The following is a 115,343-nucleotide window of genomic DNA, read 5'->3' as shown; positions in this document are numbered from 1 at the left end:
GCACCGACCTGGCCGGGCTGATCGCCGAGGTGGCGGACTACCCCACACCAGGGGTCAGATTCCGCGATATCACCCCACTGATCGCACACCCCGGCGGTCTGGCCGCGGCCGTCGAGCAGATGGTGGCGGCCGGCCCGCGGGATGTCGACATCGTGGTCGGCCTGGAGGCTCGTGGCTTCATTTTCGGCCCGGCGATCGCGTTGGCGCTGGGGGCCGGATTCGTGCCCGCGCGCAAGCCGGACAAGCTGCCGCGGCCGGTGGAGTCGGTCACCTATGACCTGGAGTACGGCAGCACGACCCTGGCCGTGCACGCCGACGCTTTCGGTCCCAGCGCCCGGGTGTTGATCGTCGATGACGTCCTGGCCACCGGCGGCACCGCTGCTGCCGCGGCCGAGCTGGTGGGCCGGCTCGGCGGGCAGTTGGTCGGCATCACCTTGCTGCTCGAGTTGAGCGAGCTCGGTGGGCGGGAGCGGCTGACCCGGCTGGGCTTCGGCCCGGTGACGTCGGTCCTCACCTTCGGCGCGTCATGATGACCCGGGCATGAGCATGTTGCGTGGCTTCGGGCGGTCCCGGAGTCGGGCTCACCCATCATGGACTCACCAGACCCTGGTGAGCCTGCCGTCGCGCTCCTCGACGCCGGCTCGCGAACTGGCTCGCCGAGGTGTGCTGGCGCTGAGTCTGTTGGTCTTCATCGTGGCGTTGGTCTATTTCGACCGCGGCTCCTACACCGACACCCATGACGGCGCGGTGTCCTTCGTGGACGCGATCTACTACGCGACCGTCACGATCACCACCACCGGATACGGCGACATCACCCCGGTCACGCCGCAGGCCCGGATCCTGAACGCGGTGCTGGTCACCCCGATGCGCATCCTGTTCCTGGTCCTGTTGGTCGGCACCACCTTGGAGGTGCTGGCCAACGAGGGCCGCCGGATCCTGCGCGACAGCTACTGGAGGAATCACATGCGCAACCACGTGGTCGTCGTCGGCTACGGCACCAAGGGCCGCAGCGCCGTCGACACGCTGCAGAGCAACGGCGCCAACCCGGCGCAGATCGTGGTCATCGATCCCAAGCCGAGCGCCGTCGTCGACGCCAACCTGCGTGGTTTCGCCGCCATCGAGGGCGACGCCACCCGCCGCGACGTGTTGCGTCGCGCCGAGATCATCAAGGCGCGCGAGGTGATCATCACGTTGGACCGCGACGACTCCGCGATCCTGGTGACTTTGACCGTACGCCAGCTCAATCCGAGCGCGCATGTGGTGGTCGCGGTCCGCGAGGACGACAACGCCTCGTTGGTGCGCCAGTCCGGCGCCAACGCCGTGGTGACCTCCTCCGAGGCCGTGGGACGTCTGCTGGGTCTCTCTGCGGTCAGCCCGAACCTGGGCACGGTGATCGAGGACCTGCTGTCCAGCAAGGAGGGCCTGGAGGTCGGGGAGCGCCAGGTGCGCCCCGATGAGGTCGGCCGGGCGCCGGACGACGTCAAAGGCGAGGCAGTCATCGCTGTCGTGCGCAACAAGACGCTGCGCCGGTTCTACGACCCGACCGTGGCCAAGCTGGAGACCGGCGACCAGGTCGTGGTGGTCCGGCATGCCGTCGCCGAGGTCGCCGGCTCGGAGCCGCAGCCCCCGAGCCGGCGCCGTTCGGGTCGCAGCAACTGGTGATCAGGACCGACCGGTAACCCGACTGCGAGGCGCTGTCCTAGACTTGCTGCACTTCGGCTGAAGGGTGCGCAGGGGTGACGATTGAGCCTGGGACCGTGACGCGACCGTCGAGCGGGACGACGGGGCGCGCTGGGGTGCGCCCTGAGCCGGCGGAGACTCTGTCACCGGGGTCGCCGGCGAGCGCCGCTCCGCCGCCCACTCCGGTGGTTCGAGTCGTCCCGGAATCGGAGCAGCCCCGGGTGCGGATGCGGCAGCGCATCGCCCGGTTCGGGGCCGGCAAGGCGCAGGCACCGGTGCTCGATCCGCTGTTCAAGGTGATCAGGGCCAACCATCCGAAGGCTGACCTGGCGCTGATCGAGCGGGCGTACCGGACCGCCGAGCGTTATCACCGTGGCCAGACCCGCAAGAGCGGTGATGCCTTCATCACCCATCCGCTGGCGGTGACCACGATCCTGGCCGAGCTCGGGATGACCGAGACGACACTGTGCGCCGCATTGCTGCACGACACTGTCGAGGACACCGCGTACACGCTGGAGGCCCTGACCCACGACTTCGGCGACAAGGTCGCTCTGCTGGTCGACGGCTGCACCAAGCTCGACAAGGTCAAGTACGGCGAGTCGGCCAAGTCCGAGACCATCCGCAAGATGATCATCGCGATGTCGCGCGACATCCGGGTGTTGGTGATCAAGCTGGCCGACCGGCTGCACAATATGCGCACCTTGCACTACCTGAGGCCGGACAAGCAATATCGGATCGCCTCGGAGACCCTGGAGATCTTCGCCCCGTTGGCTCACCGGCTGGGCATGAACGCGATCAAGTGGGAGTTGGAGGACCTGTCCTTCGCGACCATGCAGCCCAAGGTGTACGACGAGATCGTCCGGATGGTGGCTGAGGCCGCACCGCGCCGGGACGAGTTCCTCTCCCAGGTGATCGAGCAGGTCAACGCCGACCTGCGAGCGGCCAAGATCCGGGCGACCGTCACCGGGCGGCCGAAGCACTACTACTCGATCTATCAGAAGATGGTGGTCCGGCGCCGCGACTTCGCCGACATCTTCGACCTGGTGGGTCTGCGGATCCTGGTCGACAGCACCAGGGACTGCTATGCGGCGCTGGGGGTGATGCACGTCCGCTGGAACCCGCTGCCGGGCCGGTTCAAGGACTACATCGCCATGCCCAAGTTCAACATGTACCAGTCGTTGCACACGACCGTACTGGGCCCGCAGGGCAAGCCGGTGGAGTTGCAGATCCGCACCGAGGAGATGCACAAGCGCGCCGAGTTCGGCGTGGCGGCGCACTGGAAGTACAAGGAAGGCGGCAAGGCCTTGGCCGAGACCGCCACCGGCAGCAGCGACGACCTGACCTGGGTGCGCCTGCTGCTCGACTGGCAGCGAGAGACCACCGATCCGGGCGAGTTCCTCGACTCGCTGCGGTTCGAGATCAACTCTTCCCAGGTCTATACCTTCACGCCCAACGGCGATATCCACGCGCTGCCGCAGGGCGCGACCCCGGTCGACTTCGCGTACGCGATCCACACGGAAGTGGGACACCGGACCATCGGCGCCCGGGTGAACGGTCGGCTGGTCGCGTTGGAGTCGCAGCTCTCCAACGGCGATGTCGTCGAGATCCTCACCACCAAGAGCCCCGATGCCGGACCGAAGCGAGACTGGCTGGAGTTCGCCAAGAGCCCACGCGCGCGGAACAAGATCCGGCACTACTTCACCCGCACGCGCCGTGAGGAGTCGATCGAGAACGGCAAGGAAGCGATCGCCAAGCAGTTGCGGAAGGCCGGGCTGCCGCTGCAGCGGCTGCTCACCGTGGAGCACCTGACCGCGGTCGCGGACTACTTCAAGCTCCGCGACGTGCCGGGGCTCTACGCCGCGGTCGGCGAGGGCACCGTCGGCTCGCAGGCGGTGATCAACCGGCTGATCGAGGCCGAGGGCGGCCAGGACGCCACTGCCGACGAGATCAACGAAGACCAGGTCGTCACCGGCCGGCGGCGGCGCAAACGGTCGGCCTCGGACTCCGGGATCGAGATCGACGGCGACACCGATCTGCTGGTCAAGCTGGCCAAGTGCTGTACGCCGGTGCCCGGCGACGACATCATCGGCTTCATCACCCGGGGCGCAGGCGTGTCGGTGCACCGCAGCGATTGTGTCAATGCCGATCATCTGCGCACTGAGCACGCCGAGCGGATCATCGGCGTCGGCTGGGCGCCGCCGACCGCGCAGAGCTCCTTCTTGGTCGCGATCCAGGTCGAGGCGCTGGACCGCAACCGGCTGCTCTCCGACATCACCCGCGCGCTGTCGGATCAGCACGTCAACATCTTGTCCGCGGCGCTGAACACCACCAAGGACAAGATCTGCAAGGCCCGCTTCACCTTCGAGACCGCCGACCCGACCCACCTGGACCACGTGCTCCGCGGCGTTCGCCAGGTGCCGGGTGTCTTCGACGTCTACCGCATCCGGCAGTGAGGCTCAGCCGCTGAAGTCGTCGGCTGCCTTGAGGGCCTGCTCCAGCCACTGACGGTAGGTGTCCGCTGACGAATGGGCGTCGCGGGCGGCCTTGGCATCGCCTCGAGCTTCCGCCTTGGCGGCCTTCTCCTCGAGCTGGGCGATCTGGGCCTCGAGCTTGGCGGCGGTGTCCTCGGCCCGGGCGCGTGCCTCGGGGTTGGTCCGTCGCCATTGGTCGTCCTCGGCGTGCCGGATCGCGGTCTCGACGGCGCGCAGCCGGCTGTCGAGCGGCCGGATCATCTCGCGTGGCACCTTGCCGATCGCCGACCAGCGGTCGAGGATGTCCCGGTAGGCCGCCTTGGCTGCGGCCAGGTCGCGGACCGGCACCAGCGCCTCGGCCTCGCTGAGCAGTTCCTGCTTGGCGGCGCCATTGGCCCGAAACTCAGTGTCCTGCTCCGACTGCACGGCCTGCTTGGCGGCGAAGAACACATCCTGGGCGCCGCGGAATCGCTTCCACAGCTCGTCGTCGACACCCTTGGGTGCCGAGCCGGCAGCCCGCCAGCGGGACATCAGATCTCGGTACGCCGTCGTGGTCTGGGCCCAGTCGGTGGAGTTCTGCAGCGCCTCGGCCTCGGCGACCAGCTTCTCCTTGGCCCGGCGGGCGACGTCGCGCTGTTCAGCCTCCCGGGCGAACTGCGCCTTGCGCTGGCGAGTGTAGGTGGTGCGGGCGCTGGAGAATCGGTGCCACAGTTCGTCATCTGTCGCTCGATCGAGCCGGGGGAGCGCTTTCCAATCCTCCAGCAGGTCTCGGAACCGGTTGACCCCGCCGCGCCAGTCGTTGCTGAGAGCCAGCTTCTCGGCCTCGGCGACGAAACGCTCCTTGGCCTCTTTGGCCTGGGCCGTCGCCTTCGCCCGCTCGGCCTTGCGTGCGGCACGCTGCTCGGCGACTCTCGGCACCAGGGCGTCGAGGCGAGCGGAGAGGCCATCCAGGTCGCCGACGGCATGAGCGTCGGCGACGCTGCCCCGGACCGTCTTGATCGATGACATCGCGTCGTCGGGGGACAGCGCACCGGAGGCGACCCGGGTCTCCAGCAGGGAGACCTCCAAGTCCAACGCCTCGTAGCGGCGAGTGAAGAATGCCAGAGCTTCGTCGGGAGGCACATCGGGCACCTGGCCGACGGCACGTTCGCCGGCTTGGGTGCAGACGTACACCGTCCCGTCGGGGTCGACTCGGCCAAAGGAGGCGGGCCCTGGTGCGGGAGTGGCGGGGGCGCCTTCGTCACTCATGAGGTCCATCCTGCCCGATAGACATGAGCTTGGTCACATCTGTATCGCGAAGCCACTTCTTCCGGCGTTCGATCGGCGGTCGTTAGTCTCAGCCGTGTGTTCATCGCGTCCTTTCCGGCAGGCCCTTGGCAGACCAACTGTTACGTGGTCGCGACCCAGCCAGGGGCGGAGTGTCTGATCCTCGATCCGGGGGTCGGTGCGGCGGACGGCGTACGCGAGCTGGTCGCCGAGCATCGGCTCAAACCGGTCGCAGTGGTGCTCACCCATGGCCATCTCGACCACATGTTCGCCGTCGCGCCGGTGTGCGGGAGCTATGACGCGACCTGTTGGATCCACCCCGATGACCGCGCTCTGCTGACCGACCCGCTGCGCGCGATGGGCGCCGAGACTCATCACCTGCTCGCCCAGCTCACGGGCGGGACGTCAACCTTCGCCGAGCCGGACGACGTACGAGAACTCGTCGATGGATCGGTGCTGGAGATCGCCGGAGTCACTCTCGACGCGATTCATGCGCCGGGTCACACCGCCGGCTCGGTGATGTATCGCTCCGACTATCCCTTGACCTCGCTCGGTGCCGACACCGAGATCGACCAGGTCGTCTTCAGCGGTGATGTGCTCTTCGCAGGCTCGATCGGACGCACCGATCTGCCGGGTGGCGACCAAGTCGCGATGCTCCGGTCACTGAAGGACAAGGTGCTGCCGCTCCCGGACAGTGCGGCCGTGCTGCCCGGCCACGGTCCGCAGACCACGATGGCTCATGAGCGAGCCACCAACCCGTACTTGCGCGCCCGGCTTGGCTAGCGACCCGGAATCTCCGGGCACGAGACTCTCGTCAGGTGCCAGTTCGCGGCCGGGCTGCTTCTTGTGTCGCCGCCCAGGACATCAGCAAGAGCAGCCCATCCTCCGCGGAGCTTCCAGGGTCGGCGGTGTAGACGACCAGCGACAGGCCTGGATCGGCGGGCAGCTCCAACGCCTCGAAGCTCAGGTCCAGCTCGCCCACGATCGGGTGCTGGAATGACTTGCGTCCACTTCGGTGGAAGCGAACCTGCTGCGCCGCCCACAGCGTGGCGAACTCGTCGCTGCGCGTGCTCAGCTCACCGACGAGATCGCTCACCTCGCGGTCGTACGGGTTCTTGCCGGCTTCGATCCGCAGCGCTGCGACCATGTCTCGAGCGACGGTCGGCCAGTTCGGGAAGAAGGTGCGTGATCGCGCGTCGCAGAAGACGTAACGGCCCAGGTTGGGTGGTCTGCTCGGGTCGAGGAACAGGTCGGCATAGAGCGCCTGGCCGAGCTGGTTGGCGGCCAGGAGATCCCGGCGTCCGTTGCGCAGATAGGCGGGCGCCTCGGTCAGCGCCTCCAGAACGCGGCGGATCTCCGGACGGACCTCGGGGCGGGTGGCCGCGTTTCGGCCGGCTCGGCTGGCTCGGCGCGGGCCGGTCTGGGCGGTCCGCGCCAGATTGTGCAGGTGCGTGCGCTCGGCCTCGTCGAGCTGCAGCGCTCCGGCGATGGCGTCCAACACGGCCTCGGATACGCCGGCGAGGTCGCCGCGCTCCAGTCGGGTGTAGTAGTCGACGCTCACTCCGGCTAACAGCGCCACCTCCTCCCGGCGCAAGCCAGGCACCCGCCGAGTGCCACCCCAGGAAGGCAACCCGGCCTGCGCTGGGGTGATCCGGGCGCGCCGGGCGGCGAGGAACTCGCGCACCTCGCTGCGATTGCTCATGAACCGACGGTACGGGTAGCGGTCGAGGCGGAGGAAGGGCCTGCCAGTACCAGGCTCTGTCGCGATCTTCCCGAGACATTGGCCGTATGTATTGACAAACTCCGACGGCGGGTGTTGATTGTGTCTCATCACTGGTGAGCGCCAGTGATTCAAGACACAGCATGGCGGATGCGGAATCGGCCTGGTTGGCCCTGCAACTGCCGACCGGTTGTCACGAGCAGCGTGCTCGGACGTGAAAGGAATCGCTGATGATCCCTCGCAAACTCGGTGTGCTGGCGGTTGGCACTGCGGCCGCCTTGGCGCTGACCCTCGCTGCATGCAGTGGTGGCGGTGCTCCACAGACGGAATCGAATGATGGCAGTGGTGGTGGGGGCGGCAATTCCGGCTACACGATCGCCATGGTCACCCACGAGACCCCCGGCGACACGTTCTGGGACAAGATTCGAGCGGGTGCAGAGCAGGCGGCCAAGGACACGGGCTCCGAACTGAAGTACTCCAACGATCCGCAAGCCGACAAGCAGGCTCAGCTGATCCAGGCTGCGGTGGACTCGAAGGTCGACGGGATCGCCACCACGCTGGTCACCCCGGACGCACTGGCTGGTGCGGTGAAGTCGGCTACCAACGCGGGCATTCCGTTGGTGGGCTTCAACTCGGGCATCGACGACTACCAGAAGCTGGGTGCGTTGATGTACTTCGGCTCCGATGAGACGCTGGCCGGCCAGACCGCCGGCGAACGGATCGCCAAGGCCGGCGGCAAGCACCCGTTGTGCGTCATCCAAGCCGCCGGATCGGTCGCTCTGGAAGCACGCTGCGCTGGTGTGAAGGCCAAGGTGCCGGGCACCGAGAACATCCAGGTCAACGGCGCCGACGACTCCGCGGTGGTGGCCAGCCTGCAGGCGAAGCTGCAGCAGGATCCGTCGATCGACTACATCGTCACGCTGGGCGCGCCGATCGCTCTGGACGCACTCAAGTCGATGGAACAGTCCTCCAGCAAGGCGAAACTGATCACATTCGATCTGAATGTCGATGCGGCGCAGGCGATCAAGGATGGCAAGATCGAGTTCTCGATCGATCAGCAACCGTATCTGCAGGGCTATCTGGCCGTGTCGTCGCTCTACCTCTACATCAAGAACGGTAACGACATCGGTGGTGGCAAGGCGGTCCTGACCGGCCCGTCGTTCGTCGACAAGGACAACATCGACGCCATCCTGCCGTTCGCAAAGAACAACACTCGGTAGCCGGATCGTGGCCGGCCCCCGACGGGGGCCGGCCGCCTCTCTTGGTTCTTTCAATGGAGATTGGAGCGCTATGAGTCAGTCTGTGAAGTCGGCGCCGGTGGGTGCGCCGTCGGAGGCGTCGAACCGGGTGAAGTTGGGTTGGTCGAATCGTCTTCTTGCTCGTCCTGAGGTGGGTGCCGCGGTGGCTGCGGTGGTCATCTTGATCTTCTTTTTGGTGGTGGCGCCGTCGTTTCGGTCGGCGGAGTCGTTGTTCACGGTGTTGTATGCGGCGTCGACGATCGGGATTGTCGCGGTCGCGGTCGGCATGTTGATGATCGGTGGTGAGTTCGATCTGTCGGCGGGTGTGATCGTCACCTCGGCGGGCTTGTTCAACGCCTTGTTCTGTTACTACCTGGGCATCAATTTGATCGTGGGCGCGGTGGTGTCGTTGGTGTTCTGTCTGGGGATCGGGTTCTTCAACGGCTACATGGTGATGCGCACCGGCATCCCGAGCTTTTTGATCACCCTCGGTTCGTTCTTCGTGTTGCAGGGCGCGAACCTGGGTGTCACCAAACTCGTATCCGGCGCGGTGTCCAGCCCGAACATCTCCCAGATGGACGGCTACGCCGTCTTGTCGACGATTTTTGCGGGGTCGTTCAAGATCGGCCCGGTCACGGTGTGGAACACGGTGATCTGGTGGTTCTTGTTCGTCGCCTTGTCCTCCTGGATTTTGAACCGGACGAAGATCGGCAACTGGATCTACGCGGTCGGCGGGAACGCCGCGAGCGCGCGGGCGGTGGGTGTGCCGGTGATCCGGGTGAAGGTCGGCCTGTTCATGGCCGTCTCCTTCCTTGGCTGGTTCGTCGGCATGCACACCTTGTACCGGTTCAACACGTTGCAGGCCGGCAACGGGGTCGGCAACGAGTTCATCTACATCATCGCCGCCGTCGTCGGCGGCACCCTGCTCACCGGCGGCTACGGGAACGCGATCGGCGTCGCGATCGGCGCGTTCATCTTCGGCATGACCCAGTTGGGCATCGTGTACGCCGGGTGGGATCCGAACTGGTTCCGCGCGTTCCTCGGCGTGATGCTGCTGCTCGCGGTGATGGTGAACCTGTATGTGAAGAGACTCTCCACCACCCGAAAGGTCGGCTGACCCATGACCGATAGTTTGCGTGAGCATGCCGATCCGGAGCTGCACAAGGGTGAGGCGTTGGTGGAGATGGTTGATGTCGGGAAAACGTATGGGGCGATCCGGGCGTTGAAGGGCATCAACATGACCGTGAGGGCCGGGGAGGTGACCGGTGTGCTCGGTGACAACGGGGCCGGGAAATCGACGTTGATCAAGATCATCGCCGGGCTGCACCCGCACAACGAGGGCACCATGCTCGTGCACGGCAACCCGACCACCTTCGCCTCCCCCCGCGAAGCCCTCGGCCAAGGCATCGCCACCGTCTACCAAGACCTCGCCGTGGTCGGACTCATGGAGGTGTGGCGGAACTTCTTCCTCGGCTCCGAACTCGTCACCTCCAAGTTCCCGCTGGCCGGGATGCGGGTCAAGGAGATGAAACAGATCGCCGACCAAGAGCTCCGGAAGATGGGGATCGTGGTCAAAGACATCGACCAACCCATCGGCACCCTGTCCGGCGGCCAACGCCAATGCGTGGCCATCGCTAGGGCCGTCTACTTCGGCGCCCGCGTCCTGATCCTGGACGAGCCGACCGCCGCCCTCGGCGTGAAACAGTCCGGGGTCGTGCTGAAATACACGGCGGCCGCCCGGGATGCCGGGTTGGGGGTGGTATTCATCACCCACAACCCACACCACGCCTACCTGGTCAGTGACCACTTCATCATCTTGAAACTCGGCCAAGCCGTCCTCGACCGCAAACGCTCCGACGTCGGCCTCGACGAACTCACCCGCCAAATGGCCGGCGGCGACGAACTCACCGAACTCAGCCACGAACTCCAACGCTGAGATCCAGATCATTCTCAACAGAAAAGGAAGCTGTGAAATTGACTGACCTGCGTGTCGCCGTCTTGGGCCTCGGCCTGATGGGCTCGTTCCATACCGAGTTGTTGACCAGCCGCATCCGCGGCGTTCAAGTCACGGTCGTGAACGACTTCGTACAGGCCAAGGCCGAAGAGGTGGCCGCTCGGATCGGCGCTCGGGTGGTGGCCGATCCGATCGAGGCGATCAAGGACCCAGAGGTCGACGCGGTCTTGCTGGCCACGCCCGGCAACACCCATGCCGAGCAGGTGAACGCCTGCCTCGATGCGGGCAAGCCCGTGCTGTGCGAGAAGCCGTTGACCACCGATGTCGACTCCGCGTACGCGATCGTCGCCAAAGAGGCCGCACTCGGCAAGCAGCTGATCCAGGTCGGGTTCATGCGCCGGTTCGACGCGGAGTACGCCGCACTGCGGGAGCTGATCGTCGACGGTGGCCTCGGCAACCCGTTGATGGTGCACTGCACCCACCGCAACCCGGCCGTGCCGCCGCACTTCAACTCCGAGTTCATGATCAGGGACTCGGTGGTGCACGAGGTCGACGTCGCCAGATTCCTGCTGGGCGAGGAGATCGCCTCCGTGCAGGTGATCAAGGGCGTGGCCACGTCCACGGCTCCCGAGGGCACCAACGACCCGATGCTGGTGATCTTCGAGATGACCTCCGGACGGATCGTCACCGACGAGATCTACGTGCGCACCGGGGTCGCGTACGAGGTGCGTACCGAGGTGGTCGGCGAGTCCGGCAGCGCGCTGATCGGTCTGGACCAGAACCTGCAGGTCAAGTCGACCGACGGCCGCTGGGGAGGCCGGATCACCCCAGGCTTCGTCGAGCGGTTCGGGCAGGCGTACGCCGTCGAGCTGCAGCGCTGGGTGGACGCCGCCGGCCAGGGCACGATCGACGGACCCGGTGCCTGGGACGGCTACGCCGCGGTCGCGGTCTGCGAGGCCGGTGTCCAGGCCCTGACCGTCGACGGCAAAGTCGAAGTCCAACTCCAGACCCGCCCGGAGGCCGCCCGATGAAGCTCGCGCTCGATCCGCAGATGTACTACTCGACCAGCACCGTCTACGAGCTGCCCGATCACGTGGCCCGGATGGGCTACGAGTGGATGGAGATCTCGCCGAAGGCTGACTTCGTCCCGTTCTTCAAGCACCCGCGGATCGACGACGCAGGGGTGCGCAAACTCAAGAAGGTCGCCGCGGACGCCGGCGTCGGGATCGCGTCCGTGCTGCCGGTGCAGCGTTGGTCGGGGCCGGGGGAGGACGAACGCCAGGCCGCCGTACGCGCCTGGAAACGTGCCATCCAGATCACCGTGGACCTCGGCGTCAACGTGATGAACTCCGAGTTCAACGGGCGACCTGAGGCGGCCGAGCATGCCGAGGCGCAGTTCCTCAAGTCGATGGACGAGTTGCTGCCGATCTTCGAGCGGGAGGGAGTGGAGCTGATCCTGGAGCCGCACCCCGACGACTTCATCGAGGACGGCATCGAGGCGATCGAGCTGATCCGCGGTCTGAACAAGGACTGGATCGGCTTCCTCTACTGCACGCCGCACGCCTTCCATCAGGGACATTCGGCGACCGAGATCATCCAGTGCGCGGCGGAGAAGACCCGTTATGTGCACCTGGCCGACGCGTGGGACCACACCAGCAACAACGGTCTGCGCTACATCACCAACCCGCCGGGCAACCCGGTGCGGGTGCACCAGCACATGGAGATGGGGCGCGGCGAGGTGCCGTACGAGGAGGTCTTCGCGGCCTTGGCCTCGGTCGGCTTCGACGGGGTCATCTCCTCCTGTGTGTTCGGCTGGGAAGACGACCGCGACGGGGTCAACACCCGGCAGCGGGAGAAGGCTCAGGCACTGATCACCGAACATTTCACGCGCTGAGGGCACTTCCCGGGCTGACCCTGCAGACTGGTCAGGTGGCGGTGGCGAGACGCAGCGGGCGAGTCACGCTCGAGGACGTGGCGGCCGAGGCTGGGGTGTCACGCGCCCTGGCCTCGATCGTGATGCGCGACGCACCTGGGGCGAGCGCGGCGACCCGCGAGCGGGTGCTGGCCACCGCCCGGGAGCTCGGCTATCGACCAGACGTCCGCGCGCGGTCCCTGGGTGGTCAGAAGTCCAAGCTCATCGGGGTGATGTTCGGGGTCGGCGTGGGGACCTTCCACTTCGATCTGCTGGAGGGTCTGTACGCCGCCGCAGCCGAACACGATCACAACCTGATCTTGAGCGCCGTCACCCCTGGCCGTGATGAGGCCACCGCATTGGCGTCGCTGCAGGACTTCCGGTTCGACGGTCTGATCATGCTCGGGCCACCGACGGAGCAACCGCTGCTGGCCGGTGAACTGCCGGTGGTGGTCGTCGGCTGGCACGTCGATCACCCTCGGGTCGACATCGTCCGCACCTCCGATGAGACCGCAATGGCGATTGCCGTGGAGCATCTGGCATCCCTGGGACATCGGCGGATCGCTCATCTCGACGGCGGTGAGACGGTGATCGGTGTGGCCCGCCGGCAGGCGTTCGTGGCAGCAATGACCGAGCGGGGCCTGGCGGGCACGATGCGCCTCGTGCCCGGCGGACAGGCACAGCTCGATGGTCAACGCGCTGCGCTACGGCTGCTGGCCAACGAGGATGACCTCCCGACTGCACTGATCGCGTACAACGACGACACGGCGATCGCCGCCATGGGCGTACTCGCCCAACAAGGGATCTCCGTGCCTGGCGACATCTCAGTCATCGGTTGGGACGACAGTCAGCTGGCCATGCTGTCCCCGGTCGGGCTGACCAGTGTCCGCCAGGAGCCCGGAGAGCTGGCTCGTCTCGCAGTGGAGCGGACCATTGACCGGATCAAGCAACGCCGCATCGAGGATCGGGAGATCATCCTGGAGCCGGAGTTGCGGCTCCGGCAGAGCACCTGTCCGCCACCCCTTGGCATGTCTTGACATGGACGTCGCTTGATCCCTATCGTTTAAGACGCCTTCCTAGAACGCTCTAGTGAGTTCCATCACATCGCTTTGAAGTGAGAGGTTGCCCGATGACTCTGGGTGTCGCAGTCATTGGCGCTGGTATGGCGGGTCGGGCTCATGCCGCCGCCTATCGGATCGCCCCCACGCTTTATGCCTCGACGCTGCCGCCGCTGCGGTACGTCTCCATTGCCGATGCCAATGCCGAACTGGGCGACCTTGCGGCGCGTCGGTTCGGCTATGAGCGAGCAGTCACCAGCTGGCAGGCGGTCGCCGAGAACCCTGCTGTCGACGTGGTCAGCGTGGTCGTTGCCAACCGACTGCACCGCGAGATGGTCGAGGGGCTGCTGGCCGCCGGCAAGCATGTGCTCTGCGAGAAGCCGCTGAGCGACACGCTGGAGGACGCACGGGCGATGGTGGGCGCCGCGGACGCGGCCAGCACGGTGGCGCGGATCGGCTTCACCTACCGTCGGGCGCCGGGTGTGGCCGCATTGCGTGAGCTGATCCGGAACGGCACGCTCGGCAAGGTCTTGCACGTCGACGTCCGCTATTGGTGCGACTACGCCTGTGACCCGCAGGGGCCGATCAGCTGGCGGTTCAGAGGTCAGCCAGGGTCTGGGGCGCTGGCCGACATCGGGAGCCATGCTGCGTACCTGGCCGAGTTCTTGGCCGACGACATCGTCGAGGTCAGCGGGGGCCGGTTTGCCACCACGATCACCGAGCGTCCCGTCCCCTTGGAGGCAGTGGTCGGTCACGGCAAGGTCGCGGTGAGCGACACGTACGAGCCGGTGGAGAACGACGACTATGCCGCGTTCAGTGCCTCCTTCGCTAACGGCGCCGCCGGAGTGGTCCAGGCATCTCGAGTGGCAGCCGGACATCCGAACGGTCTGGTGCTCGAGGTCTTCGGCGATCGAGGCGCGGCCTCGTGGGCGCAGGAGCGCCCGGCCGAGTTCCAGCTGATGCTCGACGAGGGCAGCGCAGCCGGGACCAACGGCTATCGGACCGTGCTCATCGGCCCGGATCACCCCTACGTCGCGGGTGGGTTGCCGATGGACGCTCCAGGGGTCGGTCTCGGCCAGAACGACGGGTTCGCGTATCAGGCGCGGGCGTTCCTGGAGGAAGTGGCAGGGCTGCCCGAGGAGCAGTCCCTGCCGCGCTGCGCCTCGTTCGCCGAAGGTGTGCACAACATGGAAGTCCTCGCTGCCGTCGCCGAGTCTGCCGGTCGTGCCGGTGCCGCGGTCACCGTTTCCACTCAAGCTGAGGAGATCTCTCGATGAAGTTCGGCGTCTACAACGCAATCCTGCACGACCGTACGCTGCCCGAGGCGCTGAAGATCATCGGCGGCCTGGGACTGACCGGGATCGAGCTGAACTCCGGTGGCTTCCTGCCGGCCACGCACATCCCGACCTTTGACGACATCCTGTTCTCCGACGACGCGCGGGACGAGTTCCTGGGGCTGTTCGAGGGCACCGGGGTGGAGATCGCCGGGCTGAACTGCAACGGCAACCCGCTGCATCCCAACCCGACGGTGGGGGAGAAGCACGCCGAGGACGTACGCCGCTCGATCCGGCTGGCGGCCCGGCTAGGACAGACCCGCGTGGTCACCATGTCCGGGCTGCCAGGCGGTGAGCCGGGCGCGACCCGGCCGAACTGGATCGTCAATGCTTGGAACTCCGCTGCGCTGGACGTGCTGGACTATCAGTGGACGGTGGCCGAAGAGTTCTGGCGGGAGACCGACCGGCTTGCGGCCGATCACGGCGTCAAGGTCGCGTTGGAACTGCATCCGCAGAACATCGTGTTCAACCCCGCCGGGATCCGTGAGCTGGTGGAGCGCACCGGCGCCACCCATATCGGCGTCGAGCTGGATGCCTCACATCTGTTCTGGCAGTGGATGGACCCGGTCGCGGTGGTGCAGGACCTCGGTCCGCTGGTCTTCCACGCCGCCGCCAAGGACGTCAAGATCAACCCCGCGGCCGCCGTCTACGGCGTGCTGGACAACCGGTTCCGCCGGCTGTCGCCGGACGAGCCGCGTACCAACCTGGGTGGCGACGAGTGGGCCAACGAGTGGCCGAAGGAGGCCGCCTGGGACTTCGTGGCCCTGGGCCGCGGTCACGACGCCGTCTACTGGTCGACCTGGCTGTCGGCGCTGTATGCCGTCGACCGGGACATGTGGGTGAACATCGAGCACGAGGACGTCTCGCTGGGCCGGATCGAGGGCCTCGAGGTCGCCGCCGGCGTACTGCTCGATGCCGCCCGGCGAGCGGGAATCGCTTAGCGGGCCCTGGTCGTTAGTGTTGCGACCGTGAAGACTGTCGAACAGCGCATCGCCGTACCTGGACCGGACGGAGACATCCAGGCCATTGTCATCGAGCCGGTCGGTCCCCGACGCCGACAAGCCTTGCTCTACTACACCGACATCTTCCAGTTGACCGAATCAAGTCTGCGGACAGCCCGCCAGCTCGCTGCGGCCGGGTTCTTGGTGTGTTTGCCCGAGATCTATCCCCGCGAACTCGCCGGGGTCGCACTCGAGTTCGACGATGCCGGCAAGAAGGCTGGACTGGACGCGGCTGCGCACACCACCACGGCGCAGTTCGATGCTGACTGTCGTGCGATGCTGGACTATCTGGACGCCCGCCCGGACATCGACGAGATCGATGTCGTCGGGTTCTGCCTTGGCGGACATCTGGCGTTCCGGGCGGCGTTCGATGATCGGGTGGCGGCGACCGTCTGCTGCTATCCGACCGGCCTGCACAACGGATCGCTCGGCGCCGATGACCCCGGCTCGCTGGCTGCGGCCGGGGCGATCCGTGGGCGGATGCTGATCATCTTCGGCAGCAACGACCCTCACGTGCCCGCCCAGGCCCGTCTCGACACGATCAGCGGGCTGTACGCCGCCGGACTGGAGCACCTCGAACTGCACATCTATGCAGGTGGCGAGCACGCGTTCATGCGCGATATCGGACCGCGGCATGACCCGGCGCTGACCACACTCGGTCTCACCGAGGCGATCTCTTTCCTCACCGGTCGCTGATCGAGACCGCGACCCTGTGACCGAGTAGAGCTTCTCGCGGGCACCGTCACGACTGGCGTCCTCCACCGAGGAGTCGCTCCAGTTCCGTTCCGGCGTCCGGACTGCCGGCGTCGGAGAGCCGTTGCAGCTCACGCAGGTCGCGGTTCGCCACGGCGCGGCGGGTCAGCAGACGTCCGGCGTACTCGCTGCCTTCGTCGAGCAGCTCGGACAGTGCGGCTACGTCACTGCGGGCATCGGCGAGGTCCGCGAGCCGGTCCAGCGCTGTCTCGTTGCCCTCGTCGGAGAGCGCGCGAAGGGTGGCTTCATCGAAGTCGTGATCGGTCATGAAGTCAGCGTGCGACCTTGCCCCAGGGGCAAGGTCAAGTGCGACAATGAGGGATGTTGACGATCGGGCAGCTCGCCAACTACGTCGGCGTATCGACCAAGGCCGTTCGCGTCTACCATGCCAAGGGATTGCTGCCCGAACCAGTACGAGACGCCTCCGGATACCGGCGCTACGACGCGCAGGCGATCATCGACCTGACCCGCATCGTCACGCTTGCCCAGGCCGGGGTGCCGTTGGCCCGTATCAATGACGTACTGACCGCCGATGCCGGGACCGTTGCCGAACAGATCGACCGGATCGACACCGAACTGCGCGATCACATCCGCCAACTCCGACAACGCCGGACCCGGCTACGCCACCTCGACCAGCCCGATCGGCTCTGCCTTCCGCCCGAGGCGGTCGAGTACATGAATCGGCTCCGCGCCATCGGTCTGTCCGAACGCCACGAGGACACGATCCGCGACGGCTGGATCCTTGGTTACGCTGTCGTCCCGGACATCACTCGAGCCATCCTCCTTCCCGCACGCACGGCCCTGCTGGACGATGCCGAGTATGTCGCGGTGCTCCGCGGCTACGACGAAGCCATCGACTGGGAGCCCGATGATCCTCGACTCGATCAGCTCGCCGACGCGGCGGCACAGCTGGCACGGCGCATGACGCTCGTCTCCGACCTCCCCGACTTCGACAAGGTGCCGCCGGAGACGATCGACATCCTCATCGGACACCTGGGCATCGACAGCCCCGCCTGGCAACGCCTCGACCAGCTCATCACGAGGCGATTCGCATCCTCGACGCCGCCGTCCGATCAAGCGGGGCACGCGATGGCCGCGGACCAGTCAAAGTTGCGTCAAGACCCGTAAAGATCGCGTCAAGATCGGTGCTCGCCAGCCGGCGCGGCGGTTGCCTGGGTGGTGTGAGGACCAAGGAACGAGCCCTGACCACGACGGCACTGATCGCCATCGGGATCCTGGTGCCGCTGGCGGTGTGCCTGCTGTTGTCGTCGCTACGCGCGGAGCTGGCCAACACCAACGCCGCGCTGGTGTTGGTGCTGATCGTGGTCGCGGTCGCATCGCTGGGTTCGCGGGCTGCGGGTCTGTCGGCGGCGGTGGTGAGCGCGGCCGGCTTCGACGTCTTCTTGACCCAGCCGTACGGGACGTTCGCCATCCACAGTGCGGCCGATGTCCAGACCACCGTGCTGCTGCTGGTGATCGGTGCGGCGGTGACGGAGCTGGCCTTGTGGGGACGTCGCCAGCAGGCCCGCGCCAGCGAGCAGCACGGCTATCTCGACGGAATCGTGCAGACGACCGGCTCGTTGGTCGGGGCGGCGCCGTCCCGCACCGTGATCGAGCACGTCGAGAAGCAGTTGGTCGACCTGCTCGACCTGGACCAGGCCGACTACGCGCCACATGCGGACGTCGATGCTCCAGTGCTGCAGCCGGACGGATCGCTGACGCGTCGTGGCCAGCCGGTCGATGTCGACCGGTCCGGGTTGCCGACCGACACCGAGATCTGGCTCCCGGCCGGCGGCGGGCAGGGACAGACCGGGGGATTCCGGCTGGTCGCTGCGACGCATGTGGCACGTCCGACTCATCAGCAACGCCAAGTGGCCGCGGTGCTGGCCGATCATGTCGGGGCTGTCGTGCGTCAGGAGGCGATGGGGCGATGAGCGACACCGCTTCGGGGCTGTTGACCATCGCCGCCCTGATCGTGCTGCTCGCCCTGGCGTACGTGCCGTTGGGTGACTATCTGGCCGCGGTCTTGACCCCGACTCGGCATACCCGGCTCGAGCGCGGGCTCTATCGCCTCTTCGGAGTGAACCCGGACGGCGAGCAGAACGCCCGGAGCTACGCGACAGCCGTGCTGGCGTTCTCGCTCGTGTCGATCCTGCTGCTGGTCGCGATCTTGAGCTGGCAGCCGCTGCTGCCGTTCAGCCGCGGAATGGCGGGGATGTCGCTGCCGATGGCGATCAACACGGCAGTCAGTTTCGTGACCAACACGAACTGGCAGTCCTATGCCGGTGAGTCGACGCTCGGCTATACCGCGCAGGCAGCCGGGCTGACGGTGCAGAACTTCGTCTCGGCGGCGGTCGGCATCGCGGTGGCTGCGGCGCTGCTGCGTGGTCTCGCCGCTCGGCAGACCACCGCACTCGGCAACTTCTGGGTGGATCTGACCAGGATCGTGCTGCGACTGCTGCTGCCGCTGAGCGTTGTCGTGGCGATCTTGCTGCTGGTCTGCGGGGTGATCCAGAACCTGGATCCGGATCGGGTGATCAGCACGATCGCCGGTGGTAGGCAGGCGCTGCCGGGTGGTCCGGTGGCGAGCCAGGAATCGATCAAGCTGCTCGGCACCAACGGGGGAGGCTTCTTCAACGCCAACTCCGCTCACCCGTACGAGAACCCGACGCCGGTGTCGAACCTGATCGAGATCGCCGCGCTGATGGTCATTCCGGTGTCGTTGACCAGGACGGCCGGGACGATGCTCGGCGACCGGCGACAAGGGACCGCGTTGCTGGCGGCGATGGCGGTGCTCTGGGGATCCGCGCTGGCGCTCGCGACCTGGGCGGAGCTGACCGGATCGGGTTCGGTGCCCGCGGCGGCCGGAGCGGCGATGGAAGGCAAGGAGACCCAGTTCGGAATCTGGTCGAGCGCCTTGTTCGCGACCGCCACCACTGGAACCTCGACAGGTGCGGTGAACGCCATGCACGACTCGATGACCGCGGCCGGCGGCGGCATCGTCTTGCTGAACATGGTGCTCGGCGAGGTGTCTCCAGGGGGTGTGGGCTCCGGCCTGTACGGCATCCTGATCGCGGCCATCGTGGCGGTCTTCATCGCAGGACTGATGGTGGGTCGGACTCCTGAGTTGCTGGGCAAGAAGATCGGCGCGCGGGAGATGACCTGGGTCGCCGGGTACGTGCTCAGCTCGCCCGCCCTGGTGCTGCTCGGGCTCGGCATCGCGATGGCCGTGCCGAGCACCCTGGGCGCGATGGCCAACTCCGGCCCGCACGGCTTCTCCGAGGTGTTCTACGCCTACGCCTCGGCGGCCAACAACAACGGCAGCGCCTTCGCCGGACTCACGGTGACGTCGACCTTCTTCCAGCTCACCCTCGCCGCGGTGATGGCGCTGGGCCGTTTCGTACCGATGATCGCCGTCATCGCTCTCGCCGGTCGGCTCGCCGGCCCACCGTCGGTGGCCAGATCCGAGGGCACGCTGCCGACCCACACACCCCTGTTCGTCTCGCTGCTCGTGGGAGTGATCGTGCTCGTCTCCGGTCTGACCTTCTTCCCGGCGCTCGCGCTGGGACCCATTGCGGAGGCGTTGTCATGACGGCTGCCGTCGGCCGGGCACAGCCGTCCGCACTCACCGTGCCGCAGGTGCGTGCCGCACTGCCGGGCGCGCTGCGAAAGCTGGATCCTCGTCATCTGTGGCACAACCCGGTGATGTTCGTGGTCTGGGTCGGTGCCGTCGCCTGCACGATCGCCACGGTCGTACAGCCAGGTTCGTTGAGCGTCGCGGTGGCCTGCTGGTTGTGGCTGACGGTGCTGTTCGGCAACCTGGCCGAGTCGGTGGCCGAGGGCCGAGGCAAGGCGCAGGCGGACACCCTGCGGAAGGCGCGTACCGAGACCGAGGCCCGGCTGCTGACCTCCGCCGGTACCACGGTGGTGGTGCCCAGCAGCCACCTGCTGCCTGGGGACCGGGTGGTGGTCGCGGCAGGCCAGATCATTCCAGGCGACGGTGACGTGATCGAAGGCGTGGCCAGCGTCGATGAGTCTGCGATCACCGGCGAGTCGGCGCCGGTCATCCGCGAGGCCGGTGGCGACCGATCAGCCGTCACCGGCGGAACCACGGTGTTGTCCGACCAGATCACGGTCAAGATCACCGCTGCCCCGGGCGAGTCCTTCCTGGACAAGATGATCGCCCTGGTCGAGGGTTCGTCGCGACGCAAGACCCCCAACGAGGTGGCGCTGTCGATCCTGCTGTCGTCGTTGACGATCATCTTCCTGCTGGCCGTCGCGACCTTGGCCCCGATGGCGGCGTACGCGGGCGAGCGACTGTCGATGGTGGTGTTGATCGCGCTCCTGGTGTGTCTGATCCCCACCACGATCGGCGCCCTGCTCAGCGCCATCGGCATCGCCGGCATGGATCGACTGGTGCGGGCGAACGTGATCGCCCTGTCCGGCCGTGCCGTCGAGGCGGCCGGTGACATTGCCACGTTGCTGTTGGACAAGACCGGCACCATCACTCTGGGCAACCGGCGAGCGACCGAGTTCCTGCCCGCGCCCGGTGTCACGGCGGCGGAACTGCGGGACGCTGCTCGGCTGGCCAGTCTGGCCGATCTCACTCCGGAGGGACGCTCGATCGTCGCGTTGGCGCATGAGCGGGGAGCCGCGGACGACACCGAGCCCCCGGGCAGCGTGGCCGTCGAGTTCACCGCCCAGACCCGGATGTCCGGGGTCGACCTGGCCGACTCCCACCAGCTTCGCAAGGGCGCCGGCTCGGCGGTGGCTGCCTGGTCGGAGTCCGATGGGGCCGGGCCCATGACGGAGACGATCACCTCGATCGCTAGGTCAGGCGGTACGCCGTTGGTGGTCGCCGAACGGCGCGGCGGAGTCGGCCGGCTGCTGGGAGTCATCCAGCTCGAGGATGTGGTCAAACCGGGCATCGCGGAGCGGTTCGGACAGCTTCGGGCCATGGGGATCAAGACCGTGATGATCACCGGCGACAATCCGGCCACAGCCGAGGCGATCGCCACCGCGGCCGGGGTGGACGATTTCTTGGCGGAGGCGACCCCGGAGGACAAGCTGCGGTTGATCAGAGCCGAGCAGTCCGGTGGCCGGATGGTGGCGATGACCGGGGACGGCACCAACGATGCGCCGGCGTTGGCGGCGGCCGACGTCGGAGTGGCCATGAACACCGGGACCTCGGCGGCCAAGGAGGCCGGCAACATGGTCGATCTCGACTCCGATCCGACCAAGCTGATCGACGTGGTGCAGATCGGCAAACAGCTGTTGATCACCCGCGGGGCCTTGACGACCTTCTCGGTGGCCAACGACATCGCCAAGTACTTCGCCATCCTCCCCGCCCTCTTCGTCGCCACCTATCCCGGTCTGGCGGCGCTCGACATCATGCGGCTGCACTCACCGGAGTCGGCGATCTTGTCGGCGGTGATCTTCAACGCGCTGATCATCGTGGCACTGATCCCGCTTGCCATGCGTGGTGTGCGCTATCGACCGGCGAGCGCGTCGGCGCTGCTCCGTCGCAATCTGGTGATCTACGGACTCGGCGGGATCATCGCCCCGTTCCTCGGTATCAAGCTCATCGACCTGGTGCTCGTCGGCGTGGGATCACTCATCCCGGCGCTGGCGCTCTGAGATGGTGAGGAAGGTCGACATGCTTCAAGTCCTCCGTCAGCTCGGTACGGCGATGCGTTGCCTGCTGGTGCTCACCGTGCTGCTCGGCGTTGGCTACCCGCTGCTGATTCTCGCGATAGGCCAGCTCGGGCTGCAGCACCAGGCTCACGGCTCCCTGCTCACCGACAACGGTCAGGTGGTCGGATCCTCGTTGATTGCTCAGTCCTTCTCCGGTGACGGGTGGTTCCAACCCCGGCCCTCTGCCGGCGACCATGACCCGCTGGCCAGTGGCGGCAGCAACGCGGGTCCCAATGACGGTGAGCTGGCTGGGCTCATCGAGCAGCGTCGGCAACAGATCGCCGTACGGGACGGAGTCTCGCCGAGTGCGGTTCCCCCTGACGCGGTGACCAGCTCAGGGTCGGGACTGGACCCCTACATCTCACCGGCGTACGCGCGCCTCCAGGTCGACCGGGTCGCACGGGTCCGAGACCTGCCGGTCGATGAGGTACGTCAGCTGGTCGAACGACAGGTCCTCGGCCGGTCCCTGGGGTTCCTGGGAGAGCCTCGAGTCAATGTCGTCGAGCTCAACCTCGCGTTGCAGAGATCGGGCTGAGTGCAGGTGGCTGCGGTCGGGCACACTGGCGGCGTGGAGCGCGGCATTCTGCGGGTCTACCTCGGCGCGGCGCCGGGCGTCGGGAAGACCTTCGCCATGCTTCAGGAGGGTCAGCGGCGCGCCGAACGAGGCACGGATGTGGTGGTCGCCTTCGTCGAGACGCACAGTCGGGCCAAGACTGCGGCGGCATTGGACGGGTTGGAAGTGCTGCCGCGTCGACAGGTCGACCATGGCGGGTTGCTGGTCGACGAGCTCGACCTGGAGGCGGTCCTCGCTCGGCGGCCGAAGGTGGCGTTGGTGGACGAGCTCGCCCACACCAATGCTGTGGACGCGAGTTCGGAGCAGCGGAGGAACCCCAAGCGGTGGCAGGACGTCGAGACGATTCTGGCCGCGGGAATAGACGTGATCACGACCGTCAACATCCAGCATCTGGAGTCGCTGAACGACGTGGTCACCTCGATCACCGGAGTCCGGCAGCGCGAGACCGTACCCGACCGCGTGGTCCGGTCAGCCGACAGCATCGAGCTGGTCGACATGAGCCCCGAAGCCCTGCGACGACGGCTGGCCCATGGCAACGTCTACCCGGCGGACAAGATCGACGCGGCCTTGTCGAACTACTTTCGGGAGGGCAATCTCACCGCGCTCCGGGAACTGGCCCTGCTCTGGCTGGCCGACCGGGTCGATGCCGGTCTGGAGCGCTATCGCGGACGGCACCACATCACCGGCACCTGGCCGGCCCGCGAGCGGGTAGTGGTCGGGATCTCCGGCGGTCCCGAGTCCATCGCCTTGATGCGCCGGGCAGCGCGGATCGCGTCGCGCAGCGCGGGTGGCGAGTGGCTGGCGGTCTATGTCAGTCGTCAGGACGGATTGGCCGCGGTGTCTCCGGCCGCCTTGGAGCGGCTTCGGGTGGCCGCCGAGGAACTGGGCGGCGAGTTCCAGGCCGTGGTGGCGCACGACTCCGCCACCGGTCTGCTGGACGTGGCTCGGGGTGTGAACGCCACCCAGGTGCTGATCGGCGCGAGTCGACGCAGCCGGATCTCCGCTCTCCTGCAGCCTGGCGTGGGGGAGGAGGTGATCGCCGGTTCGGGGGAGATCGATGTGCACGTCGTCACCCACGACTACGCTCGCCGAGCCGGCCGGCAGCGACGCAGCCGACGCACACTCAGTCGCCGCCGGCAGGTCGCCGGCTATCTGCTGGCCGTCGTGGGCACCGTGGTCGTGTCTCTGGCGCTGCTGGCCACGTCTGATCTCCACGGGCTGCCGACCGAGTCGATGCTGCTGCTGACCCTCGTCGTCGGCACGGCCCTGCTGGGCGGGATGTGGCCGTCCGTGATCGCCGCGGTGCTGAGCAGTCTCGCGCTCAACTTCTTGTTCGTACCACCGACCCGTACGTTCACCATCGCCGATCCGGAGAACGCCTTCGCGATCGTGCTCTTCGTGCTGGTCGGGGTGGCGGTGGCATCGGTGGTCGACCGGTCGGCCCGACGCACTCAGGAGGCGCAGGAAGCCAGGATGGAGGCCAATACCCTGGCCGTCCTGGCCCACAGCCTGCTCCAATCCGGTGACGATCCGGAGGAACTGCTGCGACAGACCGGAGAGGCGCTCGGTATGACCGGCGCGCGGCTGATTCGCACGGCCGGTGACCCGTTGGTTGGGGAGAACGCGGTCGAGGAGAACGCAGTTGAGGAAACCGTGGCGGTCTGGGGCGAGCCGGGAAGCACTGTCGAGAGCAGTCGTGTCGCGGCAGGGCCGAACCTGCAACTCATGCTGCACGGCAGACCGCTGAATGCGACGGATCAACGGCTGCTGACCGCGTACGCCGCGCACTTCGCCGTGCTGGAGGAGCGCCGGCGGGCCGAGCAGGAGTCGGTGCGGGTCCGGCTGCTGGACGAGGGCAACCGCACCAAGACGGCACTGCTTGCCGCCGTCTCGCATGATCTGCGGAGCCCGCTGGCGGCCATCAAGGCGGCCACCTCCAGCCTTCGCAACACTGCGATCGCCTGGTCACCGCACGATCGCGAGGAGTTGCTGGCGACCGTGGAGGAGTCCGCCGACCGGCTCGATGCGCTGGTCGCCAACCTGCTCGACATGAGTCGCCTGCAGACCCAGTTGGTCACCGCGCTCACCACCGAGGTGGATCTGTTGTCGGCTGCCGAGTGGACCCTGGCCAACATCGCCGGTGCCGACGGCATTGCTGTCAGCGGTCCGGATGATCTCCCGCCGGCTCTCGCCGACCCCGGGCTGCTCGACCGGGTGATCGCCAACGTGGTCGAGAACGCCCTCAAGTACGGGCCCGCGTCCCCGATCACGATCACCGGCTCCAGTTGGACCACGCCCAGCGGGGAGCTGCGAGCGACGTTGCGGATCGTCGACCGTGGCCCCGGCGTGCCGGCGGAGGCGCTGGACGCGATCTTCGAGCCGTTCCAGCGCCTCGGGGACGTGCCCGCAGGTGGTGGGGTGGGGCTCGGCTTGGCCGTCGCCCGCGGTCTGGCCGAAGCCATGGGGGGCACCGTGACCGCGGAGGAGACTCCCGGCGGTGGGCTCACCGTGATCATCGACCTTCCCTCGGCTGGCCCCAACCCACCACCCGCCGAGGACAACCTATGACTCGAGTCTTGGTGGTCGATGACGATCCGGCGTTGGTCCGGACCTTGCGGATCAACCTGCGGGCCCGTGGCTACGAGGTGATTGTCGCGCGCGATGGCCGGACGGCGCTGCAGGTGGTAGCCGAGGACGAGCCGGACCTGCTCGTGCTGGATCTCGGTCTGCCTGATCTCGACGGAGTCAGTGTGCTGCGCCGACTTCGCGCCACCAACACCGTGCCGGTCATCGTGCTGTCGGCCAGGCACTCGTCGGAGGACAAGGTCGAAGCGCTGGATCTCGGCGCCGACGACTACGTCACGAAGCCTTTCGGCGTGGAGGAGTTGATGGCCAGGATCCGGGCCGCACTCCGGCACGCTGCCGTCGACCCCCAGACGGAGGACGAGGCTGTGATCGTCACGACGGACACGTTGCGCCTCGATCTGACCGAGCACATCGCCCTGCGCAATGGTGAGCCGATCCATCTCACGCCGACCGAATGGCGGCTGGTGGAGGCACTCACTCGGCGGCCAGGCTCACTCGTCCGGCAGCATCAGCTGTTGCGGGAGATCTGGGGACCCTCGTACGAGAATCAGAGTCACTATCTCCGGGTCTACATGGCCCAGTTGCGTCGCAAGCTCGAAACCGATCCGCAGCATCCTCGGCACTTCTTCACCGAGCCCGGGGTCGGCTACCGGTTCGTTCCCTGACTCTTTGGCTGGGATCAGTTCCCGCAGCCTCGGGGTCCAGCCGAGTGATCGAGCGACTCTGTGACCAAGGGGAGTCGGATCTCGAATCGGCACCAGTCGTCGGGGCTGTCCACGACGGACGCATCGCCGTCGTGAGCGCGCAGGGTCGTGCGGGTGATCGCCAGTCCGAGACCGCTGCCGCCCTGATCGCGGCTCCGGGCTTCGTCGAGGCGGACGAACCGATCGAAGATCCGATCACGGTCGGCGACAGGGATACCGGGTCCATCGTCGTCGACCCAGATGATCGCCTCGGTTGCGGTGGAGGTCAGGGTCAGCCGGACCGTGGTCGAGGCGTGCCGGGCCGCGTTGTCGATGAGGTTGCGGAGTGCCTGCTCGAGTCGTCGTTGGTCGCCGAGCACCCGGACAGGCTCGATCGCGGCGGTCACCACGACGCTGTTGGTGAGTCGTAGCCGTCGGGCCTCGTCGGCCACGAGATCGTCGAGGTCGACCTCGGCCCGGGGGATCCCGAGATCGCGGGCATCTGCCCGGGCCAAGGTCATCAGGTCCTCCACCAGACCACGCAGCCGGGCGATCTCGGTGTTCATGGTTGCCAGCAAGGCAGCTCTTCGGGCTGGATCTGCCGTCGCAGCGAGTTCCCCGGCCGTACTCAAGGTGGCCACCGGGCTTCTCAGCTCATGACTGGCATCGGAGACGAAGGCGCGTTGGGCCCGGTCGGAGGCTTCGAGCCGATCGAGCATCGTGTTCATGGTGGTGGCGAGGGCCGCGATCTCGTCGCGGGTCGGTGGTACGGTGACGCGCTGCGCGAGCCGCTGCGCATCGATCTCGGCAACCGTGCCACGGATCTGCTCCACCGAGCGCAGCGCACGACCGACGAGCAGCCAGACCGCGAGGGCGACGGCGCCGAGCAGCAGCGGGGTGCCGGCCAACAAGAACATGGCGACGATCTCGATGGTCTCGTGCTGTTCCCCGACCGGGACCGCGGACTGCACGTAGTAAAGGGTCGAATCGAGGCGGACCGCCGTCGTCACGACCTTCCACTCGCCGTCGCTCCCGGCGCTGAGGTGGTCGGTCTCGACCGACTCGTACGCGCCGGGCGCCGGACGCTGGGGCGACAGCGGTTGGCGTGAGACGTCCGCGCTGGAGGCGACGAGTACGTTTCCTCGGTCGTCGAGGATCTGGACCACCGAGTTGTGGCGGGTCCGGTCGGCGATCTCTTCCCGGGTCGCGGCGAGGCCGTCAGTGGTGAGCTGGGTGACGATCTCCGAGGCGCGGGCCTGGGCGTTGGCCTCGGCGGTCTGCTCCAAGTTCGACTGCAGCATCCAGACCAGAGCCGACTCGCCGATGAGGAGGGCCACGCACACCACGACGACAGCCACCAGCACTGATCGAGCCCGCACCCCGATGCGACTGCCGACAGCCACGATCCACCGTCGCAGCCTGCTCGAGGGTGTTGTGGTGGGACCGTGGGGACGGCTCACCGGGGCGCCCGCTGATACGCCACCCCAGCACCGTAGCCGACGGCGCGGTCGATCCGTTGAAGTCGACAAGCGACATAGGTGGCAGTCCCACAGACGGCGATTGCCAGCAGCCAGCCGCCCAGGACATCGGTCGCCCAGTGGTAGCCGAGATAGATCCGGCTGAGGCCGATCGCGATTCCGATCAGGATGCCGGCCGCAACCAGAAGCGCCCGAGACCAGCGGTGCGTCAGTGTGGTGGCCAGATAGATCGCGCTCAGGACGTAGACGACTGAGCCATTCGTCGTGTGGCCGGAGGGAAACGCGGGATCGCCGGCCGGTGCTCCGATCAACCAATCGGTGGGCGGACGGTCACGAGCGACCAGTTCCTTGGTCAAGAAGACGACGGCAGCTGTCTCCACGACAGTGATCGTCAAGATCAACGACAGCAGCAGCCGGCGGGTCCGCCACAGCAAAAGCAGTGCCGCCAGGATTGCAGCGATGATCACGCCAACGGTCGAGCCGAGACCGGTGCTGACGGTCGCCACGATTGTGAGCGGTCTCGTACGTCCTTGAACAGTTGCCGCGAGCACCGCCTCGTCGATACCTGCGGGTCCGTCGATGTGGTGCACCCACCAGGTCAGCAGGATGAACGCGGGAAACCCGAGCGCGGCTCCGTACAGCCAGCGGTGTCTGGTTGTCGAAGTGAGCCCTGCCATGATCGTTTCCTTCCACCCAGCTCAGCGGTTCAGGTCCATCGGGATGGGTCTGCGGACAGCGAGCCCGTCGGCCCTTGCCACCACCGGCCAGGACCTGACCCGGGCCGCGGTGGTCCTGCTGTAGCCATAGCCCTGGCGGAACCGAATGCCGAGGACGGTCGTATCTCCGCTGGTCAGGTAGTCCAGAGCCAGGTTCTGCCACTTCGGACTCTTGGCACGGCTGTGAAACCGCGGAGTGCCGACCTGAAGGGCGTAGTTGTAGCCGCCGAGGTCGACCATGAGCGGACAGTTGCGGCGCAGGTTGCGCCGGAGTACGTCGAGTTCGATCAAGCTGATCGGATCGTCGGTGGTCACGCAGGTCTTCGAGACGGCCACCGCCGGTTGCAATTGGGCCGCCGGAAACGGACGACCGAACGGGCGGGCGAGTACGAGGCTGCCGTAGGCAGCAATCAATCCGATGGCTACGGTCCCGGCGATGATCGCGGTGATTGGCCGCCTGATTCGCACGCTCAACCAGCCCGCGGCCGCGCCCAGGACGAGTGCTGTCGGTGCCGCGCTCAGGGCCGCGTAGTGGAGGAACCAGGAGGGAGTAGTGAGCAGCAGCGCCACTGTGACGCCGAACAACAGCACACCGACGCGGCCTTCCCGAGACTGCCAGGCCGCCAGGCTGCCGAACAGGAGGACAGCTCCGGCCAGGACCAACCATCCGGTCGCGATGGAGCCGAATGGAGTCAGCCCGGCGATATCGTGCACCCGCTCGAGCCAGCCGCCGGCCACCCGCGGGCGGCCGAGCTGAGCAAGCAGGACCAGTCGCCACATCTGCCGTGGGGCCGCCACGAAGAACGGCAGACAGATCGCGGTGGCACCGGCCGCGTACCCGGCGGTCGTCGCGAGCGCTCGGCGCCAACCGAGGTAGCCAAGACCCAGGCGATCATGGCGACCGCAGGCACCACACCCCACACCTTGATCGCGGTCGCCACACCGAGCAGCACGCCGGCCATGATCATGCGCAACAGCCCGGTGTGAGCCGAGCGGAACGCCCTCGCGCCGGATGGGATCTCCACCGCATGGGACCTGGGAGCGGACCCGATCAAGCTCACCGCACCGAGCAGGAAACCGGTGGCCAACGGTTCCAGGAGCGTGGTGTGCTCCACGTAGACAGCTGGAAAGAACACCGCGTACGTGAGCCCGCCGACCATCGCGGCGGCCAGCCCGAGACGGCGCAGTGCGACCGCGACCAGCACGGCATTGGCCGAGCCGATGATCATGAATCCGATCCGGGCGACAGCGAACGCCGTCGGTTCGCCCACCAGATCGGCCAAGGCAGCGAATGGTGCGAGCGCGAGCACGATGCCGGGTGGGTGCAGGAGCAGGAAGTCCCGGTAGGGCATCAGTCCGTGCACGAATCCGGCGGCGGCGGTGTAGTAGACCCCGTCGTCGTAGTTCCCGCGGCCGAAGAGCCCGCCACCGGCGAGCACCGGTGTCAGCCGCACTGCGAACGCCGTGGTGGCCACGGTGACCATGACGATGATCCACGTTGCCGTCCTGCGGCTCGTGCCCGGGCTCGGCCTGTTGATCATCCAGGTCGCGCTCTCCATGACCGGATGGTCTGGGACACGCGCTGAGACTGCGCTGAGATCGCAGTCGGCTCCCAGCGGTCGCTCAGCAACAGGTCAGGAGCCGCCGGCAACTCAGCTTTGGTTCAGCAACGATCATCGACAATGACCGTCGACCTGGATCGACCTGGGCTGAGCTGGTGAGAGGCGAACGTGAAGATCCTCCTGGTGGAAGACGAGCAGCGGCTCGCGGCGGTGGTGAAGGACGGGCTTCGCGCCGAGGGCTTCGAGGCCGACATCGTCTCCGACGGAGTCATCGGTCTGTGGGCCGCGACCGAGAACAGCTACGACGCGATCGTGCTGGACATCATGCTTCCCGGGTTGAACGGCTACGACGTGCTGAAGAAGCTCAGAGCGCGGAAGGTCTGGACGCCGGTGCTGATGCTGACCGCCAAGGACGGCGACTACGACCAGACCGACGCGTTCGACCTGGGCGCGGACGACTACCTCACCAAGCCGTTCAGCTTCATGATCCTGGTCGCCCGGCTGCGGGCCTTGATCCGGCGTGGCGCCCCGGCGCGACCCGTGCTGATCACCGTCGGGACTCTGGCGATGGACCCGGGACGTCGGGCGGTGGAACGCGACGGCACCCCGATCTCCTTGACCGCGCGCGAGTTCGGGCTGCTGCACTTCTTGATGCGCAACGCCGGCGACGTCGTGAGCAAGGCGGAGATTCTCGACAACGTCTGGGACTCCGCCTTCGAGGGCAGTGACAACATCGTCGAGGTCTACATCGGCTATCTACGGCGCAAGATCGACGCGCCGTTCGGTCTCTCGACCTTGCACACCGTACGGGGTCTCGGCTATCGACTCGACGCCGACGAGTAATAGTCGTCTATCGACAGATCAGGCCAGGCCGAAGACGCGGAGCAGGTCGGGAGCGCCCCTGGACTCACGCAGCGGCGGCTGTCCGCCGAGGGCGCTGATGGTGGCCGACAGCGCGTAGTGGTCGAGTTTGGTGTCCACGACGCGGCCCGTCAGTTGGGGATTGACGACGACGAATGCCACCCGGTTGCCGTCAGATCCGTCATCCTCGTCCCAGGTGACCACGATGGTCAGGTTCCCGTCGGTGAAATCGGGCCCGCTTTCGATGACCGGCAACCAGTCCTGCAACCAACGGTCCGCGGTTGCCGCGGAGCAATCATGACCGTCGTTGCAGATATCCGGTATCACCAGGCTGAAGGTCGGCAATTGCCCGGCCTTGACGTCATCGACCAATGGGCCAGATGTGGTGGTGCCAGCCGGTACGTCGAATTTTGCGCATGCTGTTCGTTCCGCCGGGTCGGTGAAATAGGTCCACGGATTGTGGCGGACGGCATAGCGTCCTTGATTCTCGGTCGCGCAGGTTCCCTGCATGGCTTCGGCGTACGTCTTGGTGGTGTGGCCTGCGGCCAAGAGTTGGCCGAAGACCGAGGGTCCGCTCAGCGGGTGGGCGGAGGGATCGCGGTCGTCCGTAACGCCGAAGAGGGAGCCGCCGGCGATCACGAGGTAGTTGGGCAGAGAGGGATGCGCCAGCGCGTGGTACTGCGTGGCGCTCCCGTAGCGGGCCGCGGCGGCGGTCAGGTACGGCATGTGCGCCGTGACGTCAGCGGTGCTGCGATTCTCCTCGACGATCACCAGTAGCTTGCCCGCAGACTGCGGGTTGCTCGCCGACGCGCCGGGACTGCCTGACATGACAGGCGCGGTGGCCGCCTGGCCTGGTGACCTGTCGGCAGGGGGAGTGCGAGTAGTCCCGGCGCCGCACCCGGCGAGCAGCAGGATGACCAGCAACCAGCCAAACGCGCCGGCGGTCGTCATGGGGGCAGATCGTCTCGACGGCGCAAAGGCGGGCATGGCGGGCAGGCTAGACCGCATCGCCTGAGATCAACCTGAGGCGTGTGGCATTGACGGTGGCTGGAGCAACATTGACTGGAATGGCGCTGTCGGCGTCGTGTGGCACTATCGCCAAGGTGAACAGCACGCCGGCCGAGGAACAGCGGCTGCGGGACCTCGTTCGGCTGCGACGGGTCCGGGATCGGATCGACCGGGAGTATGCGCAGCCGCTGGATGTCGAGGCACTCGCTCGTGGCGCCCACATGTCGGCCGGCCACCTGAGCAGGCAGTTCAAGGCCGCGTACGGGGAGTCGCCGTACGCGTATCTGATGACCCGCCGGATCGAGCGGGCGATGGCGCTGCTGCGCCGCGGGGACCTGAGTGTGACCGATGTCTGCTTCGCGGTGGGCTGCCAGTCCCTGGGCACGTTCAGCACCCGGTTCGCCGAGCTGGTCGGGGTCCCGCCCAGCGTCTATCGGGAGCAGCACGTCGAGTCCGCCGGCGAGCTGCCGTCCTGCCATGCCAAACAGGTGACCAGACCGATCAGGAATCGAGAAGCCGCCACGGAGGCACGCGACTAGCGTGATCGACATGACCATCACCATTCTCAATGCCTTCCTGCCGCAGACCGACTCGGAGGCGGCGCTCGCGTTCTACCGCGACACCCTCGGCTTCGAGGTGCGCAATGACGTCGGCTACTCCGGCATGCGCTGGATCACGGTCGGGCCTCCGAACCAGCCGCAGACCTCGATCGTGCTGCATCCGCCGGCCGCCGATCCCGGTATCACCGACGACGAACGGCGTACCATCTTGGAGCTGATCGCGAAGGGCACCTATACCTCGATCACCCTGGCCACCGACGACCTGGACGGCACCTTCGATCGGTTGCAGGCCGGCGGCGCCGAGGTGGTCCAGGAGCCGATCGACCAGCCGTGGGGCGTCCGCGACTGCGCCTTCCGGGATCCCGCGGGCAACATGATCCGTATCAACCAGCTGGCCTGAGCGCAGACCGACCTCAGACAGAACCGAGCAGGAGAGCCGATGCCCCACCCCGCCGACAGCCACGACCTGATCCGAGTGATCGGGGCGCGGGTCAACAACCTCAAAGACGTCAGTGTCGACCTGCCGAAGCGTCGGTTGAGTGTCTTTACCGGCGTGTCCGGGTCGGGCAAGAGCTCGCTGGTCTTCGGCACCATTGCCGCCGAGTCGCAGCGGCTGATCAACGAGACCTACAGCACCTTCGTCCAGGGTTTCATGCCGAGTTTGGGCCGGCCGGATGTGGACGTCCTTGACGGGCTCACCACCGCGATCATCGTGGACCAGGAGCGGATGGGCGCCAACATCCGCTCGACCGTCGGCACCGCGACCGACGCCAACGCGATGCTGCGGATCCTGTTCAGCCGACTCGGCCAGCCACACATCGGGTCGTCCCAGGCGTTCTCGTTCAATGTGGCCTCGGTCAGCGGCGCCGGTGCGGTGACGCTGGAGAAGGGCGGGGTGACGACCAAGGAGCGGCGCAGCTTCAGCATCACCGGTGGCATGTGCGCCCGCTGTGAGGGCACCGGCGCGGTGACCGATTTCGACCTGACTGCGCTCTACGACGCGAACAAGTCGATCAGCGAGGGCGCGTTGACCATCCCCGGCTACACGATGGACGGCTGGTATGGACGAATCTTTCGGGGCTGCGGGTTTTTCGACGCCGACAAGCCGATCAAGGACTTCACCCAACGCGAGTTGGCGGCCCTGCTCTACAAGGAGCCGACCAAGATCAAGGTCGAGGGCATCAACGTCAACTACGAGGGCTTGATCCCGCGGATCCAGAAGTCGTTCCTGTCCAAGGACGTCGACGCCATGCAGCCGCACATCCGGGCCTTCGTGGAGCGGGCGGTCACCTTCGCCACCTGCCCGGAGTGCGGTGGCACCCGTCTGAACGAAGGGGCCCGCTCGTCGAAGATCAAAGGGATCAGCATCGCCGATGCCTGCGCGATGCAGATCAGCGATCTGGCCGCCTGGGTCCGCGAGTTGGATGACCCGTCGGTGGCGCCGTTGCTGGCCAACCTGCGCGGCACCTTGGACTCGTTCGTCGAGATCGGGCTGGGCTATCTGAGTCTCGAGCGGCCCGCCGGCACACTCTCGGGTGGCGAGGCGCAGCGCACCAGGATGATCCGGCACCTCGGCTCATCGTTGACCGACGTCACGTACGTGTTCGACGAGCCGACCATCGGTCTGCACCCGCATGACATCCAGCGGATGAACGAGCTGCTGCTACAGCTGCGGGACAAGGGCAACACGGTGCTGGTCGTCGAGCACAAGCCGGAGGCGATCGCCATCGCCGACCATGTCGTCGATCTCGGGCCGAGGGCGGGTGCCGGAGGTGGCGAGGTCGTCTTCGAGGGCACCGTGGACGAGTTGCGGCGCAGCAGCACTCTCACGGGGCGGCATCTTGATGATCGGGCACGGTTGAAGCCATCGGTGCGGACGGCGAATGGCGCATTGGAGGTCCGTGGGGCCGACACGCACAACCTGCGCAACGTGGACGTCGACATCCCGCTCGGTGTGCTGGTGGTGCTCACCGGCGTGGCGGGGTCGGGCAAGAGCTCGCTGATCAATGGCTCGGTCGCTGGGCGCGAGGGTGTGGTGACCATCGACCAGACCGGAATCAAGGGGTCGCGGCGCAGCAATCCCGCGACGTACACCGGTCTGCTGGACCCGATCCGCAAGGCGTTCGCCAAAGCCAATGGTGTGAAGCCGGCGCTGTTCAGCCCGAACTCCGAGGGCGCCTGCCCCAACTGCAACGGCGCCGGGGTGATCTACACCGACCTGGCGATGATGGCCGGGGTGGCCACCACGTGCGAGGTGTGCGAGGGCAAGCGGTTCGACGCCTCGGTGCTGGAATACACGCTGGGCGGGCGAGACATCAGTGAGGTGCTCGCCATGTCGGCTGCCGACGCCGAGGCGTTCTTCGGTTCCGGCGACGCCCGTACGCCGGCCGCGCACAAGATCCTGGAGCGGTTCGTCGACGTCGGCCTCGGCTATCTCACCTTGGGCCAGCCGCTCACGACCTTGTCCGGCGGCGAGCGGCAGCGGCTGAAGCTGGCGACGCACATGGGGGAGAAGGGCGGGGTCTACATCCTGGACGAGCCGACCACCGGCCTGCACCTGGCTGACGTGGAGCAGCTGCTCGGTCTGCTCGACCGGCTGGTCGACGCCGGCAAGTCGGTGATCGTGATCGAGCACCATCAGGCCGTGATGGCTCATGCCGACTGGATCATCGACCTAGGCCCAGGTGCCGGCCACGACGGAGGCCGGATCGTCTTCGAGGGCACGCCTGCTGATCTCGTCGCTGCTCAGTCGACCTTGACCGGACAGCATCTCGCGGCGTACGTGGGGGAGTCGGTCGCTGCCGGCTGATCAGTTGGTCGGTAGGCGCAAGGTGCTGGGTCGGCAATTTCCATCCGTGGACGGCAATGAGACCCGGGCCAGGGCCAGGTAGGGGCCAGGTGGGCCAGGGCAGCACCAGGTCAGTACGGCCGATGGACCGGTGGCCACCATCGCGGCCCGACCCTCATCCAGATCGCGTAGCCGATCATGAGCGCGAGGAAGACACCGGTTGCGACCAGGAAAGTCCACGGGTGTGGCGGCTCGGCCGTTGCCACGGCGCCTACCGTCCACATCGCATAACCCACGAAAACAAGCGTGAATGCCCCGAGCCAGCCGAGGTCGTTGCGCAGCAACTGCTGGGCGGCCGGCAGATTCTCGGCCCGTGTCCAGTAGTCCTTGTGCGGAATGTTGAGCAGTGCGGCCCGTCGGAGGCCGATGCGTGGCACCAGAGTGAAGGCCACGACGACGAGGAGGCCGACGAGCAGACCGAGGACGACATGCCGGGTCCGAGTGCCCCATCGAGTGACCTCGCCACCGAGGCTCAACTGTCCAGGCACAGCATCCGGGAGCGTGAACGCCTGCCAGATCATCAGCGCGAAGTAGCCCGCCGTCGCCATTCGGAACGCGACGCGCCCTGCCAACAGCGAGGAGTCCTCGACGGCCACCATCGTGACAACCTAGCCCCACGCACGGCTCAGTTAAGCCGCGCGAGCAGTTCTTGCCTACTACGCGAGCCGCTCTTGCGGTAGATGGCGCGCAGGTGTTCGTTGACGGTAAAGGTGGAGATGCCCAACTTCCGGCCGATCTGGTTGGCAGCCCTGCCTGCATACAACTGATCGACGACCTGTCTCTCGCGTCCGGTCAACTGGAAGTAGGCGGCGAGTGCTCCGGCGCGTTGGCTCGCGGTCGCGTCGTGCAGAACGACGGTGACATTGTCGGAATCATCCGGTTGAGCAATGGCCTCGAGCCGCATCCAGCGGCCGCTGACCGTACGGACGGTGCACACGGCATCCTTGCCCCGCCCACGGCGCAGCGCATGAGCCGCCTCGAACACCACACGGGTAACGTCGCGGGCATAGGTCTCGTCATCGCCGCCCGGCACGAGGTCATCAATCCAGGTCTGAGCCTCCGACGACACGCTCAACCTGTCGGCCGCGTCGACATTGATCACTCCAGCGGGGAGTGTGGCACCAGGGGTCAGCGTGCTGCGAGCTGTGTAGGTTCGAATCGCCTGGGCAAGCGGCTCGCCAAGGTGGCAGATCTCGGCGGCGTCGTCGTCGGTAAAGCCCGGGCCGGGCTTGCTGCGGAAGAGGACCAGTGCCCCCCAGACGAGTCCTCGCGACTTCAGCACGAGCCGCAACTCGGAGGAGTAGCCCTGCGGTAGAAGGATCTCGTTGAGCCGCGGGCTTGTCCGAGCGGCCTGGTGGGACCGGGACAGCCAACCCGCCGGGTACGCTGCCGCGGCGAGGTCGCGGTAGTTGTTCACGTCGTGCATGACGGCCTCGTTCTGAGCCATCCACGCGGTGCCCTCGGTCCCGTTCTGCCCGAACTGGACCGTACGCAGTCCGGTCAGCGGGTCGACTCCGAACAGGCACCAACCATCGAACGGGATCGCAGCGCGGATCGCTGAGGCGATGTTGCTGCTGAATTCCGGAGCGATATCAGGATGTGCCGAGAGCTCCGCGACGGCGGCTATTGCTCGTCCCGCCGACGGCTTCATCCGAGCAGCCCCCTTGTCAACCCACAACTTCTTGGCATACCGAAGATCGTCGATCAATCCTAAATTCGCAGACGGAACAGTGTCGATAGCGCATCAGTTCGACAACGACCAATTCGGGAGGGTTCGCCATGTCACAGGACGCAACTCGGAATCGGTCGCGAGTCCTCTTGGTGGCGATGATCGTTGTTGTCGTCGCATTGACGGCCTGCGCAGGAAGCGGAACGGTGTCTGCCGCCCCGTCGGCCCAGGCAACCGTCAGCGGTTCGTTCTCGCCTCAACCGCGGGTGAAGAAGCCGCACTCCTATGTGGCGTTGGGCGACTCTTGGGCCTACGGGGGCCACTGCGGCAACTGCAAGACCTTCGTCGGACGGTATGCGGACAAACTGAACCAGCGGTCGGGGCATCGCGTGGTCTTGACTAACCTCACAGTGAACGGCGGCACCTCAGGCACGACGCTCGCGAGCTTGCGCCATGATCGGGGTGTCCGCACCGCGATCGCAGGGGCCGACATCATCGTGATCGAGACCGGGGTGAATGATCTGGACGAGCGAGGAACTCTCGACGCAGTGGCGGCGGGAACCTGCGGCGGACGAGACGGAGCTCAGTGTCTTCGGGCGGTTGCCCGAGGTTGGCGTACGAATTTCGAAGCAATCGCCGAGGAGATCGATCACCTTCGCCGCGGCAAGCCAACCGCATTGCGACTGGTGACGTCACAGAATGTGTTCCTTTCGGACCCCGGCATCATCACCGAATACGGCTTGCCGGCGGACTTCGCCATGACGGGAGGAAAATTCCTCACCGAGGAACTCCGCGACGCGATCTGTCACACGGCGCGGCGCCATCATGGCCGATGCGTTGATGTCGGGCTGCTTTTCAACGGCCCCCGCGGCGACATGCCACGTGACGAGAACACCGAGCAGTCCCACGAACAGGTTGCGCGGGCGCTGATGAAGACCGGGCTGGCTGAACTCCGCTGACCCCAATCCCTCGAGTCAGCTCAGGGTGGTTCAGGTGGTCGGCTGCGGTAGTGGTGTCCGGTGGGGGTGATGATCTCGACGGTGTGAGTGTCGGTGTCGATGATCTGGACGGTCCAGCCGGGCAGTTCGCGGATGTAGTTACCGCGTTCACACACCCCTCGCCCGTTCGTGGCGGTGGCGGCACCGCCGTCGGCGTGACGGTGGATATGGTCGAGATGCCGGATCGGCGCCCCACAATAGGGATCCTGACACACCTTGTCGCGGCAGCGGATCAGATGGACTAGCCAACTGGCGAACGTACGACGCCGTTTGTCCGCATCCACGATCAACTGGCCACCATCACCGGTGGGGCGGGTGAACAACCTGCGCCACCAACACCGGGCCTCGGCGTCTTTGATCAGGTCACGGATCAGATCAGCTGGGAGTAAGTCCTGGCCGATGAGTTCGGCGGGTCGCTGATCGCCCGGGTCCAGAAGTGCGCCGAGGGGCATGATCACCCCGACTTCGAATCCGGTGTCCTCCGCCTTCTCCTGCCCGGTCAACCGGGCAACCAGGGTGTCGGCCATGATCTGCCCCCTGGACCGGGTGTCCCCGGCCGCTTTCGCGGTCTTCGCCGCCGCGTCCAACGCGGCATAGCAGGCAACACCCTGCTCCACCGGCAACAATCCGGTGAGCAGACTCATCGTGTCCGGTGCCGGCCGCAACGTCACCCGCCGATCTTTCCGCGCCTTCTTCGCCCGTTCCGTCGCAGCGGCCGGATCCGCCTCATAGGCGAGTCGTTTCGCCGCCGCTTCGGCCTGTTTCGCACCCATGGAGCCGAGGTCCTTGCCCGCCAACTCGGCATCCAACCGGGCCCTCGTGGCCCGATCCAGATGGGATAACTGGCCGACGATCAACCTTGTGGTCCAACCACCGATCTCACCGGTCGCGAGCAGATCCAGGGTGTGGGGCATGTCCAGCACCAGGTCCCGGGCGACATGCAACCGGCGCGATCCCTCGGTGGGGGACACTTTGCAGGCAAGGGCGATTTGGTCGGCGATCCCGCCGCCGATCTTCCGTGGATGCACACCCAACCGCATCTGCTCCGCCGACTGGGACTGGGCGAACGCGACCATCTCCACCGCTTTGACCGCCTCCAGACTGGCTTGGAGACGTTCACACACCGCGATCCGGTCAATCCGAGCCGCATCCGACACCAAACCCTGATCCACGCCACGCGCCGAGACGAGACTGTGTAACCAGTCCAACGTCTCATCCAACCGGACCGTCACATCGTCAGGAGCGGCCGGCGTATCGGCAGCGGCAGCTGCGCCAGCAGCAGTGTCGGGCAGGTCGGTCTGTCCGATTGCCTCCATCACCGCTGCTGTGCTCATATCCGAAACGGTAGAGCAACCCACTGACACTTTCGGCTCTACGTTCGACCAAAATGCCTCATCCGGCCTGAGAATTCGCTATGAGATTCGATCTCCGGCGCCACCCAATCCCGGTCAGCGTGGATCCTCGACCGGCGGTCGCCACCGGTGGCTGACCCTCATCCAGATCGCGTAGCCCATCATGAGCGCGAGGACGACACTGGTCGCTGCCAGGAAAGTCCACGGGGGTGGCGGATCGGCCGTTGCTACGACAAACTACGTCGAGGCAGGCATCGGAGCTCGGCCTAGAGTCTTCGCTATGTCGAGAGCCCGGGACCGCGCTGCCAATGTCGTCCTAGGCCCCGAACAGACGCTTCTCGTGATACGTCGTGTCAAGGAGAGCCGCCGCTACTGCGTCCTGCCTGGCGGCGGTGTCGAGCCGAATGAGCAGCCGGCTGATTCAGCTCTTCGTGAGCTTCAGGAGGAGACCGGTCTCGTGGGCCAGATAGACCGGAAGCTATGGACCGTCGAGCATCCCGATCGTGTTGCTCACTACTACCTGACTACCGTGAATACGTCTGCCGGTATGCGACTCGGCGGACCGGAGCGGGAACGCATTTTCGTTGGCCAACACCTACGAGCCCACGTGGATTCAGCTGGGCGATCTCGATCCGATGAACCTGCAGCCGGTCGAGATCCGGCCATTGTTGATCGCTCTCGACCGCCGTGGATGATGATCGGGCTGTGACATCGCTATCCGACGGAGTCGTGTCGGCCCCGACGACTTCCGGCTCCGAGCGTTCCGTCGCCAGGTCGGCGATCCGGCACGTCCTCTTTGACGCGGACGGGGTGCTGCAGATCCTCCCGGGTGGTTGGTACGCCGCCATGGAGCCTTACCTCGGCGGTCGGGTGCAGGAGTTCCTCCACCGTACGTGGAAGGACGAGATCCCTACCTTGGCGGGGGATGGTGACTACCTGTCGATGCTTGCGACCACGCTTGTCGAGTTCGGTGTCAGCGAGCCCGTCGAGGCTGTCTACCGCGATGTGTGGCAACGCATCGAGCGAGTCGAGGAGTCGTTCGCAATCGTGGAGTCATTGCGTCGCAACGGGTATGGGGTGCACCTGGGCACGAACCAGGAGCAGCATCGGGGAGATCACATGCGCACTGAGCTCCGGTATGACGAGATCTTCGACATCAGCTGCTACTCCTACGACCTTGGCGTCGCCAAACCCGACCCGGCCTTCTTCGCCGAGGCAGCCCGTCGCATCGGCGCTGAACCATCGACCATCCTGTTCATCGATGACAACGCAGAGAACATTCGAGGTGCGCTGACTGCGGGACTTGAAGCGATCGTCTGGGACGTTGAGCGCGGTCACAACTCACTGGTCCTGCTGCTCGCCGAGCACGGTGTGGCCTGCGTTTGACGAGTGCGCACTTGCGTGCGCGTGGTCCGCGGATAGCTCACTCGCGGTCCTGTCGTCAGTTGGTCCCTCGACCTTCGGGTTGCTCGGATGCCTCACCTTGGTCGTGTGCTCATCGTTGACTCCTGGTGAGGGCGAGGAACTCGGCGCGGCTACGAGGCTCGTCGCGCAGTCTGCCGAACATCGCGGAGGTGGTGGTGCGGGCACGGGGGTTACGGGCCCCGCGCAGGCTCATGCAGGTGTGCTCGGCCTCGATGACCACGCCGACACCCTTCGGATCCAGCTCGGCTTGGAGGTGGTCGGCGATGCGCTTGGTCAGTCGTTCCTGGGTCTGGGGGCGGCGGGCGTGCAGCTCGACCATGCGAGCGAACTTCGAGAGACCGAGGATGCGCGAACCGGGAAGGTAGCCGACGTGAGCGACTCCGACGAAGGGGAGCATGTGATGCTCGCAGACCGACTGCATGGCGATGTTCTGGACCAGGACCAGTTCGTCGTAACCCTCGTCGTTGGGGAAGGTGGTGAGCTCGAAGTTCGGGCCGTTGGTCATCTCGATCAGAGCGTGTGCCATCCGACGTGGCGTCTCGGCGAGATTCTCATCGGCCAGATCCAACCCCAGCGCATTCAGCAGCAGCCCGGCTGCTTGCTCGGCGGCTGCGAGATCGACTGCGGGACGGTTGTTGGTGACCACGGGACGGAAGCCATTCCTCTCGAGCAGGCCCGGTGCGCGCCCGGGAGACCTGCCGTTGCGACTCATGCTGCCGGCCGGTCACGGTCGAACGCGAGAGCGGCGAGCGCGAGAGCGCTGACCAGGAGCCCGAAGTCACGCAGGGCGACGTCGTAGAACTCGCCCATCGTGACGAGGTTCAGGATGATCCCGCCCAGCCAGGCAGCGACCAGCAGCGCGCCGAACCTGGGGGCGATGGCGACGGCCAGGCCCGCGACGATCTCGATCACACCGACCACCAGCATCGCCTGGTGGGCGTTGCCGGGCACGATGTTGTTGATCCAGGGCGCGAGGTAGCCGTCCCACTCGGTCAGGATGTCGAAGAACTTGTCGAGGCCGAACGCGATCGGAGCAATGACGAAGACAGTGCGCAGCAAGAAGAATGCGCGGTCAGCGCCAGACCCGTTCGTGAGCAGGCTGATGCCTGCGGGCCTGGTCGAGGTGCTGGTGGACATGACGTTCCTTTCGGATGCGATGGTGCGCCGCGAATCGGGGTGATCTGTGTGGGAACGCCCCGTCATTGAGTTGGTGCCACCGCGCTATCCAGGTCTTACCTCGATTTGGTGATTGATCTGGGGTAAGGACTCCTGGCAGTGCGACACCAAGAAGTCATGAAGTTTGATCAGGGCGCCCCAGGCATAGCCAGCCAGCTACGGATGCGCGCCCGATCTCGCCGCCAGGATTCTGGCGCCCTTCCCGATCGAGCCAAGCGGGATGGGATCATGGCCATCGTGAACCCGACCACTCCGGAGCTCGAAGACCTGGCTCCGGAGGAGTCTTGGGTGAGCGAGCTCAACGGCAGTGGGCCGTCAAGACATGTCGCTCAACGGAATCTCCACGACCTGCTGGTCCGTTCCACCAGGCATCAGGTCTGGCGCCTGCGTCATCAACTGCCAGGTGCCGGGGAGGGCGACTTGGAGGATCTCGCTCAGCAGGCAGCAGACGACGCGTTGATCGCAGTTCTCGCCAAGCTCGACACCTTCGAGGGGCGCAGTCGGTTCAGCACGTGGGTCTACAAGTTCGGTCTCCTACACGCCGGTGTCGCCGTGCGTAGGCAGGCCTGGAGGCACCGCGAGGTGGCTCTTCCCGACACGCTGGACTCGTTCGATCCGGGCTCTTCTCCTGAGGCGATTGTGCAGGCCAACGACCTGTCGCGGGCTGTTCGGGACCTCGTGGCTAGTGGGCTGACCCCGCACCAACGCCGGGTCACCCTCGCGCTCCTGGTGGAGCAGGTGCCCATCGACGTACTGGCCGAACGACTCGGAACCAACCGCAACGCCTTGTACAAGACCCTGCACGACGCGCGACAACGACTACGCACCGGCCTGATCATTGCCGGCTACCTCGACGGATCATCCACCCGGAGCGCATCATGACCGATCCCAGCGTGAACCTACCGGCGGCGATCCTCGACAGCTTGCTCCTGGACACCAGCCCCTATCTGTCCTGCGACGAGTGCTTCGACCAACTGGACATCTACGTCGAACGACTCCGCCAAGATCCGACATACCGGGATGTCTCGATGCAAGTGCACCTGAGCGCGTGTGCCGCGTGCGCGGAAGAAGCAGAAGCGCTCATGGATCTGCTCTCGGGTCGCGCCGGATAAAACGCCCGTTGCGTGCAATCCGTGCTTCCGAGACCGGCCAGCATCAATGAAGCGACGACACTTGAGCGCCGGCCTCTTCAGCGCGAAAGCGAAGCCCGGACCGGCTCACTCATGTCCCTTTGATGTTCAGCCCTTGACCTTCGAGCTACCCGAAGCCCCATGCTCGAAGGGTGAACGACGATCTTGTCCCCGTGGGAGCCTTCGCGAAGCTGTCCGGGCTCAGCGAGCACACCCTGCGGCACTATGACGCGATCGGGCTGCTGGCGCCGGCCCACGTGGACCCCCGGACCGGCTACCGGCGATATTCGCCGGACCAGTTGACCACGGCTCGTCTGATCGCCGACCTGCGGTGGCTCGGTGTCTCGCTCGCCGCTGCCAGGACCGTCGTCGCCGACCCCGACTCCGTCCAGGCCCGCGCGCTGCTCGCCGATCAGAACGACCGGCTGATCAGGCAGCGCCATCACCTCGACCGTCAGATCGCTCAATGCTCCGCCTACGCCACCGAAGGGATCCGGATGCCTACGATCGCCACGACCATCACGCCGGTGCAGATCAAGCTCGGCGTGAGCGACAAGGCGCGAGCTGAGCGCTTCTACGAGGAAGCCTTCGGTTTGGTGCAACGGGTCGTCCGCCACACCCGCGACAGGGACGACAGCGCGTACCAGTTCGGTGACTACGGGCAGCCAGGGTTCTTCTTGCTGTTCTTCCTCGACGAGTCCAGCTTCGACCGTCCAGGACCCAGCACGATCGGCTTCCTCGTTCCCGATCTCGACGGGGCACATCGGCGCGCGTTGCGGGCCGGCGGTGTCGAGGCGGTCGCTCCGGCCGAGCAGGAGGACATGCCCAGGTCCAGCGCGGTGACAGATCCGGACGGCAACTGGGTCTGGCTGTACCAGGGTTGACGGCGCGAAAATGAGCCGACGCCTGTCGGTGCCCATCGCTAGCCTCCTCGACCATGTCGGATGAAGCAGTGATCCGGGTGCGGAACCTGAGCAAGGAGTTCCGCAGACCGCGTCGGTTCGAGGGCCCGCTGGGTGGGTTGCGCACCTTGCTCACTCGACAACACAGTGTGGTGTCGGCGGTCGAGGATGTGTCGTTCGACATCGAGCCCGGCGAACTGGTCGGCTACCTCGGTCCGAACGGCGCCGGGAAGTCGACCACGATCAAGATGCTGACCGGGATCATGGTTCCGACGTCCGGGACAGTCGAGATCGCCGGGCTGACTCCGTGGCAGGACCGGGAGCGCAACGCACGCCAGATCGGGGTCGTGTTCGGCCAACGCTCACAGCTGTGGTGGGACCTGCCGGTGATCGAGTCGTTTCGGCTGGTGAAGGAGCTCTACGAGGTCCCGGCCGCGATGTTCGACGCCAATCTGGCGATGTTCACCGAGCTGCTCGGGATGGCTGAGTTCCTGGCGACACCGGTACGCCAGTTGTCGCTGGGTCAGCGGATGCGAGCAGATCTGGCTGCGGCCATGCTGTACGAGCCGGCCGTGCTCTATCTCGACGAGCCGACCATCGGACTGGACGTGCTGGCCAAGGAGGCGATCCGGGCCTTTCTCGCCGAGCTCAACAGCGCGCGGCGGACGACGATCATCTTGACCACCCATGACCTCGATGACCTCGAACGACTGGCCACTCGCCTGATCCTGATCGACCACGGTCAGGTCGTCTACGACGGCGATCTCGCCACCTTGAAGACCCGGTACGCCCCGTATCGGGACGTCGTCGTCCAGCCCAGCGATCCCACCCAGGCTCGCGACTTGACGGTGCTCGGCACCGACGTTGCCCGCGTCGAGGACGGCAAGGTATGGCTGCGCTTCAAACCCCGACCAGCAGCCGGTCGCTGCCGTCGTCGGCGCCGTGCTGGCGGACTACGAGGTCTCCGACCTGTCTATCGTCGATCCCGACCTCGAGGGTGTGCTGCGGCAGATCTATGCCGCTGGCGACGCATCCGGTCCCGATGTCGCATGAGAGGCACTGTCGTACGGACCGGCCGGGTCAGTTGGCGGTCACGGTTTCGTGCCAGCGTCGTGATCGCAGTTCTGGCTGGTCGCAGTCTATGGGTGTACCGATCTGGATTGCTGATCTCGGCCGGCGTACTGCTGGTGCAGATCTTCGCGCTGCAGATGGTGTGGACCTGGGTGTATGCCGGCGACTCGGTCGTCGATGGGTCCGGTGGGGTGGGGGAGATCTCGCTACCCGTCCAGCTTGCTTACGTGACCTTGTCCACGGCGCAGTTCTGGGCACTGAACCACTGGGGGGTCTATTCGCTGCAGCAACGCGTCCGTGAGGGCCGCATCGGCACCGACCTCGCGCGACCACTTGATCTGCTCTGGCAGGTCACCATGGGCCGGGTCGGCACCATCGCCGGATGCCTACCGTTTGCCCTGGCCGCACTGCTGATCGCCATGGCATTCGGAGGTGTCGTGGCACCGGCCTCGGCAGGTGCGTTGGTGGCCTACCTGGTCGCGCTGGTGTTGGCCACCGTCATCTCGGTGCAGCTGGTGCTGCTGCTCGACATGACCTCCTTCTGGTCGTTGGAGGTGACCGGCATCTACTTGTCGTTCACCTTGGTCTCTCGATTCCTGTCTGGCTCTTTGGTGCCGCTGTGGTTCATGCCTGACTGGCTGCGGGTCGTCGCGGGACTGTTTCCGTTCCAGGCCACGACCTTCAGCCCGGTCGCCATCTACCTGGGTGTGCTTCAGGGCTCAGCGATGTGGCAGGCGCTCGGCATCGCCGCCGCCTGGGCGGTTGTCCTGGGCGTCGCGCTTCGGCTCAGCTGGGGTCGAGTTCTCAATCGCGTCGTCGTCCAGGGCGGCTGATCCAGGTGCTCAAGCGACTCCGCCGTCAAGTCCGGATGTATCGGGTTCTGCTCGTCGCGTCGATGCGCGCCCAGGGCCAGTACCGGGCCAACCTGATCATCGAGTTGATCGGGGCGATCGCCTATCAGGGTGCCGGGTTCGCGTTCGTCTGGGTGGTTGTCGACCGCTTCGGCGACATCGGCGGCTGGGGTCTGGCCGAGCTGGCGCTGCTGTACGGGCTCCGGCTGGGTGCCCATGGCGTCTTCACCTTCGGTTTCGCCCAACTGATGGGTCGCATCACCGAGGTCGTCCGCGAAGGCGAGTTCGACCGCTATCTCACTAGGCCGGTGAATCCGCTCATCCAGCTGCTGACCAGGAGATTCAGTCTGACGGTCCTGGGCGACCTGGTCTGCGGCATTGCCCTCATCGTCGTCGGTGCCACTCACGTCGACGTGGCTTGGACTGCTCCGGCGCTGGCCTATCTCGTGCTCGCTCTTCTCGGCGCCGCGCTGGTCGAGGCGGCCATGCATCTTGCGGCTTCGGCGCTCGCTTTCCGGCAGACCACGACGTACGCGCTGTCCGACGCGATCGATCAGCTGCTGTCGACCCTCGGCGGCTATCCGCTCAAGATCTTTCCGGTGTCCGTGCAGCTCGGGCTGACCTTCGTCTTCCCGCTGGCCTTCATCGCCTACTTTCCTGCCACGATGCTGCTCGGACGGACCGATGAGCTGCTGCTGCCGTGGCTCGCGATCCTTGCCCCGCTGGTCGGCGTCCTGCTCTTTGCTGCGTCCTATGGCTGCTGGCGGAGCCAGATCCGGCACTACGCCAGCACCGGACACTGAGTGGCATTCGTCGTTACGATCCGGCGATGAGGTTCGTCCTGCTCCATGCGCTGCCGTTCGACGAGCGGATGGGGGAGCTGGTCGGGTCGGTGCCGGAGTGCCGCAAGGTGATCGTCGGGCGGGCCAGACCAGGGGCTCTGGTTGGATGAGGTGATGGTCCGTACAGAGCAGTTCGTCGACGTGCTGGGGCTGAAGCGCGCGGCATCCGGAACGACGGACTGAGACATGTCAGGCACTGGTGGACGCCGGCGGGAGGTCGTGACGAGCGACCGGGTCCGGATCGACGGCGGGCTGGTCCGCCGCCCGGCCTATCCGTGGACCGCAACGGTGCACGACCTGCTCCGGCACCTGCACGCCGCCGGATTCGTCGTCCCCGAGCCCGTCGCCCTGGACACCACGGCACCCGCGTCGGACGGCGCCGCGATCGGTGTCGAGACGGTGCGCTTCGTGCCCGGTGTCTCGGGCGCGGACGCCTGGCGGCTGCAGGCAACAGACGAGGGGCTGCGCTCGGCTGCGCGACTGCTGCGGCAGGTTCATGAGGCCACCTGGTCGTGGACTCCGCCGGCAGACGCGGTTTGGGCGTTCCCGCCGGCCGCAGACCCCTCCGGCACGGTATGCCACGGCGACCCCGGGCCTTGGAACATGGTGTGGCGCGACGGCCAGGCAGTCGGCCTCATCGACTGGGATCTCGCGCGACCTGCTCCCGCCCTTGACGACATCGCGTACGCGCTGGACTACCTTGCGCCGTTTCGCGGTGACGAGGACAGCGTGCGCTGGCACGGTTTCGACACACCGCCCGATCGTCGCATGCGCATCCGGGTCTTCCTCGACGCATACGGGATCGACCCACCCGCAATCGTGGACACGATCCTGGCTCGTCGGCGCGCGACGGCTGACGAGCTGCGCAGCCTGGCCGCGCGGGGTGTGGAGCCGCAGCGCACCTGGGTCGCCGAGGGCTTCCTGGAGACGAGCGAGCGGCATTTGGCCTGGTCGGTGGAGCACCGCGCCTTGATGGAACCCGTGCCGGACAAGTCCCCGAATGGTTGTTAGCTGAAGGATCATCTCCGTCATTGGGGATAACTCGGGCCGAGGGCCACGTTCTCGCTGCGAGTCAGCGTCCTGGGATGAGAACCGCCTCTCAGCACGTCCGGAGTCAGATCTCGGTAGCGGCTACTGATGCCGGTCGGCGGCTTCTAGCGGACCCTGAACTCGAGCCACCTGACTCACCCGCCACCCAATACACCAGGAGCACTCACCATGCCCACCAGTACCCCTCAACCACGCACCCGCGCCGGCCATCGCGCGGCCATCGGCATGGCCACCGCGGCCCTTGTCGCCACTGGTCTGGCCGGGACGGCCGTCATCGCGGCCGCCGACGACTCGTCACGTGTGCGACCCGAGCCGACCATGACGGCTCTCGCTCCGGCCGGTACCGCTGTCCCGACCATCGCCCCGACCAGCGCACCGCCGATCGGCGAGCGCTTTGCTCGTACGGAACTCTTCTTCGGTACTGAGAAGCCAGGCCCCGATGTCACAGACCGACAGTTCAAGGCATTCGTCGACCGAGTGGTGACGCCGCGGTTCCCCGACGGTCTCACCCAGTACGACGCCTCCGGGCAGTTCCGCGACTCCAGTGGCCGGATCGTCAAGGAGCAGTCCAAGGTGATCGTTCTGCTCTACCCGATCGCCGACGCCGGGCCGAGCACGGTCATGATCGAGGAGATCCGCGACATCTACGAGAAAGCCTTCGATCAGGAGTCGGTGCTGCGGGCCGACAGCGTGGAGCTGGTCGACTTCTGAACTGGGTCATCCATAAGGTCGGACCCTATCTACGGTGGGTCGTTGCCGATCAGTCCGTCGACGGCCTCGCGAAGCATCGACGCATGCCCGGTGTGCAGCAGATTCTCCTCGAGAATGTCCACGAGCACTCGGCGTAGGTTGACCACGTAGTCGTCGCTGCCCCACGGGACCGTGGCGTCGAGACGATCGTCGGCCACGATCTGTCCCCAGATTTGCCGGGTGCGAGCCGCCGTTCGATACCAAAGGTCATAGAGCACCTCCGGTCCATCAGTCACGGCGGTACGCCACTCCCACTCCGGGTCGGCAGACCTGTCCACTTCGTCCGCTGGTGGCCCGGGGCTTTCGCCAAGGGCGCGGGCAGTCCAGGTCAGCTCGACCAATGCCAGGTGTTTGATCAGCCCGGCGAGTGTCATGGTGGACGGCGGATGTCGACGGCCAAGCTGCTCCGCATCCAGTCCGCCCGTCTTCCAGGCGAACTGTTTATGGACCCGGTCCAGTGCGAACAGCAGCAACTCACCCTCGCTTCCTTGCTGGCAGTCCGCGAGAGGGAGATCGGTGTAGTCCATGCCGAACGGTATCGCCGCCACAAGTCGTTAAGTGACGATGACTCCGGCCTCGGCAGACTCGCCATTTCGGGTGACCCGGACGGTCCAACAGCCCTTGTCGCGAGCGGACTCTGTGACGGAGTGGATGTCTCTTCCGAGGGCTGGGCAGAGCAACCCGACGCGACCAGCGCCGCGACGAAGCCGAGGCTCCAGCCGACCAGCCGACTGCCCGTTCGATGTGGTTTTCGGAACACGTTGGATCAGGCCCTTCTCGCGCAAATGACCATCGGCACGTGACTTCCTTCGCGCTAGAAGTGTCTGTTTGACGCGACGATCAGCTCGACCGTTGTCAGCAGCCCCCTGGTGGCAGACTCCGGACGTGTGGGCGTGACCAAGGCCGCGCGCAATCCCACGGCTTCGGCTCCAGCGATGTCGGCCACTGGATTGTCGCCGATCATCCAGGAGCGGTCCACCCAAGCACGGGCGAGATCAATGGCGCGTCTGAAGATGAGCGGGTTGGGCTTCTCTGCGCCGATCGCAGCGCTGGTGATGGTCAGCTCCACCGGCCGCGACAATCCGAGGTCACGCACGAGTTCGGGCAACTCCGGAGCGTGATTGCTCACAATGACATTGCGGTAGCCGCCGCGTTGCGCGCGTTCCAGTGCACTCGCGGCGTCGGGGAGTACGCACCACGCATCGGGGCGGTAGTACGTCGCCGGCAGCAGGTCGGCGGCAGCGTTGGCGACCTGCTGGGTGATCCCGGCGGCCAGGTAGGCGTTCATGACCACTGGTCGGAGTCGCGCCCACCAGGCGGCTGATGTGGTGACCTCGACGACGACGTCGGGTTGATGCCATGGGAACCCGTTCTGCAACAGTGGTCGCAACTGGTCGGCGTGGAGAAGGATGTGTGGGTCTACTCGGCGTACTGCATCGACGAGCGCGCCGGACCAGCGCCCTTCGCGAACCGCCAACGTGCCGTCGAAATCCCAGAACAGGACGGCTCTCCACTCGGCGGGTGAGCCGCCCTCATCCATGAGGGATCCAAGCGATCGGGGACGGGATCGAGTGCGGCCAAGTCGGTGTGCCCAAGGGTCGGCTACTCCTCCTCGAGTCCCATTAGCTCGTTGATCTGACGGGCCAACTCCAGGTCCTTGTGAGTCAGTCCGCCCGCGGAATGGGTGGACAGCACCAGGGTCACGGTGTTCCAGCGGATGTCGATGTCGGGATGATGATTGCGCTGTTCGGCCTCGTGGCCGATCTGGTTGACCAGATCGAGGGCCGCGACGAAGTCGGCCAGTTCGAACGACGTCGAGATCGAGGTCTGGTCATCGCTCAGCGTCCAGTTGGGTAGGTCCTCGAGACCGGTGGCGATCTCGGCTGCGGTCAGGCGAGTCATGCCTCCAGCCAACGACGCCTGCTCGCCCGTGTCAACGCCGATCGGGGGTCGGACTTCGGTAGGTTGCCAGCGTGACGGTGACGGATCGGGTCCGGGAGCGGACCGAGCGGCTACGCTCGCGTGCCCAGCCGGTCCAGACCCGAGTTCAACGGATCCTGCAGATCGGGTGGATCGCCCACATCCAACGGGCCATCCAGCGCTACAACGGTCGCTTCGGTTTTCAGTTCGGCGCCGGCGTCGCGTACTTCTCGGTGCTGGCGATCGTGCCGGTGCTGATGGTCGCCTTCTCGATCCTCGGCTTCTTCCTGGTCGAGCTGCGACCGGACCTGATCACCAAAGTGTCCGAGCTGGTCACCGACCAGCTCCACGGGGTGGACTCGGAGTCCTTGGCTCGGATCGAGTCTTTCGTGCTGAGCACGCTGCAGAACTACACCTCGATCGGGAGCGTGGGACTGATCACCGGCCTTTACAGCGGCGCGGCTTGGATGGGCCACCTCCGCAATGCCATCGACGCCCAATGGCGGATCGACTTCGATGCCGAGCGGGACACCACCCCGTACGTGATCAAGGTGGCGGTCAATCTGGTCCGAATGGCCGGCCTGCTGCTGGCCATCGGCATCACCTTCGGCCTGGCCACCATCTCCACCAACCTCGCCCAGCAGATCGCCACCTGGCTGGGGTTCGGCGACACCTGGTTCACCTCGGCGATGCTGCGCATCCTCGCGCCGTTCCTGTCGCTGGTCGCCGGCTGGCTGACCTTCTGCTACATCTACCTGGTCGTCCCGCGGCAGCGAGAGGGCTGGCGCTACATCAGGATCGGGGCACTGTTCGGTGCCATCGGACTGTTCGTCCTGCAGTACGGCACGGCATTGATCATCGGCGCCATCTCGGGGAACACGGCCGTTGCCGTCTTCGGGCCGGTGATCGCGCTGATGCTCTTCTTCAACCTCTTCGCTCAGCTGATCTTGATCGTCGCCGCCTGGATCGCGACCTGCGAGGAACCGGCCTTCATCGACCTGGATGAGAGCCGGGTCCGGTTCGCCATCACCCCGCCCAAGCCAGCCGAGGAGGGACCGCCGATGGTGACCGAGGAAACGGCGGCGCGCTCGGTTCGACTCGGCCTCGGGGTTGGCTGGCTGACCGGCACCGCCACCGGTCTGGGGCTGGGGGCGGTGCTCGCCTGGATCGTCGGCGCGCTCGGCCGACTTCTCAGTGGGCGGCGATCTTCTCGGTGACCGGCTGGCCGATGCCGGCCAGCAACTCGACGAACCACGGCTCGTCGATGTCGAAGGGCTTGCCGCCCTTGATCCGGGAGAACTCGATGGCCCGCAGCACGTCGCCCTGCTCCTCGTCGTGCCCGATCACCCCTGCCTCGCCGCGCAGCGCGCAGTCGACAGCCAACTCGGTCATCGAGCGGATCAGTTCGAGATCGGCCAAGTTGGCCCTGGCCGCGCGCGAGAAGTAGCCCGACTTCTGCACCATCACCTTCTCCGCGCCCAGCCGCTCGGCGAACTTCTTGGCGAACCAGGCGCCGGGGTTGAGCTTGTCGATCTTCACGTGTCCAAACGGATCACGAACGACCTCCTCGCCGGACTCCTCCAACTCAGCGACGATGGTGTCCAGACCCGCGCCCTCGGAAATGAAGAGGTTCACCGAGCCGATCTCGTCCATCACTCGTGCCAGCCGATCCGACTCGGCGGCCAGATCGAGGTGTGCCTCCGGCACGTACACGCCGTGTACGTCCCAGGCGTCCCGGGAGAGCCCGATGCCTGGCACCCACTCCTGGGTGTCGAGCCAGGCCCGGTACGCCCGCGCGGTCGCGGCGGTCAGCCAGCCGCAGTGCCGGCCCATCACCTCGTGCACGATCAGCATCCGGGAGCCGGAGTTGTGCTCGCCGATGATGTTCTGGGCGAACCGCGCGCCCTGCTCGGCCGCGGTCCAGGCACCGAGTGACTGGCGGATCGGGATCACGTCGTTGTCGATGGTCTTCGGCAGGCCGACGACGGTCAACTCGTAGCCGTTCTCATGCAGGTACGCCGCGAGATCGGCGGCAGTGGTGTTGGTGTCGTCCCCGCCGATGGTGTGCAGCACGTCCACACCATCCGCGGTCAAGCGGTCGGCGGCCGCCTTCAGCGGGTCGACGCCCTCGGCGACCAGGCCACGTTTGACCAGATCCTTGGCGTTGGTCAGCTTGACCCGCGAGTTGCCGATCGGGGAGCCGCCGAACCGGTGCAGGACATCGGCGTGGGCGCGAACCTCGGGCGTCACGGTGAGGTAGTCGCCGGACAGCAGACCCTGATAGCCGTATCGATAGGCGATGATCTCGATGTCGGGGGCGAGCGCGGTGTAGCGCTGGATCAGCCCGCCGATGGCCGAGGACAGGCATGGTGCGAATCCACCGGCAGTGAGCAGTGCGACCTTGGAAACCATGCTGTCAAACCTATCCGACACCGACGTCGGGAATCGTGTTCGTCCGCGGCGTCGCGCACGGCTGAGAAGCCGCTAGGCTCCCGAAGATGGCGCGCTATTTCGATGTCCATCCCGACAACCCTCAGCCGCGGACCATCGCCAAGGTGGTCGATCTGCTCCACGACGACGCATTGGTCGCCTATCCAACGGACTCGTGCTTCGCTCTCGGCATCCAGCTGGGCAATGCCGACGGGATCGAGCGCATCCGCAGCATCCGCGACTTGGACAAGCACCATCACTTCACCCTGGTCTGCAGCGATTTCGCTCAGCTGGGCCAGTTCGTCCATCTCGACACTGCTGTGTTCCGGGCGATCCGAGGAGCGACGCCTGGGCCGTACACCTTCATCCTGCCGGCCACCCGGGAGGTGCCGCGCCGGATGCTCCACCCGAAGAAGCGGACGGTCGGCGTGCGGATCCCTGACCACAAGACCACCCGCGCCCTGGTCGAGGCCATGGGTGAGCCGCTGCTGTCCAGCACGTTGCTGCTGCCCGGCGACGAGGAGCCGATGACCCAGGGCTGGGAGATCAAGGACCGGCTGGACCACCTGGTCGACGCCGTGCTGGATTCCGGTGACTGTGGCGAGGTGCCGACCACGGTGGTTGACTTTTCCACTGGGGCGCCGGAGGTGCTCCGGGTCGGCGCCGGCGACCCCAGCCGGTTCGAGTGAGCCTGGTCAGCGCACCTTCTTGGACTTCCCGGCCGCGTTCTTGGTGATCGTCACCTGGTCAAGGACCTGGCCGACTTTCTTCGAGGTGGACGATCCCTTGCCCTTGTAACCGACGACCGCGCGGTAGACCAGCGAATCCTTGCTGACGGTGACCGTCTGGTACGTCGCGGTCTGGACCGCCCCGGCGACCCGCGTCGCCCCGCCGCGGTTCCAGTCCTTGGCAGAAGCGTCGTAGAACTTCTTGCCGGAAACCGACACCGCGTACACGGTCGAGTTCTTGTTCGAGCCGTAGTAGCCGCGGTCATAGGAGTGGTCGTGGCCGGAGAGGACGAGGTCGACGTTGTACTTGTTGTAGAGCGGCAGCAGAGCGCTGCGGATCTTGCTGTTGTTGCGATCCGGTCGCGAGGCGAACGGGCCGGCGTGCTGGAGCACCACCGTCCAGCGCTGCTTGTTGCTCTTCAACGCGGTCTCCAGGAACGCGGCCTGCCGTTTGAGATCACCGTCGAAGGTGTCCAAGACGATGAACCGAACGCCTTGATGGTCGGTGTAGTACCAGGTGGCACCCTGCTTGGCGACCCCGTTGCGCGGCCAGGTGTAGTAGCTGCGGAAGGCCTGTCCGCTGCCCGAACTGCACTTCTTCAGCAGCACGCACTGCTCGTGGTTGCCAATCGAGATGAGCCAGTTCTTGGTGGTCCGGGTCGGATAGGTGGCGGCCATGAACTGGCGCCACTGGGTGATGCTGTTCGGCTTGTTGACCACGTCGCCGGCGTGCAACAGCAACGGCGCCGACGAGTTCTTGGCCACCGCCGTGTCGATGATGTTCTCCGGTACGCCCGTGTTCTCCACTTGAGTGTCGCCGAAGGCCAGGAACGTCCAGCTGCGATCCAGGCTCGCCCTGGCGGTGGTGAAGGACTTCCACGCCGTTGAGCCGCCCGAGGTCACGATCCGGTACGTGTAGCGCGTGGCGGGACTGAGTTTGGTCGCGGTCGCGGTGAACGCGTACGCGTTGATGCCGGCGTACTTCTTCTGGACACGCATCTTGTACGTGGCGGAGACGCTCGCGACCTTGCCGTTGGGCGCCTTGACCTGGACCTGCTGACCGGAGCGGTTCTTGGTCATCCGCCAGGTGAAGGTCTGCGAGCGAGCCGGATCCGCAGTCGGGGTCAGCGTGATCGAGGTGGGCTTGCTCGTGGCGTTGGCGGTCGGCACCGGGCCGACCAGCAACAGCCCCACAGCGAGTAGCACCGCGGTCAGCCAGCCGCCAAGGCGGAGGGGAAAGCGCCGGGACATGTGGTGTTCACCTATCGTTCGTCGAGTCGACACCCAGCCTGACTTCCGACTCGGGATTTGTCACGTACCTCGACCGTACGTTAGAAGATCCTCATTTAGCCTGCTGGCTGAGCTCAGCCATCGCCCGGTCCAAAGCCACCAATCCCTGGACCAGGGCACGGAGGTCGTCGTCGGAGAGCCGATCGAGCACCTGCGGCGGCATCCGGTTTCCGGAGCTGATCAGACTGCGCAGCGTGGACGAGCCGGCATCAGTGACGCTGAGTCGGCGAATGCGCCGATCGTCGGGGTCATCGGAGCGGCGGACCATGCCGTGCTCGACCAGCCGGTCGACCAGTCCCGACATCGTCGCTACCGACACGCCCAAGGTCTCGGCAAGGCCGTGTCCCGTCGCCCGGTCGCGCTCGGCGGCGATCAGCGTGAGCACCTTGAGCTGCTGCATGGTCAAGGGAGTCGACATCAACGGCTCGGCAAGCGACGAGACGGCTCGGCGATCGAATGAGGCGTGTAACTGGTCGAGCCGGGTGAGCAGGGCGACTCGATCACCGTCGGCGCTGGTCGTCATCTGCAGTCCCTCTTACGGCGTGATCAGGGTTTTCCCTGGGTTGCCCTGATTATATGGCTGATGCTAACGATTCGCTGTGACCGACGTATGGTGATCTCGTGACGTCCCTGACCCGGCTCAGTCTGGCCAATCGGCTCATCATCGGCCTGATCACCATTGCGATCGTCATCTTCGGGGTGCTGGCCACCAGGTCGCTGAAGCAGGAGTTGCTGCCCTCGACGCAGATCCCGACCGCGATCGTGACGGCGACCTACCCGGGCGCGACTCCGCAGATTGTCGCCGAGAACGTCTCCACCCCGATCGAGCGTGCGGTGAGCGGTGTGTCGGGGGTCACCGACGTGACGTCGACCTCGAGCAACGGGATGGCGACGATCAGCGTCCAGTGGGAGTACGGGCTGGACAACGACAAGCTCGTCAGCAATATCCGCAACGCCGTGGACTCGGTGTCCACACTGCCGACCGATGTGGACACCAACGTCGTCACCGGTAGCACCGACGACATCCCGGTGCTGCTGCTGGCTGTCTCGACCGACCTACCGCTGGCCGAGTCCGGCCGCTTGGTGGAGAACGTCGCGGTGCCCGAACTGAGCGCGATCGAAGGCGTCCGCCAGGTCGACGTCACCGGCGAGAGCACGACGCAGCTGACCATCACGTTGCGCCCCGATGACCTGACCGAGCATGACCTGACCGCCCAGGCCGTCACCCAGACGGTGCAGTCCCAGCTGACGGTGATCCCGGCCGGCACGGCGTACGACAACACGTTGGAGATGGCGGTGCAGGTCGGCACCTCCACCGACACGGTCAAGCAGGTGAAGGCGCTGGCCATTCCAACCAGCAAGAAGCCGATCAAGCTGTCCGCGATCGCCGACGTCGAGATCGAGTCGATCTCATCGTCCTCGCTGGCCCGTGCCGATGGCCGACCGGCGCTATCGGTGTCGGTGCTGAAGGACTCCGATGCGGACGCGGTGGCGATCTCGCACGCGGTGGCCGATGCGACCCCGGGCCTGGAGAAGTCGATCGGTCACAACGCGAAGTTCTCCACGGTCTTCGATCAAGCTCCGCTGATCGAGCAGTCGATCCATGACCTCACCGTCGAAGGCGCGCTCGGTCTGCTGTTCGCGGTGATCGTGATCCTGCTGTTCCTGTGGTCGCTTCGCTCGACCCTGATCACCGCGATCTCGATCCCGCTGTCCCTGCTGATCGCCCTGATCGGGCTGCAGGTGGGCGGCTATTCGCTGAACATCTTCACGTTGGCGGCGCTGACGGTGGCGGTCGGGCGTGTCGTCGACGACTCGATCGTGGTGCTGGAGAACATCAAACGCCGTGACACCGGCCATGCTGCGCTGACCCCGGCGGACATCGTGGCTTCGGTGAAGGAGGTAGCCGGCGCGGTCACCGCGTCGACCGCGACGACCATCGCCGTGTTCCTTCCGGTCGCTATCGTCTCCGGCGTCACCGGCGAACTGTTCCGCCCCTTCGCGATCACGGTAGCTGTCGCTCTGGGCGCGTCGCTGCTGGTGTCCATGACCGTGGTGCCGGTGCTGGCGTACTGGTTCCTGCGTGGCGGTAAGCGGAAGAAGAAGGCTGCGGCAGCTGCCGCAGCCGCGGCAGCGGCAGCAACGGCGGGTGCTGCCACCGGGGCCGCAGGCGAACCTGCGGTCGCGGTAGGGCCTGACGGGACTGCTCTGGCTGCGGTGCCCGGCCACGAGGAGACCGACTTCAGCACCACCACTGAGCACACCGACGACGAGACGAAGGTCACCCGCCTGCAGAAGGCGTACCTGCCGGTGCTCGGCTGGGGACTTCGCCACCCGGTGATGACATTGGCTGCAGCAATGCTGGTGTTCGTCGGCACCATGGGCGCCACGACGCTGCTGAAGACCGACTTCATCGGCTCGGTCAGCGATCAGACCGTGCTCACCCTGCAGCAGGAACTGCCCGCCGGTACGCGGCTGACGACGATGAGTGCGGCCGCGAAGAAGGTCGAGGCGGTGCTGGCCGACGATCCACACGTGAAGAGCTATCTGGTCACGATCGGCGGCAGCATCTATTCACCGGTGGGTACGGGTGCGAGCACCGCGGAAATCACCGTGCAGCTGGTCGAGGGTGCGACGGCGGACCAAGTGAAGCCGGACCTGGAGTCTCGGCTTGCCGAGCTCGGCAAGGGGGCAGGCAAGGTCACCGTCACTCAGGCTCAGAACGGGTCTACGAACAACAACATCACCGTGACGGTCAAGGGCGAGAACACCAAGGATCTGCGCAAGGGAGCTGAGCAGGTGCAGGCCGCCCTCAGCAAGATCCCCGGCTTGTCCGATGTCACCAGCAACCTGGCCGAGGAGCGTCAGCTGCTGGAAGTGCAGATCGACAGCAAGGCCGCGGCGGATCTCGGCTTCACCCAAGCCGAGATCGGTCAGGCGATCGCAAGCGCGCTGCGCGGCACCAAGGTTGGCGACATCACGTTGTCCGGCGAGCAGCATGAGGTGTGGATCCGGACCCAGAGCGCCACCGACCCGAGCGCCAAGGATGTCGGCAATCTGCTGTTGCCCGTCACTCAGATCCAGCAGCAGAAGGCGCAGGAGAAGGCCTCGGACGAGCTGGAGAAGCGCTCCGATGCGCTGTCTGACCGCCAGGAGGCACTCGGCGACCGGCAGAAGGCGATGAGCGATGAACAGCAGGCCAAGGCTGATGATGCATCCCAGGAGGCGCTGGACAAGCTTCGGGATCAGCGTGCGGATGCGGTGAAGGCACGGAACAAGGCCGAGGATCAGCTGAGCGACGCACGAAAGGGACTCAAGAAGGCGGAGCAAAGCCTGGCTAAGATCAAGAAGCAGCAACCGGAACTGCCGATACCTGATCCCAGCACGCCGCCTCAGCTGGTGACGCAACAACAGTTGAAGTATGCCCAGGACATGCAGATATGGCAGAGCCAATTGGCCGGAGCGACTGCTGGCGTCAGTCAAGCCGAGGCCGGCATCACCCAACTCAAATCCGCTGTCAAGCAGTCCAACTCCGGCATCGACCAACTCGACGAGCAACTCGACCAGATGCGCGATCAGCAGTCTGAGACGGCCGAACAGCGCCAGAAGTCGCAGCAGTTGAGCGACGAGCAGGAGTCGATCGCCGACGATCAGAAGGCGCTGGCCGAGGATCAGAAGGACCTCGCCGATCTCCGGGCCGGAGCAGTCCGTGTGAAGCACGTCGCCGAGGTGAAGAAGGTGCTCGCACCGACCACCGTCGTCCAGATCAAGGGCGACCCTTCGGTCACCATCACCGCGACGCCGACAGGCTCCGATCTCGGTGCGCTGACGACTCAGGTGACCAGCACACTCGCCGGCCTGAATGATCTGCCGTCGGGAGTGTCGGCGGAGTTGGGTGGCGCGGCGACAGATCAGCAAGAGGCCTTCACGCAACTCGGTTTGGCCATGCTGGTCGCGATCGCGCTGGTGTTCTTGATCATGGTCGGGACCTTCCGCAGTCTGGCCCAGCCGTTGATCTTGATGGTGTCGATCCCGTTCGCGGCGACCGGCGCGATCGCCGCCTTGCTGATCACCGACACCCCGCTAGGCGTACCCGCCATGGTCGGCCTGTTGATGCTGATCGGCATCGTGGTCACCAACGCGATCGTGCTGATCGACCTGATCAACCAATATCGCGACCGAGGTGAGCCTCTGAAGACGGCGATCACCGACGGCGCCCGGTTGCGGTTGAGACCGATCATCATGACCGCCTGCGCGACGATCTTCGCGCTGGTGCCGATGTCGCTAGGTCTGACCGGTGGCGGCGCGTTCATCAGCCAGTCGCTGGCGATCGTGGTGATCGGTGGCCTGGTCTCGTCCACGGTCTTGACTCTGCTGCTGGTGCCGGTGCTCTATTCGCTGGTCGAACGGCGCAGCGAGAAGAAGCGCCTACGGCTCCAAGCCGAGGCGGCCGCTGCCGAGGGCCAGGCAAGCGCCTGAGTTGATCAAGTTGCTGGCTCAACCCCCGATGTCGGGGATGAGCCAGCAACTAGGGCAAGCACTCTGTCCAGCCAAACTCTTACGATGCGTCGACGACTCGGCAGGGCTTCACGGGTCCATGGGCGATGTCGAATTCCACCGAGGCGGTCACTCCGTTCTCAATCGGCACCACCGATGCCGACATGACGAATGTGTCGCCTTTGCCGACGGCCCCCGCCGGGATCGTGACCTCGAACATGTTCTGCCCGACGCCGAGCATCAGTCCGGGACCGGAGACGGCCGTGTACCGATTGGGGGCACACTGCTTGCCCGCCGGCAGATAGGTGATGTCCGCGGGTATTCCGCGCTCCGCGAGCGCGGTGATAGCGGACGCGGGCTGCGCCCGGGCTGATGCCGAGCACCCGCGCGGCTTCGGCAGGGGACAGGTCGTCTACGGCGATGAGTTCGACGACGCTCTGGAGGGAAGCGGGTAGCTCGGCGATCGCGGCGAGCAGCGCCCTCGCCTCGGATTCGGCCGCAACGCGTTCGACTATCCGCTCGGTTGCGTCGGCATCGAGCATGCGGCGCGCACCGAGCCGCTGGACTGCGGCAGCGCCTCGGGCGCGGGAGCGTCGATGGTCGCCAAGAGTGTTGCGGGCGATCCCAATCAGCCATGCCCGCGGCGGGCCGAGGTCTCGGCGGTAGGTCTGCGAGCCGGCGATGGCACGGAGGAAGATGTCCGCCGTCAGATCCGCGACATCGAAAGGATCGTCCACCCGGCGAGCCAAGTACGCCCGTACGAGATCGAGATGCTCACGATAGAAGCGCTCGAACTCCTCGGGCTCGGTGGCGATCCTCGACACGTCCCGCGGCTGGCTGGCCGATCTGGCCGATTCCGTCATCACGAACATTCTTCGCTTGGGCGGCAGCAAGCGTTACAGCTGGTGCGGTCGGACACTACGTCGGCGGGATGGTGGATCTGAGATCCGACCACTTCTCGCGGAAGAGCTCTCGTCGGACGGCAGGCAGAAAATCCGGTGGCAGTGTTCCGGCCCCGGACGGTCTACTTGACCGGTGATTCCAAGCACCTGGATCCCGCACTATCGGGCGAGCGACGGCGAGTTGGTCGGTTACCTTGACGGGGCCGACCCTGCCGTTGTTCCCCGGACGCTCTTCGGCTATCCGCTGGCGGCGGCCTGCACGATGGGTGACGCGATCGAGGTTCTGGAGCACCGTGGACTGTCGTGCCTGAGTGAGCGATGGGATCTCCGGCTCGAGAGCGGGGAACTGGTGCCGGTGCTGATCATGTCCGCTTACGCCGACAAAGTGGTGGTCGTGCAGACCGAGTACGGGTATTTCGGTCCCGACAGCCCGCGGCACACTCTCGCGGCACCAACCGGCGACAGGCTTGTCCTGGGGTGACCACGCGTGGTCAGTGGGGACTGGGCTAGCGGCGGGACTTGGTCGGCAGCGAGTGGGCGAAGGCCTGCTGACCGCGCGCGGTGGGGTGGAAGGACGCTTGCGAGAACGAGGGCGGGTTGGTCGGGTTGAGCACGACCCCGTTCAGCCACGGGGACTTCCTGTCGCACAGGTTGTGACCGCGGAAGGTACCGGCGACGTCGACGTAGTGGGCGTTCACACCAGTGCGTCGCGCCTTGGTCACGGCCGAGGCGATGCCCTTGTTGAGCTGCATGGCCTTGCTACGGACCCAGGCGGCGTCGCTCGCGGTGACGAACAGCGGTGCCTGATCGCTGACCTGGCAGCCCAGTGGGTTGGTGATCTTGGCGCCGAAGATCTTCGGATAGCCGGTGACGTAGATCTTGGCGCGCGGCGCGGCGGCGGCGATGGCGCGGAGTGCATCGGGGAGCGGATAGACGTCCGGCAGGTCCGGCGCATTCCGGCCGCCGGTGAGCGCGGCGATCCGAGTGCTGACGACCAGGTCGTCGCGGGCCGCACAGCCCGGGCTGCCTGGCACCACCGGTGCGAGCTCTGGGGCGGGGGTGTAGACGCAGTCTCCGAAGATCAGCCGAAAGCCGGCGTCGTTGCCGCCTATGGTGAGCGTGACGGTCTCGGTCTTGCGGTTCAGCGCCGCCAGCTGGGGAGCCCTGGTGGTGTTGGGTCGAGTCGCCACCAGATCCGCGATGACCGCACCGGAGCACGCCACGGACGTCAGGTCGTCGAAAGCACGCTTCCTCGAGTCGGTCAACCGGACCGGGTAGCTCTGGCTCGCCGAGCGGTGGCACTCGCCGGGGCCGTCCGTGCCCTCCACGAAGGGCGCCAGACCCTCACCCGAGGCATATGAGTCGCCGAGCGCGACATACCCCGACACTTTGTGGTGGCCCGGTGATGTCGAATGTGGTGGTTTCGGATGCGCCTCCGCCGGCTGCTCTAGGAGGGCCGTGCCGGCGGTGACTGCCAGGGTGGCCACCAGCGCGGCTGCGGACCGACGGAACAGCGGGCGACGACGTACGGCGGTCACAATCGGAGTCCTTCCCGGGGCACACCCAATGCGACCCCCGCAGAAATGCATGGTCCTCTATCTGTTGGCGGGGTGGCAAGGGTGTGTCCAGCTGGGTTCGGCGATCTCGGCGATAGGTTCGGTGATCATGGAACGCATCCGCTGGGGCAACGGCTTGATCGATCTCATCGTCGGCATCGATGCGGACCGCCCGGTGACCATCGACAGCCTCGATGTCGCCGGCCACGAGCGCACGACGCCGGCGCGGCAGCCGCTGGTCGAGTTGCTGGTGCTGGGTCAGGGACGGATGCTGACCAATACCCGGTTCACCAGCACCGCCGTGGGTGACCGGCTGCGCTACCTCGGCCATCGAACCGAGACCGGCGACATCGCCGAGACCTTGATCATCGACCAGCGCGACGAGGTCACCGGGCTGCAGGTCAGCACCACGTTGACCGCGTACGCCGGCGTGGCGGGCTTTCAGACCACAACCACGGTCCACAACACCTCCCAATCCGTCCACCTGATCCAGCTGCTCAGCTCGCTGGCGCTCGGTTGCGTGCTCGACGACGGCGAGCGACTGGATGACCTGGTGCTGCATTCGGCTCGGAACAGCTGGTGTGCCGAGAGCCGGTGGACCCAGACCCGGCTCCGCGCCGACGAGGGCCTGGGCCGGATCGGCCGGCCGGACTGGGACATCGAGTCACGCAGCTCGGTTGCCGCGGTCAGCACCTCGACCTGGTCGACGGGTCAGCAGTTGCCGACGGCCGTGATCGACAATCTGGCCACCGGACGCGCGATCGGCTGGCAGATCGAGCACAACGGCGCCTGGTGCTGGGAAGTCGACAGCCGCTGGATCGGACTCGACGAGGTCGCGGTGATCCTCTCCGGACCCGATGATCTCGATCATCAATGGGTGCTGCGACTCGCTCCGGATGATCGGTTCACCACCGTGCCGGCCTCGATCACGGTCTCCAGGGCCGGTTGGCAGGGCGCCGTAGCAGCCTTGACCGAGCACCGTCGCGCGATCCGCAGACCGCTGGTCCGGCCCGACCTGCCGGTGATCTTCAACGACTACATGAATGCCTTGATGGGTGATCCGACCACCGAGAAGCTGCTACCGCTGATCGACGCCGCAGCCCGGACCGGCGCGGAGTACTTCTGCATCGACGCCGGCTGGTATGACGACGGCGGCAACTGGTGGCCGAGTGTGGGGGACTGGCAGCCCTCGACCGTGCGCTTCCCGGACGGCGGCCTGCAGCGCGTACTCGATCACATCCGCAGCCGAGGCATGCTGCCGGGCCTGTGGGTGGAGCCCGAGGTGATCGGCGTGCACAGTCCCGCCGCGAACCGGTTGCCGGACGAGGCATTCCTCCAGCGGTACGGGGTCAGGATCGTCGAGCACGACCGCTACTTCCTGGATCTCCGCCATCCGGCGGCCCGCGCCCACCTGGATGAGGTCATTGACCGTCTGGTCGAGGGTTATGGTGTCCGATTCTTCAAGCTCGACTACAACGTGACTCCCGGTGCCGGCACCGACCGGGACGCCTTCAGCGTCGGCGACGGACTGCTGCAGCAGAATCGGGCCCAGCTGGACTGGCTGCGTGGGGTACGCGACCGCCATCCCGAGGTGGTGATCGAGAACTGCTCGTCCGGTGCGATGCGGATGGACTATGCGCTGCTGTCGCTGCTCGAGCTGCAGTCGACCTCGGATCAGATGGATCCGGCGCTGTACGTGCCGATCGCCGCGGCGGCGCCGGCATCGGTCACACCGGAGCAGGCCGGCAACTGGGCCTATCCCCAGCCCGGTATGACGCCGGAGGAGATCGCCTTCTGCATGATCACCGGACTGGCCGGACGGGTCTATCTGTCCGGCCACCTGAACCGGATGAGTGAGGCGGAGCTCGGACTGGTGCGGGAGGGCGTGCAGGCGTACGAGGGACTGCGGGTCGACCTCGGACAGGCGGTGCCGTTCTGGCCGGTGGGGCTGCCGACCAGCCAGGATCCCGTCGTGATGCTCGGGCTGCGGGCACCCCATGCCAGCTATCTGTACGTCTGGTTCACCCAGCCGGGCGGGCACGATCCGGTGACGCTCGACCTCGGACCGAAGGCCCCGATCTCGACGGTCTACCCGGCTTCGCTGCCGGACTGGTCGCTGACCTGGGAGGCGGACCGGTTGACGATCCAGCCGCACGGCGTTGGACTGACCGCGCGGGTGTTCCGGATCAGCTGAGCGGGTCGGTCAGCCGGCGAACCAGCCGCTGGGGCCGACCTCGCGGCCCATCCGCGGCACGTACTGGTCGAAGTAGATTCGGGCGATCAACTCGCGTCGACTGCGTACGGACGCCTTTTCGAAGATCGACTTCAGGTGGTCCTGGATCGTCCAGGCCGACAGGTGCAGCATGGCGCCGATCTCCTTGGTGTCCAGGCCCTGCAGCACCAAGGCGGTGACGTCTCGTTCCCGGGCGGTGAGACCGAAGGCTGCCACCACCAGCGGCACGATCTCCGGAGGGCGGGCCTCCTCGATGGTGACTACCACCTCTCCGGTGGAGCCGTTGCGCGGGCTGAGCGGAGTCGCGTGTAGCACCAGCCACATGCCGCTGGTGGTCCGCACCCGGGCTCGCGGGGGCTGGCAGGCCTCGCCCCGGGCAAACCGGCGCGCGGCGCCCACGAGTGAGCCGACGATGCCGGATGCCGCGGCACCCGCGCTGCCCTGGACGAGCTCGGCGAGCCAGCGATCAGCTCCCGCATTCACCTGGACGACGCTGTCGTCGTCACCGATGATCACCACCGCAGGGCCCGCCGGTGAGTCGATCGGCGCGGAGGCCGCCAGCGAGGCCAGCAGGCCCGTCCGGACACCCTGGCCGAGCACCGGCGACAGCGACGCCAGGAAATCGACCTCGTCCGCATCGAACGGGCGAGAGTCGGTGGCACGGAACATCGCCACCGCACCCCACAGGTGATCCCGGTCCACCAATAGCGTGCGCAGCTCGTCACCGTACCCGTAGTGCGGCTTGATGAGTTCACCGATCCGGGTCGAGGTCTCGACCGCGCCACCGGTGACCTGGTCCATGCCCACAGCTCGAACGCCGGCGTCGTCCATCCGGACGAAGGCAGTCTCCTCGGCCACTCCGTACTCGATCAGGCCCCAGTCGTGGTCCCGCTCGTCCCGGCCCCGCAGGTCCCCGTACTTCCGGGTGCTGGTGAGGATCCGGGTGCTGGGGTCGACCGTCGCAAGACAGACGGCATCGACCGGTACCACCCGCTGCAGAGAGGCCAGCGACTCGGCCAGGTACGTGTCCAGATCGAGGCCGCCCTGCGCCACGACCTCCAGGTCACGACGGACCCGTTCGACCAGCAGTGCCCCCGTCATGTCTTTCATTCTCGGCCCCGTGGCGTTGGTTGGGAATCCCAGACATCTGTGGGTCGCCTCCATCCCAGGTCTGCAGGTGTGAAAGTCCCTTCACAACAGGGATGGTCTGTTGTCAGTGCCGAACGGCACGGTGGTGCCATGACGATCACACAGATCCCCTCGCAGGGGTCGGTGGGCGCCGACGGTCTGCTGCTGCACGAGGGCGACCACGTCGCTCAGCTGGCCCTGGCGCTGGAGAACCTCGAGCAGGCTCTGGCCGACGCCGGACTGGCGCCCGCAGATCTGGTCGAGCTTCGGGTCCGCACCACCGACCGGCGGCTGTTCGACGATGCCTCGGAGGTGCTGGCAGACCGGCTTGCCGAACACGGCATCCGCCCGATGATCACCGTCACCGAGGTCAGTCGGCTGGATCAGCCGGGCATGACCATCACCGTTCAGCCCATCACCGGTTCATCCATGACAGCTCAATCCACCACGAGTCAATCCATCACATCTCATAAGGGGGAAACGTCGATGACCATCGACTTCACACGCACCAGCTGCCCGATCCATCTGCCCGGTGATCCCGGCTACGACCAGGCCCGTACGCCGTGGGCGGTGCAGGTCGACCAGCGGCCCGCGGCGGTAGCGGTGCCTCGTACGGCGGCGGAGGTGGTCGAGGCCGTGCTCGCCGCCATCGACGCCCGGCTGCGGATCGCGCCGCAGAGCAGCGGCCACGGGGCCAGCCCGTTCGCCGCCGCCGACCTGTCCGACGTCATGCTGATCCGGCTGCATGAGCTGACCGGGGTGACCATCGACGCCGACCGGCGGATCGCCCGGGTCCTCGGCGGCACCTTGTGGCAGCCGGTGGTCGAGGCGGCTGCCGCGTACGGACTCGCGGCCCGGCACGGTTCCTCACCCGACGTCGCCGTGGCCGGCTACACGCTCGGCGGAGGGCTGTCCTGGTACGCCCGCCAGCACGGCCTGGCCGCCCATCACCTGACCGCGGTCGAGATCGTCCTCGCCGACGGCCGACTGGTCCGCGCGGACGCCGAGAACGAGCCGGACCTGTTCTGGGCGCTGAAGGGTGGTGGCGGCAGCTTCGGCATCGTCACCGCGCTGGAATTCGAGCTGCTGCCGATCGCCGATGCCTACGCCGGCATGCTGCTGTGGCCCGGGGAGCGGGCAGCGGAGGTGGCCCGGGCCTGGGCCCAGTGGACGCGTACCGCGCCGGAGTCGGCGACGACAGCCTGCCGGCTGATGAGCTTCCCCCCGCTGCCGGAGCTGCCGCCGTTCCTCTCCGGCCGCAAGCTGGTGGTGATCGACGGCGCGGTGCTCGAGTCCGACGAGCGGGCCGCCGAGATCCTGGCTCCGTTGCGGGCACTCGCGCCGGAGCTGGACACCTTCGCTCGGGTCCCGCTCACGGCGATGACCCGGATCCACCTGGATCCGGAGGGCCCCACGCCGAGTGTGTCGAACTCGATCATGCTCAGCGAACTCGAGCCCGAGACCATCGACGCGCTGCTGGCGGTCGCCGGCCCCGATTCGGGCAGCAGCGTGCTGGCGGCGGAGATCAGGCACCTCGGTGGGGCGCTCGCTCGCCCGGCGGACGCAGCAGTGGCGACATTGCCGGGGACCTACCTCGGCTTCTTCGTGGCGATCGCACCATTCCCGGAGGCGGCCGCGATCGGTCTGGCCGATGCCACCCGCGCGGTCGAGGCCCTGGCGCCGTGGGGCACCGGTGGCCGCTATCTCAACTTCGACGACAACGTCGTGGAGGTGTCGGCGGCGTACGGACACCAGGCATGGCAGCGGTTGCAGCAGATCCGCGCCCAGGTCGATCCGCAGGGCCGGATGGTGGCCAACCACGGTGTCTGATCGACACCGGATTTGAATCGACACCGGAGCTGATCCATCCGGACTCGGCCAACGGGGCCGCTGATCAGAAGACCGCTACAGCGGCGCGGACTCATTCTGGGCCCGCGCCGCGAAGGCGTCGCCCGCGGAGGCGGCGGTGTAGTCGGTGTCCTTGGTCTCGTGGCTGAGCAGCAACGCGATCAGAGTCAGCACCCCAGCTCCGGCCAGGTAGATGCCGACCGGCCAGATACTGCCGCCGGCTCTTGCCCACAGGGCCACGGCGATGATCGGCGCGAGGGCGGCGCCGAGAATGCTGGCCACGTTGTAGGCGACGGCCGAGCCGGTGTAGCGCACGTTGGTCGGGAACAGCTCCGGCAGCAGCGCGCCCATCGGGCCGAAGGTGATGCCCATCAGCGTGAAACCGAAGATCAAGAACGCCTGCGTCATCGCACCGGTGAAGAGCAGATCGGCCCGGGGATGCAGGAACAGCGGGAAGCTCAAGCCGAACCCGATGATCGCCGCCGTGGTCCAGATCAGCAGCTTCCGTCGCCCGATCTGGTCGGCGATCGGACCGGACAGCAGGGTGAACAGACCGAAGAAGACGACGCCGAGGATCTGCATCATCACGAAGTCGGTGTACGTGAAGCCCAGCCCACCTGGACTCGCGTCGGTCTTGGCCGTGCCAAAGGTGAGCGTGAAGCTCGACATCAGGTAGAACAGCACGTACGTCGCCAGCATGATGAAAGTGCCCAGGATCACCTGACGCCAGTGAAAGCGGAAGGTGGTGCCGATCGGCACCTTGCGGATCGCGCCATGCTCCTCAGCGGCCCGGAACGCCGATGACTCGACCAGCCTCAGCCGCACCCACAGGCCGACCGCCACCATGACGGCGGAGAACAGGAACGGCACCCGCCAACCCCAGGTCAAGAAGGCAGCTGACCTTTGCAGCGGGTTGTCGGGATGCGGCAGGGCGAAGTTGATGATCAGGAAGATCCCGTTGGCGATGATGAAACCGAGAGGGGCCCCCAGTTGCGGGAAGGTGCCATACCAGGCGCGTTTCCCGGCCGGCGCGTTCTCGGTGGCCACCAGGGCGGCGCCCGACCACTCACCGCCGAGCGCGAAACCCTGGGTGAGCCGCAGCACGAGCAGCAGGAACGGGGCCAGCACGCCGGCTGAGCTGTAGGTGGGCAGGCAACCGATCAGGAAGGTCGCGATGCCCATCACCAGCAGGCTGATCACCAGGGTCGTCTTGCGACCGCGCCGGTCGCCGAGATGACCGAAGAAGACTGCGCCGATCGGCCGAGCCACCATCGCGGCGCCGAACACCGCGAACGACGCGAGCAGGGCGGTGGTCGGATTTCCGGTCTTGAAGAACAACTGGGGGAACACCAGGACCGCGGCGGTCGCATAGACATAGAAGTCGTAGAACTCGATCGTGGTGCCGACCATGCTCGCGGTGATCACCCGGCCAGGTGAGTTCAGCGGGGCAGATGAGGTCTGCGTGCTGCTCATGGAGACTCCTTCGTTCTGGCTCGACAGTAATCCGGGCGACTGCGACCCTGTCGCTCCGACACGGCGATTCGCTAGGTTGTCTGCATGGTCGTCGCCGCGTTCGTCGCGCCGTATCTGCTGGAAGCCACCTCCCGGTTCGTGCTGTCGGCGGCCGGGGTGCCCGGAGTCCGACTCGCGGTGATCACGACCGAGCCGGCCGATCGCCTGTCACCTGCGCTGCGGGAGGCGCTGGTGGGCCATTGGCAGATCGCTGATGCGCTCGATCCCGAGCAGATCGTCGATGCGGTCCGTGGTCTGTCGGCGCAGTTCGGCCCGGTCGAGCGATTGATCGGGGCGTTGGAGCAGCTGCAGGTCCCGTTGGCGCAGGCACGCGCCGTGCTCGGCATCAAGGGGATGTCCAAACGGGTCGCGACCAACGTCCGGGACAAGTCGCAGATGAAGGAGGTGCTGACTGCCGCAGGAGTGCCGTGCGCTCGGCATCAGCTGATCCGGCACACAGCAGAGGCGCTCGCCTTCCGGGACCTGGTCGGCTACCCGATGGTCGCCAAGCCACCGGACGGGGCCGGGGCGAAGGCCACCTTCCGGCTCGACAATGACGCCGACTTCGAGTCCTGGCTCGTCGCTGCCCGGCAGGATCAGGAAGAGGTTTGGCTGCTCGAGGAGTTCCTGACCGGCCGCGAGCACACCTTCGACTCCGTCACGCTGGGCGGCGAGACCATCTGGGCGTCGATCTCGGACTATCGCCCGCCGCCACTGGAAGTGCTGCGGACACCCTGGGTGCAGTGGACGGTGTTGCTGCCCAGGGACGTCTCCGGGCCCGAGTACGCCGGCATTCGGACCGCCGGGCCCGCGGCCTTGCGTGCGTTGGGCGTGACCGACGCGTTCTCGCACATGGAGTGGTTCGAGCGGCCCGACGGCTCGGTGGCGATCTCCGAGGTAGGTGCCCGGCCACCGGGTGCGCAGTTGGCGTCCATGATCGGCTTCAGCTACGACTTCGACTTCTATGCGACGTGGGCCGAGCTGATGCTCAAAGGCACCTTCCAACCTCGGGAGCGGCAGTACGCCAGCGGCACCGCTTATCTGCGCGGCATGGGTCACGGGCAGGTCCGAGCGGTGCACGGGATCGACCGGCTGCAGCAACAGCTCGGTCACCTGGTCGTCGACTCCAGGCTGCCGCAGCCCGGCCAGCCGGCCAGCACCTCGTACGAGGGCGAAGGATTCATCACGGTCCGGCACCCCGACACCGCCGTGGTGCAGGAGGCGCTCGACACGATCATCTCGACGGCTCGGGTCGAGCTCGTCGAGAGCCAATGACCAGCCAGTGAACACCGACCAGCCGATGAGCGCCGAAAGGAGCTGATGGTGCCGAATGTGGTGATGATCTCACCCGGCTTCCCGCTGGAGATGGCGTACTTCACCCGTGCGCTGGCCGAGGTCGGGGCGACGGTGATCGGTGTCGGAGACCAGCCGGTCAACGTGCTTCCCGATGAGGCGAAGGCGGCGCTGGCCCACTATGAGCACGTATCCCTGGCCGACGAGGGCGCGGTGCTGGCGGCGCTGCAAGGCCTGTCCAGGCATGTCCGGATCGACCAGGTCGAGTGCCTGTGGGAGCCGTACATGGTGCTTGCCGCGCGGATCCGGGAGACGCTCGGGCTACCGGGCATGACGGTGGAGCAGACACTGCCGTTCCGGGACAAGGAGTTGATGAAGCAGGTGCTGGATGCGGCCGGCATCCGTACGCCACGGCACGCCAGCACCTCCACGATCGCCGGGATCTATGCCGCCGCCGAGGAGATCGGCTACCCGTTGATCGTCAAACCGATCGCCGGCGCTGGGTCGGCGGACACCTATCGGGTGGACTCACCGGCCGAGTTGGAGGACGTGCTGCCGATGATCGGCCACGTCGAGGTGGTCAGCGTCGAGGAGTTCATCGAAGCCGAGGAGTTCACCTACGACACGATCTGCGGCGCCGGGAGCATCCTGTACGAGAACGTGTCCTGGTATCGCCCGCGGCCGTTGCAGGCACGGTCGTACGAGTGGATCAGCCCACAGACGATGGTGCTGCGCGATCTCCACCGGCCCGAGCTGGCCGGTGGCATCGAGATGGGGCACCAGGTGATCGCCGCCCTGGGCTTCGCCGCCGGGTTCACCCACATGGAGTGGTATCGCAAGGCCGACGGCGAGGTGGTGTTCGGCGAGATCGGCGCGCGGGCTCCGGGGGCGCGGACGGTCGACGTGATGAACTACGCCTGCGACGCCGACCTGTTCCGGCTCTGGGCGTCGGCGGTGCTCACCGGGCAGGCGGCGGAAGTGTCGCGGCCGTACAACGCGGTGAGCATCTTCAAGCGTGCACAGGGAGCGGGGCACATCACCCGGGTCGAGGGCTTGGACCACCTGCTGGCCGAGCATGGCGACAGCATCTGCGTACTGGATCTGTTGCCGATCGGAGCTCATCGCCGGGACTGGCGGGCGACGCTGCTTTCCGACGGCATGGTCATCCTGCGCGATCCGGACCTGGATCGGCTGGTGGCGATGGCCGACCGGTTTGGCCGGGAGTTGCAGCTCTACGCTGAGTAGCCGTCGGATCGTGGTCGGTCAGAGTCGGGCTGGGTCGCCGTAGCGAGCCCAGATATTGGTGCACTCCGCGCAGGTGTCGGCGGGGATCAGACCGGTCTTCATCAGCAGCCCGAACAGCCAGCAGCCGGCGCAGAAGCCGAACACCGACTCCAGCGTGGCGAAGACCAGCAGCACGGCCACCAGACCGAGGGCGAGGGCGTGGGCACCGAAGACCAGCCCGGCGATCGCCGCCGCGGTTGTCAGGGTCAGGCCGATGGCCTGCGCGAACCGTTTGGGCGGCCCGGGCACCAGGTGAGCCGGACCGAGCCGCGGTGCGATGAGCTGGGTGGCGAGCCGGCCGAGCAGGCTGAAGCGCGGTCCGCTCAGCACTCGGGCCGCGAAACCGACCGCGAGCAGCACGATCAGCCAGAGCCAGCCGGTGGCGAGCGTGATCAAGGCGAGGGCGGCGACCCCGGCAGCCACCACCCGGGCGGCGTGGTCGTTCACGGGGTTCGGGAAGCTGAACAACTCCCGAATCGAGGTCGTGCGGCCGGACATGTGCTAAGTCTAGTACACCTAGTGCATTGCTAGGAAATGTGCGCGCATAGGACTGTCGGGTTCAGTGCCCGCCGACGGCAGCCCAGCTCTCACCACATGGGCCACCATCGGCAGCGGCGTCGATCTCGACCTCGGTGCCGTCGGGGCGGACCAGTGGCTGGAAGAAGGTCGACACCTCCTGGCTGGCCTCGGGGATGTAGTGGAAGATCAGCGAGCGTCGGAAGCGATCTGTAGTGCTGTTCGGCCGTGATCCGTGCACCACGCTGCCGTGGAAGAACAGCACGTCGCCGGCTTTCATCTCGGTCTGCACGACCTCCACACCCTCGGGCACGTGCACGGTGATGGTGGTGAAAGAGGTCTCCGGATCGGCGTCCTCGGGGCAGAGCACCTCCAGCAGGTGCGAGCCCGGCACGACTGCGAGCCCCCCGTTCTGCGCGTCGCAGTCATCGATGGCCACCCAGGCTGCGATACAGGTCTCCGGATGCGCGCGCAGATAGAAGTTGTCCTGGTGCAGCGCCTGGCCACGAGCCGTCGGCGGCTTGAAATAGAACATCGACTGGGCCGCCAGTGCGGGTCCGATCAGCTCGGTGACCACGTCGAGGATGCGCTCGTCCAGCATCATCGCCATCGCCAGTTGGCCGACCTCGGAGTCTGGTCGACGGTGCGGATGCACGATCCGGGGATAGCGCGCGAGGATGTCGTCAGTCGGGAGCCCGTCGTTGAAGCCGAACGAGCGGTCGGTCTCGATCTGCCTGGTGAACGCCTCGCGGATCCGATTGACCTCCTCGGGGGTGAGAACCTGGCGCAGCAGCAGCACCCCGGTTTCGGCATAGCGCTGGGCGAGGTCGGTGTCGGGTGCGATCAACAGCTGGCTCATGATCACGATTCTCGACCTCGGACCGTCCGAATGGCATGGCCAACCCGGTCGAGAACATGGAAGATGCTGCTGTGAGCCGCCGCACGCAGCCGAACCCGACGGTCGACCCGGTGCTTGCCGGGGCGTTCACCGCCGACGATCGCTACGACGTCTGGCGACCTCGCGGCACCACGGACTGGCTGCTGCTGAACACGGTTGCCGGCGCTGGCCGAGTGGCGGCTGTCGACGGCGCAGATCTGATCAGCGAGCCCGGCGATGTGGCGATCATCCGGCCCGGTGTGCCACACGACTACGGCACGGCCGCCGTACGCAGCGGCGGACCGGGCAGCTGGTCGCTGCAGTTCGTCCACTTCCACCCCCGGACGGAGTGGCTGGGCTGGCTGGACTGGCCACAGCCGTTGCCCGGCATCCTCCGGGTGCAGACCAGCGGCGAGACCCGACGACGGATCCGGGAGGCGCTGGAGGCGGCCGACATCTTCGGTCGCAGCGAGTTGCGGCAGGCCACGATGTTTGCGGTGAACGCGGTCGAGGCGGCATTGCTGTGGTGCACCACCTCGGATCCCAGCGCCGGGCTGCTCGATCCACGCGTGCTCGCGGCGATGGAGGACATGGCCGGTCGTCTTGCCCAACCGATCACCGTGGCCGACCTGGCGCGCCGTGCCGGATTGTCCCCGTCCCGGTTCGCGCATCTGTTCACCCAGCAGGTCGGGATCTCGCCGATGCGCTATCTGGAACGTCAGCGGATGCGGCTTGCTGGTCAGCTGCTCGACCTGACGCCGCGTACCGTGGCCGAGATCGCTCGTACGGTCGGCTTCGAGGATCCCCTCTACTTCTCCTCGCGATTCCGTGCGTACGCGGGAATGCCGCCCACGGCCTACCGACGGCGGAACGCCTCGTGACTAACGTTTCGACCTCTCGAGCAGGTGATCCACCGGCAGCCAGAAGAGGAACTGCTCTCCGTGTTCGGTGATCGTCACGTAGCGGCGGCGTCGGAGGTCGATGTAGAGCGATTCGAGATTCTCCTTCGGCATGGAGAACCGGGCGAGCATGGCGCCCTTCCTCAGGATCACCACGTTGTCACCGTGCCGGCGGCTGTCGAGCATCAGCGAAGAGGAGTTGGCGATCCGGTGGCGACCGATCGCGCCGATGCCTTGGTAGTTGGTGCCGGGCACGACCGATGACGCCGTGCTGTAGATCGGACTGGGACCGGGTCCGAAGGAGCTGGTCAAACTCAGTTCGTCCACGGCCCGCCGCTTGCTCTGGCGCAGCTGACCAGAGGCGTCGAGGGGGAAGGTGTGTGTCCAGGCGGTTCCGGTTTCGCTGTAGGTGATGCTGATCAGACTGGTCCGGCGCTTGGCGCGGTCCAGCCCGAGACTGGACAAGCCGCCCTGGCCCGCGACGCTCCAGCGGGCCACGGCGGGCAGCACGAAGTGGCCGTCGATCTCCATCAGGTCGTCGGCGTTGTACATCCACAAGGCGGTTCGGCTGGAGGAGTACAGATACTGCCCGACCCACGCCAGTCCGCTGCCATGGGAGCCCAGCGCCACGAGCGAGTCGTCGCCCGACGGCTTGACCAACTCGACGGTGTTGTAGCGCGAACGGTCGAGGTCGATCACCGTGAGTCTTGTCGCCTCGGTCCGGCCGGGACTGTTCGGAAACCGCAGTTTCGGCTGCGCGGCGACGGAGTAGGAGCTGACCATCACGATGTTGCGCCGCGCCGCCGGCCGGTCGCCGATCCGGTAGCCCTGGACGGCTCCGGTGCCGCTGATGCCTTGCGGCTTGAAACCCTTGCCGACCAGCCGGTTCAGGCATAGATAGCCCGCCTTGTCCCAGTCGAGCGCCGGATCACGACGAGCCTGCTGCCAGGCTGAACGGCATTCGGCGCCGGCCTTCGGGAGCTTCCGGCCGGCCTTGATCAGCGCATCCCAACCGGCGTACGAGCCGCCGTAGTGTGCCCGGTAGGCATCCGCTGTGTGCACGCTGCCTGGCGGTGGCCCGGTCGTGGCGGACGGTGTCGGCGTCGGGGCCGGAGCCGGAGCCGGGCTCCCTGATGGTGAGGTGGCCGGGGTCGGGCTGGGCGGCGTGGTCGGACTATCGCTGTGCCGCAACTGGGGGAGCGTCAGCACCGCGACGCTGATCACGCTGGCCGCCATCAGCAGGGCGGCCAGCGTGAGGGTGCGGCGTCTGGTCAAGAAGCCAGTATGCCGGGACAAACCTGCCGGATGGATGAACCAAGTGCGGCGACTGGATCCCGAATATGAACGGTGTCTGTCGACGACGTTAAGTCTGGGTCTTCCTGGGTACATCAGGGGTGCGAGTCAGCCGAGAGTCTCTAGGGTCAAAGATCTCAAGCTGTTGCCCACTGAACTGGAGGAAGTCATGAAGGGTGCACCCAAGATCATCGCCATCCTGTTCATGATCGCGTCTGCCGTGGTGATCATTGCCGGCATCACGACCTGGGCAGTGATCACCAAGAATCTTGCTGCCGAGCGGATCACCGTCTCCGACGACGCCTCCTGCGCGGCCGGTGCGACGGTCGACGGGCCGATCTCGGCGTTCTGTATGGCGCAGGTCATCGACCATCACGCTCTGGAGGCCACCGGCGGCAAGACCTACGCCGAGTTGGAAAAGGACGATCCGGCACGCAACACCGCGATGCAGGCGTCTTTCCTGCGGGCGTCGCTGTTCACCTCCGTGGTGGCATACGGCGTCGCCACCTTCGCCATCGGTATCGGAGTGGTGCTGGCGATGCTCGGGATCGCCGTCCGGGCGCTGGATCAGCGGACGGCACCGGCACCCTGAGCCGGGGCTGGCTCAGGATGACCGGGCCGTCCGAATGATCTGGGCTACGCGGTGACGGTGAACCTCGAGCTCAACTCGACACTGGAGTCGCCGCCGACACCGAGGTCGAAGGTGGTGGCGTCCTGCACCCAGTCGCGGGTCACAGCGCTCCAGTAGGAGAGCTCGTCGGGGCCGAGGGTGAACTCGACCGTCGCCGACGCGCCGGCCTCGACCGGCACCCGCTGGAAGCCCTTCAGTTCACGCACCGGGCGGGACGAGGTGCCGTACCGCTGGTGGATGTAGAGCTGCACGACCTCATCGGCGGCGCGAGAGCCCTCGTTGGCGACCGTCACCGAGACGGTGAGAGTCTCGCCGACCGCGATCGACTCGCTGCTCAGGGTCGGTGCGCTGTAGGAGAAGGAGCCGTAGCTGAGGCCGTGGCCGAACGCGTACAGCGGGGTGCTCTCCTCATCCCAGTAGCGGCGCCACTGGTCGTTCGGCTTGTGGCTGCGGGTGTAGTTGTAGATGATCGGCACCTGGCCGCCGGTCCGTGGCCAGGTGAACGGCAACTTGCCGCCGGGGGAGTCGTCGCCGAACAGCAGTGCGGCGACGGCCTTGCCGCCCTGGCTGCCCGGATACCAGATGTCGAGGATCGCCGGTACGTTCTCGGCCGGCCAACGCAGGTCGAGCGGACGACCGTTCATCACCAGCAGCACGACCGGCGTGCCGGTGGCGACGACGGCCTGGATGAGCTCCAGCTGACGGCCGGGGAGTTCCAGAGACGAGCGGGAGGCACCCTCGCCGATCATGTTCTGCCACTCGCCCGCGACGAGCACGGCGACATCGCTGGCACGGGCCAGCTCGACAGCCTTGGCGAGCTCGGCGTCGTCGTCGAAGTCGGCCGGATCCTCGGGGGTGTTGTTCGGCCAGGCGTCGAACATGGACGGGAACGTCCGAAACGCCGGCCGGATACCGGGCGCGTACTGGACGTCGATGCCTTCGCCGGCGCGGGCCTTGATCCCGTCCAGGATGGTGACGGTCTCGGCCAGGTCGTAGTCGAAGATCCACGGTCCGAGCGTGTCGCGGGGCGAGTCAGCCAGCGGTCCGATCACCGCGACGGAAGACAGCTCGTCGGCCGCCAGCGGCAGCAGCTCGCCCTCGTTGCGCAGCAGCACTGCAGAGCGCTGAGCGGCGGTCTTGGCGACCTGTCGGTGTGCCGGATCGACCAACACCTCGGCAGCCCGGGCCTCGTCGACGTACGGGTTCTCGAACAGGCCGAGCCGGACCTTGGCCGTCAGCACCCGGCGGACCGAGGTGTCCAGGGTCTCGATGGAGACCCGCCCGTCCTCGACCGCGGCGACCAGGTGGTCGAACGCGGGGTCGACGAAGGTCATCTCCATGTCGTTCCCGGCGTTCAGCGCGCGGGCACCGGCGTCGGCGAGGTCAGCGGCGAAGTGGTGGGTGAACAGGTCGTGCACCGCCTGGGCGTCGCTGACCACGAAACCCTCGAAGCCGAGGCTGTCGCGGAGCACTTCGGTCAGCAGCCAGCGGTTGCCGGCCGCGGGCACCCCGTTGAGGTCCATGTAGGCGCTCATGATGTTCGCGGCCCCGGCGTCGATCGCGGCCTTGAACGGCGGGAAGTAGATGTTCCAGAGCTCGGCATCGGAGATGTTGGACTCGTCGTAGTCGCGGCCACCGAGCGCGGCGCCGTAGCCGGCGAAATGCTTGGGACCGGCGATGACGTTGTCGGGGGAGCTCAGATCGGAGCCCTGGAATCCACGGACCTGAGCGGCGGCGACCTTCCCACCGAGGTACGGATCCTCACCGGCGCCCTCGATGATGCGGCCCCAGCGCGGGTCGCGGGCGATGTCGACCATCGGTGAGAACGCCCAGTGGATGCCGACCGCACGAGCCTCCCGGCCGGCCACGGCCTGTCCCTGCTCGATCACCGCCGGGTCCCACGAGGCAGCCATCGCGAGCGGCACCGGCAGCACGGTCCGGAAGCCGTGGATGACGTCGAAGCCGACCAGGGCCGGAATGCCGAGCCGGTTGCCCTCGATGGTCATCCGCTGCAGCCGGTTGATCTCGGCCGGATCCATCAAGAACAGCAGCGAGCCGACCCCGCTCCGCGTCATCGCCGCCTCGACCATCTCCGGCTGGCTCGGCGCCCCGTCCTTGGCCTGGTCGCGCATGAAGCCCATGTAGAAGTACTGGGTCAGTTGACCCGCCTTCTCCGCCACGGTCATCTCGGCCAGGAGGGACTCGACGCGTTCGCGTACGGCCTCGTCGCTGGCGCTTTGGATCTGCTGGGTCACCTTGCTCCTTCGTTGGTTGTTCGGTGTCGCTGGTCGCGGTTCAGGGGTTGTGGTTCAGAGGTTGTGGTTCAGGCGTCGAGCGGGATGGCGAGGGCGTCGTTCAGCCGGTGCCGCAGGATCGCGACCATATCGATGTCCTCCGGCGCCAGCACCCACTGGACCTGGAGGCCGTCCATCAGCGCAATGATCTCGACAGCCAGCGCGTGTGGATCAACCCCAGGAGCAAGCTGATCGGTCGCTGCCAAGGTACGACAGGCCTCCTGCAGCTCTGCACGGAGGTGGTCGTAGCGCTGCACGAAATAGTCATGGGCGGGGTGGCTTCGCTCGCCCGCCTCGGCCGACAGCACCGAGAAGAGGTTGACGATCCGGGGCTGGGTGGCGTTGTGCTCGACGACGGCGAGGATTCGGCGGAGCCGGGCGCGGGGATCGGAGTCGTTCGGTTCCGGCTGCTCGCCGCTGGTGGCGTCACGGTGCGCCAGCACGGCCTCGAGCAGGCTCTCCTTGGTCGGAAAATGGTGCAGCAGGCCGGTACGGGAGATGTCGCAGGCAGCCGCGATCTGCAGCATGGTGGCGGCCCGGAAGCCCTGGGTCCCGAAGATCTCGGTGGCGACCTCGAGGATGTGCTCGCGGCGCGCGTCACCCTTGGCGTACCCGCCTCGGGCGGTCGGCGTGCTGAGGTCGACCATAGCGTCCTTTCGCCAAATCCCGACATCTGTGTCGGGATCGACCTTAGGGTAGATGCGCCGATCGCGCCAGAGGGTGCGGCGCGGATGAGTGCCCCTGTGAGCAGAGTCACTCGCGAGCAGACTCACGTGATCGGAGCCACGCGTGAGCAAGCTCACCTGTGAGCAGATTCACCCCGGTCGTCGGGGAACGGCCGGTTTCCAGCGGGAGTTGTCCTTGGTGATGCCCGATTTCACGTTGCAAGATTCCGCTGACACACCTGCCACTGACACACCTGCCGCTGGGACCCCGGCCGGCCGGACTCGCCGCACGCACACTCGTCGCACGCAGGCCGCGGTGATGTTCATCATCGTCAGCGCCTTGTGCGGCGTGCTGGCCGCCGGGGTGGTGCTGCCTGCGGTCGGCATGGCGGTCGCCACCGGCAAGGCTGCCGAGGGCAGCCTCGACGACCTGCCGGCCGCCTTCGACCAGCCCGCCCAGAGTCAGCGCTCCGAGGTGTTGGATGCGAACGGCGACGTGCTGGCGTACTTCTTCGAGGAGAATCGCGTCTACGTCCCGCTCACCAAGATCGCACCGGTGATGCAACAGGCGATCATCTCGATCGAGGATCACCGCTTCTATGAGCATGGGCCGCTCGACGCAGTCGGCACCCTGCGCGCGCTGGCCACCAATCTGCTGGCGGGCGGCGTCACGCAGGGCGGCTCCACGTTGACTCAGCAGTACGTGAAGATGGTCCAGATCGAGGAGGCCAAGAAGGCAGGCGACGACGCCGGCGTGCAGGCTGCGCAGGACGACAGCTACGGTCGCAAGATCAAGGAGCTGCGGTACGCGATCTCGGTGGAGAAGACGCTGTCCAAGGACGAGATCTTGGAGCGCTATCTGAACATCGCCTACTTCGGCGACGGGGCGTACGGGATCGAGGTCGCCGCCCGGCACTACTTCGGCACCTCGGCCGCCAAGCTGACGCTGCCGCAGGCGGCCATGCTTGCGGGAATGGTGCAGAACCCGACGGCCTACAACCCGGTCCAGCATCCCGACGCAGCGATCAAGCGGCGGAACGTCGTGCTGAACCGGATGGCGGAGCTGAAGGTCATCTCACCGGCCCAGCTGGCCAAGGCCACCAAGACCAAGTTCCACCCCAAACGGGTGGTGCCGTTCTCCAGCGGCTGTCAGGGCACCGACTACCCGTTCCTGTGCGACTACGTGTATCGCTCGCTGGAGCAGACGCCGAGTCTCGGGAAGACGGTCGAGGAGCGTCAGCAGGCGATCAAGCGCGGCGGGCTGGTGATCAAGACCAAGATCGATCCGGCGACCCAGGACAAGATCCAGCGGGCGGTCAGCAGCGTGGTCGGTCCCACCGATCCGGTGATCTCGACGATGAACATGATCGAACCCGGCACCGGGCTGATCGTGGCGATGGCACAGAGCCGGCCCGTGATGGGGGACAGTGCCAAGAAGGGCGAGACCTACTGGAACTATTCGGTGCCGCCGTCGATGGGCGGCGCGCAGGGCTTCCAGGCCGGCTCGACCTTCAAGGCATTCACCGCGGCGGCTGCCCTGGAGAAGGGGATTCCGCTCTCCAAGCGCTACAACGCGGCCGCCAGGATGGACTTCACCGGGCGCACCTTCGCCACCTGTGACGGCCCGGCGCAGGTGGGACCCTGGCGGGTCAGCAACTCTACCGGCGTCAACGGCTCGATGGACATGTACCGGGCCGCGCAGTTCTCGGTGAACACCTACTTCGTGCAGCTCGCCTTGGAGGTCGGCATGTGTGACGTGGTGCGGATGGCCGAGAAGCTCGGCGTGGAGTCCTCGACCGCGGACGCGCCGATCAGTTCGTACGACGACAAGCCGTCGTTCACTCTGGGCACGGTCGAGGTGAGCCCGCTGTCACTGGCGGAGGCGTACGCGACCTTCGCCTCGGGTGGCATTCACTGCGACCCGATCATCCTGGAGTCGATCACCAACCGCAGCGGGGACAAGCGAGAGGTGCCGAGTGCGAACTGTCAGCGGGTGATCACCGAGGACGTGGCCAACGCGATGAGCTCGCTGCTGTCCTCGGTGATGACCAAGGGCACCGGTCGCCGGGCGCTGACCGCCGACGGCCGGCCGCAGGCCGGCAAGACCGGCACCATCGACAGCAACGCGGCGGTCTGGTTCGCCGGCTACACACCACAGGTCGCCGGCGTCGCGATGATCAGCATCGACAACACCCGCGCTCCCTTTGTCAAGGGCGGTGCGGGCTATCGCTACAACGGGCTGAAGGGCTACACCGTGCCGTCCACCGGCCGAGCCCTGGAGGGCTCGGGCGGTGGCGATGCCGGTCAGGACATCTGGAAGCCGGCGATGGAGGCGTACCTGAAAGACAAGCCGGCGCAGAGCTTTACGGCTCCGCGCTGACTCCTCGATCACAGCTCAGTCCAAGAAGTCCAGGACTAGGACTGGCCCATCATTCCAAGGCCTTGTTGACGCGACCGACCGACCACGGCATCCGCGAGACCTTGCGGGTGTAGCGCCCGCGGATGTAGGCGAAGTTCTCCTCGTACGCCTTCGTGACCTTGGAGTCGAGGATCCGCAGCACGATGTCGGTGTTGGTGTACGTCCCCGGCCCGGTGAAGTTCTGCGAGCCGGTCCAGGTGATCTTGACGTCCCTCTTACCCATCCGGCCGTTGATGGTCATCATCTTGTGGTGCACGTACAGGCTCGCGAAGCCGTCGTTGTCACCATCGCGCCAGGCGTCGTAGATGGGGGTCTTCCCGTACTTGGTCTTCTTCAGCAAGGCCTGCATCACCGGTTTGGTGATCCGGCCGCGGTTGATCATCACCTGGACGTTGCAGCCCTTGCCCTTGAGCTCGACCAGCTTCTTGGCGATGTCGATCCGCTGACTCGACCAGCCCCAGTTGGCCAGCCGGATCATGGTCCGACCGTCGGAGGTCCCGTAGCCCTTCGAGGTCTTGCACTTGACCTGGTTCAAGGCGTTCATCCAGACGATGTCGTTCTCTTTCTTGGGCGTCTGGGGATACATCCAGATCGTGTACTTGCCGCTGGTGGTGGACCGCCAGTACTTGCGGTTCGGCTTGTCCCTGAGCATGTCGGTGAAGTACTGGTTCAGCGAATCGAAGATGATCTTGTCACCGACGATGGCATGGGCGTTGTTCCAGCTCAGCGAGGTGTTGCCGGTGTAGGGGTTCGCCGAGCTGAGGATCGAGACGTACTTGCGCTGCCCGGCCACCGAGAAGGTGTAGAACTTGGCGTGGATGACGGCCTGGGAGTTGGACAGGCAGCTGTGCTTGCAGGTGGCCACGAACGACCGGCTCTTCTTGTTCTTGCCGAGCGCGCGCTTCACCTTGCGGATCCACTTGTTGGACTCCTCGCCGTCGATGATGATCTGCACGCTCACGCCGCGCTTGTCGGCCTTGATCAGGCTGTTCGCGACGCTCTTGATGTCGAACAGGTACATCGCCATCCGGATCTGGCCACCGGCCGGCACCGAGTCCACCGCCTTGTTGAAGGCCGTGATGATCCGGTATCGCTTCGCCTTGCTGCCCCTCGGATTGTTGAACACCATGAAGTCCTTGGGGGACCAGCTGGCGTTCGGGCCGGCCGCCTTCTTCGCTCCCGACGCCGTCTTGGCGGCCTTGTCCGCGGCGCGCTTGGCTGCCTTGGCGGTCGCTCCGGTGCGGACCGCGGCGGTCCGAGCAGCCGCCGACTTCTTGGCCGCGGCCTGATAGCTGCGGGTTGCGGCCGCGGCAGCTGCATTGGCGGGACGAGCCGCGTTGACAGCGGCCACGTAGACCTTGCCTGCGGCGGCCGTGCGAGCCTTGGCCGACGCCTGGGCGGCACTCGTCGCTGCGACACGCTTGGCCGCTGCCTGCTGCCGAGCGACGGCGGCCGGCCGATTCTTCTTCTTGGCCTTCTTGACGGCCTTGTTCGCAGCCTTCAACTCCGCCTTCGCAGCCTTCGAGGCGGCCTTCGCGGCGGTGTACTGAGCCTTCGCGACGGTAGCCGAGGCAGCTGCGGCCGTCACCTTCTTGCGATACGGCGCGGCAGCCTTATTGGCCGCGACCAGCTTCTTGCGCGCCGCTGCGGTCACTTTGGCGGCTGCCTTGTAGCGGGCCTTCGCCACGGCGGCGGTCTTGCCGGCCGCGGTCGACCTGGCCTTGGCCGTCTTTGCGGTCGCGGCGAGGATCTGCGCCCGCTGCTTGGCGTAGCCGACGTAGACCAGCCGCGCCGTCTTCGCCGCCTGGGTTCTCGCAGTCGCTCTGGTCTGGGCCTTGGCGTAAGCCTTGGACGCGCTGACGTACGCCTTGGAGGCCGCGGCGCTGGCTTTGGCAGCAGACTTGGCCGCTGTGGCGGCGGCCTTCGCCGACGCCTTGGCCGCAGCCTTCTCCTTCTTGCTCGCCTTGCTCTTGGCGACTACTGCCGCGCGTGTCTTCGCTTTCACTGATGCCTTGGCGGCGGCATTCGCCCGAGCCTTGGCGGCCACAGCGGCCCGCGAGGTCGCGGTGACTCTGGCCTTGGCCACGCGTGCATTGGCTCGGGCGGCGGCCGCGGCGCGCTCGGCGGCGACTGCCTTCGGACCCGACTCCAGGATCGCCTTGAGTCGGGCCCTCTCCTTGGCCCGTGCTTTCGCTACCGCGTCGGCCTTTGCTTTGGCGGCGGCTGCCTTGGCCGCCGCCGCCTGCTTCGCCGCCTTCTTCTTCGCAGCCGCCTGTTCCTTGGCGGTGGTCGCAGCGCTCTTGGCGGAGTCGCTGTTGGAAGGAGGATTCGGTGCGGCCCAGGCGGGGCCGGAAGCTGTCGCACCGAGGGTGAAGGCCAGGACAAAGGCAACCATCAGGCCGATAAGCCGTTTTGGCATCGTTCGCTGCTCCGCTCGAGTCGTGTCTGGGCTCGAACGTTCGTCACATCGATAACACGAGCCCCATGCGTCCCTTAGCCTGCCATTTCTCGGCAGCCAAACCCGGTTAGGAGACACCGGCGGGTCGCACGTTTTCAGCTGATTCCTCAGGAGGCTCCTGCCCAGTCCCTTGGCCGCCAACCTGAGCCAGGCACTGGCAGGTCCTGGCTGGCAGTTGGTCGGTCGCCTACCGTATTGCCGACCGCTGTCGAGACTCTCGGCCTTCGTGGTGGTCGCACCCGAGACGAAGGAATCCGATGAGACGGCTGCTGGTGCCAACCTCGGCACTGCTGTGGGGTCTGCAGTTGGCCTTTCTCAGCCCTGCGCTGGCACTGATCCTGGTCGACCTGTAAGGCGCGACGACCACCGAGGTCGGCTGGGTCCTCGCGATCTACAACACCAGCGGCTTCGTGGCCTCGTTGCTGTTCCCGGCGTACGCGGACAAGAAGCACGACTACCTCGGCCCGATGCTGGCTTGTGGGGTGCTGACGCTGGTGCTGGCTGCCGTGCTCGCGGCTGTCACCTCGCTGCCGCTGGCCACGGTCGCCCTGTTCGTGATCGGCGGCCCCGCGGGCGTGGGCAGCTCGATGCTCTATGCCCATCTGCGCCACTCCGGCGCGCGACCGGCTGATGTGGTCAACACGCGCGCGATCGTGTCCGTCGCCTGGGTCGCCGGGCCGCCGTTGGCCACCTTCATCATCGGCTGGTTGGGCAATCGCGCCATCCTGCTGGCCATCGGCGCAGTCGCGGTGCTGAACATCACCACCACCATGATCATGATCAGGCAGCGGCGGGCTGACCGGGCCGGCGGCAATGACCGGCCGGCCGCCGCCACGCCGATCCGCGACGAGTCGCCCGTCGGCCGAGCGGGGATCGTGCTGATCACCGCCGCATTCGTGTTGCTGCAGGCCACCAACGGCACCGGCATGACGATTCTGACGGTGTACGTCACTCAGACCCTGCACCTGGAGGTGATCTGGGGCGGCATCGCCCTCGGCGTGGCCGCCGCGCTGGAAGTCCCCGCGTTGATCCTCATCGGACGACTCACCGAGCGGTTCTCCAGCCTCGGTCTGATCGTCACCAGCAGCCTCGCCGGCATCGCCTACTACCTCGGCCTGGCGTTCGTCACCGGACCGGTCATGCTGATCGCCTTGCAGCCGCTGAACGCCTGGTGCTTCGCCGGGATCGGCGGGGTCGGCCTCACCTTGTTCCAGCAGATGATCCCGCGGCCGGGGCTGTCGACCGGCCTCTACATGAACACCCGCAGGATCGGCAACATCGTGGCCGGCCCGATCATCGCCGTCGGCTCCCTCACCGCGCTCGGGCAACGCGGCATCTTCCTCGCCTGCGCCGTCGTCACCGTGATCGGTGTCGGCATCATCGGCATCGCGAGCCGTACGAGTTCTTCGACGAAGTGATTCGGCGACGTCGCTCAGCTCGGTGTCAGTTGAGTTTCAGAGGGCGATGCCGAACCACGTCAGGGCGAACTCGCGATAGAACCGCAGGGCGATCGCGGTGACGACCACCAGATACCAGATCACCACGATCGCGACCTGCCAGTTCGCGATCGCCTCGCCGGCGCGGCGTAGCCCGGGACCGAACACACCCTTGCTGAGCGTCTGACCGGCCGTCACCACGAAGATCGGAATGGTGACCACCCAGACGCACATGCACCAGATGCACAGGGCACCGATCACGTACAGGCTCTGGGTCTGCAGCCAGGTGATGAAGACGACCGCCAGCAGCGTGCCGACCTGGAAGCAGGCCAGATACCAGCGGGCCAACTGACCGCCGGCGAGGACGACCATCCCGGTGGTGCCGGCCAGGGCGAAACCGGCGATGCCGAGCAACGGGTTGGGGAAGCCGAGCAGCGCACCGGCTCGAGACGCCATCACCGGCCCGCAGGTGACGAACGGGCTGATGTCGCAGACCAGATTCGTCGCCGGATCGGTGAGCAGCTTGATCCGGTCGATGGTCAAGATCATCGAGGCCAGGAAGCCGATCGCCGAGCCGACGACCACCAGCTGCGCCCAGCGGCGGCTGAGCGCCAGGGTCGAGGAGGCACCCGGCCGCGGCCGGCTCACTGCGCCAGCTCGTCGATCTTGGCCCCGAGCGCTGCGCCGCTGATCGTCTCGGTCTTCTCCCCGTTGAAGAACAGCGTCGGTGTCCCGGTCACACCGGCCTGCCCGGCCGCGCCAGTGTTGTCGGTGATCCAGGAGGTATAGCGCTGGTCGCGGATACAGGTCAGCGCGTCGTTGTTGGTGATCCCTTGCTGGCTTGCGAAGTCGGCCAGCTCCGGTCCCTTCCAGGCGTCGGTCTCGGAGCTGTGGTTGGCATACAGCGCCGCATTGAATGCCCACCACTGATCGGGTGCGTAGGTGGCGACGCAGGCGCCGGCGCTGCCGGCCTGGGTGCCGTATGCGGTCACGATCTGGATGTTGTGGTAGCGCACCTTGAGCGTGCCGGCCGCGACCTTCTGAGTGAGCACGTCGTTGCTGTCGGCCTCGAACTCCTGGCAGTGCGGGCAGGAGTAGTCCACCCACAGGTCCAAGGTGACCTTGGCGTCGGACTTGCCGACCTGCACCGCGGAACCGTCGATGTCGAACGGCACGGAGGCCCCGCCGACGGTGACGTTCGTCGAGGCCGTTGGCACCCGCTCGGCACGCCCTGCCTGGCCCAGCAGCACGGCGCTCACGACGATGCCGATGGCGACCACGGCCACCACGGCAATGACGATGGCCTGCCTGATGCGGCGTTGGCGCTGCTGTTTGGCGGCCTCTAGGCGGGCGCGCTCTCGGGCTTGTCGTCGGCTGTCGCCTTTACCGCTGTCGCCTCTGCCGCTAGGGGGAGTCTTCGGCACCGGTGAACCTCTTTCGTCGCTGACGTCTCGGGCGAGTCTACGGACGAACGGCGGAGCCGCGGAGTTCCCCACGCCTGCCGAGAACCAGGCAGATCACCGAGCCGCCGATGCCGATCACCATGACGACGACCATCGGCACGGCCGTCGCACCGCCGCCGGCGGTGGCCAAAGGTGCCGAGAGAGCACCGGCCACGGCCATCGCGACGCCCAGCATGGCCGAGGCAGCGCCGGCGACATGCGTGGCCTGACTGGCAGCGATGGCGGCGGAGTTGCCGAACACGAATGCCTGGGCGGCCATCAAGACCATGAAGCCGACGCAGGTCAGCACCAGCGGGGTGCCGAGGAAGAACACGCCGACGGCGAGTGCGAGCACCGAGGCGACCGAGAGAGTCATGCCGAAACCGATCAGTGAGTTGGGTCGGAAACGGCCGACCAGCCGGGCGTTGACCAACGACATCAGCACCTGGCCCGACGCGGTGACGGCGAAGAACACCGCGAAGGTCATCGGCTGCATGCCCTTCTGCACCTGCAGCACGTACGAGGAGTTGGCGATGTAGGCGAACATCCCGAAACCGGAGAAAGGTCGACCAGCAGATAGACGACGAACAGCCGGATCCGCAGCACCACGGCGATGCCGCTGACGAACGGACGAAGCCCACCGGGACGACGACGTTCGGGTGGCAGTGACTCCGGCACGAAGGCGATCGCGGTGATCATCATCAGCAGTCCGATGCCGACCAGGCACCAGAACACCGTCCGCCAGGTGCCGCCCAGGGTCAATACCGCCCCGCCGAAGACCGGGGCGATCATCGGCGCCAGTCCTCCGAGCGCCATCATGATCGACATCATCTTGGCCAGGGCATCCCCGCGGGCCAGGTCCACCAGCACCGCTCGGGCGACCACCGAGGCCACACCACCACCGAACCCCTGGACCACGCGGGCGACGATCAGCACCCCGATCGTCGGGGCGAGCGCACAGCCGATGCCGCCGATCGTGCAGATCAGACCGCCGATGATCATCGGCAGCCGGCGACCGCGCTGGTCGGAGACCGGACCGCCGAGCAACTGCCCGAGGCCGTTGCCCAGGAAGAATGCGGTGAGCGTCAGCCCGACCAACGAGGCTTGCGTCTGCAGGCTCTCGGTCACCCGCGGGAAGGCGGGGGTGTACATGTCGGTGGCGAATGGCGGCACCGCGCTCTGCAGCGCGAGAGTGAGGATCACGGCGGTGGTGAGACCTGCGGCTGTTCTGCTCTTGGCGGACGAGTTCGGCGAGTCCGGGGCAGGCACCGCCAGACCATAGCGCTGTCATGAAGTTTCGCCGACCGATCGTTCAGTATGCGATCCGAGCAGTGTTCAGTCCGAGACCGCGCGACGTTCGATCGCGAGCGTTCGGCGGTGGTCACGTAGGGTCGGTCCGTGTTGCGGAGACCGGTGCTGGTGCTGGCCGCAGTGTTGGTCGGAGTCGCGGGCTGCGGGCAGCCGTCCGAGGTCGGCGCACCGGCTCCCGCCGCTTCGCAGCTAACGCCGGGTCCACAGGCGAGCTCTGGTCCGACGTCGAGTCCTCGGGTGGCGCCGAGCACGAGCCCGACACCCGCGGCGCCCACATCCGCTGGGCCGGAGAGCGCTGTGCCCAGTCCGTCATGCTCCGCTCACGTACCGAAACGACTGTCGCTCGAGGGCAAGCATGGCCGGGCGTTCGCGTTCGCGCCGCTGGACCATCCGGGGCAGGTCACCGTCGAGGGTGAGGTCTCAGGCTCGCAAGCGTGGTCGACGTCGAAGGTGCTGGTGGTCGCGGCGTTCCTGGCCACCACCGCGGATGGCGATCCGGATGCGGTGAGCGGGACCAACCGTCGACTGATCGCCGCAGCCCTAGAGCGCTCGGACGGCGATGCGGTCGCCGCCTTGCGCCGGCAGATCCCGGGCAGTCCGGGACGGGCGATGACCGCGGTGCTGCGCTCGATCGGCGACCGGCGCACCGTGGCCCCGGACTCGCTGGAGGGCACGATGGCCTGGACCCCGCGCGAGCAGGTCCGGTTCATGGCCGCGCTGCAGCAGGGAAAGGTCGTCTCGAAGCGGGCGAGCGCGTACCTGCTGAAGACGATGCGGCCGATCAAACAACACCGTTGGGGACTCGGCACCGTCGGTGCGAGGTCCTTCAAGGGCGGCTGGCTTCGGCAGGGCCGGATCACTCGGCAGATGGGACTGCTCGATGGCTATGCGGTGGCGATCAGCTCCGATCAAGGCCCGGTGATCCGCCAGACGGACGGCGACAGTGCCCATGTTGCGGCGATGGACGACTTGGCTGCCGTGTTGGCGGATCGACTCGCCTACGAGCGCCGCTGCAAGTGAGACGTCAGGTGGTGGATTGGGTCGGGCGCAGCAGGTGGGCGAACGGACGGTGCCGGATGATGACGAGTCCGGTCAGGCCGGACACCAGCGCGCAGCCGCACAACAGGCCCAGCAGCCAGGCTGGGTGCGCGGCGACGATGGCGGGCACGACCAGCATGAATGCAGCGGCGGCAGCACGTGCCACCGCGTACGTCAGTCCGATCCCGGTGGCACGGACGTGCGCGGGCAGCAGGAGTTGGCTCCACACCTTGTAGACGGCTTCGCCAGCGAAGACGTTGGACAGGCTGTACAGGAAGACCAGCAGGACCATGCCCGCCAGGACGGTGCCGCCGGTGAGCGCGCCGACGGCGAACGCGGAGATCTGGATGATCATCGCCACGGGAACAGGCGATCCCGCCAAACGGTGTCGGCGAGCCGGACGAAGATCACCGAGATGACGAGGGCAGGCGGGAAGGCAACCAGCGCCAGTCCGGTGGCTTGGGTCTGGCTGAGACCGGTCGCGGTTCGCAAGATGTACGGACCGTAGTTGCCCAACGTGCTGGAGGCGATGTTCCAGAACAGGAAGAAGGTCCCCGTCAACAGGAGGGGGAGCAACGTCCCGGCTGCCAGCAGCGCGCGGGCCGGTGTCTTGGACTTCGGGTGGTGGGTGGACGGCTCGAGGCCAGGGCGACCAGGGATGGTCAGGGCGAGCCGTAGCCCGAGGGTCAGGACGGCCAGCAGCACGACGTGCCCGATCAGGATCCGGGTGCCGAGCAGGCCGAGGGTCGACACGGCGAAACCGACCGCGTACGTGGTCAGCACAGCGCCGATCCACAGCACCTGGGTGACAGCGGTGAGTCGGCCCCGGGCGTGATCCGGTGCGTTGTCGGCGATCACTGCCAGCGCGGTCGGGACATCAGCGCCGGCCGCGAGCCCGACGATGATGACGCCGACGGTCAGGAGGATCCCGTTGGGTGCGGTGATGATCACCAGGGTGCCGAGGACGAACACCACCAGGTCATAGGTGAACACCAGACCACGGCCGTACCGGTCGCCGAGCCAGCCGCCGATCAATGCACCGACGGCGACCGCGAACGCCAGTCCGCCGGTGAGCAGTCCGACCTGCCAGACGCTGAGACTGAAATGGTCCCGCCAGATCGGCAGCGAGATCGCGACCGACAGCAGGGTCGCAGCGTCAAGATAGAAGGCCAAGCCCGCCGCTATCGCCATCCGCCACAATGCTGCTGGCAGTCGTTCGGACCGGACAGCAATCCGCGGCGGCGTCACGCGCAGCATAGTAATGGTGAGCAGCCGAGTGGCGGCGAGCACCAACTAACACAACAGTTCCGCGACCAGCAGCAGTTGCTGCTCGTTCTCCGCGCTGACTTGCCGCCCGTACGGCCCGCGGGCCTTGGCGATGCCGATGCCGATCCGCAACAGGGCGAGCTTGTAGTCGGCCGCGAAGTCCGAGTCGCCGGCGGACAAGACTTCGGCAATGTGGCGAATGCCTGAGACCAAGGGCCGATCATCCAACTCGAAGTCGAGGAACAGGTCAGGTCCGGCATCCGCGACAGTCTGCAACACCTCCCTGGCCTCAGCCGGGGTGCGGTGGATGACGTTGTCCAGGATCTCGGCGAAGACTTCGCGATCGATCGCGGCGAAGGACTCGGTGCCGGTGATCGCGCTCAGCATCCACATCGGGCCGAACTGCAGCACATGCAGTGGGTCTCGTATCGGCATCGCGCGTCACCCCCTGACGGGCTGGGAAACTGTGTCGCGTCGACGCGGACTCCAGCCCAAGTATCTCATCCCGGTCTTCTGTGAGCAGATTTCGAGAATCTGCCACACAAGCGGCGAATCCGGTGGGTAAATCGCGTGAGGAATCGGCTGTGTGGCTGATTATCGAAATCGCTCCTCAGCCATCGCGGCCACCACCTCGTGCTTCCCCCCTTTGACCCCCAGGTCGGTCAGCTGCCACTCGCGTTCGTGGTAGATCACGAAGCTCGTGCGTACGTCGAGCTGGGCGAGGGCGGCGGGCTCGGACAGGCCGGTGCCGGCGGCCTTGAGGAGCGCCTCTTTGCGTACCCAGAGCCGGAGGAAGGCGCTCGATTGCTGACTTTCCGGGAGGGACTGGACTTCCTGCTGCTCGGTGGCGGTGAGTACGTCGAACAAGGGGGGACGGTCGGTGGCCGGCTCCAGGTCGATCCCGCACGGCCGATCGCCGACGACACTCCCTACCCAGCCACCGGCGTGTGACCAGGAGAGATGCAACTCGGCAGAGTCGACCATGGGACGCCCGTGCGGACCGCCGCACTGATGGCAGCTTTGCGTGAACCGCACCTCGCTTGCCGCGCGGCCAGTCACCTGCGCCACCAGTCGCTGGGTCAGCTGGCGGGCCGCGACGAAGTCGTCGCGATCCTGGGCTCGACGCAATCTCTCCACTCGAGCGCGTTGCTCCTGGGGGAGAGTGGCAAGCGGCTCGTCGGCCCCGGCCAGTACGGCGGCACTGCGCTCAACCAGCCAGCTGGCAGACCCGATCACCGCCAGCCCGCGATGATCTTGCTGGTCAGCTCACCGAGTTCGGCGATCATCGGCTCCCGCAGCAGTTGATGGTGCGCACCATTCAACACGACCTGATCGATGATGCCGCCCACATGCGGCTCCCAGCCGGCTGGATCGAGCCAGGTCTCCGGCCGGGGCGCCCCGGCGACCACCAGGCACACGTCCCGATCGAGTCGGTGATGGGTCGAGGCCCGGACCAGTCGGGCACCGACCAGCGCGTTCCCGATCACCGCCTCGCGAACCTGATCCGACAGCCCAGCCAAGGCGCTGCCCTCGCGGCTCAGCAACGTCTGTACCATCGCCAGATCGAGGACGGCATGCTCGGCCAGGAGGTGTTCGACGCCACCCATCCGGACCAGGGCCAGCAGACCGTCCTGCTCGGTCGGCTCCGGCAGCTGCCGCCACTGCTCACCTGGATAGGCGTCGACCATGATCACCGCACCGATCGGTACGCCGGAGCGACTCGCACGCTCGGCCACTGCGTGCGCCGCCATGCCACCCAGCGACCAGCCGAGCAGATGACAGCCGCCCTCGCCGACGAGCGGGCGGATCCGGTCGAGATAGCGCTGAGCGAGGGCGTCCAGGTCAGTCGGCGCGTCCTCGGCCTCCGCTCCCACATCAGCCTGCAGCGCGTACACCGGGACGGACGGTGGCAGGTGCCGGAGCAGTCCGGCGTAGCACCAGCCCAGGCCGCCGGCCGGCGGCAGGGTGATCAGCGGTGTGACACCGGGTTCGCCAGGGCGCAGCGTCAACACCGGGGCAAGATCATCGGCCGCGGTCGACGGTGCACCCAGGAACCGCCGCGCCATCCGCCGTGGAGTGGGGGCGGTGAAGATGTCGGCCAAGGCGAGTTGACGACCGGCCAGGCTCTCCAGCTCACCGAGCAGCCGGACTGCCAGCAGCGAACTGCCGCCGGCATCGAAGAAGTCGTCATCCGGGCCGATTCCCGTTTCGAGCACCGAGGACATGGTGGCGGCGATCTGCTCCTCGAGCCAGCCGGCCGGCAGCGCGACCTCGACGGAGGCATCGTCCGCACTGCCGGTCGCCAGGAGCGCCCGGCGATCGAGCTTGCCGCTGCTGGTGAGCGGCAGCGTGTCGACCCGCTGCAGGATGCTGGGCACCAGGTGACTGGGCAGTCGACTGCTCAGCCAGGCCGCCAGCTCGATCCGCCAGCTGTCGTCCACCGGAGGGGGCAAGATCACGTACGCCGCCAGCCGTAGCCCGGCCGGACCGGTCACCGCGAGTACTGCGGCCGAGTCCACTCCCGGAGCGGCCCGCAGCACTGCCTCCACCTCGCCCGGCTCGACCCGCTGCCCGGCGATCTTGACCTGCGCATCGGCCCGGCCCTCGTAGCAGAGCGCGCCGTCGGCCCGCCAGCGGGCCAGATCGCCGGTGGCGTACATGAGCTCACCGTCAACGAAAGGGTCAGGGACGAACGCCGCCGCGGTGAGATCAGGCCGCCCGGCGTAGCCGCGGGCGAGCTGGATCCCGGCCAGATAGAGATGCCCGATCGTGCCGACCGGCACCGGTCCGCCCCAACGGTCGAGGACATAGCAGCGCACATTGGCCAGCGGCCGGCCGATCGGCACCTCGGTCTCGCCCGGGGCGGTGTCCCATCCGGTGACGTCGACGGCTGCCTCGGTCGGGCCGTACAGGTTGATCACCCAGGCACCGAACACTTGGGCAGCCTGCTCGACCAGATCCCGGGGGAGCGCCTCGCCGCTGCAGAACAGCTGCCGCACCGGCGAGCCTGCGAGCTGAAGCCGCTCGACGCTGACCGGGTCCCCGACGAAGGCGGCGAGCATGGACGGCACGAAATGCAGGGTGTCGACCTGGTGCTCGGTGATCAGCTCGGCCAGCGCACGTGGATCGCGGTGGGCGCCCGGCGGCGCGATGACCACGGTCGCGCCGACCTGGAGCGGCCAGAACAGCTCCCAGACCGAGACGTCGAAGGTGTAGGGGGTCTTGTGCAGCACCCGGTCGCCGGGTCGGAGTGGATACAGCTCCTGTATCCAGGCCAGTCGGTTGGCGATCGCCCGATGGGTGACCACCACGCCCTTCGGCCGCCCGGTCGAGCCGGAGGTGAAGATGACGTACGCGGGGTCGTCCAATTGCGGGCCCGTATCCGGCGCAGGCGCCACCACCGGCGGGTCATCGGCCAGCAGTTGGTCGAGGTCGATCACCGTCAGCCCGGCGGGGATCTCGGACGAGCAGTCAGCAGCGCTGACCACGATGCCGATCTCGGCGTCGGCGACGATCTCCGCCGCCCGGGCGGCGGGCTGCTCCGGGTCCAACGGGACGTACGGCGACCCGGCCGCGACGATGCCGTGCACGGCGACATAGAGCCGGGCGTCCCGGGGGAGCGCGACCCCGACGGCCGCCCCGGCCGGCAATCCGCGACGGCGGAGTTCGGCCCGCAGCCGCTGTGCCGCGTCGCCCAGTTCGGCGTAGGTCCAGCTCCGGTCGCCATCGACCAAGGCCACCGCATCGGGGCTGGCGGCGGTCTGCGCAGCGAACGCGTCGGGCAGGGTCCGGGCCGACGCGAGCAGGTCGGGGCGCTCGGTGGCGTTGAAGGCCTCGACCACCTGCCGTCGTTCGGCCACGCTGAGCAGCGGGAGGGCCGATAGGGGTTGATCGCCGGCCGCGGTCGCGAATGTCGCCAACCAGGCGAGCAGCCGGCCCGCACTCGCTGCAACTTCGTCGGCCTCGTACAGCGCCGGGTTGCCGGCGATCTCCAGCCAGACCGGCTGACCGCGGCCGACGGCGCCGCGGATGGTCCAGGTCATGTCCTCGACCGGTCCGGCGGTCAGATTGCGGACCGCGCCGGTGCCGATGCCGAAGTTCACCGCGGTGCTGAAGGGCAGCAGGTTCACTTGCGGACCGAACAGCGCAGTGCCCAGCCCGAATCGGTGCCGCAGGTCGCGGGCCAGATCCTCGTGCCGCACGGTCACGTGCTCACGGATCGCGGCTAGCTCCGCGGCTGTCGCCGCGACCAGATCGCCGACAGCGCCGTCGGAGATCGGCACGCTGACCGGGAGCACGTTCATCGCCGTACAGACCGTTTTCGCCGTCAGCCAGGCACCGCGGCCCGGAACGAACCGGTCCATGAATGGCACCCCGAGCCGAACGTGGTCGGGGTCGCCGGGTGCCAGCCGTCCCAGATAGACGGCGAACGCCGCGGTGGCGAGGTCGGTCCAGGCCACGCCGAATCTGCCCGCTGCCGCGACCAACGCATCCTGGGTCTCGGTCGGCAGGGCAACCGCAGCCCGGTGTACGGGGGTGGTGGCGTCCGCCGTCCGGCCGGCGAGGCTGCTGGAGCCCTCCGCCTCGGCCAGCCGGTCGGCCCAGAACGACTGCTCGGTGACCAGCGCGTCCGGCTCGCGCCGGGCCTGATCCTCGGCGACCAGCTCTGCAACGCTCACCGGCGGTGCCGGCCTGGCCGCGCCGCGATAGTGCTCACCGACTCGGCCCGCCAGCCGAATGAACCCGTATCCGTCGAGCCCGACATGGTGCGTCGCGTGCAGCCACCACCGTGGTTCACCGGCTACGCACAAGATCGCGGTCCGCACCACCTCACCGGCTTCGAGATCGAACGGCGTGGCGAGGGCATGCTCGATCCAGTCGTCGGCGGCTGCTCGATCGGCGACCTCCACGATCGCGACCGGCGGCAGCACATCGGTGACCTGTTGCTCGGGCCCGGTCGCACCGGTCCGCAGCCGCACCCGGAGCTGTTCGTTCTCTCGATAGGCGGCCTGCAATGCGGCGACCAGCCGGTCGGTCTCGATCCCGGCAGGCAGCGTGATCAACTCCGCGGTGGTACACACCGGCAGCCCGGGTCGGAGCTGGTGCAGGAAGTAGACGCCGAGCTGCGCCGCGGTCAGCGGAAGCCAGGGCCGGTCGAGACCGGGCTGGTCGGGACTGGCCTGGCCGAGACTGGGCTGGTGGGTCGGCATCTCAGGCGGCCGGACGGGCCTGCTCGAGCTGGCTGAGCAAATAGGCCGAGGTTCCCTCCGACGCCAGCACCGAGAAGTCCACGTCGACCCCCACCGCGGCCAGATCGTCGATCAGCTCGAAGCAGCGCAAGGAGTCAAGTCCGGCCTCGAACAGATCGAGCTCGGGCTGCGCCACCAGCTGCTGGCCGAGCGACTCGCTGCCCAGCAGCGTGCCCAGCCGGCCTGCCAGCCAGTCCTGCCAGGAGTCGTCCGCGGTGGCAGTCGCGGGCGGGGCCAAGGCGGCGAGCGCCGTCGCGCTGTCGATCACCGCGGCGCCGACGCTGGCCAGCTGCACCAGCGCTCGCTCATGGTCGGCGGGGGAGAAGTCGACCACCGCGTCGCCGGCGACGAACGGCTCGACGTCCCGCATCAGCGCGTCGGTGGCGGTGGCGAGCACCCCGATGTGGGCATACACCCCGGTGACCAGCAGCTGATCGCGGCCGACGTCGGTCAGCCAGTCGCCGAGATCGGTGCCGACGAAGGCGCTGTAACGGTGCTTGACCAGGACCCGGTCGTCCGGCTCGGGGGCGAGATCGGCAACTACCGCGGCGTCCTCGTCACTGCCGCCGATGCCCGGTCCCCAGATCGGGGTCAGCAGACCCCGGGTCGAGGCCGGCTGGTCGCCGGGCTGGGCGGTGTAGACGATCGGTACGCGAGCGACCCGGGCTACCCGCAGCAGCTCGGCAAGCTGGGTACGAGCCTGGAGCAGCGCCGGGCATGCGGGCTCGTAGGCCCGCAGGAAGTAGCCCTGCATGTCGTGCACCAGCAGGGCGACGCGATCGCGGTCCAGGGTCCAGGGTCCACGGCTGGTGGCAGGCAGCGGCGGGGTCTGGTAGGAGATCGTGCTGGGAATGGGAGTGCGGGGGAGCGGCATGGCGGGCTTTCGGGAGTGAGGGTGCTTGGGGGATGGCGGGGTGTCACTGAGTGGCGGGTACCGAGGCAGCGAGCGAGGCACGCAGCCGGCGGCGGTTGACCTTGCCGGGCGCGGTGGCCGGGAACGCGGCGACGATGCGCAGCTCGTCGGGCTGCTTGTAGGGGGCGAGTCCGGCGGCGGTCAGGAAGGCGCGGATCTCGGCCAGGGTGGGCTCTCGATCGGTTGCCCCTGGCCCGCTCTCCGAACTGGGTGCCTTCGGCACCACATAGGCACAGACCCGTTCGCCGAGATAGGCGTCGGGCACCGAGACGATGGCGGCGTCGTGAATGCCGTCGTATTGCAGCAGCAGGTCCTCGACCTCGTCGATGGCGATCTTGTCGCCGCCCCGGTTGATCTGGTCCTTGATCCGGCCGGTCACCTGCAGATGCCCGCTGGGCAGCTGACGGACCACATCGCCGGTTCGATAGAAGCCGTCGTCGGTGAAGTGGTCGACATGCACCTCGTCGGCGCCGTAGTAGCCACGGATCGTGTACGGCCCGCGGGTCGCCAGCTCGCCGGTCTCGGGGTCGATCCGCAACTCGTCATCGGAGCTGATCGGCCGACCCTGACTGGTGGTGACCAATTCGTCCGGATCGTCGGCGCGGGTGTAGCAGACCAGACCCTCGGCCATCCCGTACACCTGCTGCAGCGAGCAGCCGAGCTCGGGAGCGATCCGCCGGGCAACGCTGTCGGCCAGCCGGGCACCGCCGACCTGGACCACCTCGAGGCTGGACAGATCGTGTCGCAGCCCCCGAGCGGCACTGGCCAGCCAGGACTGTGCCAACGGCGGCACCAAGGAGGTGAGGGTCACCCGCTCGGACTCGATCATGCCGAAGCAGGTCCGCGGGCTCGGGTCGGGCGCCAGCACCACGGTGCCGCCCCGGTCGAGCACGCCGAGCAGGCCGGGGGAGCTCATCGGGAAGTTGTGTGCGGCAGGCAGCGCGACCAGCATCACGGTGGTCTCGTCCAGATCGCAGATGTCGGCCGAGGCACGCACCGAGTAGAGATAGTCGGCGTGCGTGCGCGGCACCAGCTTGGGCACCCCGGTGGTCCCGCCGGACATCTGCAGGAAGGCGATGTCGGTCGCCTCGACCGCTGGCGCAGTCACGATGCTGGGATACGGACCCGGACCGGTGAGATTCCAGCTGGACAGATCGACCGCGGCCGGCGGTTGGTGACCATTCGCTTGGAGGTCAGCCGCCACCCGCTCGGCGAGAGCCGCATAGTCGAAGCCCCAGCCCTTTCCGGCGAACACGTACGCGGCTGCGTCGCTGATCCGCGCGAACTGGCCGATCTCCCGCTCCCGGTGGGCCGGCAGTGCGAACACGGGCAGCGCCCCCAGCCGGAAGGCGGCGAACACCGCGACGACATATTCGACGCAGTTCGGCAGCTGCAGCACGACCCGGTCGCGCCGCTCGACTCCAGCCGCGGCCAGCAGCCCAGCCAGTTGGCCGACGGCCGCATCGAGCTCGGCATAGCTGAGTGCGACCCGTTCCCGCGGGTGTGCGGCGCCGACGCCCACGACCGCGATGCGGTCGGCAAACCGCCGGACCCGCTCGGCCAGAAAGGCGTCGAAGGTCTCGTCGGTCCAGTAGCCGGCAGCGCGATAGCGCTCGGCGAACTCGGCGGGCCAGCCGACGACTGGTCGGAGAGGACTCCTGGTCACCGGATCATTCCTTTCACTGCAGCAGTGCTCAGGCCCAGCCCGCCGAGCATGGTGGCGAGCTTGGCCTCGGTCTCCATCAACTCCGACTCCGGATCGGAGGCGGCCACGATCCCGGCGCCCGCGAACAGCCGTAACCGACGGCCGCTCAGCAGCCCCGAGCGGATGCCGACCGCGTACGAGCCGTCACCGGCCGCATCGACCCAGCCGACCGCACCCGCGACGCAGCTGCGCGCACCCTCCAGCTCGGCGATGACGTCCAGCGCCCAATCGGTGGGAGTGCCACCGACCGCTGGGGTGGGTTGCAGCAGCTGCGCGAGGTGCAGGGCGCTCAGGTCGAGATTCGGGTCGGACAAGCGACCATGGATCTCGGTGGCCAGGTGCCAGACGGTGTCGGTGCGCATCAGTTTCGGCCCGTCGACCACCAGTCCGTCACACAGCGGGCGCAAGGCAGCCGCCACCGCATCGGCGACGTAGCGATGCTCGTCACCGTCCTTCACCGAATCGAGCAGTGCGTGCGCACGCAAGGCATCGGTCGCGGGATCGCTGCTGCGGGGGACGGACCCGGCCATCGGCGTGGAGCGCACCAGGCGCCCTCGCCGGGAGACCAGCAGCTCGGGGCTGGCACCCAGCAGGATCGCCGGCTCGCTGTCGCCCTCGGGCACGGCCGGCGCGGGGACGGCGAACAACCGGACGGCGCCGCGGGAGGTCGTGGCGAGCGAGCCGAGCACCGCCAGCGGGTCCAGCGGGGTGGCGGTCTCGAGATCCAGCCAGCGGCCGAGCACCACCTTGGCGGCGTTCTGGCCGCCTCGCAGTCGAGCGATGGCCTGGTTCACGTTCTCCAGGTAGCCGCCAGGATCGGGGAGCTCACGGGCGCCGAGCAGCTGGACCGGCGATCTGCGCATCGGCAGCCGGGCCGGCACGGACTGGGCGCGGTCGGCTGCGGCAAGTGGGAAGAACAGTGCCGGTGCGTCCGGTCGGAAGCTCAGGGTGCCGATGGCGGTGGCCGGTGAGGCACCAGGGTCAGGCCGACTTTCGGCTTGCAGGTCCGCGATGATCCGATCCGCGTACGCGGTGTCGTTGCTGCGTGCCGACCACCAGTGTCGATCGGTGGTGCGACCCTGCAGCAGACGGTCGGTGCTGCCGAAGACCAGCGGCATCCCCGGGGGGATCGCAGGCTGGACAGCGGGTTCGAGCCTCTCGGCGAACGGTTCGGTGGCGAACGGCACGGTCGCGGTCACAGGCTGGCACCTCCGTCGACCCGGACGGTCTGCAAGGTGACGTGCCGGGCGCGGTCGGACAGCAGAAATGCCGCCACCTCGGCGACATCGGCCGGATCCGCGATCCGACCGAGTGGGATCCCGACTCGGAAGCCGGCCGGGTCGCCGTCGACGGCGATCGCCTGCCCGATTGCGGGATCCGGCCACAGGTCCCGCTGCATCTTGGTGTCGGTCGAGCCCGGCTCGATCACATTGCAGCGGATCCCCCGCGTGGCCAACTCCAGGCCGGCGCAGCGGACGAGGGTCTCGGCGGCGGCCTTGGAGGCGGCGTACGCGGCCATGCCGACCCGCGGCACCGAGGCGGCGTTGGATCCGATCAGCACGATCGAGGATCCGGTCGTCAGGCGCGGTGCGACGGACTGCAGCAGATGGAACGTGCCGGTGGCGTTGACCGCCAGGTGCCAGGCCCAGTCCGCCTCGTCGGTTGCTTCCAGCCGGGCCGGCCGCAGCACACCGGAGCAGAGGGCCACGGCGTTCGGCTCCCCGAAGCTGACGGCCAGCTTCTCGATCGCTGCCTCGACCTCAGATCGTCGGCGTACGTCGGCGACGAGCGGGAGCACCCGGGCCCGGTCGGCGAGCGGGTATGCGGTCAGCAGCTCGTCCAGGCCCGCAGCATCGGCATCGAGCGCGCCGACGGCGTAGCCATCGCGTACCAATGCGGTCGTCAGCGCCCGGCCGATCCCGCCGGCCGCCCCTGTCACCAGTGCTGTACCGGTCGAAGGACCTGTGCCCACCTGATTGTCAGAGATGTCACACCCCCAAAAGTCTGACCATAGTTAGGTTCAGCTAACATCGCCACTCTAGGATATGGATCCGTGAGGGTGCCAATCAGTGAGACGCGGGCCGACAACCGGCGCGACGAGCGCTGAGACGTGGAGTTGGCCGGAAATCAGACAAAAGTTAGGCTTACCTAGCCTAGGTGGCCAGCCCGCCCTGCCGAACCACCACTCAGCTCTGCCGAAACATCATTTTCAGGAGTACCACATATGTCTCTCCGCTCGTCCGCGGTCGCCTTGTCGCTGGCGCTGCTCGTGCTGCTGGGCGGCTGCGCCTGGTCATCGGCACAGGCGCCGGCCGCATCGGGTGAGACCAGGGTCGTGAAGGACGCAGAGGAAACCGAGATCACCGTGCCGGTGGAACCGCAGCGGATCGTCGCGCTCAGCGAACCGACCCTGGATGGGCTGCTGGCGTTGGGCATCACACCGATCGGCACGGTGAGCGGTCGCGGCCAGTCGAAGGTGCCGGGCTATCTGTCTGCCGAAGCCGGCGAGATCCCGCTGCTCGGTGGGATCGCGGAGCCCAACTTCGAGGCCATCGGCAAGGCCAAGCCGGATCTGATCGTGGTGGACGGCACCTCGATCAACAACAACCCGCCGGTGATCGAGGCGTTGCGGGCCATCGCCCCGACGGCCTTCGTCGGTTATGCGGGCGGTGACTGGCGTTACACCTTCAAGACCCTGGCGAAGGTGGTGAACAAGCAGGACGAGGCCAAGCAGGTGCTGGCCGACTACGACGCCAAGGTCTCGACAGTGAAGAAGGGTCTCGGCAAGTACCAGGGTGAGACCTTCTCGATCGTGCGTTGGCAGGGCTCGTCTGCCGCGCTGATCCTGAACGAGCTGCCACCTGGCCGGGCCTTGTTGGATCTGGGCCTGAAGCGGCCCAAGAACCAGGACAAGGACGGCCGCGGCCACAGTGAGCCGGTGTCCCGGGAGAACCTGGCCGAGATCGATGCCGACTGGATGTTCTTCGGCACCCTCGGCGGCTCATCGGTGGACAACCGGAACGCCGAGGGCGGCGTCGACCTCGAAGCGGCGAAGAAGGCGCTGTCCGAGGCCGAGGATGCACCTGGGTTCACGTCCTTGAAGGCCTACAAGGACGATCAGATCATCCTGGTCGACGGGTCGCTGTGGACCTCGACAGGTGGTCCCCTGCTGATGAACAAGATCGTGGCGGACGTCGACCGCGCACTGGTGGAGGAACAACGATGATCAACAGACTGACGCGGTTCGTGATCTTGATCGCGGCGCTGACGGTTGCGGTTTTGGGGGGCGTGGCGCTCCCGGCCGCCGCGGAGACGGGTGAGGCTGCCGACGAGGCAACGGTGTCGGGGCCAAATCAGGTGGCTGTGGGCGAAGGTATCACCATCAGTGGCACCGGCTGGGTCGCGCCGTCCGGTGGTGGATCGGTGATTGCGGTCAAGCTCGACGACGGGGACATCCAACGGACGACTCCGATCGCTGATCCCGTCACCCAGAACCAACTCGCAGGCAACATCTTCGCCGTCGTACGGGTTGGCTCGGACGGTTCCTTCACCACGACCGTCGAGTTTCCCACGACCGCGAATGCCACCAAGACCTGGGCCGCCGGCTCGAAGGGCTCGGTCCGGCTGCTGACCGGCAAGCTGCTCGATGGAGACCAGACTCGTTCGGTTGAGGTCTCATTCGAGGTCGTGTCCGGCACGGAGACAGCTCCGTCACCGACGAAGTCCGCCGAGACCAGTCCGACGCTGGAGCCGACGAAATCCGCTGAGACCAGTCCGGAGTCGGATGCGGAGAAGCCCGCCGAGATCAGGATGTTGCCGCAGGTGAATCCGACAGCTCCGAGGGTGACGGCAGCCGCTACATGTTCGGACGACACCACCGCCAAGCTGACCGGCGAGAGCACCTCTGGTGGCAAGCCCGCAGCGCCGCTCGGCGGCAACCTGAGGCTCGTCGGCACCGGCTATTGCGTGCAGGACGGCACTTCAGGTTCGGTGATCGCCATCAAGATCGACGACGGGAATATTGATCCTGTCAGTCCCAAGGGTCCGAGAGGCGTCTGGCAGCTCATCAACGTCGGCAACGATGGAAGTTTCGACGTGGTCGTGAAGGTGCCGACAGCCAGCCAGACAAAGCCTGCTCTCACCGCCGGTGCCCACTCCCTGCGGCTGCTGACCGGGTCTTCGAAGGACGGCGACGTCCAACGGACGCTCAAGCTGGATTTCGTGGTGACCGGTAGCAGTAGCAATAGCTCGCCTTCGTCCACCACTTCTACCAACTCGACTGCGACTTCCAGCAACACGTCGAACAACTCATCCTCGACGAACAGCACGTCGGGGAAGCTGGCAGCTACCGGTGGCAGTCGTCCTGTCGTCCTGGTCATCGGCCTGATCCTCATCGTGGCCGGAATCGCGGTGCTGCGTCCTGACGGCGCGCACAGTGACGTCGGAAGGAACGACTCATGATCCGATCCGCGGTACGCCGGAAAGTGGCCGCCGCGGTCGGTGTTGGTTTCGCACTGGCGCTGCTGCTTGCCGCCCCTGCTAGCGCCGTGCCGCCCGGCGGTCCGGGCGCCGATACCCCGGGCACCAGCGCGGAGGTGAGTCCAAGCTCGCTGAGTCCCGGCGACAAGATCAGCTTCACCTTGCGTGGCTTCCCGACTGGCGAGACAGTCAACATCAAGATCGACGACGGCGAAGTGTGCGGTGAGGCCGCGATCCATGGTGCCTGCGTCGTCTACAAAAAGAAGATCGGCTCCGGCAGCACTGTCGGCAGCTTCCGGCTGCCGAAGGATCTCGAGGAAGGGGCGCACACGCTGCGGTTCCTCGCCTCGGAGGAGATCGAGGGCAGTGGCGGCGGTATCAATGGTTTCACGCTGCGGAGCCCGGAGTTCACCATTGTCGCGGCGAATCAGGAGTCGCAGCCAGAGTCAAGCCAGCCGGCCAGTCAGTCAGTCGAGCAGAAAGCCAGTAAGGCACCGAAGACCAAGAAGGCCAGCGAGGCACCGAAGACCAAGAAGGCGAATAGCGATGACGCCGCCATCGTGACGCCGGCACCGGTGACCACAGTGGTGACCGGTGCCGGGCTGAGCGTGGCCCAGGCGATCGGTGTCGGTGGTGGCGCGGTCGGACTGGCGGCTCTCGTCGGTGGTCTCACGGCGTGGTGGCGACGCGGTGGTCTCGGCTGACCCCCTGACCACGACCCAGGACCCACCGGCCGAGGCGCGCAGCGGGACTGGCTCGGCGGGCCGGCTGCGGACCGGGCTGCTGATCTGCTGCGTCGCACTGGTCGCGGTGGTCGTCAGTTCGCTGCTGATCGGATCGGCCCGGCTGCCTCCGAGTGAGGTGCTGCGACTGTTGGGCCATTCCGACGGCTCGTACGCCTCCGACATCATCAACGACCTTCGCTTGCCGCGGACACTGCTCGGGCTGACCGTCGGTGCGGCGCTCGGCGTGGCGGGAGCCTTGATGCAGGCGATCACCCGCAACCCGCTGGCTGATCCGGGCATCCTCGGGGTGAATGCCGGCGCCAGCCTGGCCGTGGTGATCGCCGTGGCGGTGACCGGTTTCGTCGGGATCTGGTTCTATCTGTGGTTCGCCTTCATCGGCGCCGCCGCCGCGTCGGTGCTGGTCTATCTCCTCGGGGCGACCGGCTCGACCGTCGCCACGCCGGTGCGCCTGGCGCTGGCCGGGATCGCCGTGTCGGCGACCATCGCCTCGCTCGTACAGACGGTGATCCTGCTCGATCAGCGTGCCGTCGACGAGTTCCGGTTCTGGGCGGCGGGCACCCTGGACGGTCGCGGGTGGCCGGTGTTCGGCGCGACCACGCCGTTCCTGCTGCTGGGCTGTGTGCTGGCGCTCGTCCTCGGCCGATCGCTGAACACGCTGGCGCTGGGCGATGATGTCGCTCACTCACTCGGGCTGTCGGTGCGGCGGATCCGGCTGCTCACCGCGGTCGTGATCACCATCTTGGCGGGTGCGGCGACCGCCGCGGCGGGGCCGATCGCTTTCGTCGGGCTGGCCGTGCCGCATCTGGTCCGGACGTTCACCGGCCCCGATCAGGTGTGGCTGACCAGACTCAGTCTCGTCGTGGCACCGACCCTCTTGCTGGCGGCCGACGTACTGGGTCGGGTGTTGGTCCGCGATGAGCTGCAGGTCGGGTTGGTGACCGCACTGATCGGCGGGCCGGTCTTCGTCTTGTTGGTCCGCAGGCATCGGCTGGTGCATCTGTGAGCGCGCCGATCGCTGTTCGGACCGGCGGCGGATCTGGTGGTCCAGGCCGTGCCGGCCGCGCTGGACGGCGAGACGATGGGGCCCATGCGGTGGCAACCCTGGGGCGGCGGCAGCGACGCCGGAAAGCCGTCCTGGTCGGGCTTGTGCTGGTGGCCGTGATGGGGATCCTCGGCGCCGTCGCAGTCACGGTCGGGGACTATCCACTCAGCGTGGCGGGCTCGTGGCAGGCAGCCCGGGGAATGAACCCGGATCCGCTGGCCAACTACTTCGTCCAGCATCAGCGGTTGCCACGGATCGCGGCGGCGATCATCGTCGGTGCCGCGCTCGGAGTGTCCGGTGGCATCTTCCAGACCCTGACGCGCAACCCACTCGGCTCCCCCGACGTGATCGGCTTCACCAACGGTGCGGCCACCGGCGCGCTGATCCAGATCATCGTGTTCTCCGCCGCTCCGGCTCAGGTCGGGGCCGGCGCGATGATCGGTGGGATGGCGTCGGCGGCGGTGGTGTACGGGTTCAGCTATCGCGGCGGCAGCTCCAGCCTTCGCCTGGTGCTGGTGGGTATCGGGGTGGCGGCGAGCCTGCAGGCGGCCAACTCGATCCTGATCGTCCGTTCCTCGCTCAGTGCGGCGCAGAATGCCGTGCAATGGCTCGCTGGGTCGTTGAACCAGTCGTCCTGGCCGACCGTGCTGCTGATCGGTGGACCGACCGTGGCCGTCGTCGGGCTGGCGTTCTCCCTGCAGCGCACGCTGACCACGCTGTCGCTGGGCGACGACCTCGCGGGCGGGCTCGGGGTCGGGGTCGAGCGCTCCCGGCTGATCCTGGTCGCGGTCGGCGTCGCGCTGGTGGCCACCGCCACGGCCATCGCCGGCCCGGTGGCCTTCGTCGCTCTCGCCGCCCCGCAGCTCGGACTCCGGTTGCTCGGCAGGGGAGTGATGTCGCTGCCGATCGCCGCCTTGATGGGTGCCGTCGTCGTACAGCTGAGCGACCTGGTGGCACAGCGGATGTTCGCCCCGACCCAACTACCGGTAGGTGTGGTCACCGGCACCCTCGGTGGCGCGTACCTGATCTGGCTGCTGCACCGCCAATGGAAGGGGCGCTAGACGGCGATAGACCGGTGCAAACTCAGGCCCGCTGAAACTCTCGGACCCGTCGCGAACAGCGAGTGACGACCAACACCGACTAACGCAGCGTGACGTCTCGATCGACGTGGGCGGCGGCAGCGGCTCGCGCTTCGGCCGGGTCGCCGGACTTGATGGCGCTGAGGATCTGCTGGTGGTCGGCGACGCTGGCCTCGGCGGCCATCGGCTGCAGCCGACCGCTGTCGAGTGCGCCCCGGATGATCACCAGCACACTGCGGTAGAGGTCACTGAGCAGGGGCGCCTGAGCGGCCGCGAATACGTCCGCATGGAACTCCCCGGGTGACTGGCTGGTCCGCCTGCGAGGTTGGGGGCTGACCTGAGCGAGTTCGACGGCGTGCTGCAACGCGGCCAACTGCTCCTCGGTGCGCCTGCTCGCAGCCAGCGCGGCAGCCTCCGCCTCCAGCGCGCTCCGTAGCTCGAGCACCTGCTCCAGCGGCTGCTGGCCGAGATAGCTGGCGAGCAGCGAGTTGACCGGGCTCTTGGAGCGTACGAAGGTGCCTCGACCGACGAGGCTCTCCAGCATGCCGAGGTTGACCAGGGACCGCGTCGCTTCGCGAACCGTCGAGCGGCCGACCCGATGCTCGGTGGCGATCTCGCCCTCGGTCGGGATCTGGGAGTTGATCGGCCAGACGCCGGTGGTGATCTGCCGCTCCAGCCACAGCGCGAGCTCGGCGGACTTCGATCTAGCCACGGACATGCTCGCTACTCGTTGTCGCCGTCATGGCTGGTCCTCACAGTGCTTGTCTGGATCACAGTGCTGGTCTGGATCGCAGTGCCGGGTCTGGGTCGTGCAGGGGGGTATGACGATCCTAGTCGGAGCAGCGATCAGCGGTGTCGGATTCCTGAGTTGCGCACGTGATGTCTCGGGATTGCGCGTTGTCTCGGGATTGAGCGTTGTCTCGGGATTGAGAGGTGCGTGGATGTAGCTTCGCCGAGCTGAAGCTACAGTTGCGCACCACTCGATCCCGGCTGCACTCGCGGATCTCGGCGGCGAGCCAGCACGAGGGCGATGACAGCGGCCGCCAGGAGGGCAGCCGCGGGCAACAGTGCGGTGCGCCAGGCAGGCTGCGGGGGAGCGGTCGCCTCGGCTCGTGGAAGGGGCGCCGGAGCTACGAGCGAGTCGCTCCGGCCGGCAATCAACCGGGTATCGCCGGTCCCGGACGCCGAGCCGATCGAGGAGACCAGGTCGTTCGCACCGGCTGTGCCGGTGATCACCTGAAGCGAATAGGTCTGCTGGGCATCGAAGCGGGGCGCCGAGTCGCGACCATTGGGGAGCCGAAAGGTGGTCCGGAAGGTCCCGCTGGGATCGGCCTTCACCACGGCCCAGTCGCCCAGCCCGCCATCCAGGAGCGCCCCGGTCTCCGGGTTGCGCAGTGGTACGCGGCCGGCACCGGGCCGCAGTGCGACGCCGTCCGAGCCGATCACCCGGATGGTGACGACGGAGCCGTCCTGCCCGGCGGGCTTGACGTAGCCGCTGCCCGTTACTGTGACAGCCGCTCCCGGATCGACCGAGGGAGCTTCGATCACCACGGTGAGTGGGTGGTCGCCCGGAGCGACTGCGGACTGGCGTACGGCGATCCGTACCGATCCTGTCTCCGCCATCCCGCTGGCCGGCGTGACGAGCAGCAGCATCGACACCAGGAGGGTGAGTGCTGCGCTGCGCGTCGTGATCTGTCTCATCGTCGTGATCTGTCTCATCAGAGAGTCATGCTACGCGACAGGTAAGGCTTGCCTTTGTATGATGAATGCGTTCCAACGACCGTGCGACCCTCGGGGGCGCACGTATTTCTGGAGGACTCATGAATTCGACGTCCCTTGTACGTCGCCGCTGGTGGCGGCGGGCAGCCGTGATGGCTGCCGCAGGGGCTCTTGCCGCTGGCTCGATGCTGAACCCGGCCAGCGCGAAGACCTATACGCATGCCTCCGGTGCCACCGTGGACGCACCGGAGACGGCGGTGATCGGCAGCAGTTTCACCATCACCGGCACGAACTGGACGAACATCGCCGGTGACGCAGGCTCGGTCATCGCCGTGAAGTTCGATGCCGGCGCCCATCAGCACAAGCCCGGTCAGGAGATCAAGCACCCGCAAACCGGTACGGTGCTGGCCGCTGACATCTGGGACGTCTTCGTGGCCGATGCGGACGGCACTTTCACGCGGACCATCACGCTGCCCACCGCGGCCAACTCGGTCGGCGCCGCACCGAAGGCGGTCGGTGGCAGCTACACAGTCAACCTGCTCAGCGGGAGCCTCGGCGTGCAGGACCAGGGGCGGGGCGTGCCGCTGACGCTCGGAGTCGTAGCCGCCTCGACACCCGATCCTGATCCCACCACAACGACGCCGACACCGGATCCGACCACCACCACACCGGATCCGGATCCCACCACAACGACGCCGGATCCTGACCCGACCACGACCGCACCAGATCCCGATCCCACCACGCCGGCCGAGCCCAGCAGCAAGGCTGACATCGACGTGAGTGTGGACATCCCGGTCACCGGTGGCCTGGCGGTCAACGTGGCGTCCAACAAGCTCGACCTCGGTCAGGCAAAGCTGAGTTCGGACCTCTCCTCGCTGGACGCCTCCGGCACGTTGCCGGCCGTCACCGTGGCCGACACGCGCAACAGCAACCCGGGCTGGAGCCTGACTGCCACGGCGAGCAACTTCTCGGCGAGCGAGGGCCTGACCCTGGACGGCAAGTACCTGGGCATCGGGAAGACCCGCGTGGTGAGCGCATCGGCAGGTCAGACGTTGAGCCTGGGCGCCGGAGTCGCTCCCGGAGTTGGATTCACCGGCGGCACCACGCTGGCCTCCGCTGCGGCGGGCGCCGGACAGGGGTCGGCGACCTTCGAGGCTGACCTGCAGTTGAAGGCGCCGGCTGCGACCACTCCTGGTGACTACGTCTCGGTGGTGACCATCACCGTCAGCTGATCCGGTATCACCTGACCCGATCGACCCAGGTGTCCGATCAACCTGGTGTCCGACTCAACAAATGAACGCGAGGGCGCTCCCAACGAGGGGAGTGCCCTCGCGTACGCCGTATCAGAGCAGGGAAGTTGCATGATCATCTCCTCCGGTGGCGCGGCCGGCCGGCTGCTGCTGCGCTGCCTCCTTGTCACGGTCCTGGCGGCCTGGGCGCTGCTCGTGTGCGGCATCGTCCCCGCCAACGCGGCCGGTCCGACCTGGCAGATGCAGCCGTCGGGCAAGAACGGTCCGTCGACCCGGCCACATCACGTCTACGACCTGGCTCCGGGCGCGGTGGTGAAGGACTACGTACGGATCGAGAACCTGGGTGACAAGTCGCTGACCCTGCGGCTCTATGCCACCGACGCGTTCTCCACCACCAGCGGCCAATTCGCGCTCTTGCCCTCGGCGGAGAAGCCGACCGATGTCGGCACCTGGGTGACGATGTCGGCCGACGAGGTGACTGTGAAGCCGGGCAAGGACGTGATCGTCCCGTTCGAGGTCGTCGTGCCCGACAACGCATCGCCCGGCGACCATGTCGGTGCGGTGATCTCCTCCCTGGTCACCGAGCAGACCAACAGCAAGGGCGAGAAGATCCTGGTGGAGTCGAGGATCGGCTCCCGCATCTATCTGCGAGTGAAGGGCGACACCACCCAGCAACTGCAGATCGACAACCTTTCGGTGGGCTGGACCGGGTCGTTCTGGCGACCCTGGGACGGCCGGGTGGCGGTTTCGTACGACGTCACCAACACCGGCAATATCCGGGTCACCTCGACTCCGCAGATCGTGGTCAACGGCCCGATCGGTCTGCAATTGGCGCGCAGCGCGGGACCGGCGCTGCCGGAGCTGCTGCCCGGCAGCACCATTCGAGTGAGCAGCGATGCGGAGGGCAATGACGCGATTCCAGGGCCCGAACTGAGCCCGGTCTTCGCTGCGGGCTTCGTGCGGGCGAATCTCGCCCTGCGTGCCGACACCACCATCGTCGCGTCGAGCAGCGCTGGGCTGGTGGCCATCCCCTGGCTACTGGTGATCGCGCTGGCGGTCGTCGTTGCTGCTGTGGTGGTCTGGTGGTGGCGACGGCGCAACCAGCAGGACCGGATCGAGGCGCTGGTCGCCGAACGCGTCGCGGCGGAGCGCGCGGGTGAGAACGCGGCGGAGCGCGCGGGTGAGAACACCGGGAATGATCAAGTCAAGAAGGAGTCGGTGTCCGGCCCGTGAGTCTTGTCCGGACCCTGAGCGTGCGAGCTGTTGGCGTGGTGGGATGCGTGCTGGTCGCGCTCTTGACACTCGTCGGACTGCTGGTGCCGCGGCCTGCGTACGCGGCGACGCCCAGCGTGGTGCTGGCCAGTGGGACCGGCGTCGTCGGCGAGTGGCTGAACGTCGACCTGTCCGGCTTCTCACCAGGCCCGGTGCAGCTCGAGCTGTGCTCGGCCTCAACACCCGAGACGAGCTCGACCTCCTGCGACCTGAGCGGCGCCGGACAGGTGACGGTGGAGGAGGATGGTTCGGGCAGTGGGATGATCCTCGTCGGTGAGCCCCCCGGATCATGCCCTTGCGTGGTGCTCGCCCGCAGTCTGCAGAGCAGTGATACCGCCCAGGCGTCGATTGAGCTGGGCGCCGGCTCCGCAGCGGATGAGGCAGGCGAGGACACCGGTCCGGTTGCCGGCAATGACGATCCGATCGGACCGGTCGAGGACGGCCAGCTGTCACTCGCCGCGCGTTTCGAGAGCCCTTCCGGCGTCGCCGCGGTGCTCGGCCGCTTCTTCGGCTGGGAGACCCGGTTCACCCTGCAGGTAGGCGTCGCCAATCTCGGGGAGTCGGGGGTCAGCGGAGGCTCCGCCGAGATCTGGGCGTTCTCCGCAGATCGGGCCACGCCGCGCCTGGTCGGACAGCTCGATGTGCCGGCGCTGCCCGCCGGCGACCACGGCAGCGTCGAGACCCAGGTCGTACTGCCCGGTCCCGTCCTCACCCCGACCACCGTCTGGCTGCGCCCCTACGGTGTCGGCCCGGACCAGACCGTCACCACGGTGGTGTCCGATCGCTCCTGGGGACTGATCGCGGTGGCTGCGATCGTCCTTGCCTTGGTCATGGTGTTGGCGGGGCGGATCGGATATGGCCTGGTGGCGGCGATCCTGCATCGCAAGCAGCCGCCACGCGCGCCCCGCCGGACCGGCTGGCGCCCATCGCTGGTGGGCGTGGCCGTGGCATTGATCGTGATGGCGGTCGCCGTGGTCGTCCAGGCCGTGAGCGAGGACCGGGCGGCCAGAGCGCATTGGCTGGCCCAGCGGGCCGATGGGCTGGTTGACGCAGGTGCCCGGACCGCGACCCCGACCATTGCGCTGCCGACCGCGGACGGCGCGGCAGACTGGCGGGTGCTCGACGGGCTCGGGCCGGCGGTCCTCACCGCAGGCGTCGGGCGCTGGCCGGGCAGCGATCGGTCGCCGGTCCTGGTGGCGGTGGGCGATCAGCCGGAGGCGCCGTTCGCCCGACTGGGCGAACTGCAGCCGGGCGAGGTCATCGTGCTGCGTCAACCCGATGGCGCCACCACGACCTACCGAGTCGAGACCGTCGCCCATCCGGTCAGTGGGACACCCGTGACGGGTGGCCAAGCTCGCGAGTTGACCTTGTGGTCGATCAGCTCTGCCCCTGATGCCCGCACCGACATCGTGGTTCGCGCGGCCCAGGTGGGCTGAGCGGCCTCGATTCTGCCCGTCCCGCCCGCCGCCGGCTCAGGCTTCCGCCCACCGGCTTGGCTTTGGTGCTGGACGCGATTCCGACTAAAGTAAGCCTCGCCTAAGCAAGATCAGACATATGAGCCGGGGGGTTCTTGAGATGGGAGAGCATCGGCCGCAGCAGCCGCGGGTGACCGTGGTGGTGCCGGCATACAACGAGGCTCGGAATCTGGAGATCGTGCTGCCGCGACTCCGGGCATATCACCAGGTGGTCATCGTGGACGGCGGATCGAGCGACGACACGGTGTCCACCGTGCGCCGGGTTGCGCCGTGGGCCGAGCTGGTCGACCAGACCCGCAAGGGCAAGGGCAACGCCCTGGTCTGCGGCTTTGCCCGCGCCACGGGTGACGTGATCGTCATGTTCGACGCCGACGGCTCGGCCGACTGGCGCGAGATCGATGAGTTCGTCCAGGCGCTGGCCGACGGTGCCGACTTCGCCAAGGGCAGTCGAGCGCTCCGCGCCGGCGGCAGCGATGATCTGACCGTGTTCCGCGGACTCGGCAACCGCGGGCTCACCATGCTGACCAACCTGATGTTCCGGGCCCGATTCACCGACCTCTGCTATGGCTACAACGCGTTCTGGCGCGATGTCCTGCCCAAGCTGGAGCTGCCCCGGCACCGAGCCGGGTGACATGGTCTGGGGCGACGGGTTCGAGATCGAGACGGTGCTCAACTGCCGGGTCGCTCGTGCCGGGCTGACCGTGCGCGAGGTGCCCAGCCACGAGCTCAACCGGATCCATGGCGGCTCGAACCTGCGCGCCATCGCCGACGGTCTGCGGGTGCTGCGCACCATCTGGACCGAATGGCGGCGCCCCGTCGCCGGCCAGGCCCAGGTCGAGGAGTTCGCCGCCCACCAGCGGCCGACGCGTGCCTGGCAGCAGGAGGCCGACGACCCCGACGACACCGCGTCGGCGGCGTGACGGGGTTCTCGAAGGAGTGACTGAGATTGCCGGAGGAGTGAGTGGGGTTGTCGAAGGAGTGAGCGGGGCGACCCGCGGAGACGCGACGCCGAGCCTCGGCGTCGTGGTCTGTGCGTACACCTTCGAGCGCCTGGATCTGCTACGTGACTGCCTGACCGCTGCCGGCCGGCAGTTGAGGCCGGGCGACGAGCTCGTCGTGGTGGTGGACTACAATCCGGCGCTGGCCACGCGGCTCCGGGCCGAATCCGGCCACCTCCGGATTCTCGAGAACACCTATGACCGCGGGCTCTCCGGGGCGCGCAGCACCGGAGCCGAGGCCCTCGACACCGACGTGCTGGCCTTTCTCGACGACGACGCGGTCCCCCAGCCGGGCTGGGCGGCGGCGATCCGGGCCCGGCTCGTCGATCTGGAGGCCATCGGCGTCGCCGGCGCGGTGGAACCCGAGTTGGACGGCGAGCGCCTGCCGCGTTGGTTCCCGGCCGAGTTCGGCTGGGTGATCGGCTGCGACTATCGCGGGCTGCCCGCGCACGGCCAGCCGGTCCGCAATCCGATCGGCGCCAACATGGCCGTCCGTCGTGCAGTCCTCGAGGAGGTGGGCGGATTCGATCCCGGTCTCGGCCGGATCGGCACGCTGCCGGTCGGCTGCGAGGAGACCGAGCTGTTCATCCGGATCCGGAGCCGACGCCCCGACGCGCTCGTCATCCGCGACACCAAAGCGCGGGTTCGCCACCACGTGCCGCCGGCCCGTCGTACCGTGCGCTATTTCGTCCGGCGCTGCTGGCACGAAGGGCGTTCCAAGGCGGCCCTGGTCGCGCGGACCGGCAAGCAGGCCGGCCTGTCCGCCGAGCGCCGCCAGCTGCGCGTGCTGGCCGGCGCCGTGCTGCGCGAGTTGAAGGGACTTCCGTACGCCGCCCCCGGCGGGCTGAGCCGCGCGCTGATGATCGTGATCGGCACCTTGGCCACCGGACTCGGCTACCTCACCGCCCCTCGTACGCCTTCCCGGCAGAACTTCTGGTCATTGGTCCACCTGAGAGGGGGACCAATGCCCGAAACTCCGGAAGGGGCGGCAGAGTCGAGCACGCCGGGGCCGGATGTGAGCCTGGTGGTGTGCACGCTGGGGCGCAGCGAGCACCTGGAGGCGACCGTGGCCTCGTTGCTGGCGCAGCGCTGGGAACCGGACACCGCCGTCGAGCTGATCGTGGTCGACAACGATCCGGCGGTCGGCCTGGCGCGGCAGCGGCTGGCGCACCAGGCCGAGCAGATCGTGCTCGTCGACCAGCCTCAGCGTGGCCTGTCTGCGGCACGCAATGCCGGGCTGGCCGTCGCCCGGGGGCGGGTCATCGCGTTCACCGATGACGACGCGATCGCCGATCCGGACTGGGCGTCCCAGCTGCTTGCGGTGTTCAGGGAGCCCGCGGCTACGGCAGTGGGCTGCGTCACCGGGCTGGTCGAGCCGGCGGAGACCGACTCCGACACGGCGCGCTGGTTCGAGGAGTACGGGGGCTTCGGCAAGGGAGGCGAGCGACTCGTATGGTCCGCCAAGGGCGAAGGCGCCGAATCCAGTCTTGGCCGCCCCGGACCCAGGGGTGTCGCATTCCCGTGCAGTGGCGGCGAGTTCGGCTCCGGCAACAACATGGCCTTCCGGACCGATCTGTTGCGACGGCTCGGCGGCTTCGACGTCGCCCTGGGTGCCGGCAGCGAGTCACTGGGTGGTGAGGACCTCGACATCTTCCGGCGCGTCTTCACCGCCGGCAGCTCGATCGTCTATCAGCCGGCTGCGGTGATCAGGCATCACCATCGGGGCAGCTACCCGGAGCTCATCAGCCAGCTGTTCGCCTACGGCGCCGGGATGGCAGCGGTGATCACCAAGCAGCTGGTGTCCGGCCCCCGGTCCGCGGCCGCCGTGCTGGTCCGGCTGGCGCCGGCGCTGGTCTTGCTGCTCGACCCGGGTTCGGTGAAGAACCGGGGCAAATCGGACAGCTTCCCGGCCGAGCTGACCCGCGCCGAGCTTCGCGGCTATCTCGCCGGGCCGTTCCGCTATCTGCGAGCGCGTTGCGTCTCGTCCCATCAACCCGCGGCGTCGTCCTTCGCGCCACCCGCGGCGTCGTCCTTCCCACCACCCGCGACCTCATCCTTCCCGCGACCCGCGGCGTCATCCTTCCCACCACCCGCCCCGGGAGGGAGTGCGCCATCATGACCGATGTGCTGACTCCGCCGACCGATGCCGACGACACGGTGGTCAACCTGCCGAAGGTGCTGCCCGCCAGCGCCGGTCGCGTCGAGCCTGGCATCCCTCCAACCCCAGTTCACACAGTCGAGTCGCGTGCTTGGCCGGCCCTGTTGGTGCTGGCCGCGCTGCTCGGACTCGGCTATCTGATCGGCGGCGTACTGCCGGGACTACGAGCCGAGATGCAGACGGCGTTCTGGCTGCTCGGTCCCGGAGCGCTGGTGGCCGGCTCGCTGCGCCTGCCGGCGTTGGTGCGGTTCAGCCTGGTCATCCCGGTCAGCCTGGCCGTGCTCGTCACCGGTGGCACCCTGCTGGCCTGGAACTATCAACTGACCTCGCGCCCGGCCACCGCACTCGCCCTGCTCGTCGTTGCCGTGACCATCGCCGGTGCGGTGGGTCAGCTGGCGTACGGGCTGGTCACCAGTCGGCGTCGCCCGCGGACCATCTCCGGTCCGATGGAGCCGATCGATGCGGGGGCCGCGGTCCGTGCCGCCGCGCTGCCGCTGGGTTTCGCGCTCGGCACGGTCGTGGCCTGGGGACTGGCGCTGCCGGCCCTGCGTACCGCCGAGTCCAGCGTCTTCGGGCTGCTGGCGGCCGGCTCACCGTGGTTCTGGGCGGCGCTGGCCGGCATGCTCGCCACCTTGGTGCTGGCCGTCCGGATGCCCCGCGGAGAAGGCGTCGACCAGGCGATGGCCGCGGCCCGCGCCGCTGCGCTGTGGGCAGCGGTCCTGGTCGCCGTGGTGGTCCTGCGGTTGACCCCGAGCCTGGCCGCCGAGGTGCCGATCTACAACTGGACCTACAAGCATCTCGGCGTCGTCGATCTGCTGCTGCGCGGCACAGCCAGGTTCGAGGGCAGCACCGACATCTACCTGCAATGGCCCGGCATGTTCGCCGGATCCGGGTGGCTGACCTTCCAGTCCGGCCTGAGCCCGATCATGGCGGCGCAGTGGATCACTCCGGTGATCACCCTGGCCTCGGCGCTGCTGGCCGCCGGCCTGCTGGTGACCAGCCGTGCCGTACGCGAGATCCCCGGCCATGGCGACAAGAGCACCCGACAGCACAAGCACACCGAACAGCGGGATCTGATCGGCACCGCGGCGGTGGCCGGCTGGCTGGTCGTGGTCGCCACCTGGGTCGGCCAGGACTACTTCGCCCCGCAGGCCATCGCCATCGTGCTGGCCGGCGCGATCCTGGTGCTGCTGCCGATCTCCCGGTCACGCCGGGCGGCGGCCTGGCTGATCGTGGCGCTGTTCCTGCCGCTGCTCGCCACCCATCAGCTGACCCCGTACTGGATCCTGGCGGTGGTCTGCGTCCTGGTGGTGCTGCGTAAGGCGCCACTGTGGCTGGCCAGCGTGCTGATCATCGCTGCGGTCGGCTATCTGCTGCCGAGGATGGACGTGATCGCCAGCTACGGTCTGTTCACCGGCTTCTCGGCCGAGAATGTCACGGTGGCCACGACGGCGACCAGCGCGGGCCAGCAGCTCACCTCGTGGTCGGCCCGGGCCTGCGCGGTGCTGATCTGGCTGAGCGCGGCATTCGCCTGGCTGGGAATCTATCGGCGGGCGGTCAAGCACTGGCGCAGCACGGGCAAGGGTCGGCTGCGATCGGTGATCACCGGGCTGGGCAGCCACGGCGCGCTGGCCGTGATGCTGTTCGCCGGCTTCGGCTTCGTGCTGGGTCAGTCGTACGGCGGCGAGGTGATTCTGCGGGTCTATCTGTACTCGGTCATCCCGGCGTCGGTGCTGATCGCGGTGCCACTCACCCGGCGGCTGCAGGCGGCCTGGGTCGGGGCGGTCACCTGGCTGGTGCTGGTCACCCTCACTGCCGGGCAGGCCTACTACGGCGCCTGGTGGGTGAACAAGATGGCTCCCGCCGACGTACAGATCGGTGGTGAGCTGCTGGGCCAGGTGCAGCCGCCCGCGTTCACC

103 protein-coding genes and 1 pseudogene (2 of these 104 cut by a window edge) are annotated in these 115,343 nt (G+C 67.2%); 60 read left to right on the top strand and 44 right to left on the bottom strand.

Annotated elements, in window-relative coordinates; translation table 11 throughout:
- The 3 genes from MLP_RS13715 to MLP_RS13705 form a co-directional block, all read left to right on the top strand.
- Positions 1–530 carry the 3' portion of an adenine phosphoribosyltransferase gene (locus MLP_RS13715; RefSeq protein WP_013863718.1) on the top strand. 19 nt of this gene lie to the left of the window's left edge, so only the last 530 of its 549 coding nucleotides appear in the window; its start codon lies beyond the left edge, outside the window; it ends in the stop codon at positions 528–530.
- Positions 531–546: 16 nt separating this feature from the next.
- Positions 547–1,662 carry a potassium channel family protein gene (locus MLP_RS13710; RefSeq protein WP_049804755.1) on the top strand — a complete coding sequence of 372 codons (1,116 nt, stop codon included), beginning with the start codon at positions 547–549 and terminating at the stop codon, positions 1,660–1,662.
- A gap of 245 nt (positions 1,663–1,907) precedes the next feature.
- Positions 1,908–4,133 (top strand): RelA/SpoT family protein, encoded by a 2,226-nt coding sequence (locus tag MLP_RS13705; RefSeq protein ID WP_041790060.1) that lies wholly within the window; start codon positions 1,908–1,910, stop codon positions 4,131–4,133.
- Between the two features lie 3 nt (positions 4,134–4,136).
- Here the strand turns inward: MLP_RS13705 and MLP_RS13700 are convergent, their stop codons facing one another.
- Complete coding sequence (locus MLP_RS13700; RefSeq protein ID WP_013863715.1) at positions 4,137–5,408, bottom strand: DUF349 domain-containing protein; 1,272 nt, start codon at positions 5,406–5,408, stop codon at positions 4,137–4,139.
- A gap of 87 nt (positions 5,409–5,495) precedes the next feature.
- Between MLP_RS13700 and MLP_RS13695 the strand changes: the two genes are divergently transcribed.
- On the top strand, positions 5,496–6,200 hold the full coding sequence (locus MLP_RS13695; RefSeq protein ID WP_013863714.1) for an MBL fold metallo-hydrolase: 705 nt from the start codon (positions 5,496–5,498) through the stop codon (positions 6,198–6,200).
- A gap of 31 nt (positions 6,201–6,231) precedes the next feature.
- Here the strand turns inward: MLP_RS13695 and MLP_RS13690 are convergent, their stop codons facing one another.
- Positions 6,232–7,119 (bottom strand): helix-turn-helix transcriptional regulator, encoded by an 888-nt coding sequence (locus tag MLP_RS13690; protein ID WP_013863713.1) that lies wholly within the window; start codon positions 7,117–7,119, stop codon positions 6,232–6,234.
- Positions 7,120–7,367: 248 nt separating this feature from the next.
- Between MLP_RS13690 and MLP_RS13685 the strand changes: the two genes are divergently transcribed.
- The 9 genes from MLP_RS13685 (at position 7,368) to MLP_RS13645 (ending at position 16,330) form a co-directional block, all read left to right on the top strand.
- Positions 7,368–8,357: a sugar ABC transporter substrate-binding protein gene (locus MLP_RS13685; RefSeq protein WP_013863712.1), complete on the top strand. Its 990-nt coding sequence runs from the start codon at positions 7,368–7,370 to the stop codon at positions 8,355–8,357.
- A 70-nt stretch (positions 8,358–8,427) separates the two neighbouring features.
- Entirely contained in the window at positions 8,428–9,492 is a 1,065-nt protein-coding gene (locus tag MLP_RS13680; RefSeq protein ID WP_041790059.1) for an ABC transporter permease, read from the top strand.
- Positions 9,493–9,495: 3 nt separating this feature from the next.
- Positions 9,496–10,311 (top strand): ATP-binding cassette domain-containing protein, encoded by an 816-nt coding sequence (locus MLP_RS13675; protein WP_013863710.1) that lies wholly within the window; start codon positions 9,496–9,498, stop codon positions 10,309–10,311.
- 32 nt (positions 10,312–10,343) lie between these two features.
- Complete coding sequence (locus tag MLP_RS13670) at positions 10,344–11,360, top strand: Gfo/Idh/MocA family oxidoreductase (RefSeq protein ID WP_013863709.1); 1,017 nt, start codon at positions 10,344–10,346, stop codon at positions 11,358–11,360.
- Positions 11,357–12,223 (top strand): sugar phosphate isomerase/epimerase family protein, encoded by an 867-nt coding sequence (locus MLP_RS13665; RefSeq protein WP_013863708.1) that lies wholly within the window; start codon positions 11,357–11,359, stop codon positions 12,221–12,223. Before MLP_RS13670 ends, MLP_RS13665 begins: the two co-directional genes overlap by 4 nt.
- 35 nt (positions 12,224–12,258) lie before the next feature.
- The gene (locus tag MLP_RS13660) at positions 12,259–13,278 is read left to right on the top strand and encodes a LacI family DNA-binding transcriptional regulator (RefSeq protein WP_013863707.1); all 1,020 of its coding nucleotides are present in this window, start codon (positions 12,259–12,261) and stop codon (positions 13,276–13,278) included.
- A 92-nt stretch (positions 13,279–13,370) separates the two neighbouring features.
- Positions 13,371–14,576: a Gfo/Idh/MocA family protein gene (locus MLP_RS13655; RefSeq protein ID WP_013863706.1), complete on the top strand. Its 1,206-nt coding sequence runs from the start codon at positions 13,371–13,373 to the stop codon at positions 14,574–14,576.
- Positions 14,573–15,574: a sugar phosphate isomerase/epimerase family protein gene (locus tag MLP_RS13650; RefSeq protein WP_013863705.1), complete on the top strand. Its 1,002-nt coding sequence runs from the start codon at positions 14,573–14,575 to the stop codon at positions 15,572–15,574. The genes MLP_RS13655 and MLP_RS13650 overlap by 4 nt, the downstream gene beginning before the upstream one ends.
- 27 nt (positions 15,575–15,601) lie before the next feature.
- Positions 15,602–16,330, top strand: a complete 729-nt coding sequence (locus MLP_RS13645) for a dienelactone hydrolase family protein (RefSeq protein ID WP_013863704.1) — start codon at positions 15,602–15,604, stop codon at positions 16,328–16,330.
- 46 nt (positions 16,331–16,376) lie between these two features.
- On the opposite strand, the gene MLP_RS13640 is transcribed toward MLP_RS13645, so the two are convergent.
- Positions 16,377–16,655 carry a hypothetical protein gene (locus MLP_RS13640; protein WP_013863703.1) on the bottom strand — a complete coding sequence of 93 codons (279 nt, stop codon included), beginning with the start codon at positions 16,653–16,655 and terminating at the stop codon, positions 16,377–16,379.
- A gap of 53 nt (positions 16,656–16,708) precedes the next feature.
- Between MLP_RS13640 and MLP_RS13635 the strand changes: the two genes are divergently transcribed.
- From MLP_RS13635 to MLP_RS13605, 7 genes are read left to right on the top strand one after another with little or no spacing between them, the layout of a single operon-like run.
- Positions 16,709–17,515: a MerR family transcriptional regulator gene (locus MLP_RS13635; RefSeq protein ID WP_013863702.1), complete on the top strand. Its 807-nt coding sequence runs from the start codon at positions 16,709–16,711 to the stop codon at positions 17,513–17,515.
- Between the two features lie 53 nt (positions 17,516–17,568).
- A complete protein-coding gene (locus MLP_RS13630) occupies positions 17,569–18,321 on the top strand; it encodes a DUF4118 domain-containing protein (RefSeq protein ID WP_172641573.1) in 753 nt (250 codons plus the stop codon).
- Positions 18,318–19,979 carry a potassium-transporting ATPase subunit KdpA gene (kdpA, locus tag MLP_RS13625; protein WP_013863700.1) on the top strand — a complete coding sequence of 554 codons (1,662 nt, stop codon included), beginning with the start codon at positions 18,318–18,320 and terminating at the stop codon, positions 19,977–19,979. Before MLP_RS13630 ends, kdpA begins: the two co-directional genes overlap by 4 nt.
- A complete protein-coding gene (kdpB, locus tag MLP_RS13620) occupies positions 19,976–22,024 on the top strand; it encodes a potassium-transporting ATPase subunit KdpB (RefSeq protein ID WP_013863699.1) in 2,049 nt (682 codons plus the stop codon). The genes kdpA and kdpB overlap by 4 nt, the downstream gene beginning before the upstream one ends.
- A gap of 19 nt (positions 22,025–22,043) precedes the next feature.
- Complete coding sequence (kdpC, locus tag MLP_RS13615; RefSeq protein WP_041792345.1) at positions 22,044–22,616, top strand: potassium-transporting ATPase subunit KdpC; 573 nt, start codon at positions 22,044–22,046, stop codon at positions 22,614–22,616.
- 33 nt (positions 22,617–22,649) lie between these two features.
- On the top strand, positions 22,650–25,223 hold the full coding sequence (locus tag MLP_RS13610; RefSeq protein WP_041792343.1) for a DUF4118 domain-containing protein: 2,574 nt from the start codon (positions 22,650–22,652) through the stop codon (positions 25,221–25,223).
- Positions 25,220–25,906 (top strand): response regulator, encoded by a 687-nt coding sequence (locus MLP_RS13605; RefSeq protein ID WP_013863696.1) that lies wholly within the window; start codon positions 25,220–25,222, stop codon positions 25,904–25,906. Before MLP_RS13610 ends, MLP_RS13605 begins: the two co-directional genes overlap by 4 nt.
- 14 nt (positions 25,907–25,920) lie before the next feature.
- Here MLP_RS13605 and MLP_RS13600 read toward each other — a convergent pair whose 3' ends face one another.
- From MLP_RS13600 to MLP_RS13585, 4 genes are read right to left on the bottom strand one after another with little or no spacing between them, the layout of a single operon-like run.
- Complete coding sequence (locus tag MLP_RS13600) at positions 25,921–27,327, bottom strand: sensor histidine kinase (protein ID WP_013863695.1); 1,407 nt, start codon at positions 27,325–27,327, stop codon at positions 25,921–25,923.
- 53 nt (positions 27,328–27,380) lie between these two features.
- Positions 27,381–28,079 carry a phosphatase PAP2 family protein gene (locus MLP_RS26445; protein ID WP_013863694.1) on the bottom strand — a complete coding sequence of 233 codons (699 nt, stop codon included), beginning with the start codon at positions 28,077–28,079 and terminating at the stop codon, positions 27,381–27,383.
- A gap of 21 nt (positions 28,080–28,100) precedes the next feature.
- Complete coding sequence (locus tag MLP_RS13590) at positions 28,101–28,832, bottom strand: hypothetical protein (RefSeq protein ID WP_013863693.1); 732 nt, start codon at positions 28,830–28,832, stop codon at positions 28,101–28,103.
- A complete protein-coding gene (locus MLP_RS13585) occupies positions 28,811–29,677 on the bottom strand; it encodes a hypothetical protein (protein ID WP_013863692.1) in 867 nt (288 codons plus the stop codon). Before MLP_RS13585 ends, MLP_RS13590 begins: the two co-directional genes overlap by 22 nt.
- A 171-nt stretch (positions 29,678–29,848) precedes the next feature.
- On the opposite strand from MLP_RS13585, the gene MLP_RS13580 reads away from it, so the two are divergent.
- Positions 29,849–30,523, top strand: coding sequence for a response regulator transcription factor (locus MLP_RS13580; protein ID WP_013863690.1), 675 nt, complete (start codon positions 29,849–29,851; stop codon positions 30,521–30,523).
- 18 nt (positions 30,524–30,541) lie between these two features.
- Here MLP_RS13580 and MLP_RS13575 read toward each other — a convergent pair whose 3' ends face one another.
- Positions 30,542–31,492 carry a hydrolase gene (locus MLP_RS13575; protein WP_013863689.1) on the bottom strand — a complete coding sequence of 317 codons (951 nt, stop codon included), beginning with the start codon at positions 31,490–31,492 and terminating at the stop codon, positions 30,542–30,544.
- Between the two features lie 116 nt (positions 31,493–31,608).
- Here MLP_RS13575 and MLP_RS13570 point away from each other — a divergent pair, with 116 nt between their 5' ends.
- The 3 genes from MLP_RS13570 to MLP_RS13560 are packed head-to-tail and all read left to right on the top strand — an operon-like array spanning position 31,609 to position 34,918.
- Positions 31,609–32,088 (top strand): helix-turn-helix transcriptional regulator, encoded by a 480-nt coding sequence (locus MLP_RS13570; protein WP_013863688.1) that lies wholly within the window; start codon positions 31,609–31,611, stop codon positions 32,086–32,088.
- 10 nt (positions 32,089–32,098) lie between these two features.
- Positions 32,099–32,509: a VOC family protein gene (locus MLP_RS13565; RefSeq protein WP_041792332.1), complete on the top strand. Its 411-nt coding sequence runs from the start codon at positions 32,099–32,101 to the stop codon at positions 32,507–32,509.
- A gap of 39 nt (positions 32,510–32,548) precedes the next feature.
- Positions 32,549–34,918, top strand: a complete 2,370-nt coding sequence (locus MLP_RS13560; RefSeq protein ID WP_013863686.1) for an ATP-binding cassette domain-containing protein — start codon at positions 32,549–32,551, stop codon at positions 34,916–34,918.
- Between the two features lie 110 nt (positions 34,919–35,028).
- On the opposite strand, the gene MLP_RS13555 is transcribed toward MLP_RS13560, so the two are convergent.
- Entirely contained in the window at positions 35,029–35,556 is a 528-nt protein-coding gene (locus MLP_RS13555) for a hypothetical protein (RefSeq protein ID WP_013863685.1), read from the bottom strand.
- A gap of 26 nt (positions 35,557–35,582) precedes the next feature.
- Positions 35,583–36,404, bottom strand: a complete 822-nt coding sequence (locus tag MLP_RS13550; protein WP_172641572.1) for a helix-turn-helix transcriptional regulator — start codon at positions 36,402–36,404, stop codon at positions 35,583–35,585.
- Positions 36,405–36,784: 380 nt separating this feature from the next.
- On the opposite strand from MLP_RS13550, the gene MLP_RS13545 reads away from it, so the two are divergent.
- Entirely contained in the window at positions 36,785–37,585 is an 801-nt protein-coding gene (locus MLP_RS13545) for an SGNH/GDSL hydrolase family protein (RefSeq protein WP_231851479.1), read from the top strand.
- 20 nt (positions 37,586–37,605) lie between these two features.
- Here MLP_RS13545 and MLP_RS13540 read toward each other — a convergent pair whose 3' ends face one another.
- Positions 37,606–38,988: an HNH endonuclease signature motif containing protein gene (locus MLP_RS13540; RefSeq protein ID WP_013863682.1), complete on the bottom strand. Its 1,383-nt coding sequence runs from the start codon at positions 38,986–38,988 to the stop codon at positions 37,606–37,608.
- Between the two features lie 151 nt (positions 38,989–39,139).
- On the opposite strand from MLP_RS13540, the gene MLP_RS29510 reads away from it, so the two are divergent.
- Entirely contained in the window at positions 39,140–39,685 is a 546-nt protein-coding gene (locus tag MLP_RS29510; protein ID WP_083843818.1) for an NUDIX hydrolase, read from the top strand.
- A complete protein-coding gene (locus MLP_RS13535; protein WP_231851307.1) occupies positions 39,682–40,362 on the top strand; it encodes an HAD family hydrolase in 681 nt (226 codons plus the stop codon). The genes MLP_RS29510 and MLP_RS13535 overlap by 4 nt, the downstream gene beginning before the upstream one ends.
- 109 nt (positions 40,363–40,471) lie before the next feature.
- Here MLP_RS13535 and folE read toward each other — a convergent pair whose 3' ends face one another.
- Entirely contained in the window at positions 40,472–41,113 is a 642-nt protein-coding gene (folE, locus tag MLP_RS13530) for a GTP cyclohydrolase I FolE (protein ID WP_013863678.1), read from the bottom strand.
- Complete coding sequence (locus MLP_RS13525) at positions 41,110–41,538, bottom strand: hypothetical protein (RefSeq protein WP_013863677.1); 429 nt, start codon at positions 41,536–41,538, stop codon at positions 41,110–41,112. The genes folE and MLP_RS13525 overlap by 4 nt, the downstream gene beginning before the upstream one ends.
- Positions 41,539–41,805: 267 nt before the next feature.
- Here MLP_RS13525 and MLP_RS13520 point away from each other — a divergent pair, with 267 nt between their 5' ends.
- From MLP_RS13520 to MLP_RS13485, 8 genes are all read left to right on the top strand, one after another.
- Positions 41,806–42,459, top strand: a complete 654-nt coding sequence (locus tag MLP_RS13520) for an RNA polymerase sigma factor (protein ID WP_041790054.1) — start codon at positions 41,806–41,808, stop codon at positions 42,457–42,459.
- Positions 42,456–42,689, top strand: a complete 234-nt coding sequence (locus tag MLP_RS13515; protein ID WP_013863675.1) for a hypothetical protein — start codon at positions 42,456–42,458, stop codon at positions 42,687–42,689. Before MLP_RS13520 ends, MLP_RS13515 begins: the two co-directional genes overlap by 4 nt.
- A gap of 170 nt (positions 42,690–42,859) precedes the next feature.
- The gene (locus MLP_RS26440) at positions 42,860–43,591 is read left to right on the top strand and encodes a MerR family transcriptional regulator (RefSeq protein ID WP_013863674.1); all 732 of its coding nucleotides are present in this window, start codon (positions 42,860–42,862) and stop codon (positions 43,589–43,591) included.
- 53 nt (positions 43,592–43,644) lie between these two features.
- On the top strand, positions 43,645–45,513 hold the full coding sequence (locus tag MLP_RS28975) for an ATP-binding cassette domain-containing protein (RefSeq protein ID WP_013863673.1): 1,869 nt from the start codon (positions 43,645–43,647) through the stop codon (positions 45,511–45,513).
- 5 nt (positions 45,514–45,518) lie between these two features.
- Entirely contained in the window at positions 45,519–46,334 is an 816-nt protein-coding gene (locus MLP_RS13495) for an ABC transporter permease (RefSeq protein WP_013863672.1), read from the top strand.
- Positions 46,335–46,360: 26 nt separating this feature from the next.
- Positions 46,361–46,483, top strand: a complete 123-nt coding sequence (locus MLP_RS29240; RefSeq protein ID WP_269453360.1) for a hypothetical protein — start codon at positions 46,361–46,363, stop codon at positions 46,481–46,483.
- Positions 46,484–46,559: 76 nt separating this feature from the next.
- On the top strand, positions 46,560–47,384 hold the full coding sequence (locus tag MLP_RS13490; protein ID WP_013863671.1) for a phosphotransferase enzyme family protein: 825 nt from the start codon (positions 46,560–46,562) through the stop codon (positions 47,382–47,384).
- 207 nt (positions 47,385–47,591) lie between these two features.
- Complete coding sequence (locus tag MLP_RS13485) at positions 47,592–48,134, top strand: DUF3574 domain-containing protein (protein ID WP_013863670.1); 543 nt, start codon at positions 47,592–47,594, stop codon at positions 48,132–48,134.
- A 29-nt stretch (positions 48,135–48,163) separates the two neighbouring features.
- Here the strand turns inward: MLP_RS13485 and MLP_RS13480 are convergent, their stop codons facing one another.
- The 3 genes from MLP_RS13480 to MLP_RS13470 all read right to left on the bottom strand — a co-directional run bounded on the left by MLP_RS13480 (position 48,164) and on the right by MLP_RS13470 (position 50,075).
- Entirely contained in the window at positions 48,164–48,700 is a 537-nt protein-coding gene (locus tag MLP_RS13480; RefSeq protein WP_041792318.1) for a mycothiol transferase, read from the bottom strand.
- A gap of 287 nt (positions 48,701–48,987) precedes the next feature.
- Positions 48,988–49,713 carry an HAD family hydrolase gene (locus MLP_RS26435; protein ID WP_013863667.1) on the bottom strand — a complete coding sequence of 242 codons (726 nt, stop codon included), beginning with the start codon at positions 49,711–49,713 and terminating at the stop codon, positions 48,988–48,990.
- Positions 49,714–49,775: 62 nt separating this feature from the next.
- Positions 49,776–50,075 carry a 4a-hydroxytetrahydrobiopterin dehydratase gene (locus tag MLP_RS13470; RefSeq protein ID WP_013863666.1) on the bottom strand — a complete coding sequence of 100 codons (300 nt, stop codon included), beginning with the start codon at positions 50,073–50,075 and terminating at the stop codon, positions 49,776–49,778.
- A gap of 71 nt (positions 50,076–50,146) precedes the next feature.
- Here MLP_RS13470 and MLP_RS13465 point away from each other — a divergent pair, with 71 nt between their 5' ends.
- Positions 50,147–51,310 carry a YihY/virulence factor BrkB family protein gene (locus MLP_RS13465; protein WP_013863665.1) on the top strand — a complete coding sequence of 388 codons (1,164 nt, stop codon included), beginning with the start codon at positions 50,147–50,149 and terminating at the stop codon, positions 51,308–51,310.
- Here MLP_RS13465 and MLP_RS13460 read toward each other — a convergent pair.
- Complete coding sequence (locus tag MLP_RS13460) at positions 51,285–52,505, bottom strand: pyrophosphate--fructose-6-phosphate 1-phosphotransferase (RefSeq protein WP_013863664.1); 1,221 nt, start codon at positions 52,503–52,505, stop codon at positions 51,285–51,287. The two genes, MLP_RS13465 and MLP_RS13460, sit on opposite strands and share 26 nt — an antisense overlap.
- An 86-nt stretch (positions 52,506–52,591) precedes the next feature.
- Between MLP_RS13460 and MLP_RS13455 the strand changes: the two genes are divergently transcribed.
- Entirely contained in the window at positions 52,592–53,212 is a 621-nt protein-coding gene (locus tag MLP_RS13455) for an L-threonylcarbamoyladenylate synthase (protein ID WP_013863663.1), read from the top strand.
- A 6-nt stretch (positions 53,213–53,218) separates the two neighbouring features.
- Here MLP_RS13455 and MLP_RS13450 read toward each other — a convergent pair whose 3' ends face one another.
- Both MLP_RS13450 and MLP_RS13445 read right to left on the bottom strand, forming a co-directional pair.
- Positions 53,219–54,502, bottom strand: a complete 1,284-nt coding sequence (locus MLP_RS13450; RefSeq protein WP_013863662.1) for a purple acid phosphatase family protein — start codon at positions 54,500–54,502, stop codon at positions 53,219–53,221.
- A gap of 91 nt (positions 54,503–54,593) precedes the next feature.
- A complete protein-coding gene (locus MLP_RS13445; protein ID WP_013863661.1) occupies positions 54,594–55,064 on the bottom strand; it encodes a MarR family winged helix-turn-helix transcriptional regulator in 471 nt (156 codons plus the stop codon).
- 98 nt (positions 55,065–55,162) lie between these two features.
- On the opposite strand from MLP_RS13445, the gene MLP_RS13440 reads away from it, so the two are divergent.
- Complete coding sequence (locus MLP_RS13440; protein ID WP_013863660.1) at positions 55,163–59,020, top strand: efflux RND transporter permease subunit; 3,858 nt, start codon at positions 55,163–55,165, stop codon at positions 59,018–59,020.
- Positions 59,021–59,178: 158 nt separating this feature from the next.
- On the opposite strand, the gene MLP_RS13435 is transcribed toward MLP_RS13440, so the two are convergent.
- Entirely contained in the window at positions 59,179–59,901 is a 723-nt protein-coding gene (locus MLP_RS13435) for an RNA polymerase sigma factor (protein ID WP_083844023.1), read from the bottom strand.
- 172 nt (positions 59,902–60,073) lie between these two features.
- Here MLP_RS13435 and MLP_RS26430 point away from each other — a divergent pair, with 172 nt between their 5' ends.
- The gene (locus tag MLP_RS26430) at positions 60,074–60,421 is read left to right on the top strand and encodes a hypothetical protein (RefSeq protein WP_013863657.1); all 348 of its coding nucleotides are present in this window, start codon (positions 60,074–60,076) and stop codon (positions 60,419–60,421) included.
- A 25-nt stretch (positions 60,422–60,446) separates the two neighbouring features.
- Here MLP_RS26430 and MLP_RS26425 read toward each other — a convergent pair whose 3' ends face one another.
- Complete coding sequence (locus MLP_RS26425) at positions 60,447–61,478, bottom strand: SGNH/GDSL hydrolase family protein (protein WP_013863656.1); 1,032 nt, start codon at positions 61,476–61,478, stop codon at positions 60,447–60,449.
- 127 nt (positions 61,479–61,605) lie between these two features.
- Between MLP_RS26425 and MLP_RS13420 the strand changes: the two genes are divergently transcribed.
- A complete protein-coding gene (locus MLP_RS13420) occupies positions 61,606–63,690 on the top strand; it encodes an alpha-galactosidase (protein WP_172641569.1) in 2,085 nt (694 codons plus the stop codon).
- Between the two features lie 9 nt (positions 63,691–63,699).
- Here MLP_RS13420 and MLP_RS13415 read toward each other — a convergent pair whose 3' ends face one another.
- Positions 63,700–64,830: a helix-turn-helix transcriptional regulator gene (locus tag MLP_RS13415; protein WP_013863654.1), complete on the bottom strand. Its 1,131-nt coding sequence runs from the start codon at positions 64,828–64,830 to the stop codon at positions 63,700–63,702.
- Positions 64,831–64,968: 138 nt separating this feature from the next.
- Here MLP_RS13415 and MLP_RS13410 point away from each other — a divergent pair, with 138 nt between their 5' ends.
- On the top strand, positions 64,969–66,687 hold the full coding sequence (locus MLP_RS13410) for an FAD-binding protein (protein ID WP_013863653.1): 1,719 nt from the start codon (positions 64,969–64,971) through the stop codon (positions 66,685–66,687).
- Between the two features lie 75 nt (positions 66,688–66,762).
- On the opposite strand, the gene MLP_RS13405 is transcribed toward MLP_RS13410, so the two are convergent.
- Entirely contained in the window at positions 66,763–68,178 is a 1,416-nt protein-coding gene (locus tag MLP_RS13405; protein ID WP_013863652.1) for an MFS transporter, read from the bottom strand.
- Positions 68,179–68,262: 84 nt separating this feature from the next.
- Between MLP_RS13405 and MLP_RS13400 the strand changes: the two genes are divergently transcribed.
- Both MLP_RS13400 and MLP_RS13395 read left to right on the top strand, forming a co-directional pair.
- Entirely contained in the window at positions 68,263–69,492 is a 1,230-nt protein-coding gene (locus tag MLP_RS13400) for an ATP-grasp domain-containing protein (protein ID WP_013863651.1), read from the top strand.
- 45 nt (positions 69,493–69,537) lie between these two features.
- Positions 69,538–70,755, top strand: a complete 1,218-nt coding sequence (locus tag MLP_RS13395; RefSeq protein ID WP_013863650.1) for an ATP-grasp domain-containing protein — start codon at positions 69,538–69,540, stop codon at positions 70,753–70,755.
- An 18-nt stretch (positions 70,756–70,773) separates the two neighbouring features.
- Here the strand turns inward: MLP_RS13395 and MLP_RS13390 are convergent, their stop codons facing one another.
- Positions 70,774–71,292 (bottom strand): DUF4395 domain-containing protein, encoded by a 519-nt coding sequence (locus MLP_RS13390; protein WP_013863649.1) that lies wholly within the window; start codon positions 71,290–71,292, stop codon positions 70,774–70,776.
- A 61-nt stretch (positions 71,293–71,353) separates the two neighbouring features.
- Positions 71,354–72,169, bottom strand: a complete 816-nt coding sequence (locus MLP_RS13385; RefSeq protein ID WP_041792297.1) for a phytanoyl-CoA dioxygenase family protein — start codon at positions 72,167–72,169, stop codon at positions 71,354–71,356.
- Positions 72,170–72,240: 71 nt separating this feature from the next.
- On the opposite strand from MLP_RS13385, the gene MLP_RS13380 reads away from it, so the two are divergent.
- Positions 72,241–73,068 carry a helix-turn-helix domain-containing protein gene (locus MLP_RS13380; RefSeq protein ID WP_041792294.1) on the top strand — a complete coding sequence of 276 codons (828 nt, stop codon included), beginning with the start codon at positions 72,241–72,243 and terminating at the stop codon, positions 73,066–73,068.
- On the opposite strand, the gene MLP_RS13375 is transcribed toward MLP_RS13380, so the two are convergent.
- Positions 73,069–74,361: a hypothetical protein gene (locus tag MLP_RS13375; protein ID WP_013863646.1), complete on the bottom strand. Its 1,293-nt coding sequence runs from the start codon at positions 74,359–74,361 to the stop codon at positions 73,069–73,071. It abuts the gene before it with no gap.
- A 187-nt stretch (positions 74,362–74,548) separates the two neighbouring features.
- On the opposite strand from MLP_RS13375, the gene MLP_RS13370 reads away from it, so the two are divergent.
- Complete coding sequence (locus tag MLP_RS13370) at positions 74,549–74,971, top strand: hypothetical protein (protein WP_013863645.1); 423 nt, start codon at positions 74,549–74,551, stop codon at positions 74,969–74,971.
- Positions 74,972–75,015: 44 nt separating this feature from the next.
- On the opposite strand, the gene MLP_RS13365 is transcribed toward MLP_RS13370, so the two are convergent.
- The gene (locus MLP_RS13365) at positions 75,016–77,265 is read right to left on the bottom strand and encodes a glycoside hydrolase family 3 N-terminal domain-containing protein (RefSeq protein WP_013863644.1); all 2,250 of its coding nucleotides are present in this window, start codon (positions 77,263–77,265) and stop codon (positions 75,016–75,018) included.
- 68 nt (positions 77,266–77,333) lie between these two features.
- Positions 77,334–77,951, bottom strand: coding sequence for a TetR/AcrR family transcriptional regulator (locus MLP_RS13360; protein WP_013863643.1), 618 nt, complete (start codon positions 77,949–77,951; stop codon positions 77,334–77,336).
- A 142-nt stretch (positions 77,952–78,093) separates the two neighbouring features.
- Here MLP_RS13360 and MLP_RS13355 point away from each other — a divergent pair, with 142 nt between their 5' ends.
- A complete protein-coding gene (locus MLP_RS13355; RefSeq protein ID WP_013863642.1) occupies positions 78,094–80,349 on the top strand; it encodes a transglycosylase domain-containing protein in 2,256 nt (751 codons plus the stop codon).
- A gap of 49 nt (positions 80,350–80,398) precedes the next feature.
- Here the strand turns inward: MLP_RS13355 and MLP_RS26420 are convergent, their stop codons facing one another.
- Positions 80,399–82,807: a phospholipase D-like domain-containing protein gene (locus MLP_RS26420; RefSeq protein WP_156821151.1), complete on the bottom strand. Its 2,409-nt coding sequence runs from the start codon at positions 82,805–82,807 to the stop codon at positions 80,399–80,401.
- A 404-nt stretch (positions 82,808–83,211) separates the two neighbouring features.
- Between MLP_RS26420 and MLP_RS13345 the strand changes: the two are divergent.
- A pseudogene (locus MLP_RS13345) lies at positions 83,212–84,264 on the top strand (MFS transporter); the annotation flags it as partial.
- Between the two features lie 36 nt (positions 84,265–84,300).
- Here the strand turns inward: MLP_RS13345 and MLP_RS13340 are convergent.
- The 4 genes from MLP_RS13340 to MLP_RS28585 form a co-directional block, all read right to left on the bottom strand.
- Positions 84,301–84,930, bottom strand: a complete 630-nt coding sequence (locus MLP_RS13340) for a vitamin K epoxide reductase family protein (RefSeq protein ID WP_013863639.1) — start codon at positions 84,928–84,930, stop codon at positions 84,301–84,303.
- Positions 84,927–85,571: a DsbA family protein gene (locus tag MLP_RS26415; RefSeq protein WP_013863638.1), complete on the bottom strand. Its 645-nt coding sequence runs from the start codon at positions 85,569–85,571 to the stop codon at positions 84,927–84,929. The genes MLP_RS13340 and MLP_RS26415 overlap by 4 nt, the downstream gene beginning before the upstream one ends.
- A gap of 172 nt (positions 85,572–85,743) precedes the next feature.
- Positions 85,744–86,271 carry an MFS transporter gene (locus MLP_RS28590; protein ID WP_013863637.1) on the bottom strand — a complete coding sequence of 176 codons (528 nt, stop codon included), beginning with the start codon at positions 86,269–86,271 and terminating at the stop codon, positions 85,744–85,746.
- Positions 86,208–86,993 carry an MFS transporter gene (locus tag MLP_RS28585; protein ID WP_013863636.1) on the bottom strand — a complete coding sequence of 262 codons (786 nt, stop codon included), beginning with the start codon at positions 86,991–86,993 and terminating at the stop codon, positions 86,208–86,210. The genes MLP_RS28590 and MLP_RS28585 overlap by 64 nt, the downstream gene beginning before the upstream one ends.
- Before the next feature lie 339 nt (positions 86,994–87,332).
- Here MLP_RS28585 and MLP_RS26410 point away from each other — a divergent pair, with 339 nt between their 5' ends.
- Positions 87,333–88,055, top strand: coding sequence for a serine hydrolase (locus tag MLP_RS26410; protein ID WP_049804544.1), 723 nt, complete (start codon positions 87,333–87,335; stop codon positions 88,053–88,055).
- A 4-nt stretch (positions 88,056–88,059) separates the two neighbouring features.
- On the opposite strand, the gene MLP_RS26405 is transcribed toward MLP_RS26410, so the two are convergent.
- The 9 genes from MLP_RS26405 to MLP_RS13290 form a co-directional block, all read right to left on the bottom strand.
- Entirely contained in the window at positions 88,060–88,434 is a 375-nt protein-coding gene (locus tag MLP_RS26405; protein WP_013863634.1) for a hypothetical protein, read from the bottom strand.
- Positions 88,425–89,321 (bottom strand): MFS transporter, encoded by an 897-nt coding sequence (locus tag MLP_RS13325; protein WP_172641568.1) that lies wholly within the window; start codon positions 89,319–89,321, stop codon positions 88,425–88,427. The genes MLP_RS26405 and MLP_RS13325 overlap by 10 nt, the downstream gene beginning before the upstream one ends.
- Before the next feature lie 45 nt (positions 89,322–89,366).
- Complete coding sequence (locus MLP_RS13320; RefSeq protein ID WP_013863632.1) at positions 89,367–89,774, bottom strand: hypothetical protein; 408 nt, start codon at positions 89,772–89,774, stop codon at positions 89,367–89,369.
- A 159-nt stretch (positions 89,775–89,933) separates the two neighbouring features.
- Entirely contained in the window at positions 89,934–90,575 is a 642-nt protein-coding gene (locus MLP_RS26400; RefSeq protein WP_013863631.1) for a 4'-phosphopantetheinyl transferase family protein, read from the bottom strand.
- The gene (locus tag MLP_RS13310) at positions 90,572–94,549 is read right to left on the bottom strand and encodes a non-ribosomal peptide synthetase (RefSeq protein ID WP_013863630.1); all 3,978 of its coding nucleotides are present in this window, start codon (positions 94,547–94,549) and stop codon (positions 90,572–90,574) included. The genes MLP_RS26400 and MLP_RS13310 overlap by 4 nt, the downstream gene beginning before the upstream one ends.
- Before the next feature lies 1 nt (position 94,550).
- A complete protein-coding gene (locus MLP_RS13305; RefSeq protein WP_013863629.1) occupies positions 94,551–95,462 on the bottom strand; it encodes an isochorismatase family protein in 912 nt (303 codons plus the stop codon).
- 43 nt (positions 95,463–95,505) lie between these two features.
- Positions 95,506–97,167: a (2,3-dihydroxybenzoyl)adenylate synthase gene (locus tag MLP_RS13300; RefSeq protein WP_013863628.1), complete on the bottom strand. Its 1,662-nt coding sequence runs from the start codon at positions 97,165–97,167 to the stop codon at positions 95,506–95,508.
- On the bottom strand, positions 97,164–98,405 hold the full coding sequence (locus MLP_RS13295; protein WP_013863627.1) for an isochorismate synthase: 1,242 nt from the start codon (positions 98,403–98,405) through the stop codon (positions 97,164–97,166). The genes MLP_RS13300 and MLP_RS13295 overlap by 4 nt, the downstream gene beginning before the upstream one ends.
- Positions 98,402–99,145, bottom strand: a complete 744-nt coding sequence (locus tag MLP_RS13290; RefSeq protein WP_013863626.1) for an SDR family oxidoreductase — start codon at positions 99,143–99,145, stop codon at positions 98,402–98,404. Before MLP_RS13290 ends, MLP_RS13295 begins: the two co-directional genes overlap by 4 nt.
- Positions 99,146–99,430: 285 nt before the next feature.
- Between MLP_RS13290 and MLP_RS13285 the strand changes: the two genes are divergently transcribed.
- The 5 genes from MLP_RS13285 (at position 99,431) to MLP_RS13255 (ending at position 104,534) form a co-directional block, all read left to right on the top strand.
- Positions 99,431–100,432, top strand: a complete 1,002-nt coding sequence (locus MLP_RS13285; protein WP_013863625.1) for an ABC transporter substrate-binding protein — start codon at positions 99,431–99,433, stop codon at positions 100,430–100,432.
- Positions 100,429–101,667 (top strand): hypothetical protein, encoded by a 1,239-nt coding sequence (locus tag MLP_RS26395; protein ID WP_013863624.1) that lies wholly within the window; start codon positions 100,429–100,431, stop codon positions 101,665–101,667. Before MLP_RS13285 ends, MLP_RS26395 begins: the two co-directional genes overlap by 4 nt.
- Positions 101,664–102,389, top strand: a complete 726-nt coding sequence (locus MLP_RS26390) for a hypothetical protein (RefSeq protein ID WP_013863623.1) — start codon at positions 101,664–101,666, stop codon at positions 102,387–102,389. Before MLP_RS26395 ends, MLP_RS26390 begins: the two co-directional genes overlap by 4 nt.
- Positions 102,349–103,434 carry a FecCD family ABC transporter permease gene (locus MLP_RS13260; protein WP_231851305.1) on the top strand — a complete coding sequence of 362 codons (1,086 nt, stop codon included), beginning with the start codon at positions 102,349–102,351 and terminating at the stop codon, positions 103,432–103,434. Before MLP_RS26390 ends, MLP_RS13260 begins: the two co-directional genes overlap by 41 nt.
- Before the next feature lie 89 nt (positions 103,435–103,523).
- Complete coding sequence (locus MLP_RS13255) at positions 103,524–104,534, top strand: FecCD family ABC transporter permease (RefSeq protein WP_013863621.1); 1,011 nt, start codon at positions 103,524–103,526, stop codon at positions 104,532–104,534.
- A gap of 79 nt (positions 104,535–104,613) precedes the next feature.
- Here MLP_RS13255 and MLP_RS13250 read toward each other — a convergent pair whose 3' ends face one another.
- Both MLP_RS13250 and MLP_RS13245 read right to left on the bottom strand, forming a co-directional pair.
- On the bottom strand, positions 104,614–105,270 hold the full coding sequence (locus MLP_RS13250) for a FadR/GntR family transcriptional regulator (protein ID WP_013863620.1): 657 nt from the start codon (positions 105,268–105,270) through the stop codon (positions 104,614–104,616).
- A gap of 245 nt (positions 105,271–105,515) precedes the next feature.
- Positions 105,516–106,271 (bottom strand): hypothetical protein, encoded by a 756-nt coding sequence (locus MLP_RS13245; protein ID WP_013863619.1) that lies wholly within the window; start codon positions 106,269–106,271, stop codon positions 105,516–105,518.
- A 101-nt stretch (positions 106,272–106,372) separates the two neighbouring features.
- On the opposite strand from MLP_RS13245, the gene MLP_RS13240 reads away from it, so the two are divergent.
- The 7 genes from MLP_RS13240 to MLP_RS28005 form a co-directional block, all read left to right on the top strand.
- Entirely contained in the window at positions 106,373–107,503 is a 1,131-nt protein-coding gene (locus MLP_RS13240) for a WxL domain-containing protein (RefSeq protein WP_156821149.1), read from the top strand.
- 129 nt (positions 107,504–107,632) lie between these two features.
- The gene (locus tag MLP_RS13235; protein ID WP_013863616.1) at positions 107,633–108,754 is read left to right on the top strand and encodes a WxL protein peptidoglycan domain-containing protein; all 1,122 of its coding nucleotides are present in this window, start codon (positions 107,633–107,635) and stop codon (positions 108,752–108,754) included.
- Positions 108,751–110,229 (top strand): sortase family protein, encoded by a 1,479-nt coding sequence (locus MLP_RS13230; protein WP_013863615.1) that lies wholly within the window; start codon positions 108,751–108,753, stop codon positions 110,227–110,229. Before MLP_RS13235 ends, MLP_RS13230 begins: the two co-directional genes overlap by 4 nt.
- 139 nt (positions 110,230–110,368) lie before the next feature.
- Entirely contained in the window at positions 110,369–110,899 is a 531-nt protein-coding gene (locus tag MLP_RS28580; protein WP_049804542.1) for a glycosyltransferase family 2 protein, read from the top strand.
- Between the two features lies 1 nt (position 110,900).
- Entirely contained in the window at positions 110,901–111,188 is a 288-nt protein-coding gene (locus MLP_RS28575; protein ID WP_013863613.1) for a hypothetical protein, read from the top strand.
- A 37-nt stretch (positions 111,189–111,225) separates the two neighbouring features.
- Positions 111,226–113,385 carry a glycosyltransferase family 2 protein gene (locus MLP_RS13220; protein WP_172641567.1) on the top strand — a complete coding sequence of 720 codons (2,160 nt, stop codon included), beginning with the start codon at positions 111,226–111,228 and terminating at the stop codon, positions 113,383–113,385.
- Positions 113,382–115,343: the 5' portion of a hypothetical protein gene (locus tag MLP_RS28005; RefSeq protein ID WP_013863611.1), read on the top strand. It continues 390 nt past the right edge of the window; the window shows 1,962 of its 2,352 coding nt (coding positions 1–1,962); it begins with the start codon at positions 113,382–113,384; its stop codon lies beyond the right edge, outside the window. Before MLP_RS13220 ends, MLP_RS28005 begins: the two co-directional genes overlap by 4 nt.

The sequence above is a fragment of the Microlunatus phosphovorus NM-1 genome (assembly GCF_000270245.1).
GTDB lineage: Bacteria > Actinomycetota > Actinomycetes > Propionibacteriales > Propionibacteriaceae > Microlunatus > Microlunatus phosphovorus.
This window is presented reverse-complemented; position numbering and strand designations above follow the sequence as displayed.

Excerpts from the sequence above, each read along its gene's own strand:
- MLP_RS13520 (WP_041790054.1), top strand. The coding sequence starts at position 41,806 with ATGGCCATCGTGAACCCGACCACTCCGGAGCTCGAAGACCTGGCTCCG.
- MLP_RS13555 (WP_013863685.1), bottom strand. The coding sequence starts at position 35,556 with ATGGTGGCCGTCGAGGACTCCTCGCTGTTGGCAGGGCGCGTCGCGTTC.
- MLP_RS13680 (WP_041790059.1), top strand. The coding sequence starts at position 8,428 with ATGAGTCAGTCTGTGAAGTCGGCGCCGGTGGGTGCGCCGTCGGAGGCG.
- MLP_RS26435 (WP_013863667.1), bottom strand. The coding sequence starts at position 49,713 with ATGGATGAGGGCGGCTCACCCGCCGAGTGGAGAGCCGTCCTGTTCTGG.
- MLP_RS28580 (WP_049804542.1), top strand. The coding sequence starts at position 110,369 with ATGGGAGAGCATCGGCCGCAGCAGCCGCGGGTGACCGTGGTGGTGCCG.
- MLP_RS26420 (WP_156821151.1), bottom strand. The coding sequence starts at position 82,807 with ATGCCAAAACGGCTTATCGGCCTGATGGTTGCCTTTGTCCTGGCCTTC.
- MLP_RS26395 (WP_013863624.1), top strand. The coding sequence starts at position 100,429 with ATGATCAACAGACTGACGCGGTTCGTGATCTTGATCGCGGCGCTGACG.
- MLP_RS13450 (WP_013863662.1), bottom strand. The coding sequence starts at position 54,502 with ATGTCCCGGCGCTTTCCCCTCCGCCTTGGCGGCTGGCTGACCGCGGTG.
- MLP_RS13570 (WP_013863688.1), top strand. The coding sequence starts at position 31,609 with ATGGCGCTGTCGGCGTCGTGTGGCACTATCGCCAAGGTGAACAGCACG.
- MLP_RS13405 (WP_013863652.1), bottom strand. The coding sequence starts at position 68,178 with ATGAGCAGCACGCAGACCTCATCTGCCCCGCTGAACTCACCTGGCCGG.
- MLP_RS13235 (WP_013863616.1), top strand. The coding sequence starts at position 107,633 with ATGATCATCTCCTCCGGTGGCGCGGCCGGCCGGCTGCTGCTGCGCTGC.
- MLP_RS13390 (WP_013863649.1), bottom strand. The coding sequence starts at position 71,292 with ATGTCCGGCCGCACGACCTCGATTCGGGAGTTGTTCAGCTTCCCGAAC.
- MLP_RS13545 (WP_231851479.1), top strand. The coding sequence starts at position 36,785 with ATGATCGTTGTTGTCGTCGCATTGACGGCCTGCGCAGGAAGCGGAACG.
- MLP_RS13285 (WP_013863625.1), top strand. The coding sequence starts at position 99,431 with ATGTCTCTCCGCTCGTCCGCGGTCGCCTTGTCGCTGGCGCTGCTCGTG.
- MLP_RS13445 (WP_013863661.1), bottom strand. The coding sequence starts at position 55,064 with ATGACGACCAGCGCCGACGGTGATCGAGTCGCCCTGCTCACCCGGCTC.
- MLP_RS13415 (WP_013863654.1), bottom strand. The coding sequence starts at position 64,830 with ATGACGGGGGCACTGCTGGTCGAACGGGTCCGTCGTGACCTGGAGGTC.
- MLP_RS13690 (WP_013863713.1), bottom strand. The coding sequence starts at position 7,119 with ATGAGCAATCGCAGCGAGGTGCGCGAGTTCCTCGCCGCCCGGCGCGCC.
- MLP_RS13565 (WP_041792332.1), top strand. The coding sequence starts at position 32,099 with ATGACCATCACCATTCTCAATGCCTTCCTGCCGCAGACCGACTCGGAG.
- MLP_RS13240 (WP_156821149.1), top strand. The coding sequence starts at position 106,373 with ATGAATTCGACGTCCCTTGTACGTCGCCGCTGGTGGCGGCGGGCAGCC.
- MLP_RS13685 (WP_013863712.1), top strand. The coding sequence starts at position 7,368 with ATGATCCCTCGCAAACTCGGTGTGCTGGCGGTTGGCACTGCGGCCGCC.
- MLP_RS28575 (WP_013863613.1), top strand. The coding sequence starts at position 110,901 with ATGGTCTGGGGCGACGGGTTCGAGATCGAGACGGTGCTCAACTGCCGG.
- MLP_RS13480 (WP_041792318.1), bottom strand. The coding sequence starts at position 48,700 with ATGGACTACACCGATCTCCCTCTCGCGGACTGCCAGCAAGGAAGCGAG.
- MLP_RS13485 (WP_013863670.1), top strand. The coding sequence starts at position 47,592 with ATGCCCACCAGTACCCCTCAACCACGCACCCGCGCCGGCCATCGCGCG.
- MLP_RS13525 (WP_013863677.1), bottom strand. The coding sequence starts at position 41,538 with ATGTCCACCAGCACCTCGACCAGGCCCGCAGGCATCAGCCTGCTCACG.
- MLP_RS13420 (WP_172641569.1), top strand. The coding sequence starts at position 61,606 with ATGGAACGCATCCGCTGGGGCAACGGCTTGATCGATCTCATCGTCGGC.
- MLP_RS26390 (WP_013863623.1), top strand. The coding sequence starts at position 101,664 with ATGATCCGATCCGCGGTACGCCGGAAAGTGGCCGCCGCGGTCGGTGTT.
- MLP_RS13245 (WP_013863619.1), bottom strand. The coding sequence starts at position 106,271 with ATGAGACAGATCACGACGATGAGACAGATCACGACGCGCAGCGCAGCA.
- MLP_RS13605 (WP_013863696.1), top strand. The coding sequence starts at position 25,220 with ATGACTCGAGTCTTGGTGGTCGATGACGATCCGGCGTTGGTCCGGACC.
- folE (WP_013863678.1), bottom strand. The coding sequence starts at position 41,113 with ATGAGTCGCAACGGCAGGTCTCCCGGGCGCGCACCGGGCCTGCTCGAG.
- MLP_RS13250 (WP_013863620.1), bottom strand. The coding sequence starts at position 105,270 with ATGTCCGTGGCTAGATCGAAGTCCGCCGAGCTCGCGCTGTGGCTGGAG.
- MLP_RS13675 (WP_013863710.1), top strand. The coding sequence starts at position 9,496 with ATGACCGATAGTTTGCGTGAGCATGCCGATCCGGAGCTGCACAAGGGT.
- MLP_RS13700 (WP_013863715.1), bottom strand. The coding sequence starts at position 5,408 with ATGGACCTCATGAGTGACGAAGGCGCCCCCGCCACTCCCGCACCAGGG.
- MLP_RS13585 (WP_013863692.1), bottom strand. The coding sequence starts at position 29,677 with ATGGAGAGCGCGACCTGGATGATCAACAGGCCGAGCCCGGGCACGAGC.
- MLP_RS13310 (WP_013863630.1), bottom strand. The coding sequence starts at position 94,549 with ATGCCGACCCACCAGCCCAGTCTCGGCCAGGCCAGTCCCGACCAGCCC.
- MLP_RS13320 (WP_013863632.1), bottom strand. The coding sequence starts at position 89,774 with ATGCCGATACGAGACCCACTGCATGTGCTGCAGTTCGGCCCGATGTGG.
- MLP_RS13655 (WP_013863706.1), top strand. The coding sequence starts at position 13,371 with ATGACTCTGGGTGTCGCAGTCATTGGCGCTGGTATGGCGGGTCGGGCT.
- MLP_RS13490 (WP_013863671.1), top strand. The coding sequence starts at position 46,560 with ATGTCAGGCACTGGTGGACGCCGGCGGGAGGTCGTGACGAGCGACCGG.
- MLP_RS13635 (WP_013863702.1), top strand. The coding sequence starts at position 16,709 with ATGTTGACGATCGGGCAGCTCGCCAACTACGTCGGCGTATCGACCAAG.
- MLP_RS29510 (WP_083843818.1), top strand. The coding sequence starts at position 39,140 with ATGAGCGCGAGGACGACACTGGTCGCTGCCAGGAAAGTCCACGGGGGT.
- MLP_RS29240 (WP_269453360.1), top strand. The coding sequence starts at position 46,361 with ATGAGGTTCGTCCTGCTCCATGCGCTGCCGTTCGACGAGCGGATGGGG.
- MLP_RS26445 (WP_013863694.1), bottom strand. The coding sequence starts at position 28,079 with ATGGCAGGGCTCACTTCGACAACCAGACACCGCTGGCTGTACGGAGCC.
- MLP_RS13305 (WP_013863629.1), bottom strand. The coding sequence starts at position 95,462 with ATGCCGCTCCCCCGCACTCCCATTCCCAGCACGATCTCCTACCAGACC.
- MLP_RS28590 (WP_013863637.1), bottom strand. The coding sequence starts at position 86,271 with ATGTTCGCCTACATCGCCAACTCCTCGTACGTGCTGCAGGTGCAGAAG.
- MLP_RS13470 (WP_013863666.1), bottom strand. The coding sequence starts at position 50,075 with ATGACTCGCCTGACCGCAGCCGAGATCGCCACCGGTCTCGAGGACCTA.
- kdpA (WP_013863700.1), top strand. The coding sequence starts at position 18,318 with ATGAGCGACACCGCTTCGGGGCTGTTGACCATCGCCGCCCTGATCGTG.
- MLP_RS13560 (WP_013863686.1), top strand. The coding sequence starts at position 32,549 with ATGCCCCACCCCGCCGACAGCCACGACCTGATCCGAGTGATCGGGGCG.
- MLP_RS13515 (WP_013863675.1), top strand. The coding sequence starts at position 42,456 with ATGACCGATCCCAGCGTGAACCTACCGGCGGCGATCCTCGACAGCTTG.
- kdpB (WP_013863699.1), top strand. The coding sequence starts at position 19,976 with ATGACGGCTGCCGTCGGCCGGGCACAGCCGTCCGCACTCACCGTGCCG.
- MLP_RS13575 (WP_013863689.1), bottom strand. The coding sequence starts at position 31,492 with ATGACGACCGCCGGCGCGTTTGGCTGGTTGCTGGTCATCCTGCTGCTC.
- MLP_RS13650 (WP_013863705.1), top strand. The coding sequence starts at position 14,573 with ATGAAGTTCGGCGTCTACAACGCAATCCTGCACGACCGTACGCTGCCC.
- kdpC (WP_041792345.1), top strand. The coding sequence starts at position 22,044 with ATGCTTCAAGTCCTCCGTCAGCTCGGTACGGCGATGCGTTGCCTGCTG.
- MLP_RS13385 (WP_041792297.1), bottom strand. The coding sequence starts at position 72,169 with ATGAGCCAGCTGTTGATCGCACCCGACACCGACCTCGCCCAGCGCTAT.
- MLP_RS13710 (WP_049804755.1), top strand. The coding sequence starts at position 547 with ATGTTGCGTGGCTTCGGGCGGTCCCGGAGTCGGGCTCACCCATCATGG.
- MLP_RS13455 (WP_013863663.1), top strand. The coding sequence starts at position 52,592 with ATGGCGCGCTATTTCGATGTCCATCCCGACAACCCTCAGCCGCGGACC.
- MLP_RS13705 (WP_041790060.1), top strand. The coding sequence starts at position 1,908 with ATGCGGCAGCGCATCGCCCGGTTCGGGGCCGGCAAGGCGCAGGCACCG.
- MLP_RS13370 (WP_013863645.1), top strand. The coding sequence starts at position 74,549 with ATGAAGGGTGCACCCAAGATCATCGCCATCCTGTTCATGATCGCGTCT.
- MLP_RS13550 (WP_172641572.1), bottom strand. The coding sequence starts at position 36,404 with ATGGCTCAGAACGAGGCCGTCATGCACGACGTGAACAACTACCGCGAC.
- MLP_RS13395 (WP_013863650.1), top strand. The coding sequence starts at position 69,538 with ATGGTGCCGAATGTGGTGATGATCTCACCCGGCTTCCCGCTGGAGATG.
- MLP_RS13435 (WP_083844023.1), bottom strand. The coding sequence starts at position 59,901 with ATGACGGAATCGGCCAGATCGGCCAGCCAGCCGCGGGACGTGTCGAGG.
- MLP_RS28975 (WP_013863673.1), top strand. The coding sequence starts at position 43,645 with ATGTCGGATGAAGCAGTGATCCGGGTGCGGAACCTGAGCAAGGAGTTC.
- MLP_RS13640 (WP_013863703.1), bottom strand. The coding sequence starts at position 16,655 with ATGACCGATCACGACTTCGATGAAGCCACCCTTCGCGCGCTCTCCGAC.
- MLP_RS13460 (WP_013863664.1), bottom strand. The coding sequence starts at position 52,505 with ATGGTTTCCAAGGTCGCACTGCTCACTGCCGGTGGATTCGCACCATGC.
- MLP_RS13400 (WP_013863651.1), top strand. The coding sequence starts at position 68,263 with ATGGTCGTCGCCGCGTTCGTCGCGCCGTATCTGCTGGAAGCCACCTCC.
- MLP_RS13410 (WP_013863653.1), top strand. The coding sequence starts at position 64,969 with ATGACGATCACACAGATCCCCTCGCAGGGGTCGGTGGGCGCCGACGGT.
- MLP_RS13360 (WP_013863643.1), bottom strand. The coding sequence starts at position 77,951 with ATGGTCGACCTCAGCACGCCGACCGCCCGAGGCGGGTACGCCAAGGGT.
- MLP_RS13665 (WP_013863708.1), top strand. The coding sequence starts at position 11,357 with ATGAAGCTCGCGCTCGATCCGCAGATGTACTACTCGACCAGCACCGTC.